The sequence below is a fragment of the uncultured Bradyrhizobium sp. genome (assembly GCF_936928535.1).
Taxonomy (GTDB): domain Bacteria; phylum Pseudomonadota; class Alphaproteobacteria; order Rhizobiales; family Xanthobacteraceae; genus Bradyrhizobium.
On the sequence record NZ_CAKZHY010000099.1, the window covers coordinates 56032 to 170016 of the forward strand.

Annotated in this window: 110 protein-coding genes, 1 other RNA gene and 1 pseudogene (2 of these 112 cut by a window edge); 50 read left to right on the forward strand and 62 right to left on the reverse strand. The window is 64.4% G+C overall.

Features of this window, described 5'->3' with window-relative positions; translation table 11 throughout:
- Positions 1-153 carry the 3' portion of a LysR substrate-binding domain-containing protein gene (locus tag Q0687_RS21340; RefSeq protein WP_298880869.1) on the forward strand. It extends 747 nt beyond the left edge of the window, so the window shows 153 of its 900 coding nt (coding positions 748-900); its start codon lies off the left edge, out of view; the stop codon is at positions 151-153.
- Here the strand turns inward: Q0687_RS21340 and Q0687_RS21345 are convergent.
- The 7 genes from Q0687_RS21345 to Q0687_RS21375 all read right to left on the reverse strand — a co-directional run bounded on the left by Q0687_RS21345 (position 150) and on the right by Q0687_RS21375 (position 6784).
- Positions 150-1523, reverse strand: a complete 1374-nt coding sequence (locus Q0687_RS21345; protein WP_298880872.1) for an amidohydrolase family protein — start codon at positions 1521-1523, stop codon at positions 150-152. The two genes, Q0687_RS21340 and Q0687_RS21345, sit on opposite strands and share 4 nt — an antisense overlap.
- Before the next feature lie 80 nt (positions 1524-1603).
- Positions 1604-2260, reverse strand: a complete 657-nt coding sequence (locus Q0687_RS21350) for an aspartate/glutamate racemase family protein (RefSeq protein ID WP_298880875.1) — start codon at positions 2258-2260, stop codon at positions 1604-1606.
- Between the two features lie 21 nt (positions 2261-2281).
- Positions 2282-3295 (reverse strand): transporter substrate-binding domain-containing protein, encoded by a 1014-nt coding sequence (locus Q0687_RS21355; RefSeq protein ID WP_298880878.1) that lies wholly within the window; start codon positions 3293-3295, stop codon positions 2282-2284.
- Between the two features lie 27 nt (positions 3296-3322).
- Positions 3323-4087, reverse strand: coding sequence for an amino acid ABC transporter ATP-binding protein (locus tag Q0687_RS21360; protein WP_298880881.1), 765 nt, complete (start codon positions 4085-4087; stop codon positions 3323-3325).
- Positions 4084-4941, reverse strand: a complete 858-nt coding sequence (locus Q0687_RS21365) for an amino acid ABC transporter permease (protein ID WP_298880882.1) — start codon at positions 4939-4941, stop codon at positions 4084-4086. Before Q0687_RS21365 ends, Q0687_RS21360 begins: the two co-directional genes overlap by 4 nt.
- Complete coding sequence (locus tag Q0687_RS21370) at positions 4938-5765, reverse strand: ABC transporter substrate-binding protein (protein ID WP_298880884.1); 828 nt, start codon at positions 5763-5765, stop codon at positions 4938-4940. Before Q0687_RS21370 ends, Q0687_RS21365 begins: the two co-directional genes overlap by 4 nt.
- A gap of 62 nt (positions 5766-5827) precedes the next feature.
- Positions 5828-6784, reverse strand: coding sequence for an N-carbamoyl-D-amino-acid hydrolase (locus Q0687_RS21375; RefSeq protein ID WP_298880887.1), 957 nt, complete (start codon positions 6782-6784; stop codon positions 5828-5830).
- Between the two features lie 150 nt (positions 6785-6934).
- Between Q0687_RS21375 and Q0687_RS21380 the strand changes: the two genes are divergently transcribed.
- Positions 6935-7882, forward strand: a complete 948-nt coding sequence (locus Q0687_RS21380) for a LysR family transcriptional regulator (RefSeq protein WP_298880888.1) — start codon at positions 6935-6937, stop codon at positions 7880-7882.
- A 7-nt stretch (positions 7883-7889) separates the two neighbouring features.
- On the forward strand, positions 7890-8597 hold the full coding sequence (locus tag Q0687_RS21385) for a type 1 glutamine amidotransferase (RefSeq protein ID WP_298880890.1): 708 nt from the start codon (positions 7890-7892) through the stop codon (positions 8595-8597).
- Positions 8598-8795: 198 nt separating this feature from the next.
- Here the strand turns inward: Q0687_RS21385 and Q0687_RS21390 are convergent, their stop codons facing one another.
- The 7 genes from Q0687_RS21390 to Q0687_RS21420 all read right to left on the reverse strand — a co-directional run bounded on the left by Q0687_RS21390 (position 8796) and on the right by Q0687_RS21420 (position 13947).
- Positions 8796-9263, reverse strand: coding sequence for a nuclear transport factor 2 family protein (locus Q0687_RS21390; protein WP_298880893.1), 468 nt, complete (start codon positions 9261-9263; stop codon positions 8796-8798).
- A 93-nt stretch (positions 9264-9356) separates the two neighbouring features.
- Positions 9357-9806, reverse strand: coding sequence for a tol-pal system-associated acyl-CoA thioesterase (gene ybgC / locus Q0687_RS21395; protein ID WP_298880895.1), 450 nt, complete (start codon positions 9804-9806; stop codon positions 9357-9359).
- Positions 9807-9874: 68 nt separating this feature from the next.
- The gene (locus Q0687_RS21400) at positions 9875-10798 is read right to left on the reverse strand and encodes a metallophosphoesterase (RefSeq protein ID WP_298880898.1); all 924 of its coding nucleotides are present in this window, start codon (positions 10796-10798) and stop codon (positions 9875-9877) included.
- 129 nt (positions 10799-10927) lie between these two features.
- The gene (gene ruvB, locus Q0687_RS21405; protein WP_298880900.1) at positions 10928-11986 is read right to left on the reverse strand and encodes a Holliday junction branch migration DNA helicase RuvB; all 1059 of its coding nucleotides are present in this window, start codon (positions 11984-11986) and stop codon (positions 10928-10930) included.
- On the reverse strand, positions 11983-12600 hold the full coding sequence (gene ruvA, locus Q0687_RS21410; protein ID WP_298880901.1) for a Holliday junction branch migration protein RuvA: 618 nt from the start codon (positions 12598-12600) through the stop codon (positions 11983-11985). Before ruvA ends, ruvB begins: the two co-directional genes overlap by 4 nt.
- Positions 12597-13124, reverse strand: coding sequence for a crossover junction endodeoxyribonuclease RuvC (ruvC, locus tag Q0687_RS21415; RefSeq protein ID WP_298880902.1), 528 nt, complete (start codon positions 13122-13124; stop codon positions 12597-12599). The genes ruvA and ruvC overlap by 4 nt, the downstream gene beginning before the upstream one ends.
- 76 nt (positions 13125-13200) lie before the next feature.
- Positions 13201-13947: a YebC/PmpR family DNA-binding transcriptional regulator gene (locus Q0687_RS21420; RefSeq protein ID WP_298880904.1), complete on the reverse strand. Its 747-nt coding sequence runs from the start codon at positions 13945-13947 to the stop codon at positions 13201-13203.
- 220 nt (positions 13948-14167) lie between these two features.
- Between Q0687_RS21420 and Q0687_RS21425 the strand changes: the two genes are divergently transcribed.
- The 5 genes from Q0687_RS21425 to Q0687_RS21445 all read left to right on the forward strand — a co-directional run bounded on the left by Q0687_RS21425 (position 14168) and on the right by Q0687_RS21445 (position 22056).
- Positions 14168-15871 carry a methyl-accepting chemotaxis protein gene (locus Q0687_RS21425; RefSeq protein WP_298881274.1) on the forward strand — a complete coding sequence of 568 codons (1704 nt, stop codon included), beginning with the start codon at positions 14168-14170 and terminating at the stop codon, positions 15869-15871.
- A 118-nt stretch (positions 15872-15989) separates the two neighbouring features.
- Positions 15990-17414, forward strand: coding sequence for a methyl-accepting chemotaxis protein (locus Q0687_RS21430; protein ID WP_298880906.1), 1425 nt, complete (start codon positions 15990-15992; stop codon positions 17412-17414).
- Positions 17415-18077: 663 nt separating this feature from the next.
- The gene (locus Q0687_RS21435) at positions 18078-18542 is read left to right on the forward strand and encodes a (2Fe-2S)-binding protein (RefSeq protein ID WP_298880909.1); all 465 of its coding nucleotides are present in this window, start codon (positions 18078-18080) and stop codon (positions 18540-18542) included.
- A gap of 8 nt (positions 18543-18550) precedes the next feature.
- Entirely contained in the window at positions 18551-20716 is a 2166-nt protein-coding gene (locus Q0687_RS21440; RefSeq protein ID WP_298880912.1) for a molybdopterin cofactor-binding domain-containing protein, read from the forward strand.
- Positions 20713-22056 (forward strand): cytochrome c, encoded by a 1344-nt coding sequence (locus Q0687_RS21445; protein ID WP_298880915.1) that lies wholly within the window; start codon positions 20713-20715, stop codon positions 22054-22056. Before Q0687_RS21440 ends, Q0687_RS21445 begins: the two co-directional genes overlap by 4 nt.
- 485 nt (positions 22057-22541) lie before the next feature.
- Here the strand turns inward: Q0687_RS21445 and Q0687_RS21450 are convergent, their stop codons facing one another.
- From Q0687_RS21450 to Q0687_RS21470, 5 genes are all read right to left on the reverse strand, one after another.
- Entirely contained in the window at positions 22542-23366 is an 825-nt protein-coding gene (locus Q0687_RS21450; RefSeq protein ID WP_298880918.1) for a TIGR00282 family metallophosphoesterase, read from the reverse strand.
- The gene (locus Q0687_RS21455; RefSeq protein ID WP_298880920.1) at positions 23344-23940 is read right to left on the reverse strand and encodes a 5-formyltetrahydrofolate cyclo-ligase; all 597 of its coding nucleotides are present in this window, start codon (positions 23938-23940) and stop codon (positions 23344-23346) included. The genes Q0687_RS21450 and Q0687_RS21455 overlap by 23 nt, the downstream gene beginning before the upstream one ends.
- Before the next feature lie 186 nt (positions 23941-24126).
- A non-coding RNA gene (ssrS, locus tag Q0687_RS21460) (6S RNA) lies at positions 24127-24287 on the reverse strand.
- Positions 24288-24502: 215 nt separating this feature from the next.
- On the reverse strand, positions 24503-24886 hold the full coding sequence (locus Q0687_RS21465) for a cell division protein ZapA (protein WP_128949809.1): 384 nt from the start codon (positions 24884-24886) through the stop codon (positions 24503-24505).
- Positions 24883-25173, reverse strand: coding sequence for a DUF4164 domain-containing protein (locus tag Q0687_RS21470; protein ID WP_298880927.1), 291 nt, complete (start codon positions 25171-25173; stop codon positions 24883-24885). The genes Q0687_RS21465 and Q0687_RS21470 overlap by 4 nt, the downstream gene beginning before the upstream one ends.
- Before the next feature lie 329 nt (positions 25174-25502).
- Here Q0687_RS21470 and tkt point away from each other — a divergent pair, with 329 nt between their 5' ends.
- The 8 genes from tkt to Q0687_RS21510 all read left to right on the forward strand — a co-directional run bounded on the left by tkt (position 25503) and on the right by Q0687_RS21510 (position 35140).
- Positions 25503-27488: a transketolase gene (tkt, locus tag Q0687_RS21475; protein WP_298880929.1), complete on the forward strand. Its 1986-nt coding sequence runs from the start codon at positions 25503-25505 to the stop codon at positions 27486-27488.
- Between the two features lie 170 nt (positions 27489-27658).
- The gene (gene gap, locus Q0687_RS21480) at positions 27659-28666 is read left to right on the forward strand and encodes a type I glyceraldehyde-3-phosphate dehydrogenase (RefSeq protein ID WP_298880931.1); all 1008 of its coding nucleotides are present in this window, start codon (positions 27659-27661) and stop codon (positions 28664-28666) included.
- A gap of 131 nt (positions 28667-28797) precedes the next feature.
- Positions 28798-29994 carry a phosphoglycerate kinase gene (locus Q0687_RS21485; protein WP_298880933.1) on the forward strand — a complete coding sequence of 399 codons (1197 nt, stop codon included), beginning with the start codon at positions 28798-28800 and terminating at the stop codon, positions 29992-29994.
- A gap of 53 nt (positions 29995-30047) precedes the next feature.
- On the forward strand, positions 30048-31115 hold the full coding sequence (gene fba / locus Q0687_RS21490; protein WP_298880936.1) for a class II fructose-bisphosphate aldolase: 1068 nt from the start codon (positions 30048-30050) through the stop codon (positions 31113-31115).
- Between the two features lie 310 nt (positions 31116-31425).
- Complete coding sequence (locus Q0687_RS21495) at positions 31426-32451, forward strand: class I fructose-bisphosphate aldolase (RefSeq protein ID WP_298880939.1); 1026 nt, start codon at positions 31426-31428, stop codon at positions 32449-32451.
- Between the two features lie 3 nt (positions 32452-32454).
- Complete coding sequence (locus Q0687_RS21500) at positions 32455-33123, forward strand: thiamine phosphate synthase (RefSeq protein WP_298880942.1); 669 nt, start codon at positions 32455-32457, stop codon at positions 33121-33123.
- An 8-nt stretch (positions 33124-33131) separates the two neighbouring features.
- Positions 33132-34226 carry an HcpA family protein gene (locus tag Q0687_RS21505; protein WP_298880945.1) on the forward strand — a complete coding sequence of 365 codons (1095 nt, stop codon included), beginning with the start codon at positions 33132-33134 and terminating at the stop codon, positions 34224-34226.
- Between the two features lie 128 nt (positions 34227-34354).
- Positions 34355-35140, forward strand: coding sequence for an inositol monophosphatase family protein (locus Q0687_RS21510; RefSeq protein WP_298880947.1), 786 nt, complete (start codon positions 34355-34357; stop codon positions 35138-35140).
- 398 nt (positions 35141-35538) lie between these two features.
- On the opposite strand, the gene Q0687_RS21515 is transcribed toward Q0687_RS21510, so the two are convergent.
- The 3 genes from Q0687_RS21515 to Q0687_RS21525 all read right to left on the reverse strand — a co-directional run bounded on the left by Q0687_RS21515 (position 35539) and on the right by Q0687_RS21525 (position 41147).
- A complete protein-coding gene (locus Q0687_RS21515; RefSeq protein WP_298880949.1) occupies positions 35539-36666 on the reverse strand; it encodes an AAA family ATPase in 1128 nt (375 codons plus the stop codon).
- 161 nt (positions 36667-36827) lie between these two features.
- A complete protein-coding gene (locus Q0687_RS21520; protein ID WP_298880950.1) occupies positions 36828-39983 on the reverse strand; it encodes a multidrug efflux RND transporter permease subunit in 3156 nt (1051 codons plus the stop codon).
- A gap of 6 nt (positions 39984-39989) precedes the next feature.
- Entirely contained in the window at positions 39990-41147 is a 1158-nt protein-coding gene (locus Q0687_RS21525) for an efflux RND transporter periplasmic adaptor subunit (RefSeq protein WP_298880952.1), read from the reverse strand.
- A 336-nt stretch (positions 41148-41483) separates the two neighbouring features.
- Here Q0687_RS21525 and Q0687_RS21530 point away from each other — a divergent pair, with 336 nt between their 5' ends.
- Entirely contained in the window at positions 41484-42452 is a 969-nt protein-coding gene (locus tag Q0687_RS21530) for a phosphate acetyltransferase (protein ID WP_298880955.1), read from the forward strand.
- A 4-nt stretch (positions 42453-42456) separates the two neighbouring features.
- Here Q0687_RS21530 and Q0687_RS21535 read toward each other — a convergent pair whose 3' ends face one another.
- Both Q0687_RS21535 and Q0687_RS21540 read right to left on the reverse strand, forming a co-directional pair.
- On the reverse strand, positions 42457-43497 hold the full coding sequence (locus Q0687_RS21535) for a cyclopropane-fatty-acyl-phospholipid synthase family protein (protein WP_298880958.1): 1041 nt from the start codon (positions 43495-43497) through the stop codon (positions 42457-42459).
- Positions 43494-44303 (reverse strand): DUF1295 domain-containing protein, encoded by an 810-nt coding sequence (locus Q0687_RS21540; protein ID WP_298880960.1) that lies wholly within the window; start codon positions 44301-44303, stop codon positions 43494-43496. The genes Q0687_RS21535 and Q0687_RS21540 overlap by 4 nt, the downstream gene beginning before the upstream one ends.
- Before the next feature lie 182 nt (positions 44304-44485).
- Between Q0687_RS21540 and Q0687_RS21545 the strand changes: the two genes are divergently transcribed.
- The 4 genes from Q0687_RS21545 (at position 44486) to Q0687_RS21560 (ending at position 47338) form a co-directional block, all read left to right on the forward strand.
- Positions 44486-45508 (forward strand): flagellar motor protein MotA, encoded by a 1023-nt coding sequence (locus Q0687_RS21545; protein ID WP_298880963.1) that lies wholly within the window; start codon positions 44486-44488, stop codon positions 45506-45508.
- Between the two features lie 24 nt (positions 45509-45532).
- Positions 45533-46561 (forward strand): peptidoglycan -binding protein, encoded by a 1029-nt coding sequence (locus tag Q0687_RS21550; RefSeq protein WP_298880966.1) that lies wholly within the window; start codon positions 45533-45535, stop codon positions 46559-46561.
- Positions 46561-47007: a GNAT family N-acetyltransferase gene (locus tag Q0687_RS21555; protein ID WP_298880969.1), complete on the forward strand. Its 447-nt coding sequence runs from the start codon at positions 46561-46563 to the stop codon at positions 47005-47007. The genes Q0687_RS21550 and Q0687_RS21555 overlap by 1 nt, the downstream gene beginning before the upstream one ends.
- 67 nt (positions 47008-47074) lie before the next feature.
- A complete protein-coding gene (locus Q0687_RS21560; protein ID WP_298880972.1) occupies positions 47075-47338 on the forward strand; it encodes a hypothetical protein in 264 nt (87 codons plus the stop codon).
- A 16-nt stretch (positions 47339-47354) separates the two neighbouring features.
- On the opposite strand, the gene Q0687_RS21565 is transcribed toward Q0687_RS21560, so the two are convergent.
- Positions 47355-49181, reverse strand: a complete 1827-nt coding sequence (locus Q0687_RS21565; RefSeq protein ID WP_298880975.1) for an ABC transporter ATP-binding protein/permease — start codon at positions 49179-49181, stop codon at positions 47355-47357.
- 201 nt (positions 49182-49382) lie between these two features.
- On the opposite strand from Q0687_RS21565, the gene rpmE reads away from it, so the two are divergent.
- A complete protein-coding gene (rpmE, locus tag Q0687_RS21570) occupies positions 49383-49610 on the forward strand; it encodes a 50S ribosomal protein L31 (RefSeq protein WP_298880978.1) in 228 nt (75 codons plus the stop codon).
- A 148-nt stretch (positions 49611-49758) separates the two neighbouring features.
- Here the strand turns inward: rpmE and Q0687_RS21575 are convergent, their stop codons facing one another.
- Both Q0687_RS21575 and Q0687_RS21580 read right to left on the reverse strand, forming a co-directional pair.
- Entirely contained in the window at positions 49759-50268 is a 510-nt protein-coding gene (locus tag Q0687_RS21575) for a DUF1465 family protein (RefSeq protein ID WP_298880979.1), read from the reverse strand.
- Between the two features lie 529 nt (positions 50269-50797).
- Complete coding sequence (locus Q0687_RS21580; protein ID WP_298880980.1) at positions 50798-50989, reverse strand: DUF1192 domain-containing protein; 192 nt, start codon at positions 50987-50989, stop codon at positions 50798-50800.
- Between the two features lie 122 nt (positions 50990-51111).
- On the opposite strand from Q0687_RS21580, the gene Q0687_RS21585 reads away from it, so the two are divergent.
- Both Q0687_RS21585 and Q0687_RS21590 read left to right on the forward strand, forming a co-directional pair.
- On the forward strand, positions 51112-52110 hold the full coding sequence (locus Q0687_RS21585) for an NAD(P)H-quinone oxidoreductase (protein WP_298880983.1): 999 nt from the start codon (positions 51112-51114) through the stop codon (positions 52108-52110).
- Positions 52111-52275: 165 nt separating this feature from the next.
- Complete coding sequence (locus tag Q0687_RS21590; RefSeq protein ID WP_298880986.1) at positions 52276-55152, forward strand: EAL domain-containing protein; 2877 nt, start codon at positions 52276-52278, stop codon at positions 55150-55152.
- Positions 55153-55326: 174 nt separating this feature from the next.
- Here Q0687_RS21590 and Q0687_RS21595 read toward each other — a convergent pair whose 3' ends face one another.
- On the reverse strand, positions 55327-55596 hold the full coding sequence (locus Q0687_RS21595; RefSeq protein ID WP_298880989.1) for a hypothetical protein: 270 nt from the start codon (positions 55594-55596) through the stop codon (positions 55327-55329).
- 144 nt (positions 55597-55740) lie between these two features.
- Between Q0687_RS21595 and Q0687_RS21600 the strand changes: the two genes are divergently transcribed.
- A complete protein-coding gene (locus Q0687_RS21600) occupies positions 55741-57237 on the forward strand; it encodes a sensor domain-containing diguanylate cyclase (protein ID WP_298880992.1) in 1497 nt (498 codons plus the stop codon).
- A 110-nt stretch (positions 57238-57347) separates the two neighbouring features.
- Here the strand turns inward: Q0687_RS21600 and galU are convergent, their stop codons facing one another.
- Complete coding sequence (galU, locus tag Q0687_RS21605) at positions 57348-58223, reverse strand: UTP--glucose-1-phosphate uridylyltransferase GalU (RefSeq protein WP_298880995.1); 876 nt, start codon at positions 58221-58223, stop codon at positions 57348-57350.
- A 206-nt stretch (positions 58224-58429) separates the two neighbouring features.
- On the opposite strand from galU, the gene Q0687_RS21610 reads away from it, so the two are divergent.
- Together Q0687_RS21610 and Q0687_RS21615 are read left to right on the forward strand one after the other, a co-directional pair.
- Entirely contained in the window at positions 58430-59827 is a 1398-nt protein-coding gene (locus Q0687_RS21610; protein ID WP_298880998.1) for a lytic murein transglycosylase, read from the forward strand.
- Positions 59828-59977: 150 nt separating this feature from the next.
- Positions 59978-61687 carry an SGNH family hydrolase gene (locus Q0687_RS21615; RefSeq protein ID WP_298881001.1) on the forward strand — a complete coding sequence of 570 codons (1710 nt, stop codon included), beginning with the start codon at positions 59978-59980 and terminating at the stop codon, positions 61685-61687.
- Between the two features lie 84 nt (positions 61688-61771).
- Here Q0687_RS21615 and Q0687_RS21620 read toward each other — a convergent pair whose 3' ends face one another.
- Both Q0687_RS21620 and Q0687_RS21625 read right to left on the reverse strand, forming a co-directional pair.
- On the reverse strand, positions 61772-62146 hold the full coding sequence (locus tag Q0687_RS21620; protein ID WP_298881003.1) for a CsbD family protein: 375 nt from the start codon (positions 62144-62146) through the stop codon (positions 61772-61774).
- 79 nt (positions 62147-62225) lie between these two features.
- Entirely contained in the window at positions 62226-62963 is a 738-nt protein-coding gene (locus tag Q0687_RS21625) for an SDR family oxidoreductase (RefSeq protein WP_298881005.1), read from the reverse strand.
- 98 nt (positions 62964-63061) lie between these two features.
- Between Q0687_RS21625 and Q0687_RS21630 the strand changes: the two genes are divergently transcribed.
- A complete protein-coding gene (locus Q0687_RS21630) occupies positions 63062-63841 on the forward strand; it encodes an SDR family NAD(P)-dependent oxidoreductase (protein ID WP_298881008.1) in 780 nt (259 codons plus the stop codon).
- A 105-nt stretch (positions 63842-63946) separates the two neighbouring features.
- The gene (locus Q0687_RS21635; protein WP_298881011.1) at positions 63947-64834 is read left to right on the forward strand and encodes a TauD/TfdA family dioxygenase; all 888 of its coding nucleotides are present in this window, start codon (positions 63947-63949) and stop codon (positions 64832-64834) included.
- A 157-nt stretch (positions 64835-64991) separates the two neighbouring features.
- On the opposite strand, the gene Q0687_RS21640 is transcribed toward Q0687_RS21635, so the two are convergent.
- Complete coding sequence (locus Q0687_RS21640; RefSeq protein WP_298881014.1) at positions 64992-65636, reverse strand: YqgE/AlgH family protein; 645 nt, start codon at positions 65634-65636, stop codon at positions 64992-64994.
- 142 nt (positions 65637-65778) lie between these two features.
- Here Q0687_RS21640 and Q0687_RS21645 point away from each other — a divergent pair, with 142 nt between their 5' ends.
- The 3 genes from Q0687_RS21645 to Q0687_RS21655 all read left to right on the forward strand — a co-directional run bounded on the left by Q0687_RS21645 (position 65779) and on the right by Q0687_RS21655 (position 69304).
- Entirely contained in the window at positions 65779-66618 is an 840-nt protein-coding gene (locus Q0687_RS21645) for a protein-disulfide reductase DsbD domain-containing protein (RefSeq protein WP_298881016.1), read from the forward strand.
- A gap of 298 nt (positions 66619-66916) precedes the next feature.
- Positions 66917-68284: a polysaccharide biosynthesis C-terminal domain-containing protein gene (locus Q0687_RS21650; RefSeq protein WP_298881019.1), complete on the forward strand. Its 1368-nt coding sequence runs from the start codon at positions 66917-66919 to the stop codon at positions 68282-68284.
- 195 nt (positions 68285-68479) lie between these two features.
- Entirely contained in the window at positions 68480-69304 is an 825-nt protein-coding gene (locus Q0687_RS21655; RefSeq protein ID WP_298881020.1) for a sulfite exporter TauE/SafE family protein, read from the forward strand.
- Between the two features lie 141 nt (positions 69305-69445).
- On the opposite strand, the gene Q0687_RS21660 is transcribed toward Q0687_RS21655, so the two are convergent.
- From Q0687_RS21660 to cysG, 8 genes are all read right to left on the reverse strand, one after another.
- Positions 69446-70234 carry a 3-hydroxybutyrate dehydrogenase gene (locus tag Q0687_RS21660; RefSeq protein WP_298881023.1) on the reverse strand — a complete coding sequence of 263 codons (789 nt, stop codon included), beginning with the start codon at positions 70232-70234 and terminating at the stop codon, positions 69446-69448.
- A gap of 1 nt (position 70235) precedes the next feature.
- Positions 70236-71411 carry a patatin-like phospholipase family protein gene (locus Q0687_RS21665; RefSeq protein ID WP_298881026.1) on the reverse strand — a complete coding sequence of 392 codons (1176 nt, stop codon included), beginning with the start codon at positions 71409-71411 and terminating at the stop codon, positions 70236-70238.
- A gap of 87 nt (positions 71412-71498) precedes the next feature.
- Positions 71499-72002, reverse strand: coding sequence for a CAP domain-containing protein (locus Q0687_RS21670; RefSeq protein WP_298881029.1), 504 nt, complete (start codon positions 72000-72002; stop codon positions 71499-71501).
- Positions 72003-72155: 153 nt separating this feature from the next.
- On the reverse strand, positions 72156-72887 hold the full coding sequence (locus Q0687_RS21675) for a phosphoadenylyl-sulfate reductase (protein ID WP_298881031.1): 732 nt from the start codon (positions 72885-72887) through the stop codon (positions 72156-72158).
- Entirely contained in the window at positions 72884-73399 is a 516-nt protein-coding gene (locus Q0687_RS21680) for a DUF934 domain-containing protein (RefSeq protein WP_298881033.1), read from the reverse strand. Before Q0687_RS21680 ends, Q0687_RS21675 begins: the two co-directional genes overlap by 4 nt.
- Positions 73386-75041, reverse strand: coding sequence for a nitrite/sulfite reductase (locus Q0687_RS21685; protein ID WP_298881036.1), 1656 nt, complete (start codon positions 75039-75041; stop codon positions 73386-73388). The genes Q0687_RS21680 and Q0687_RS21685 overlap by 14 nt, the downstream gene beginning before the upstream one ends.
- A gap of 11 nt (positions 75042-75052) precedes the next feature.
- Entirely contained in the window at positions 75053-75370 is a 318-nt protein-coding gene (locus Q0687_RS21690) for a DUF2849 domain-containing protein (RefSeq protein WP_220009091.1), read from the reverse strand.
- Positions 75367-76791, reverse strand: a complete 1425-nt coding sequence (cysG, locus tag Q0687_RS21695; protein ID WP_298881043.1) for a siroheme synthase CysG — start codon at positions 76789-76791, stop codon at positions 75367-75369. Before cysG ends, Q0687_RS21690 begins: the two co-directional genes overlap by 4 nt.
- A 235-nt stretch (positions 76792-77026) precedes the next feature.
- On the opposite strand from cysG, the gene cysD reads away from it, so the two are divergent.
- The 3 genes from cysD to Q0687_RS21710 all read left to right on the forward strand — a co-directional run bounded on the left by cysD (position 77027) and on the right by Q0687_RS21710 (position 82299).
- Complete coding sequence (gene cysD, locus Q0687_RS21700) at positions 77027-77821, forward strand: sulfate adenylyltransferase subunit CysD (protein WP_298881046.1); 795 nt, start codon at positions 77027-77029, stop codon at positions 77819-77821.
- A 20-nt stretch (positions 77822-77841) separates the two neighbouring features.
- Positions 77842-79758, forward strand: a complete 1917-nt coding sequence (gene cysC, locus Q0687_RS21705) for an adenylyl-sulfate kinase (protein ID WP_298881049.1) — start codon at positions 77842-77844, stop codon at positions 79756-79758.
- A gap of 375 nt (positions 79759-80133) precedes the next feature.
- Complete coding sequence (locus tag Q0687_RS21710) at positions 80134-82299, forward strand: malate synthase G (RefSeq protein ID WP_298881052.1); 2166 nt, start codon at positions 80134-80136, stop codon at positions 82297-82299.
- An 83-nt stretch (positions 82300-82382) separates the two neighbouring features.
- Here the strand turns inward: Q0687_RS21710 and Q0687_RS21715 are convergent, their stop codons facing one another.
- Complete coding sequence (locus tag Q0687_RS21715) at positions 82383-82538, reverse strand: Thivi_2564 family membrane protein (RefSeq protein WP_008546817.1); 156 nt, start codon at positions 82536-82538, stop codon at positions 82383-82385.
- Positions 82539-82810: 272 nt separating this feature from the next.
- Here Q0687_RS21715 and Q0687_RS21720 point away from each other — a divergent pair, with 272 nt between their 5' ends.
- Positions 82811-84904: a methyl-accepting chemotaxis protein gene (locus Q0687_RS21720; RefSeq protein ID WP_298881067.1), complete on the forward strand. Its 2094-nt coding sequence runs from the start codon at positions 82811-82813 to the stop codon at positions 84902-84904.
- Positions 84905-84910: 6 nt separating this feature from the next.
- On the opposite strand, the gene Q0687_RS21725 is transcribed toward Q0687_RS21720, so the two are convergent.
- Together Q0687_RS21725 and Q0687_RS21730 are read right to left on the reverse strand one after the other, a co-directional pair.
- The gene (locus tag Q0687_RS21725) at positions 84911-85564 is read right to left on the reverse strand and encodes a DUF2865 domain-containing protein (protein ID WP_298881070.1); all 654 of its coding nucleotides are present in this window, start codon (positions 85562-85564) and stop codon (positions 84911-84913) included.
- Between the two features lie 18 nt (positions 85565-85582).
- Positions 85583-86356, reverse strand: a complete 774-nt coding sequence (locus tag Q0687_RS21730; protein WP_298881073.1) for a L,D-transpeptidase — start codon at positions 86354-86356, stop codon at positions 85583-85585.
- Between the two features lie 207 nt (positions 86357-86563).
- Between Q0687_RS21730 and Q0687_RS21735 the strand changes: the two genes are divergently transcribed.
- The 6 genes from Q0687_RS21735 (at position 86564) to Q0687_RS21760 (ending at position 91149) form a co-directional block, all read left to right on the forward strand.
- A complete protein-coding gene (locus tag Q0687_RS21735; RefSeq protein ID WP_298881076.1) occupies positions 86564-87676 on the forward strand; it encodes an AI-2E family transporter in 1113 nt (370 codons plus the stop codon).
- A 76-nt stretch (positions 87677-87752) separates the two neighbouring features.
- Positions 87753-88124, forward strand: coding sequence for a DUF883 family protein (locus tag Q0687_RS21740; protein WP_298881078.1), 372 nt, complete (start codon positions 87753-87755; stop codon positions 88122-88124).
- Positions 88125-88216: 92 nt separating this feature from the next.
- Positions 88217-88669 (forward strand): hypothetical protein, encoded by a 453-nt coding sequence (locus Q0687_RS21745; RefSeq protein ID WP_298881081.1) that lies wholly within the window; start codon positions 88217-88219, stop codon positions 88667-88669.
- Between the two features lie 207 nt (positions 88670-88876).
- Positions 88877-90019, forward strand: coding sequence for an OpgC domain-containing protein (locus Q0687_RS21750; RefSeq protein ID WP_298881084.1), 1143 nt, complete (start codon positions 88877-88879; stop codon positions 90017-90019).
- 104 nt (positions 90020-90123) lie between these two features.
- Complete coding sequence (locus Q0687_RS21755; RefSeq protein WP_298881087.1) at positions 90124-90732, forward strand: TetR/AcrR family transcriptional regulator C-terminal ligand-binding domain-containing protein; 609 nt, start codon at positions 90124-90126, stop codon at positions 90730-90732.
- Between the two features lie 57 nt (positions 90733-90789).
- Positions 90790-91149, forward strand: a complete 360-nt coding sequence (locus Q0687_RS21760; RefSeq protein ID WP_298881090.1) for a RidA family protein — start codon at positions 90790-90792, stop codon at positions 91147-91149.
- Positions 91150-91176: 27 nt separating this feature from the next.
- Here the strand turns inward: Q0687_RS21760 and Q0687_RS21765 are convergent, their stop codons facing one another.
- From Q0687_RS21765 to urtA, 16 genes are all read right to left on the reverse strand, one after another.
- Positions 91177-92832: an HWE histidine kinase domain-containing protein gene (locus Q0687_RS21765; RefSeq protein WP_298881093.1), complete on the reverse strand. Its 1656-nt coding sequence runs from the start codon at positions 92830-92832 to the stop codon at positions 91177-91179.
- A 300-nt stretch (positions 92833-93132) separates the two neighbouring features.
- Positions 93133-93756 (reverse strand): urease accessory protein UreG, encoded by a 624-nt coding sequence (gene ureG, locus Q0687_RS21770; RefSeq protein WP_298881096.1) that lies wholly within the window; start codon positions 93754-93756, stop codon positions 93133-93135.
- Positions 93757-93911: 155 nt separating this feature from the next.
- Entirely contained in the window at positions 93912-94640 is a 729-nt protein-coding gene (locus Q0687_RS21775) for an urease accessory protein UreF (RefSeq protein WP_298881276.1), read from the reverse strand.
- Complete coding sequence (ureE, locus tag Q0687_RS21780; protein ID WP_298881099.1) at positions 94621-95229, reverse strand: urease accessory protein UreE; 609 nt, start codon at positions 95227-95229, stop codon at positions 94621-94623. Before ureE ends, Q0687_RS21775 begins: the two co-directional genes overlap by 20 nt.
- A 6-nt stretch (positions 95230-95235) precedes the next feature.
- Positions 95236-95535 (reverse strand): putative quinol monooxygenase, encoded by a 300-nt coding sequence (locus Q0687_RS21785; RefSeq protein WP_298881102.1) that lies wholly within the window; start codon positions 95533-95535, stop codon positions 95236-95238.
- Positions 95536-95649: 114 nt separating this feature from the next.
- The gene (ureC, locus tag Q0687_RS21790; RefSeq protein ID WP_298881105.1) at positions 95650-97365 is read right to left on the reverse strand and encodes an urease subunit alpha; all 1716 of its coding nucleotides are present in this window, start codon (positions 97363-97365) and stop codon (positions 95650-95652) included.
- Positions 97366-97402: 37 nt separating this feature from the next.
- On the reverse strand, positions 97403-97942 hold the full coding sequence (locus Q0687_RS21795) for an HD domain-containing protein (RefSeq protein ID WP_298881107.1): 540 nt from the start codon (positions 97940-97942) through the stop codon (positions 97403-97405).
- A gap of 14 nt (positions 97943-97956) precedes the next feature.
- Positions 97957-99084 carry a patatin-like phospholipase family protein gene (locus Q0687_RS21800; protein ID WP_298881110.1) on the reverse strand — a complete coding sequence of 376 codons (1128 nt, stop codon included), beginning with the start codon at positions 99082-99084 and terminating at the stop codon, positions 97957-97959.
- Between the two features lie 26 nt (positions 99085-99110).
- Positions 99111-99416: an urease subunit beta gene (locus Q0687_RS21805; protein ID WP_298881113.1), complete on the reverse strand. Its 306-nt coding sequence runs from the start codon at positions 99414-99416 to the stop codon at positions 99111-99113.
- A 112-nt stretch (positions 99417-99528) separates the two neighbouring features.
- The gene (locus Q0687_RS21810) at positions 99529-99831 is read right to left on the reverse strand and encodes an urease subunit gamma (RefSeq protein ID WP_007605424.1); all 303 of its coding nucleotides are present in this window, start codon (positions 99829-99831) and stop codon (positions 99529-99531) included.
- Between the two features lie 24 nt (positions 99832-99855).
- A complete protein-coding gene (locus Q0687_RS21815; RefSeq protein WP_298881172.1) occupies positions 99856-100698 on the reverse strand; it encodes an urease accessory protein UreD in 843 nt (280 codons plus the stop codon).
- A gap of 53 nt (positions 100699-100751) precedes the next feature.
- A complete protein-coding gene (gene urtE / locus Q0687_RS21820) occupies positions 100752-101447 on the reverse strand; it encodes an urea ABC transporter ATP-binding subunit UrtE (RefSeq protein ID WP_298881174.1) in 696 nt (231 codons plus the stop codon).
- Positions 101448-101450: 3 nt separating this feature from the next.
- On the reverse strand, positions 101451-102212 hold the full coding sequence (gene urtD, locus Q0687_RS21825; RefSeq protein ID WP_298881176.1) for an urea ABC transporter ATP-binding protein UrtD: 762 nt from the start codon (positions 102210-102212) through the stop codon (positions 101451-101453).
- A gap of 5 nt (positions 102213-102217) precedes the next feature.
- Entirely contained in the window at positions 102218-103387 is a 1170-nt protein-coding gene (urtC, locus tag Q0687_RS21830) for an urea ABC transporter permease subunit UrtC (protein ID WP_298881179.1), read from the reverse strand.
- Entirely contained in the window at positions 103384-104994 is a 1611-nt protein-coding gene (gene urtB / locus Q0687_RS21835; RefSeq protein WP_298881181.1) for an urea ABC transporter permease subunit UrtB, read from the reverse strand. Before urtB ends, urtC begins: the two co-directional genes overlap by 4 nt.
- Positions 104995-105076: 82 nt before the next feature.
- Positions 105077-106399 (reverse strand): urea ABC transporter substrate-binding protein, encoded by a 1323-nt coding sequence (gene urtA, locus Q0687_RS21840; protein ID WP_298881183.1) that lies wholly within the window; start codon positions 106397-106399, stop codon positions 105077-105079.
- Positions 106400-106898: 499 nt separating this feature from the next.
- Here urtA and Q0687_RS21845 point away from each other — a divergent pair, with 499 nt between their 5' ends.
- The 3 genes from Q0687_RS21845 (at position 106899) to Q0687_RS21855 (ending at position 109257) form a co-directional block, all read left to right on the forward strand.
- Entirely contained in the window at positions 106899-108464 is a 1566-nt protein-coding gene (locus tag Q0687_RS21845) for a DEAD/DEAH box helicase (RefSeq protein WP_298881184.1), read from the forward strand.
- A gap of 23 nt (positions 108465-108487) precedes the next feature.
- A complete protein-coding gene (gene infA, locus Q0687_RS21850; protein WP_008546913.1) occupies positions 108488-108778 on the forward strand; it encodes a translation initiation factor IF-1 in 291 nt (96 codons plus the stop codon).
- 266 nt (positions 108779-109044) lie between these two features.
- Positions 109045-109257, forward strand: coding sequence for a cold-shock protein (locus Q0687_RS21855; protein WP_057759442.1), 213 nt, complete (start codon positions 109045-109047; stop codon positions 109255-109257).
- 112 nt (positions 109258-109369) lie between these two features.
- Here Q0687_RS21855 and Q0687_RS21860 read toward each other — a convergent pair.
- The 3 genes and pseudogenes from Q0687_RS21860 to Q0687_RS21870 form a co-directional block, all read right to left on the reverse strand.
- Positions 109370-109501 (reverse strand): annotated as a pseudogene (locus Q0687_RS21860) (pilus assembly protein); the annotation flags it as partial.
- Positions 109502-109586: 85 nt separating this feature from the next.
- Complete coding sequence (locus Q0687_RS21865; protein ID WP_298881192.1) at positions 109587-110090, reverse strand: pilus assembly protein N-terminal domain-containing protein; 504 nt, start codon at positions 110088-110090, stop codon at positions 109587-109589.
- A 142-nt stretch (positions 110091-110232) separates the two neighbouring features.
- Positions 110233-111060, reverse strand: coding sequence for a sterol desaturase family protein (locus Q0687_RS21870; protein WP_298881277.1), 828 nt, complete (start codon positions 111058-111060; stop codon positions 110233-110235).
- 256 nt (positions 111061-111316) lie between these two features.
- Between Q0687_RS21870 and Q0687_RS21875 the strand changes: the two genes are divergently transcribed.
- From Q0687_RS21875 to Q0687_RS21895, 5 genes are all read left to right on the forward strand, one after another.
- Complete coding sequence (locus Q0687_RS21875; protein ID WP_018646598.1) at positions 111317-111481, forward strand: Flp family type IVb pilin; 165 nt, start codon at positions 111317-111319, stop codon at positions 111479-111481.
- A 78-nt stretch (positions 111482-111559) separates the two neighbouring features.
- Positions 111560-111700, forward strand: a complete 141-nt coding sequence (locus Q0687_RS21880; RefSeq protein WP_298881278.1) for a hypothetical protein — start codon at positions 111560-111562, stop codon at positions 111698-111700.
- 136 nt (positions 111701-111836) lie between these two features.
- Positions 111837-112361, forward strand: a complete 525-nt coding sequence (locus tag Q0687_RS21885) for a prepilin peptidase (RefSeq protein WP_298881203.1) — start codon at positions 111837-111839, stop codon at positions 112359-112361.
- A gap of 125 nt (positions 112362-112486) precedes the next feature.
- Positions 112487-113284, forward strand: a complete 798-nt coding sequence (gene cpaB / locus Q0687_RS21890) for a Flp pilus assembly protein CpaB (protein WP_298881205.1) — start codon at positions 112487-112489, stop codon at positions 113282-113284.
- An 11-nt stretch (positions 113285-113295) separates the two neighbouring features.
- Positions 113296-113985 carry the 5' end (the start) of a type II and III secretion system protein family protein gene (locus Q0687_RS21895; protein WP_298881208.1) on the forward strand. 786 nt of this gene lie beyond the right edge of the window, so the window shows 690 of its 1476 coding nt (coding positions 1-690); the start codon lies at positions 113296-113298; its stop codon lies off the right edge, out of view.

Consider the following 113985-nt stretch of genomic DNA (forward strand, 5'->3'; position numbering starts at 1 on the left):
GAGTTCTCCACCCGAGGCGTCGTCGTGCGCCGCTTTCTGCCGCGCATCGACTTCGAATTCTCCGCCGTGTTTCCGGCGCAGCGCAGCCCCTCGCCGGTGGCGCTCGATCTGGTCGAGACGATGCGCAAATCGCTCGCGGAGTTCGAGCGCTAGCCGTTGAACGCCGCCTGCGCCTCCGGCAAATCCCAGATCTTGCCGATCGCGGCGGTGCCTGCCGCGGTGATCGCGGCTTCATCGGCGCCGAGATAGCGCCCCTCGTCGACCAGCATGCGGCCGTCGACCATGACCTGATCGATATTGGCGCGGTTGGCGAGTGCGATCAGCGCGCGGCGCGGGTCGAACAGCGGCTGGAGGTGCGGATGCGTGAGATCGACCACAGTGAGGTCGGCGGTCGCGCCTGATACAATCCGGCCTAGATCCGGCCGCTTGATGACGTCGGCGGCGACAGCCGTGTTCGCCTCAATCAGTTCGGGCGAGTTGGCGACGTCGGCGCGCTGCGAGGTGATCTTGGAGATCAGCGAGGCCGCATTGAGCTCGCCGAGCAGATCCATATTGTAGCCGTCAGTGCCGACCACGGTGCGCACGCCGTGCTCGGCAAACCGGCTGAACGCCGCGGTGACGCCGGCGCGCGCGAACACGCGCGGACAATTCAGCACGGTCATGCCGCGCGTGGCCATCAGCTTGAGATCATCGTCGCTTGAGAACATGCAGTGCGCGGCCATGAGGTCGGGCGCGAGCAGGCCGAGCCAATCCAGATATTCCGCCGGCGTGCGACCGCCATAACGCTTGCCGATGGTCTCAACCTCGGCGCGGCTCTGCGCCATATGCGTCGTGATGGGTACGCCAAGCTCGCGCGCCCGCGTGGCGCAGGCCTTCAGCAGATCCGGGCCGCAGGTGTCGGTCGCGTGCGGGCTCATGGCGAGGCTGATGCGGCCATCGCCGCGATTGTTCCAGCGCTGGTAGAGCGCATCCCATGTCGTCATGTCAGCGGCGCCGTCATCGCCGGAATAGCTGACCACGCCGTCCGGACCCGCCTTGGCGTCTGACGTCGAGAACAGATAGGGCGCGCCGTAGAAACGGATGCCCATCTCCTCGGCCGCGTCGAACATTTCCGGGATCGAATTGCGGAACGGCTCCATCACCGTGGTGGCGCCGCCCTTGAGCAGTTGGAGAATGCCGAGCCGTGCCACCGCGAGCCGCTCCTCCGCCGACAATATCTCGGCACCGCGCTTGGTCAGCGGCAAGAGGACCGTGTAGACGATGCTCTGGTTGTTCTTGCGGCCATTGCCATCCTCGCTGTGGCTGCGCGCCACCGCCTCCGAGAAGCAGTGATTGTGCAGGTTGAGCAGACCCGGCAGCACGAAGCGGCCGGGGCGATCGTAGACCTGATCCGCGCTTGGCTTGTCGCGCGTGACGGCCGCGATCTTCTTGCCTTCGACCAGAACCCACCGGTCGCGCAGCACATCCTGCGCGCCGTCCTTGCGTGACAGCACATAGCTGCCGAAGATTGCTGTGGTGCTCATGCGGGACGTACGTTCCAGAAGACGACGGTGCCGTCGAGAATGATTACGAGGTGCTCCTAACAAACTGCATCGTTCGTGTATCAGCTATTCAACAAGACCGCGCCGATCGCGACCGCAACCGCCTGTTGCACCGGCTCGACCACGGGCACGCCGATGGCGTCCGCGATCGCCGCGCGGTGCGAGGCCATGCCCGCACAGCCCATCACCACGACATCGGCGCGATACTGCGTGACCAGCGCGCGGCCGGCCTCGATCAATCGCCCGCGGATATCAGCGCCTGCCGTCTCCGCCGCGCTGGCGCCGACCGACCAGCTCCCGGCATAACGGCCATCGACACCCATCACCCGCGCCATACGTTGCTGGCGGCGGATGCTCGACGGCGACAGCGCGATGATGCCAAAACGTTCGCCCAGCATCAGCGCTCGAAAGATGCCGCATTCGGCGATGCCCATCACGGGACGGCCGCCTGCCGCCTCACGCACCGCATGCAGGCCGGGATCGCTGAAGCAGGCGAGCACGAAAGCGTCGGCGTCGTCGCGCGAGACACGGTTCACCAGCGGCATCACGACGCCGTCGGAATCGCGCTGCGAGCTGATGCTTGGCGGTCCCTCGGCGAGACCGACCACCTCGATCTCGGGCCCGCCCGCGACGCGCAGTGGCGCCACCGCGTCGTCGATCGCCGCCGTCACCGACGCCGAGGAGTTGGGGTTGATAACGAGGATGCGGCGACGGGTCATGGCAAGGCTCAATGGCGTGACTCAACGGTTGGCGGCCTCGTGGCGCAGGAAATTTTCGGCGATCTTCTCGCCGGTCGTGATCCAGACGTCCGGGCATGATTTTGCGTAGGTGAGAAATTCGCGCAGCAGGCGCAGCCGCATGGGGCGGCCGCTGCATTGCGGATGCAGCACGGTCGTCACCATCGCGCCCCAATCGCGGACCTCGTCGAGCTCGTCCTTCCAGATCGACAGCACATGCTCCTTGGGGAAGATCGAGCGCGGGCTGAAGCGCGCGGAGAGGCCATGCATCCAGTCGTCATAGCTCGCCGTCACCGCATCGAGCGCCTCGGCGATTGCCTGCTGCAACGCCTTTTCCTTGACCGGCAGCGCGATGCCCGTGAACTGCGTCGCGAAGGGACCACCGACCGGCGCATAGGCGCCCGGCTCGAGATCCATAAGATAGGGCAGCGTCTCGTTGCCTTGCACGGCGGCGTCGATACGGCCCTGCTTGAGCTGGGTGCGTGCATCGGCCGAGCCGTCGGTACCGACGAACTGGATCTGATTGCCGGCGCAGTTCTTCTGGCTCCATTTGTCGATCTCGGCCGGAAACATGGTGCGGCGGCTGGCGCCGACCTTCCTGCCGCACAGCGCGGCCATGTCCTTGAACTCCGCCGCACGGGACTGCTGCACGAAGAACTTTGGACCGCTGCGCAGATAGTCGACGAAAGAGGCGATCTCGTGCCGGCTCGCATAGTCGGTGAAGCCGGACAGGATGGCATCCACCCGGCCCGTCGAGATCGACGGCATGAATTCGGCGAAGCTGGTCTCGGTCCATTCGATCTTGACGCCAAGCTTGCGCCCGAGCGCCTCGCCGAGATCGACGTCGAAGCCGGAGAGCGCGTTGGTGGCGGGATCGCGGAACTCCATCGGCGGATAGTTCGGAACCAGCGCCACCTTCAGGCTACCGCGCTTGCTGATGTCAGGCGGCAGCTCCACCGCCAAGGCCGATACGCTCATGGCGCCCAACAGCGCCGCCGCAACCAAAACTCTCTTCATCACCACGCCCCCAGTTTGCATGAATGCTCAGATCACAGCCGAAAGAAATGCCTTGGTGCGCTCTTCGCGCGGCGCGCCCAACACGTCCGTGGCGCGGCCCTGCTCGACGATCGCGCCCTGGTCCATGTAGACGACGCGGTCGGCGACCTCGCGGGCGAAGCCGAGCTCGTGCGTCACCACCATCATGGTCATGCCGCTCTTCGCCAGCTCCTTCATGACGGCGAGCACCTCGCCGACCAGCTCAGGATCGAGCGCGCTGGTCGGTTCGTCGAACAGCATCAGCATCGGCTTCATGGCGAGCGCACGGGCAATCGCCACCCGCTGCTGCTGGCCGCCGGAGAGCTGCGCAGGGTACGAATTGGCCTTGGCTGCAAGCCCGACACGCCGAAGCAACTCGAGCGCCTCGGCGCGCACCTCGTCGGGCTTGCGCCGCTGCACCTGCAGCGGCCCTTCGGTGATGTTTTCCAGAGCGGTCTTGTGCGGAAACAGGTTGAAACGCTGGAACACCATGCCGGTCTTCAGCCGCTGCCGCCCGATCTCGCGCTCGCTGAGGCGATGCAGTCGCCCGCCCTGCTCCCGCACGCCCAGAAGCTCGCCGTCGAGCCAGATACCGCCGCTATCGATGACGGCGAGCTGGTTGATGCAGCGGAGCAGCGTGGTCTTGCCGGAGCCGGAGGCGCCGATCAGGCACATCACCTCGCCGGGCCGGACGTCGAGCGAAACGCTTTTGAGAGCCTGGAACTCTCCAAAGCTTTTGCTGACGGAGCGGATCGCGACGAGGGGCTTTGTCATCGCGCAACCCGCAATGTTCCGCGTGCAAAGCGACGTTCGAGCAGCATCTGGAGGGGCGTCAGGATCGAGACGACGAGCAGATACCAGAGCCCGGCGACGATCAGGAGCTCGATCACGCGGGAGTTGGCGTAATAGATGTTCTCGGCGTTGTGCAGCACTTCCGGATACTGGATGACGCTTGCAAGCGAGGTCGCCTTCACCATGCCGATGAACTCGTTGCCCAGCGGCGGGATCACCACGCGCATCGCCTGCGGCAGGATGATCCGGCGCAGCGCGCGCAACCGCCCCATGCCGATCGCCTGCGCCGCTTCGTATTGGCCGATATCGACCGACAGCATGCCGGCACGCATCACCTCGGAGGTGTAGGCGCCCTGGTTGATGCCGAGCCCGAGCAGCGCCGCGAGGAACGGCGTCATGACATCGACGGCGCGCGCGCTCCACAGGCCGGGAATGCCGATCGTGGGAAACACCAGCGCGAGATTGAACCACAGCAGCAATTGCAGGATCAGCGGCGTGCCGCGGAACAACCAGGTGTAGCCGGCCGCAACCGTCTTCAACACGGGATTGGGCGAAAGCCGCATGATCGCGACGACGATTCCAAGGACAATCCCCAGCGCCATCGCCAGCACCGCCATCACCATGGTGTTGACGATGCCTTCGAGGATGACCTTTGCCGTGATGAAGCGGCTGACATAGGACCATTCGATCTGGCCGTTCGCGAAGGCACGCGCGATCACAGCCAGCACCAGGACGATCAGCGCCGCGCTGAACCAGCGAAACCAGTGCGGCTCGCGGGCGATCCGCATCCCCGACAAGTCAGGAAAACCCTCCGCGAGCGCCGGGGCTGGCTTCATTGTGGTGCCGCGTTCAGCATGGGCTGGGTCACAGCGTTGGCGCCGAGGCCCCATTTGTCGAGAATGGCCCTGTAGGAGCCGTCACCGATCATCGCCGTGAGCTTCTCCGTCACCACCTCCCGCAAGGCCGCATCGTCCTTGCGGAACATGATGCCCTGATAGCCTTTGGCAAAAGCCTCGCCGACGATGCGGTATTTGCCGGGCTCCTGCGTCTGCGCATAAGGCAGCGTCTCGCTGCCCTGCACGGCGGCGTCGATGCGGCCCTGTTTGAGCTGGTTGCGGACGTCGATCGAGTTTTCGCCCGGCACATACTGGATCGCCGGCTTGCCGGCCGCCTCGCAATTCTGCTTGCTCCACTTCTCGATCTCGACCGGGAAGCTGGTGCTGCGGGTGGTGCCGACCTTCTTGCCGCAGAGGTCGGTCGCAGCCTTCGCTTCGCTCTCCGCCATCACGAAGAACTGTGGCCCGGTCGTGAGGTAATCGACGAAATCGGCGGTCTCCCGCCGCGAGGCGCGGTCTGAAATACCGGAGATGATGAAATCGGCGCGCTTGGTCTGGAGCGAGGGGATCAGTTCGGCGAACGGCGTCTCGCTCCAGACGATCTTGAGGCCGCCGAGCCGCTTGGCAAGTTCGTTCGCCAGGTCGATGTCGAGCCCGACCAGCTCGTTGCTGGCGGGATCGCGATATTCCATCGGGGCGTAGGTCGAGTTGACCGTGAGCTTGAGCGTGCCCGCCTGTTTGATCTCCGTCGGAAGCTCGACCGCTTGCGCGGATGTCACGGCAGCCAGCGCTGCGAAACCGAGGGAAAGCGAGAGGCGTGTCATGTCAGCTCCTTCAACCCTTCGTTAGTCCTTTGCCGATCTCTTGCCAGCGCTGTGCCATTTGCTCAGTCCGCGTCGAGGACGGCCGGCTCGATCACGCCGGCGCGCTCGGTAATCACCCTGTATTGCTCGGGCCGCCGGTGGGCGGCGAAATTGAACATCTTGTCCTTGCCCTGGCGGCAGAGGTCGAGATCGAGATCGGCGACGATCACCTCGTCGGTGAGCGTCGTGGCCTGCGCAACGATGCGACCATTGGGATCGACGATGCAGGAGCCGCCGATCAGCCCGGAGCCATCCTCCTCGCCGGCTTTCGCCACCGAGATCGCCCAGGTCGCGTTCATGTAGGCGTTGGCCTGCGTCACCAGCGTCGAATGGAAGGTGCGCAACGAGGCGTCCTCCGTGGTGCCGCCATTGGGATCATAGGCCGCCGAGTTGTAGCCAATGCAGACCAGCTCGACGCCTTGCAGGCCCAGCACGCGCCAGGATTCCGGCCAGCGGCGATCGTTGCAGATCATCATGCCCATGATGGCATGCGCCCAGGCAGAGCCGGCGCGGAAGGCGGGGAAGCCGAGATCGCCATATTCGAAATAGCGCTTCTCGAGCTGCTGGTAGCGCGCGCCCTCGCGCGGCTCGACCGATCCAGGCAGATGCACCTTGCGATAACGGCCAAGAATCTCGCCGTCGCGATCGACCAGGATGGCGCAATTATAGCGGCGGCCTTCCGGGGTCAGTTCGGCATAGCCGACATAGAAGCCGACGCGCAGGGCCCGTGCACGATCAAACAGCCCGGCCACGGCCGGGTTCGGCATGCCGTGCTCAAAGTACTGGTCGAGCGCTTCGCCCTCGAGCAGCCAGCGCGGAAAGAACGTGGTGAAGGCAAGCTCCGGAAACACGACGAGGCTGGCGCCGCGGCTCGCGGCCTCCTCGAGCATGTCGAGCATCCTTTTCAGCGTATGCTCGCGCCGATCGGCTTTTTGCGTCGGCCCCATCTGGGCGGCGGCCGCGCGAAGGACACGAACCAAGATTGCCTCCAATCTGTGCGCGTGCTGCCTCAATGGGCGAATGAACCCATTGATCCGACGCGCAAATCCGAAGGCATTAGGCGCAAGCGGGGCTGCAAAAGCAATTCATCGTGCTATGATCTTTTGGCCCTAAGTATAAATGGCAGTGATATGAACCTGCGCCAGCTCGAGATCCTGCGTGCCGTCATCCGCCACCGCACCACGGTGGCGGCGGCCGACGAACTGGCATTGTCGCAGCCGGCGGTCAGCAACGCGCTGAAGACGATGGAAGCGCAGGCCGGCTTTGCCTTGTTCGAGCGCGTCAACAACCGGCTGTTTCCGACCGCGGAGGCGATGGCGCTCTACAAGGAGAGCGAGGCGATCTTCGCGCTGCATGCCAAGCTCGAGAACCGCGTGCGCGATCTGCGCGAGAACCGCTCCGGTCACCTCGCCATCGTGGCGACGCCGCCGCTCGCCTACAGCATCATCCCGACTGCACTGTCCGGCTTCCTGCGCCGCCGTCCGGAGACGCACGTGTTCTTCGACGTACGTCGCTATGAGGGCATCATCGAAGGCGTGCTCAGCCATGTCGCCGAGCTCGGCTTCGCGCTCGGGCTCACGCATCACCCCGGCATCGCGCATGAGGTGGTGCACACCGGCGAGATGGTCTGCGTGCTGCCGCCGCGGCATCCGCTTGCAGGCAAGTCCGTGATCTCGGCCTCGGACCTGTCCGGCATGCCCTTCATCGGGCTCGAACGCGGCACACGGCTCGGCGAAGCCGTGCGCGACAGCTTTGCGCGCGCCGGCGCGCCGTTCCAGCCGAGCGTCGAGGTACGCTATTGCAATACGGCCTGCGTCCTCGCGGCAGCCGGCGTCGGCGCCGCCGTGGTCGATCCCTTCTCGCCGCGGCAGAACGGCGGCCACGGCCTCGTGGTCCGGCCGTTCACACCGACGACGCGCGCGGTCGCGTATATGCTATGGTCGGAAGCCGAACCGCTGTCGCGCCTGGCAAAGGCCTTTCTCGGCGAGATCCGTAAGGAGAGCGCGCTGCTGGAGCGCACAGCGCCACACCAGCAAGATGGGCCAAGAAGCAACCAGGCTTCGCAACGGCTGACCTGAGGGGCATATGGCACGTATCACGATCATCGAGACCGGGCAGGTCCCGCCAAAATATCGCGGGCAGCATGGCTCCTTTCCGGACATGTTCGAGCGCATGGTCCGCGCCGAGGATCCGACCGCCGAAGTCGACGTGGTCAGCATCCCGAATGGCGATGCGCTGCCGGATCCGGGCAAGCTCGAGGCCGTGCTGATCACCGGCGCTGCGGCCGGCGTCTATGACGGGCTCGACTGGATCGCGCCGCTGGAAGATTTCGTGCGCAAAGCCTACGTCAACAAGACGCCGATGGTCGGCGTGTGCTTCGGCCATCAGCTGATCGCGCAGGCGCTTGGCGGCACCGTGCGCAAGTCGGACAAGGGGTGGGGCATCGGCCGGCATGTCTATCAGGTGCTGCCGGAGAACGGCGTCATCGACGGCAGCGAAGTCGCGATCGCCTGCTCGCATCAGGACCAGGTGATCGAAGCGCCAAATGATGCAATGACCATCCTCTCGTCGGAATTCACCCCACATGCCGGCCTGCTCTACGCCAACGGCGCGACGCTGACGGTGCAGCCGCATCCGGAGTTCGACATCGAATTCGCCCAGATCTGCTGCGAGCTGCGCGACGGCAAGGCGCCTGAAGATGTCGTGGCGACGGCAATGGACTCGCTGGCGCAGCCGCTGGATAGCGCGAAGCTGGGTGGTGCGATTACGAGATTTCTGGCAAGGCGCACCTAGCGACCGAAATCAGAACGCGCCGCTCTTCCCTTCTCCCCTTGTGGGAGAAGGTGGCGCGAAGCGCCGGATGAGGGGTTGTCTCCTCGAATACTAATGAGAGTCGGACTCGCGGAGAGAACCCCTCACCCGGCTTCGCTTTCGCGAAGCCACCCTCTCCCACAAGGGGAGAGGGTGAAGCAGCGCCGCTCGTGAGAAATTTCAGAACGGATCCGTCCCCAACCCCGGCACATCCGCCGGCCGCGGGCCCGGCGCGGCCCAGTGAAACCGGCGGTCCTTCTCCGCAATCATGATGTCGTTGATCGAGGCCTCGCGCCGCCGCATCAGGCCGTGCTCGTCGAACTCCCACTGCTCGTTGCCGTAGGAGCGATACCACTGACCTTTTCCATCGTGCCATTCGTACTGGAAGCGCACCGCGATGCGGTTCTCGTCGAAGGCCCAGAGGTCCTTGATCAGGCGGTAGTCCTGCTCCTTCTCCCATTTGCGGGTGAGGAATGCGACAATCGCCTCGCGGCCCTGGAAAACCTCGGATCGATTGCGCCAGCGGCTGTCCTCGGTATAGGCGAGCGAGACCCGCACCGGATCGCGCGAATTCCAGGCGTCCTCGGCCATGCGCGCCTTCTGCGCGGCGGTCTCTCGGGTGAAGGGCGGAAGCGGCGGGCGCGACATGGGAGCCTCATCTGTTGGTCGAGGCCGCAATCTATCGCCGCGATTGGTGGAGTCGATAGGCCGCGACCGATCGGCCGATCACTTATCGGGCGATCAGGAAATCAAATCGGCCTTCATCAGCTTGCGGATCGATTTGGGGATCGGTTGTGCGCGACCACCGCTGATGAAGGCGACGCGCACCTCCGCCTTGACCAGCACGTCCTCGCCGCGCCGCACCTCTTGCGCGAGCATGATGGAGGCGCCCTTCACCGCGACCGGCCAGGTCACGACGTCGAGCACGTCGTCCATCCGCGCAGGTTTCAGGAAATCCAGGTGCATCGAGCGCACCACGAAGGCGAAGCCGGCACCTTCCGTCTCGACCTGATCGAACAGCGCCTGCTGCTCCGCGCCCATCAATCGCAGATGGTTGGTCCGCCCCCGTTCCATGTAGCGCAGATAATTGGCGTGATAGACGATGCCCGAAAAGTCCGTGTCCTCGTAGTAGACGCGGACCTGCATGTGATGGCGGCCGTCGCGGATCTCGCCGTCGAGATGAGCTGTCACGTCGCGAGCCTCTTCACTTGTCGCTGCAGCTCCGTTTTGCGCAAAAACGGCCGCCGGCGCAAGCTTGGCTAGGACAGGATTGGCATTGGCGCCCGTCCCAGCGTCACCTCGACGATCTCCGGCGGTACGCCGACACGAACAGGCACGATGCTGCAACCGAGGCCGCCGGAGATGACGACGTCGCACTTCAATCGCATATGGCCATAGATGAGCGGAACGCCATGCTGCCGCGGAAGCGCCGGCGACCAGCCCAACAGGCGGATCTGGCCGCCATGGGTGTGACCGGACAGTTGCAGCGCGACACGCGCGGGAACACGCGTCGCGATATAAGGCTCATGCGCGAGAAGAATGACCGGCGCATCGTCGGTGATTTTTGCGAGCGTCGCGTTGAGATCGTCGGCACCGAAACTCCTCGTGTGGCCATAGCGCGGCCCCGGAGCATAAGCGAGCTGATCACCGAGGCCGGCGAGCCAGAACGAGCGGCCGTCTTTCGTGAGACGCGCAACATCGTTCTCGTAAACGGGAATGCCGGTCGCCTCCAGCGCGCGATGGGCGACCGTCGGCCCGTGCCCGGCCCGCTGCACGACCTTGTCGTCCCAATAGTCATGATTGCCCATGACGGCATGAACGCCGAACGGCGCCTTCAGGCCAGCCAGCACCCTCGCCCACTCTCCGGCCGGAATGATGCGCGTGACGTGGTGGTGGCCGGCAACATAGTCGCCGAGCAGGACGATGAGGTCGGGCTTGAGCGCGTTGGTCTGGTCGACGATCGCCTCGATGCGCTCCAGCGACATCCAGGGGTCGCAAGCGTGGATATCGGCGATCACGGCGATCTTCAGCCGCAAGTCTGCAGGCCATTGCCGCGGCGTTGGATGATAGCGGGTGATGCGCGGCCGCAGTTCCGGCTCGACGCCGACACCATAGGCGGCCGTTGAGATGCCGAGCGCGGAAAGGCCGCCAACTGAACGAATGAGATGACGCCGGGAGATCATGCAAGCCTGCTTGTGATGCGCTTCCGTGATGCGGCTTGAATGGAGCGAAATTGGGGTGCGCTCGTGCAGATCATTTGCACAGAGATTACCGAAAGTTCATGACATCAGGAGCAAGGCGCGTGACCGCAATTACTCGTCGCTCTCGTCCGTGCCGAACAGGCCGAACTGGGCCGCGGCATCGCGCGACGGCTCGGCGATGCCGAGATGGCGGAAGGCGTGCGATGTGAGCAGCCGGCCGCGCGGGGTGCGCTGCAGATAGCCGCACTGGATCAGATAGGGCTCGATGATGTCCTCGATCGCATCGCGCGGCTCGGACAGCGCCGCTGCCATCGTCTCCACGCCGACCGGACCGCCACCGTAGTTCGTAGCGATGGTCGTGAGGTAGCGGCGGTCCATGGCATCGAGGCCGGCAGCGTCGACCTCGAGCGCGCTGAGCGCATGATCGGCGATCTTGCGGTCGATCTTGTCGGCGTTGGCGGCTGAGGCGAAATCGCGCACGCGCCGTAGCAGGCGGCCGGCGATGCGCGGCGTGCCGCGGGCGCGGCGCGCGATCTCGTTGGCGCCGTCAGCGCTCATGCCGACATTGAGCACGCGCGCACCGCGGCTGACGATGCTCTCGAGTTCCTCGATCGTATAGAAGTTGAGCCGGATCGGAATGCCGAAGCGATCGCGCAGGGGATTGGTGAGCAGGCCTGCGCGCGTGGTGGCGCCGACGAGGGTGAATTTCGACAGCTCGATCTTGACCGAGCGCGCCGCCGGCCCCTCGCCGATGATGAGGTCGAGCTGAAAGTCCTCCATCGCGGGATAGAGCACCTCTTCCACCGCGGGGCTGAGCCGATGGATCTCGTCGATGAAGAGCACGTCGCGCTCTTCGAGATTGGTCAGCAGCGCGGCGAGATCGCCAGCCTTGGCGATGACAGGCCCTGACGTAGCGCGAAAGCCGACGCCGAGTTCCTTGGCCACGATCTGCGCCAGCGTGGTCTTGCCGAGGCCGGGTGGGCCGACGAACAGCACGTGATCCAGTGCCTCGCCGCGCTTCCGCGCCGCTTCGATGAAGATCGAGAGATTCTTGCGCGCCTGCTGCTGGCCGACGAAATCGGACAGCGATTGCGGACGCAGCGCAGTGTCGCCGACATCGTCACTGCGGCGCTCGGGCGAGACCATGCGGTCGGCCTTGGGATCGCTCACTTCGAGAGCTCCTTCAAGCCGAGACGAATGAGCTGCGCCGTTTCAGCTCCCTCACCTGCGCTGCGCGAAGCCGATGCGATCGCCGCGGCCGCTTGCGGCTGGCCGTAACCGAGATTGACCAGCGCGGAGATCGCGTCCGCAACGGGACGCGGCGCGCGCTGATCGTCGACGGCGCCGGCCAGATGCACGACGGCCGGATCGACATTGGCGAAAGCCGGCGCCTTGTCCTTCAGCTCGGTGACGATGCGCTCGGCGACCTTGGGGCCAACACCGGGCGTGCGCGCCACCGCCGCCTTGTCGCGCAGAGCAATCGCATTGGCGAGATCGGCCGGCGCCAGCGTGCCGAGCACGGCGAGTGCGACCTTGGCGCCGACGCCCTGCACGGTCTGGAGCAGGCGAAACCATTCGCGCTCCTGATCGGTGCGGAAGCCGAACAGCTTGATTTGGTCCTCCCGGACGTAGGTCTCGATCGACAAAACGGCCGCTTCACCTGGCGACGGCAAATGCTGCAGGGTGCGAGACGAGCAATGCACCTGATAGCCGACGCCGCCGACGTCGAGGATGACAAAATCCTCGCCGTAGGAATCGATCAGGCCCTTGAGCTTGCCGATCATAGTCCCGCCACCTTCAGCCGCAGCGCCGTGCTCTGGCGGTGGTGGGCGTGGGTGATGGCGATGGCGAGCGCATCGGCGGCGTCCGCCGACGGCGGCTCGGCCTTGGGCAACAGGATCTTCAGCATCATCGCGATTTGCTGCTTGTCGGCATGGCCGGCGCCGACCACCGTCTTCTTCACCTGGTTCGGCGCGTACTCGGCGACGGAGATGCCGAACATTGCGGGCGCCAGCATGGCGACGCCGCGGGCCTGGCCTAGTTTCAGCGTCGCGACGCCATCCTTGTTCACGAAGGTCTGCTCGACCGCCGCTTCCATGGGCTGGTGGCTGGAGAGAATGGCCGCGAGGCCCTCGTGGATCGCGAGCAGCCGGCTCGACAATGGCAAATCGTCCGGCGGTTCCACCGAACCGCAGGCGACGTAGATCAGGCGGTTGCCCTCAGCCTCGATCACGCCCCAACCGGTGCGGCGCAGGCCGGGGTCGATGCCGATGATGCGAACGGGTTGGCGAATCGGGAGTGCGGTCATGGGCCAGTGATAGCGGTTGGCCCATGATAGCGAAACAGAAACAGAACAGAAGTCCCCTGGGGAAAGGCGGCCAGGCCTAGCCGCCCATCTTCGCCATCAGCGCGTCCGACACCTCGAAATTGGCGTAGACGTGCTGGACGTCGTCGTGCTCGTTGAGCAGGTCCATCAGCTTGATCAGCTTCTCGCCGGTCTCGTCATCCACGGCGACCGTGTTCTGCGGCTTCCAGATCAGCGCGGCCTTGCGCGGCTCGCCGAACTTGGCTTCCAGCGCTTTGGCGACGTCGCGATAGCCTTCGGTCGAGGCGTAGATTTCGTGGCCGCCCTCCCCCGAGACGACGTCGTCGGCGCCGGCCTCGATCGCGGCATCCAGCACCGCGTCGTCATCGGCGACGCTGCGGTCATATTCGATGATCCCGGTGCGGTCGAACATGAACGAGACCGAGCCGGTTTCGCCGAGATTGCCGCCTGACTTGGTGAAGAAGGAGCGGATGTCGGAGGCCGCGCGGTTGCGGTTGTCGGTCAGGGCTTCGACGATGACGGCGACGCCGCCGGGGCCGTAGCCCTCGTAGCGGATCTCGTCATAGTTCTCGCCCTCGTTACCGAGCGCCTTCTTGACCGCGCGCTCGATATTGTCCTTCGGCATGTTCTCCTGGCGAGCCGCGATGATCGCCGCGCGCAGGCGGGGATTCATGTTGGGATCGGGCGTGCCGAGCTTGGCGGCGACGGTGATTTCCCGCGCCAGCTTGCCGAACAGCTTCGACTTCTGGGCATCCTGCCGCCCCTTGCGGTGCATGATGTTCTTGAATTGGGAATGTCCGGCCATGCGTGATCTTCTTCTGGGGAATCGTGCGTCAAAGGTGAGCGTGGGGAAGCGCGGCCTTATAGGCCGCCAACCCACCGGAATGAAAGAGCCTCTCATACTTTAAGGTAATAACGTAGTGGCTCACGCCCAGAAGTCAGGCACCGTTAACCCTGATTTCATTCCGACTTGCGAAAATAGCGTCCGCCCATCGCCCGACAAGAGTAGACCCAATGGCGTTCGCATTTTTCCGGAAGCGCGTACGGCGGCGCCGGCGGCCCATTCGGCGCCCGCTCCGGCCGCTGATGCCGATTCGGCCCGGGAGATCCTGGAACTGCTGGAACTCGAGCTCGGCGCCATGATCCGCCAGCTCGAGCGTGCCGCCAATTCGGTGGCCGGCGGCGCCGAGGCGACGGCGGCGACGCTTGCCGATATCCGCGAGCGGACCGACGCGCTGACCGGACGGACCAATGCGGCGCAGTCCAACGCCTCGAGCTTTGCCCATGCCGCCGACAAATTCACCCAATCCGCGCAAGGGATCGGCGCACAGGTCCGCGAGGCCGGCAAGCTCGCCGATCAGGCCAGCGCAGCGGCGCAGGAGGCGCGCGCCAATGTCGACCGCCTGCGCGAATCCTCCGCCGCCATCGGCAACGTCGTCAACCTGATCGCCCAGATCGCGCGGCAGACCACGCTGCTCGCGCTCAACTCCACCATCGAGGCTGCGCGCGCCGGCGCGGCGGGCAAAGGTTTTGCGGTCGTCGCCACCGAGGTGAAGGCGCTGGCGGTGCAGACCCAGAGCGCGACGGAGGAGATCTCCAAGAAGATCGACGCGCTCCAGCGCGACGCCGCTGGCTCCGCCGACGCGGTGCATCGGATCTCGCAGGCGATCGAGGCGATCCGCCCGGTGTTCGACACCGTCAACGGCGCGGTGGCCGAGCAGAACGCCACCACCAGCGAGGTCTCCGGCAACGCGTCGAGCGCCTCGCAATTCATCATCGCGGTCGGCGAGAGCGCGGCCGAGATCGACGCCGCGACCAAGGCCGCCGAGACCCACGGCGAGAATGTCGCCAGCGCCGGCAAGGCCGTCACCACCTTCGCCCAGAAGCTGAAATCGCGTTGCGCGGTGCTGCTCAAGCAGAGCGAGCACGACGACCGCCGCAAGACCGAGCGGCTGCCCTGCCATCTCAAATTCGAGACCGCGCGCGGCGTGTTGCCGGTCTACGAGATCGCGATGGACGGCGCCTTGCTCGGCGGCGCGGAAGCAGGCCGGCTCGCGCCGCAGGCCATAGTCGATGGCACGCTCGAAGATATCGGCGCCTGCCGTCTGCGCGTGATCGAGCAATCCAAGGCCGGCGCCCGTACACAATTCGTCAGCCCCAATGCGGAGCTGCGCGAAAAGATCGAAGACAAGCTCTGGTCGATCCACGAGGAGAACACCGAGTTCGTCACCCGCGCGATGGAGGCCGGCGGCGCGCTGACAAAGATCTTCGAGCAGGCCGTCGCGCGCGGCGAGGTCAAGATGGATGACCTCTTCGATACGGATTACGCCGAGATATCAGGCACCAATCCGCAGCAATATCGCACAAGATATCTCGACTGGGCCGACCGCGCGCTGCCGCCGTTCCAGGAAGCCTTTCTCGCCAAGGAACCGCGCATGGCGTTCTGCGCCATGGTCGACCGCAACGGCTTCCTGCCGGTTCACAACAAGATTTATTCGCATCCGCAACGGCCGGGCGATGCCGCCTGGAACACGGCCAATTGCCGCAACCGCCGCATCTTCAACGATCCGGCGGGGCTCGCCGCCGCGCACAACCAGCGCTCGTACCTGATCCAGAGCTATGCGCGCGACATGGGGAACGGCAACACGGTGATGATGCGCGAGATCGACGTTCCGATCCGCGTGCAGGGCCGGCACTGGGGCGGATTTCGCACCGCATACAAGCTCTAGGGCGCCTCTCGTGCGCTCTCGGGCAAGACGGGGCGTACGAATCATCCTCTAAGCTTTAAGCTGGAATGGGAATGCCGCGGAGGGCCGGCGAACGGCTCCGATTGGAGAAAGCCCGTAAATGTCCCTTGCACAAGTTGCAGTGCTCGACACCGGATCGAACCGGACGCTCGCCGAACGGCTGATCGACCAGCTCGCCGACCGCATCGGCGGCCTCGGCGTCGAGCTTGCCGACATCGCCGGCAACGTCCAGGAGGTCGCCAACCGCGTCGCCAACCAGTCGGAGCGGTTCCACCATTTGCAGAAGACGGCCGAGACCATGGTCTCGGCAAACCACGACATCGCCAACGCCTCACAGGCGGTGCAATCGACCACATCGGCCGCGGTCGGCGAGATCGCGCAGTCGCGCAGCGCAGTCGATACCGCGGTCAGCCACATCTCCGAGCTCGTCGCGGCGGTGGAGCGGATCGAGGCGCGCCTCGCCGCCGTCGGATCCGCGCTGGCGCAGGTGGCAAAAGTCTCGGGCTCGATCGAGGCGATCGCCAAGCAAACCAACCTGCTCGCGCTCAACGCCACCATCGAAGCCGCGCGGGCCGGGAGTGCCGGACGCGGATTCGCCGTGGTCGCAAGCGAGGTCAAGAACCTCGCGGAGGCGACCCGCCAGGCGACGCACCAGATCTCCGACACCGTGCGCGATCTCGACGGCCAGATCGAAGGCCTGATCGGCGAGAGCAGTGACGCCTCCCTGCGCGCCAAGACCGCGGGCGAAGGCGCGCAAGCGATCTCCGGCATCATCTCGCGCGTCCAGCAGGGCTTTGCCTCAGTGGAAGCCGAGATCGGCAGCGTCACGCGCGCGGCGACCTCCAACCTCGGCCATTGCGATACCGTGATCGCCGAGCTCAACGAACTCGCCAGAGGCGTCGACCTGTCCTCACGCGATCTGAAGAGCGCCGACCAGCGGGTGACAAAGCTGCTCGACACCTCCGAGGGCCTGATCGCGCTGATCGCCGACAGCGGCGTCGAGACGTCGGATGCACCGCTGATCCGGGTCGTGGTCGAGACCGCCACGCGGATCTCGGCCGAGTTCGAGGCCGCGATCGGCCGCGGCGAGATCACGCTCGACCAGCTCATGGACGAGAACTACCGGGAAATATCGGGCACCGATCCCAAGCAGTACACCACCGCCTATGTCGACTTCACCGATCGGCTGCTGCCCGCGATCCAGGACCCGATCCAGAAGTCGGATCCGCGCATCGTGTTCTGCGTCGCCTGGGCCAAGGGCGGGTACCTGCCGACGCACAATCCGAACTACCGCCTGCCGCAGGGCAAGGACCCGGTCTGGAACAACGCCAATTGCCGCAACCGCCGCCTGTTCTCCGATCGCGCAGTGAAGAAGGTCGCGGCCAACACAAAGCCGTTCCTGCTGCAGACCTATCGCCGCGACATGGGCGGCGGACAGTTCGTGCTGATGAAGGACCTGTCTTCGCCGATTGTCGTCCGCGGCAAGCACTGGGGCGCCTTCCGGATGGGATTCCGGCAGAGCTGACGACCGCTTCGGATCAAAACTCGAAAACAACCCCATGCACAGTAGCCGGGACGTGGGGAAGCAACGGCGTGCGTCGGCAGGCCGCAATGCCGCTTGATGCGTCGGGCAAAACAGGGGTATATTGCTAATATTCCGAAATTTTCATCGCTGCCCAGTGCTTGTTGCAAGCCGACGTCCTGGCAGTGGCCTGAGCAAGCGCCTCGTCCTTCGAGATGACAGCTTCGCAGTCTCCTCAGGATGAGGCTGAGCAGCGGCGGCGCCCTCTAAGATTGTGGCCTCGCACTCCGCCCTCATCCTGAGGGCCCGCCGCAGGCGGGCGTCTCGAAGGATGGCTGCAGGCGAGCTACCCACCGCCACCCATTTCCCAATCGCACGAATTTCGTCATCGCACGATTTTGCGCGTTCGCACGATCATCTGCGTCGCTCGACGATGCGGATGACGAAAATGCGTCAAAACATGACGCTTATCATATCAATTAGCCTAAAACCGCAGCAACAATCGCCGCACAAATTCGTGAACGTCATGGCCTGACGCGTCGCTCGTGCAGATATGCATTGCTGCGAATTTGGAAGCTTCATCGTGTCGTATCGTTATGATTATGGTCGCGCGCAAATTTCGCCGACCCGATCGCCGCACGCGATCCGGCGAGCAAGGGGATCCATATGGCAACAACTCTCACCATCAACGGCGAAACCAAATCGTTCGACGCGCCGGCTGACATGCCGCTGCTGTGCGTGCTGCGCGACATCCTCGGAATGACCGGCACCAAGTTCGGCTGCGGCATCGCGCAATGCGGCGCCTGCACGGTGCATGTCGACGGCAAGGCAGTGCGCTCCTGCGTGCTGCCGATCAGCACCGTCGCGAACCGCGCCATCACCACCATCGAGCATGTCGGCAGCACGCCTGCAGGCGCGAAGGTGCAGAAGGCGTGGCTGGATGCCGAAGTGATCCAGTGCGGTTATTGCCAGTCCGGCCAGATCATGTCGGCCGCGGCGCTGCTGGCGGCAACGCCGAACCCTGACGATGCCGACATCGATGCGGCGATGGCCGGCAACATCTGCCGCTGCGGCACCTATGTGCGCATCCGCGAGGCCATCAAGCTCGCCGCCTCCGGCCGTCAGTCGTGAGATCAGCCATGAATGCACACAACAACGTTTCCCGCCGTAGGCTTCTGACCGGGAGCCTCGCCGCCGGCTTCCTGCTCGCCTTCCATCTGCCGCTGCGCGCCGCGCCGAACGAACCGGTGCAGAGGGATGTGACCGACGGCAAGTTCGCGCCCAACGCCTTCATCCGCATCGACGAGACCGGCCGCACCGTGCTGATGATGCCCCAGGTCGAGATGGGCCAGGGCACTTACACCTCGATCTCGGCCGTGATCGCCGAAGAGCTCGACGCCGACTGGAGCAAGGTCGAGGTGCAGCACGCGCCGCCCAACGACAAGCTCTACGCCAACCCGACCTTCGGCCTGCAGGTCACAGGCAATTCCAACTCGATCCGCGCCTGGTGGACGCCGCTGCGCAAGGCCGGCGCCACGGCGCGCGCGATGCTGGTGCAGGCCGCCGCCAGCCAATGGGGCGTCGAGCCTGCAAGCTGCACGGCCTCGAAGGGCGAAGTCACCCATCCCGCAAGCGGCCGCAAGCTCGGCTATGGCGAATTGGCGATGGCCGCGCAAGGCCAGACGCCGCCCAAGGACGTCGCGATCAAGGACCCCAAGGATTTTGTCCTGATCGGCCAGCCGCTAAAGCGGCTCGATACACCTGATAAGGTCAACGGCAAGGCGCTCTACGGCATCGACGCGATCTTGCCCGATATGAAGATTGCAGTGATTGCCAATTGCCCAGTGTTCGGCGGCAAGGTCGGCAAGGTCGACGACAGCGCGGCGATGAAAATCGCCGGCGTGCGCAAGGTCGTCGTGCTCGATGACGCCGTCGCTGTGATCGGCGATCACATGTGGGCGGCGAAGAAAGGTCTCGAAGCGCTCGAGATCGAATGGAACGAAGGCCCGAACGCTAGGATCAGCAGCAAGGACGTCTGGGACGATTTGCGCAAGGCCAGCGAGAAGGACGGTGCAGTCGCGAAATCCACCGGCGACATCGCCAAGGCGCTCGCGTCCGGTGACAAGTTCGAGGCGGCTTACGAGCTGCCGTTCCTGGCGCATGCCTCGATGGAGCCTGTTAACGCCACCGTGCGGATCACGAAGGACTCCTGCGAGATCTGGACCGGCACGCAGATCATGACGCGCGTGCAGTCGGAGGCGGCAAAGGCTGCCGGCGTTTCCGTCGACAAGGTGATCGTCAACCAGCATCTGCTCGGCGGCGGCTTTGGCCGCAAGCTCGAGCCTGACATGGTGGTCGCCGCGGTCAGAATCGCAAAGCAGGTCGACTATCCCGTCAAGGTGATCTGGACCCGCGAGGAAGACATCCAGCACGACGTCTACCGCCCTGTCTATCGCGACCAGATCACGGCCTCGCTGGTCGACGGCAAGGTCGCCGCCTGGAAGTACAAGGTCGCGGGTTCTGCGATCCTGGCGCGCTGGCTGCCGCCGGCGTTCCAGAAGGGCATCGACATCGACGCGATCGATGCGGCCGTGGACGCGCCCTACGACTTCGCCAATTTCCACGTCGAATATGTCCGCGCCGAACCGCTGTCGATACCGACCGGCTTCTGGCGCGGCGTCGGCCCGAACAACAACGTGTTCGCGGTCGAATGCGCCATGGACGAGCTCGCGCGCAAGGCCGGCAAGGATCCGATCGAATTCCGCCGGTCCATGCTGACCAAGAACCCGCGCATGCTCGCGGTGCTCAACCAGGTCGCGGAGAAATCCGGCTGGGGCCAGCCATTGCCGCCGCGCGTCGGTCGCGGCGTCTGCGTGCAGCCGTCATTCGCGAGCTTCATCGCAACCGTGGTGGAAGCGGAGATCGACGATTTCGGCGAGATCGCGCTTCGCCGCGTCACCTCGGTGGTCGACACCGGCATCGCGGTGAACCCCGACACGGTGAAGGCGCAGATCGAGGGCGGATTGATCTTCGGTCTCACTGCCGCGCTCTATGGCGAGATCACCATCGACAAGGGCCGCGTTCAGCAATCGAACTTTCACGACTACCGCATGATGCGCATCAACGAGACCCCGAAGATCGAGGTCACCGTCGTCAAGAGCGGCGAAGCGCCCGGCGGCATCGGCGAGGCCGGCGTCAATGCCGGACCGCCGGCGTTGCGCAACGCAATCTACGCAGCATCTGGCGTGGCACTGCGGCGTCTACCGATCGATCGGAAACTGCTGGCTGCGGGGAAGAAAGCATGAGCAGGACAATGCGTATCCTTGCTGGCATCGTCGTGATCGCCATCGTCGCGGTGGTTGCAGGCGTCTTCATCATCCGCGGCCCCGGTCCGCTGGATTTCGCCGGCGGCACCAAGGTGGCGCTCGCGGATTACCGCGCCGGCAAGCCCACCGGCGTGCCGGCCAAGCTCGAGAAGGCCAGCCTTGTCGAGCGCGGCGAATATCTCGCCAAGGCCGCCGACTGCATGGTCTGCCACACCAAGCCCGGAGAGACGGAGTATTCCGGCGGGCTCGCTTTCAAGCTGCCGTTCGGCACGCTGTATTCCACCAACATCACGCCGGACAAGGACACCGGCATCGGCAATTACAGCGACCAGGATTTTCTCAACGCGGTCCAGCGCGGCAAGCGGCATGACGGCGCCCGGCTCTATCCGGCGATGCCCTACACGTCCTACACCTATATGAGCGACGAGGACGTGCTGGCAGTGAAAGCCTATCTGTTCAGCCTGCCGGCGGTGCGCGCCACCGCGCCCGACAACACGCTGTCGTTCCCGTTCAACCAGCGCTGGGCCATGATCTTCTGGTCGGCGGTGTTCAATCCCGACACGCGCTTTGCGCCTGATACGTCGAAGAGCCCGGAATGGAATCGCGGCGCGTATCTAGCCGAAGCGCTAGCGCATTGCGGCGAGTGCCACACGCCGCGCAATCTCGGCTTCGCGCTGGACAACCGCAAGAAGTTCGCCGGTGCCATCACCGCGGGCTGGCACGCCTTCAATATCTCTTCGGACAAGGCCACCGGCCTCGGCAATTGGAGCGATGCCGATCTGATCTCGTATCTCTCGCTCGGTCACGCGCCGGGTCACGGCTCGGCCTCGGGCCCGATGGGTGAAGCGGTCGACCACAGCTTCAGCCAGTTCGCGCCTGAAGACATCAAGAGCATCGTTGCTTATTTGCGCAGCGTGCCGCCGGTGTCCTCGCCTGACCTCCTCGCCACCACGGCGCCGGTCGCGCCCGCCTCGCACAAGGACGGCGTGACGGCAGACGCGCGCGGCAAGAAAGTGTTCGCCAGCGCCTGCGCCAGCTGTCATGGCTGGAGCGGCGAGAGCCCGGTGTCGCCGATGGCGACGCTCACCGGCACCTGGGCCGTCAACGACCCCGCCGCCACCAACGTCGCGCAGATCGTGATCTCAGGCACCAAACGCCACACGCCCGACGGTGCGCTGTCGATGCCCTCGTTCGGCAATGCGTATACGGACGACGAGATCGCGGCGGTGGCGAATTACGTCACGGCAAGGTTCGGTGCGAAGGGCTCGAAGCTGACGGCGAAGGATGTGGCGCAGCTACGGGAGCAGACGGCGGAGTAGCTATCGCGGCGACGAACGCTGCACCCTCTCCCCTTGTGGGAGAGGGTGGCTTCGCGGAACGCGAAGCCGGGTGAGGGGTTCTCTCCACGAGTCCCATTCTCGATTGAGTGCGCGGAGAGAACCCCTCATCCGGCGCTTCGCGCCACCTTCTCCCACAAGGGGAGAAGGGGCAGCGGCGATTGCCGCGCCGCTCAATCAGCCGGAGATTGATGCACGATCGCCGTCAATCTCCGCTGTCGTCCCGGACGAGCGCGCCCAAAGCGCGCGTTGATCCGGGACCCATACGCCGCAGCAACAACTGCTGCTGCGGCGTATGGGTCCCGGCCTTCGCCGGGACGACACTTAGTGTGTGGCGCCGCTGCTCAGTCTCGTAGGGTGGGCAAAGCGAAGCGTGCCCACCACCTCTAACGATCCAGAAAGATCGTGGGCACGGCGCAAGTGCGCCTTTGCCCACCCTACGACACCGAGGGTGACGCCAAGAGCTACTAACTCAACCAGAACTTCGGCGTCGCCGGCTCCAGCCTACCCCCCACACGCACTGGCGCAATCTTCAGCGCGAGCCCTGTAGCATCATCCGTCTCGACCGCAACACCGCTGAGCGTCGCCGCCCCCGCGGCCGGCTCGAACCGGCCCGACGGAATCCCCGACGTGAAACGCCGCAGCGGCTCTTCCTTCTGCATGCCGATGATGGAGTCGTAGTCGCCGGTCATGCCGGCGTCGGTCATGTAGGCGGTGCCGCCTGAGAGGATCTGGTGATCGGCGGTCGGCACATGGGTGTGCGTGCCGACGACGAGGCTGGCGCGGCCGTCGCAGAAGAAGCCGACGCCCTGCTTCTCGCTTGAAGCCTCGCAATGGAAGTCGACGACGATGGCATCGGCGGCAACGCCGAGCGGACAGGCCCCGAGCTCGCGCTCGAGCGCGGCAAAGGGATCGTCGAACGGGGTCATGAAGACGCGCCCGAGCGCATTGACCACGAGCGCGTGCTTGCCGTTCTTGGTCTCGACCAGGGCGGCGCCGCGGCCGGGCGTGCCGCGCGGATAGTTCGCAGGCCGCACCAGGCGGTCGGCGCGCTCGATGAACACGAGGGCTTCGCGCTGGTCCCAGGAGTGATTGCCTAATGTCACCGCATCGGCGCCGGCCTCGAGAAACTCCTGATAGATCGTTTCGGTGATGCCGAAGCCGCCGGCCGAGTTCTCGCCGTTGACGACGACGAAATCGAGCGACCAGTCCTTGACCATGCCGGGCAGATATTCGGCGACGGCATCGCGCCCGCTGCGGCCGACGACATCACCCACGAAGAGAATGCGCAACTTCAGAACTCCGGAAATCGAAAACGTCCGATTCCGTTAGCACATAATCCAGCGCCACGTCGTGGGCCAATGCGGGAACCGCCTTGATCTCCTGCGCTGCGAAAGCGAGCCCAATGCCGACGATGTTCTTGGCCTTTCGCAAGTGAGCGAAGGTGAAATCGTAATGCCCCGCACCATAGCCGATGCGATGGCCGAGACGGTCGAAGGCCGCGAGCGGCGTCAGCATGACATCGGGGATGACCTCGGCGGCCGCGGGCGAGGGCTCGGGAATGCCGAGCGGGCCGAGCATCAGGCGGTCGTTCGGATGGAAGATGCGGAAGATCAGCGACTGGCCGCGTGCGGTGACGCAGGGCAGCGCCAGCCTAGCGCCCTCTTCGGCGAGCTTTTTCATGAGCGGCATCGGATCGATCTCGCTGCGGATCGGCGAATAGCCGGAGACGATGCTGCCCGGGAGCAGGTTGAACGGCAGCCCCCGCTTGGCAAGTTTTGCGGCGGCGGCGGCGCGCTTCTTCTCGCTCAACGCGTCGCGCGCCGCGAGAGCCTTGGCGCGGAGTTCAGATTTTGTGTTGGTCATGCGCTTGGGTCCCCACGTCATCACCCGCGGATGCGGGTGATCCAGTATTCCAGAGGCGGTGGTGATTCACACAAGGGCCGCGGCGTACTGGATTCCCCGCTCCAGTGCGCAATTGCGCACAAGGCGGGGAATGACACCTGTTGAACTGGCCGCAGTTTCGACAAGCACAAACCAAGCAAACAAAAGTGCGAAGCCGCGGACGCCGTTGAAGCACTCGATCCCGGAGTTCCCTACGAAAGTAGGTGGGCACCATATGTCCGGGCCCACGGGCCCGGCCAGGGACAGTTCCCTAAAGGATCGATAAGGCCCCGGGGATATATGGCTCCTGACGCGCGTCGCAGCTTCGCCCGGGCAATGTAACAACGATGCTGACGAATCGCCAGTGGCGCGAAGCCCGCGCTTTGCGACGCGGATGCTGCCACCCTCCCCTGGAGGGGGAGGGTCGATCGCGCGTAGCGCGAGCGGGGGGGGGTGATCTTTCCACACGGGCACTGTTGGAGGTGGAGAGACCGTCGCTCCGCTGCATGCGTAGCGACCCTCCCCCTCCAGGGGAGGGTGGGCGCTACCCGATCGCAATCCCATTCCCGACGGTCCGGTTCAGGACCTGGGTCGACTTCTCGATGCGCTCGGCGGCGGAGTTCAGGGCGTTGACCACGGCGGTCTGGGTCAGCCGGGCGCGCTCGACGGCGGCGTTGCGGAAATCCCGGAGTTCGACCAGCTCCTGCTCCATGGTGCGGATGCGGTTGCCGGCGTCGACCAGCTCGTCGCAGACGGTCAGCGCCGCCATCACGGTGAGGCGCGCATCGCCGATCTCGCCGAACTTTCCGCGCAGCGACTGAATCCGCGTCTCCAGGCTTTCGGCAAGCTTGAGCAGCCGTACCTCCTGGCCCTCCTCGCAGGCCATGCGGTATTGCCTTGCGTTGATGGTGACGTTGATGTGGCTCATCCGTCCTCTCCGGTATCGAGCACCGAGCGTATCGTGACGATCGCGGAATCCAGCCGATCGGAGATATCGCGGTTGACGCGTTCGAGCTTGCGCGCCTTCACCAGCGCGCCGTCGAGCTCGTCGGCGAGCCGCGAGCGGTCTGCACCGAGCGCCTGGATTCGCGTCGCCAGCTCGTTCTCGTCACGATCGGCATCGCGCCGCCGCTCCACCGCGCTTTCAAGCGCGTCGAGCGCCGCCGTGAGTCTGCGGGTCGCGATCTCGATCTCGACGGCGGAGGACTCCGTCATGGCAGAGCTTTTGGATACGCGATCGTTCATGCAGTCAGCGGCGGAACCTGTGGGCCTTGCCCGTGGCCTTTACCTCAGGGGCTCGCCGTCCGGCAAAAGACTCGGTTCGGCAAGCGGTTAGAAGCAGAAATTTACGTGGCAAGCTAGCCGAGCGCAACGCCGCCGCGAAACTATGCACCGATAAGCAGCTTTTCGCGCCGTCGCGCGTTTGATGACCTTGGACTCCCGGAACCGAGGTGCTATCCCAGCCCCGACCTTCAGCGGCCGAAAGGCTCCTTCCCGCGCGGGCGAACTGCCGCCAAGCGCCTCATTTCAGACGGATTTCAGACATGACGCAGGTCGACCACAACCGCATGGCCAACGCGATCCGCGGCCTCTCGATGGACGCCGTCGAGAAGGCGAAGTCGGGCCATCCCGGCCTGCCGATGGGCGCTGCCGACATGGCCACGGTGCTGTTCACACAATTCCTGAAATTCGACATCGCCGCCACCGACTGGCCCGACCGCGACCGCTTCGTGCTGTCGGCCGGCCACGGCTCGATGCTGCTCTATTCGCTGCTGTATCTCACCGGCAGCTCCGAGATGACGATCGACCAGCTCAAGAATTTCCGACAGCTCGGATCCCTGACGCCCGGACATCCTGAACACGGCCACACCAAGGGCATCGAGACCACCACCGGCCCGCTCGGCCAGGGCATCTCGACCGCGGTCGGCATGGCGCTCGCCGAGAAGATGCTCGCCGCCGAGTTCGGCAAGAAGATCGTCGACCACCACACCTATGTGCTCGCCTCCGACGGCGACCTGATGGAAGGCGTGTCGCAGGAAGCGATCGCGATGGCCGGCCACTGGAAGCTCAACAAGCTGATCGTGCTCTATGACGACAACGGCATCTCGATCGACGGCCCGACCTCGATCTCCGACTCGGTCGACCAGGTGAAGCGCTTCAAGTCGGCAGGCTGGGCCGCCGAGAAGATCGACGGCCACGACCAGGCTGCGATCGCAGCGGCAATCACTCGCGCGCAGAAATCCAACAAGCCGACGCTGATCGCTTGCCGCACCACCATCGGCTTCGGCGCGCCACACAAGGCCGGCACCAACAAGGTCCATGGCGAGGCGCTCGGCGCCGACGAGCTCAAGGCCGCCAAGGAAAATCTCGGCATCTCGCTCGAGCCGTTCTCGGTGCCCGATGACGTACTGAAGGCCTGGCGCGCCGCTGGTTCGCGCGGCGCTGCGGCCCGGCAGGAATGGGAAGCGCGCCTCGGCGAGCTCGGCAGCCGCAAACGCGCCGAGTTCGAGCGCCGGCTCCGTCACGAGCGGCCGCCTGCGCTTGCAAAGGCGTTCAAAGCCTACAAGAAGGAGCTGCTGGAAAAGCCAATGAATGCGGCGACCCGCAAGTCGTCGGAAGCGGTGATCGAGGTGATCGCCGGCGCGATGCCGATGGAATTCCTCGCAGGCTCGGCCGACCTCACCGGCTCCAACAACAACAAGGCGAAGTCGGCGACGGCGTTCTCCGCCAAGACGCCGAAGGGCCGCTTCATCCATTACGGCATCCGTGAGCACGGCATGGCGGCTGCGATGAACGGCATCTTCCTGCACGGCGGCTTCGCGCCGAACGGCGCGACCTTCCTGGTGTTCACCGACTACGCGCGGCCGGCGATGCGCCTCGCCGCGCTGATGGGCACCGGCGTCGTCTACGTGATGACGCATGATTCCATCGGCCTTGGCGAAGACGGCCCGACCCATCAGCCGGTCGAGCATCTCTCGGCGCTCAGAGCCATTCCGAACATGCGCGTGTTCCGTCCCTGCGACGCGATGGAAGTTGCCGAGTGCTGGGAGCTTGCGCTGAACCGCATCGATGGTCCGACCGTTCTGGCACTGACGCGCCAGAACTTGCCGCAGCTCCGCACCACTGCGCGGAACGACAACCCGTGCGAGCACGGCGCCTACGAGCTGGTCCCGGCGCAAGGGGAAGCCAAGGCGACGCTGTTCGCCTCCGGTTCCGAAGTCGAGATGGCCGTGGCTGCCCAGAAGCAGCTCGCCGAACGTGGCATTCCGACGCGGGTGGTGTCGGTGCCCTCGCTCGAGCTCTTGCTAGCGCAACCAAAGGAACGCCGCGATGCGATCATCGGTAACGCACCGGTGAAGGTCGCGATCGAGGCTGCGGTGCGCTGGGGCTGGGACGCCGTGATCGGCCAGGATGGCGAATTCGTGGGCATGCATTCCTTCGGCGCCAGCGCGCCTCTGAACAAGATCTTTCAGCACTTCGGTATTACCGCCGAGGCCGCGGTTAACGCCGTTCTGAAGCGCGTTTCCTGAGAGTTGAGCTTGCCAAAAAAAAGGACTACGTAAGGTCTCATATGATCAAGCACCGCCCGGCTGAACCGGGCGTCCGCCTCTAAAAAACCCTCGCAGGCGCGCCAAGCGCGTTGTGCGGGATGATGGGGTCATTGAACAGCCGTCACTGAACGGTCATAAGGAGACGAAACATGGCAGTCCGCGTTGGAATTAACGGTTTTGGTCGCATCGGCCGCAACGTCCTGCGGGCTATCGCCGAGTCCGGTCGCAAGGACATCGAGGTCGTCGGCATCAACGATCTCGGCCCGGTCGAAACCAATGCCCATCTCCTCCGTTACGACAGCGTCCATGGCCGCTTCCCCGGCACCGTGACCGTCGATGGCGACTCGATCAACCTCGGCGGCGGCAAGATCAAGGTGACCGCCGAGCGCGATCCCTCGAAGCTGCCCTGGAAGGATCTCGGCGTCGACATCGCGCTGGAATGCACCGGCATCTTCACCGCGAAGGACAAGGCCAGCGCGCATCTGACCGCCGGCGCCAAGCGCGTGCTGGTCTCCGCGCCCGCCGACGGTGCCGACGCCACCATCGTCTTCGGCGTCAACCATGAGACGCTGACCAGGGATCACCTGGTCGTCTCCAACGGTTCCTGCACCACCAACTGCCTCGCGCCCGTCGCCAAGGTGCTGAACGATCTCGTCGGCATCGAGACCGGATTCATGACCACGATCCACGCCTATACCGGCGACCAGCCGACGCTGGACACGCTGCACAAGGATCTCTATCGCGGCCGCGCGGCTGCGATGTCGATGATCCCGACCTCGACCGGCGCGGCCAAGGCGATCGGCCTCGTGCTGCCCGAGCTGAAGGGCAAGCTCGACGGCGTCGCGATCCGCGTGCCGACCCCGAACGTCTCGGTCGTCGACCTCAAGATCGTCGCCAAGCGCGCTACCGACGTCAAGGAAATCAACGCGGCGATGAAGCGCGCGAGCGAGCAGCAGCTCAAGGGCGTGCTCGGCTACACCAGCGCGCCGAACGTCTCGATCGACTTCAACCACGACCCGCACTCCTCGACCTTCCACGAGGACCAGACCAAGGTGCAGAACGGCACGCTGGTGCGCGTGATGTCCTGGTACGACAACGAGTGGGGTTTCTCGAACCGCATGGCCGACACGGCCGTGGCGATGAGCAAGGTGATCTAAGAATCGGGTGCATTCCAGTTGCACCGTCATTCCGGGATGGTCCGAAGGACCATACCCGGAATCTCGAGATTCCGGGTTCGCTGCGCGCCCCGGAATGACCTCCTAGAGGCCCGGGACAAGAGAACGAAGAGATGACCAACAAATTCCGCACTCTCGACGACGTCGACGTGAAGGGCAAGCGCGTGCTGCTGCGCGTCGATCTCAACGTTCCCATGGACAATGGCCGCGTCACCGACGCGACCCGGCTCGAGCGCGTCGCGCCGACCATCAATGAAATCGCGGACAAGGGTGGCAAGGTCATCCTGCTCGCGCATTTCGGCCGGCCGAAGGGCCGCGACCCCAAGGAGTCGCTCAAGCCCGTCGCCGAAGCGCTGTCGAAGGTCGTGAACAGGCCAGTCGCTTTCGCCGACGATTGCATCGGCGAGCCCGCGGCGAAAGCTGTTGCGGCGTTGAAGGATGGCGACATCCTGTGTCTGGAGAACACCCGCTTCCACAAAGAGGAAGAGAAGAACGATCCGGCCTTCGTCGCGGAGCTGGCAAAGCTCGGCGACATCTGGGTCAGCGACGCCTTCTCGGCGGCGCACCGCGCCCACGCCTCGACCGAAGGCCTCGGCCACAAGCTGCCGGCCTATGCCGGCCGCACCATGCAGGCCGAGCTCGTTGCGCTGGAGAAGGCGCTGGGCTCGCCGACCAAGCCCGTCATCGCCATCATCGGCGGCGCAAAGGTCTCGACCAAGATCGACCTGTTGGAGAACCTCGTCACCAAGGTCGACGCGCTGGTGATCGGCGGCGGCATGGCCAACACCTTCCTGCATGCCCAGGGCGTCGGCGTCGGCAAGTCGCTGGCCGAGAAGGATCTCGCAGCCACCGCGCTGCGCATCATGGAAAAGGCGGAAGCCGCCAACTGCGCGATCATCCTCCCCGTGGACGCCACAGTCGCCTATCATTTCGCGGCCAATGCGCCGTCGCACGCCTACGGCCTCGATGCGATCCCGGCCGACGGCATGATCCTGGACGTCGGTCCGCAGTCGATCGCGCGCGTCCACGCCGCGATCGACGACGCGGCGACGCTGGTCTGGAACGGACCGCTCGGCGCCTTCGAGATGCAGCCGTTCGACCGCGGCACCGTCGCCGCCGCCAAGCACGCGGCCGAGCGCACCAAGGCCAAGAAGCTGGTCTCGATCGCGGGCGGCGGCGATACCGTCGCGGCCCTCAACCAGGCCCATGTGGCCGATCAGTTCACCTATGTCTCGACCGCCGGCGGCGCGTTTCTTGAATGGATGGAGGGCAAGCCGCTGCCCGGCGTCGAAGTGCTGCGCACCAAGTAATTCAAACAGCAGGAAACAAGCGGCCTTCAAGGCCCAAACGGAGAGAGAAACAGATGGCTCGGATCACGTTGCGTCAATTGCTCGACCATGCGGCTGAGAACGATTACGGCGTACCGGCCTTCAACATCAACAACATGGAACAGGCACTGGCGATCATGGACGCGGCCAACCAGGTCGACGCGCCCGTCATCATCCAGGCTTCGCGCGGCGCGCGCTCCTACGCCAACGACGTCATGCTCAAGCACATGATGGACGCGGTGACCGAGATCTACCCGCACATTCCGGTCTGCGTGCATCTCGACCACGGCAACGAGGCCGCGACCTGCATGACCGCGATCCAGGCCGGCTTCACCTCGGTCATGATGGACGGCTCGCTCAAGGCCGACGGCAAGACCCCCGGCGACTGGACCTACAATGTCGGCGTCACCAAGACCGTGACCGACATGGCCCATCTCGGCGGCATCTCGGTCGAGGGCGAGCTCGGCGTGCTCGGCTCGCTCGAGACAGGCATGGGCGACAAGGAAGACGGCCACGGCGCCGAAGGCAAACTGAGCCATGACCAGCTGCTGACCAATCCGGACGAGGCCGTGAAATTCGTGCAGGAGACCAAGGTCGACGCGCTCGCGATCGCGATGGGCACCTCGCATGGCGCCTACAAATTCACCCGCAAGCCGGACGGCGACATCCTCGCCATGAACGTGATCGAGGAGATCCACCGCAAGCTGCCGAACACGCATCTGGTGATGCACGGCTCCTCCTCGGTGCCGCAGGACCTGCAGGACATCATCAACGCCTATGGCGGCAAGATGAAGCCGACCTGGGGCGTGCCTGTTAGCGAGATCCAGCGCGGCATCAAGCACGGCGTGCGCAAGATCAACATCGACACCGACAACCGCATGGCCATGACCGGCCAGATCCGGAAAGTGCTCAAGGACAATCCGGAAGAGTTCGATCCGCGCAAGTACCTGAAGCCGGCCATGGAAGCCATGACCAAGCTGTGCAAGCAGCGGCTCCAGGAGTTCAACACCGCCGGCCAGGCGTCGAAGTTCAAGAAGATCCTGACCCCCGCCGACATGGCCAAGCGCTACGCCAAGGGCGAGCTGGACCCCCGCGTCGCGTGAGCGATCGCCGCGTCGCGTGAGCGAACGCGCAGGTGGCGTGATGTATCCCTCCCTCTCCCCGTTCTTACGGGGAGAGGGTCGGGGTGAGGGGCCCTCTCCGCGAGTTGCGCCCTATCGATAGACCTGTCCCCCCTCACCCGGATCGCGCCGGACGATGCTTCGCATCGCCGGGGGCGATCCGACCTCTCCCCGCAGGCGGGAGAGGTGAACATGACCTCCCCCTCCCCTGCGACCAACGTTAACTCGGCAATTGCCCGAGAACGGTCTATTTTCACAGGCAAGGGCAGAATCGTTTTGGGAGGACCTCTCGATGAATCTGACTGAGCTCAACAGGATCGCGACCGCCATGGTCGCCTCGGGCAAGGGCATCCTTGCCGCCGACGAATCCTCCGGCACCATCAAGAAGCGGTTTGACGCGATTGGCGTGGAATCCACCGAAACCAACCGCCGCGACTATCGCGAGATGCTTTTCCGGTCGAAGGAGGCGATGAGCCAGTACATCTCCGGCGTGATCCTCTATGACGAGACGATCTGGCAGGATGCCAAGGACGGCACGCCGCTGGTGAAGCTGATCGAGCAGAGCGGCGCCATTCCGGGCATCAAGGTCGACGAGGGCACGCAGGCCCTGCCGATGTGCCCGGGTGAAACCGTCACGGTCGGGCTGGACAAGCTCGCCGAGCGCCTGAAGAAATATTACGAGCGCGGCGCGCGCTTCGCCAAATGGCGTGCGGTGATCGATATCGCCGGCGGTATCCCCTCGATGACCGCGATCAGCGTCAACGCGCACGCGCTTGCCCGCTACGCCGCACTGTGCCAGGCCGCGCAGATCGTGCCGATCGTCGAGCCTGAGGTGCTGATGGACGGCGATCACGACATCGACCGCTGCTATGAGGTGACGAGCCGCGTGCTCAACAAGACGTTCCAGGAATTGAACGTGCAGCGCGTCGCGCTCGAGGGCATGGTGCTGAAGCCGAACATGGCGATCTCAGGCAAGAAATGCGCAAAGCAGGCCTCCGTCGAGGAGGTCGCGGAGAAGACGATCCGTCTCTTGAAGGCTTGCGTGCCCGCGGCGGTCCCCGGCATCGCCTTCCTCTCCGGCGGCCAGTCGGATGAGGAGGCAACCGCGCATCTCAATGCCATGCACAAGCACGGGTCCCTGCCCTGGGGCCTGACCTTCTCCTACGGCCGCGCGCTGCAGGCCGCGCCGCAGAAAGCCTGGTCGGGCAAGGCAGAGAATGTTACGGCCGGGCAGAATGCATTCAGTCATCGCGCCCGCATGAACGGCCTCGCCTCCAAGGGCGAATGGCAAAGCAGCCTGGAAAAGAAGGCAGCCTAGATCTTGTCGAACAAATCGCCTCCGCCCCGCCCGGCGCCGCGCCTTTATCTCGCGACGCTAGAGGTCGATGATCCCGCCGCGCTCCTTGGCGAGTTGCCTGATCTGCTCGCAACCGTCGATGTCGCAGCGGTGCTGGTGCGGCTGAAGGAGACCGACCAGCGCACCATGATCTCGCGGATCAAGGCGCTGGCGCCGGTCGTGCAGAAGGCCGGCGCGGCCCTGCTCGTCGACGGCCATGCCGAGTTGGTTGCGCGCGGCGGCGCCGATGGGGCCCACCTCCCCGGCATCGCCGCGTTGAAAGAAGCGCTGCCATCGCTCAAGCCCGATCGCATCGCCGGTGTTGCCGGGCTGACGACGCGGCACCATTCCATGGAAGCTGGCGAGATGGGCGCGGATTACGTGCTGTTCGGCGAGCCCGATGCGAAAGGCCAGCGGCCCTCGGCCGAGGCAATCGCCGAGCGGCTGGACTGGTGGGCCGAGCTGTTCGAGCCGCCCTGTGTCGGCTTCGCCACCTCGATCGAGGAGGCCTATGATTTCGCCGCTAGCGGCGCCGATTTCGTGCTGGTCGGCGATTTCATCTGGGCCGACCCGCGCGGACCCAAGGCCGCGCTTGTTGAGGCCGACGCCGCGATCAAGAAGGCCTTCACTGCGGCTACCGTGGGCCAGGGCTAGCAGGCGACATGACGCTTTCGCGCATCCCCCTTCTGGCCACGCTGCTGCTGGCGGCGTCACTTCCTGCAACGCCTGCGGCCGCGCAGCTCCAGATCACGCCGCCGGCGACGATCCCGAGCCCTGACAGGCAGAAGGCCAAGGAGCCGCCCAAGGAAAAACCAAAGGTCGCTCCGCACACGATCACCAAGAAGGAGACGGCGCCGAAGCCGTCGGCCTCGCCGAGCCCGACGCTGCCGGCAACCGTGATACCGGCGCCGGCTCCCGACAATCCGAACGTCGATTTGGTGTTCGGCGCCTATCAGCGCGGCCAGTACAAGACCGCCTTCGACCTCGCCACCGCGCGCGCCCAAAACGGCGACGCCAAGGCCATGACCATGCTGGGCGAGCTCTATTCCAACGCCATGGGCATCAGGCGCGACTACGCCAAGGCGGTTGAATGGTACAAGCGCGCCTCCGATGCCGGCGACCGCGAGGCGATGTTCGCGCTCGCCATGCTGCGCATCGCCGGGCGTGGTGGCCCGGTCGACAAGGGCGAGGCGGTCAAGCTGATGGCCTCCGCCGCCAAGCTCGGCGAGCCCAAGGCGGCCTATAACCTTGCTTTGCTTTATCTGGACGGACAGACCCTGCCGCAGGACGTCAAGCGTTCCGCCGAGTTGTTGCGTCAGGCGGCCGATGCCGGCCTGCCCGAGGCGCAATACGCGCTTGCGACCTTCTACAAGGAAGGCACCGGCGTGCCGAAGGACCTCGAACGGTCGGTGCGGCTGCTCCAGGCGGCTTCGCTCGCCGACAATGTCGATGCCGAGGTCGAATATGCCATTGCCCTGTTCAACGGCACCGGCACGCCCCAGAACCAGCCCGCAGCCGTCGCGTTGCTGCGCAAGGCCGCCCGCCAGGGCAGCGCGATCGCGCAGAACCGCCTCGCCTGGGTCCTGATCAACGGCATGGGCACATCCGTGGACAAGATCGAGGGGTTCAAATGGCATCTGGTGGCCAAAACATCGGGCAAGGGCGATCCGGAGCTCGATAAGCAGCTCTCCGACCTGCCCGCCGACGACCGCGCCAAGGCGGAGGCCGCCGCCAAGAAATGGCTCGGGCAGAAATGACCTGGCGCCAAATGACCCGCAAGCGACCTGCAAATGACTTGAATCACTTGACCTTTGGCCCCTCGCGGGGCACCCAATCCCCTCAAATGGCGCCCTTCGCGCCCCTCCCCCGATCAAGACCAGAGCTCATGCTGTATTCCGCCACTATCAACGTCATGGTCAAAGCCGCGCGCCGCGCCGGCCGCAGCCTCAAGCGCGATCTCGGCGAGATCGAGCATCTCCAGGTCTCGCTGAAGGGGCCGGCCAATTTCGTCTCGCTCGCCGACAAGCGCGCGGAAGAGATCCTCTATCAGGACCTCGCCAAGGCCCGCCCCGGCTACGGCTTCATCGGCGAGGAAGGCGGCATGCGCGAAGGCTCCGACAAGAGCCACACCTGGATCGTCGATCCGCTCGACGGCACCACCAACTTCCTGCACGGCATCCCGCAATTCGCGATCTCGATCGGGCTTGCCCGCGAAGGCACCGTGATCGCCGGCGTGATCTACAACCCCGCCAATGACGAGCTCTACATCGCCGAGCGCGGCAAGGGCGCCTTCCTCAACGACCAGCGCCTGCGCGTCGCCGGCCGCCGCCAGCTCAACGAATGCGTGGTGGCCTGCGGCCTGCCCCATATCGGCCGCGGCGACCACGAGGAATTCCGCCGCGAGATGACCGCGATCCAGGACCGCGTCGCAGGCCTCCGCCGCTTCGGCGCCGCCTCCCTCGACCTCGCCTTCGTTGCCGCCGGCCGCCTCGACGGCTATTGGGAGCGCAATCTGCAATCCTGGGACATCGCCGCCGGCATGCTGATGGTGCGCGAAGCCGGCGGCACGGTGAGCGACATCAACACCCCGGGCGATGCGCTGGTCACGGGCGACGTCGTGTGCGGCAATGAGTACGTGCACGGGGAGCTGGTGAGGATCTTGCGGAAGTAGGCTTAACCTCTCCCCGCCCTTATGCGGTAGGGCCATCGCATATGGGAACGGTTTTCCTGCGGCGCATCCTTCGAGACGCCCGCCGTTGGCGGGCCCTCAGGATGAGGGCTGAGTGTGCGGTAGCTGTTTTAGCGGGCGCCGATGCCGTTTAGCCTCATCCTGAGGAGACCGCGGAGCGGTCGTCTCGAAGGACGAGGCGTGCGCGCAGGTCGCTCAATAAGCTCATATGCGATAGCCCCGCATGCCGATCGCGCGGGCCGAGCCTTCTAGTCACATCGAACCGAGGCCGTGGAGACAGCCCCTCACCCCACCCTCTCCCCGTAAGAACGGGGCGAGGGAGTGAGACGTCGTGCGCCCCTTACCGAAACCGATCTTCGCTGCGGCTCGACGCAAAGCGGTTACGAGTCGTCATCGTCCAACTCCTCCTCGCGATATTCGCCGCCGAGGGTCAGGCCCTCGATCGACGTGGCGCCTTTCGCCTTCACGACGCGGCGAAGCGGGACCGAGCTCTCGCTTCGCAATGCCTCCATCAGCTGCTCCGAATGGGTGACGATCCAGATGTCGGCGCGCTGCGACGCCTTGGCGATCAGCCGGGCCAATGGTGCCAGCAACGATGGATGCAGGCTGGCCTCGGGTTCGTTCAACGCGATGAACGGCGGCAGTCGATAGCCCATGAACACCGCGAGCAGGCAAATGTATTTCAGCGTCCCGTCGGACAGTTCGTGCGCCCTAAACGGCCGCGGCATGTCCTCGAGCTGCAGATCGAATTCGCACAATCCGCCAGCTTCCCATGCGCGGAGCTCGGCGCCCGGGAATGCGTCCTGGATTGCGTCCTGCAGGTCGGTGGCGTCTTGCCTGATCGTATAGAGTGTCGCCAGGGCCGCGGCCAGATCGCTTCCGTCGGCACTGAGCGAGGGCGTCGTGATCGCGAGGCAAGGCTTTCGTATCGGTGACGCCGGATCGGTGCGAAAATCGTGATAGAAGCGCCAGCCCAGCATCGCGTTTCTGATCAGATCGATCTCGGGGCATTGCTTGCCGTCGTAAAATCCCGCAAGCGCCGTCTCGGACGGCAGCACCGCATCCTTGTGGCTGCTCCATGTGCCTCCGTCGTCACGGACGCTGACGAGCGAATTTTTCCGCTCCATGAGGCGAACCGTTCGCTTGCCCTGCGTCGCCTCGATGCTTTCTTCCTTGATCATCGGCTCGCCCGCAAACGCAGCCGCAAGCGGGCTGGGAAATCCGATCTCGATGGAATATCTCAGGCGATCGAATGTGGCCGACAACCGCAGTCGTCCATCTTCGCCGCGTTTGCGAATGCCGGACCAGCAGACCGAATTCAATCCGCCTTCGTCGGCGATCCCGCGCGTGATCCGCCCCGTTGCGGCGTCGCGCAACAGTGACAATGACTTGTAGAGATTGGATTTGCCGACCCCGTTCTCGCCGATGAATACCGACAAGGGGTGAATTGGGATCGAGAGCCGCCGGATGGAGCGATAGTTCGAGATCGCAATGTCGGTCAGACGCATCACATGCTCACAATCGGCAGGCTGTGCGTCCTCGCGCCGGGAAGCGAATGCACGCCATTCAATCCAGAGATGTAGTCTGGATTGACCGACCCGGGAAGGCAAGCACTCCGCTCGTCATTCCCGGGCGCGCCTGTTGGCGCGAGCCCGGAATACAGTGTGCGTTACGGCCTCACCGGCGCAGGCGGGCCATACGCCTCGCCTTGCTTCGCGGCCTTCGGCTCCCTGTCCCCGGCCAGCACGCGCTGCACCGAGACGAAGAACACCGGCACCATCAACAGCGCCAGGATCACCACCGCGATCATGCCGCCCATCACGACGCTGCCGAGCGCCTGCTGGCTGGCGCCGCCGGCACCGTGGGCGATGGCCATCGGCAGCACGCCGCAGATGAAGGCGAGACCGGTCATCAAGATCGGGCGGAAGCGCAGGCGGCAGGCCTCGATGGTCGCTTCGACCAGCGGCCTGCCTTCCTTTCGCAGATCCTTGGCGAACTCGATGATCAGGATCGCGTCCTTGGCGGCAAGGCCGATGATGGTGATCAGGCCGACGGTGAAATAGACGTCGTTGGGCAGGCCGCGCAACATCGCCGCGACCACGGCGCCGACGATGCCGAGCGGCACGGTGAGCAGCACCGCGAGCGGAATGGTCCAGCTTTCGTAGAGCGCGGCCAGACACAGGAACACCACGAACACCGAGAGCGCCAGCAGGAACGGCGCCTGCGAGCCCGACAGCTTTTCCTGGAGCGACTGACCGGTCCATTCATAGCCAAAGCCGCGCGGCAGTTTTCCGGCGAGCTTCTCCATCTCGGCGATGGCATCGCCCGAGGTAAAGCCGGGTTTTGCCTCACCCGAGATGCGCACCGCCGGATAATAGTTGAAGCCGGCGATCTGGGTCGGGCCGCGCGACCATTCGACCGTCGCGAAGGACGAGAACGGCACCAGCTGGCCGCGGCTGTTCTTGACGTTGTAGTTGAGGATGTCTTCGGCCTTCATGCGATCGCGGCTGTCGGCCTGAACCACGACGCGCTGCATGCGGCCGCGGTTCGGGAAGTCGTTGATGTAGTTCGAGCCGAGATTGGTCGAGATGGTGTTGTTGATGTCCTCGAAGGTGACGCCGAAGGCGCCGGCCTTCTCGCGGTCGATCACGAGATTGACGACGCCCGCCTCGGGCAGACCCTCGACATAGACCTTCTGCAGCACGGGGCTGGCATTAGCCTCGGCGATCAGCTGGTCCGCGGCGCGCATCAGGGCCGGATAGCCCTTCTGGCCACGGTCCTGCAGGCGGAACGAGAAGCCCGAGGAATTGCCGAGATTGTCGATCGGCGGCGGCTGCAACGCCGAGATCTTGGCGTCGCGGATCGATGCCCCGAGATCGCGGTTGATGTCATTGACAACAGCCGCAGCCGATTCCTTCGGTCTACGCTCCGACCAGTCCTTCAGGGTGATGAAGGCCTGTGCGGTGTTCATGCCCTGGCCGGAGAAGCTGAAGCCGGTCAGGAACGTGACGTTGTCGACACCCGGCCGCTGCGCCAGATATTTTTCCACCTTCTCGATCACGGCCTCGGTGCGGCCGTAGGAGGAGTCGGACGGCGTCTGCACGTCGGTCGTGACAAAGCCCTGGTCGTCGACGGGCAGGAAGCCGCCGGGCAGGTTGACGAAGGCCCAGGACAGGCCTGCCAGCAACGTGACATAGATCAGCATCAGGCGGCCGGTGCGCTTGAGCGAGAAGCCGACGGTACGCGAATAGCCCTGCTTGCCGCCTTCGAGCATGCGGTTGAACCAGCCGAACACACCCCTCTTGGCATGACCGTGGCCGGCTGCGACGGGCTTGAGCAGGGTCGCGCACAGCGCCGGCGTCAGCGACAGCGCGAGGAAGGCGGAGAAGCCGATCGCCGCAACCATCGTCACCGAGAACTGGCGATAGATGATGCCGACCGAACCCGGGAAGAACGCCATCGGCACGAACACAGCCATCAGCACCAGCGTGATGCCGATGATGGCGCCTGATATCTGCGACATCGCCTTCCGCGTCGCTTCCTTCGGCGGCAGGCCCTCCTCGGTCATGATGCGCTCGACATTCTCGACCACGACGATGGCGTCGTCGACCAGGATGCCGACCGCCAGCACCATGCCGAACATGCTGAGCATGTTGATGGAGTAGCCGGCGAGCAGCAGCGTGGTGCAGGCGCCCAGGAGCGCCACCGGCACGACGATGGTCGGGATGATGGTGTAGCGGATGTTCTGGAGAAACAGGAACATCACCACGAACACCAGCACTACGGCCTCGACCAGGGTCGACAGCACCTTCTTGATCGAGGCCTCGACCACGGGCGTGATGTTGTAGGGGATCTCATAGCTGATGTTGGCCGGGAAGAAGCGCGAAAGCTCCTTCATCTTTTCCTCGACCGCGCCCGCGGTCGCCAGCGCATTGCCGGTCGGCGACATCAGCACCGACAGACCGGCGGTCGGCTTGCCGTTGAGGCGCGTGTTGAACTGATAGCTGAGGCCGCCGACCTCGATGCGCGCGACGTCGCGCAGCCGCACGGTCGAGCCGTCGGCATTGGCGCGCAGGATGATGGCGCCGAATTCGTCCGGCGAGGAGAGCTGGCCCTTGACCAGCACCAGCGCGGAGGTGCGCTGGCTATCGGTCGACGGCTCGGCGCCGATGCTGCCCGAGGCGACCTGGGCATTTTGAGCCGCGATCGCCTTGTTGACGTCGTCGGCGGTCAGTCCATAGCCGACCAGCTTTGCGGGATCGACCCAGACGCGAAGGCTGCGCTCGGTCGAATAGAGCGTGGCGCGGCCGACGCCGGGAATGCGCCTGATCTCGCCGAGCACGTTGCGGATCATGAAGTCGCCAAGGCCGACCTCATCCAGGCTGCCGTCGGTCGAGCTCAGCGTGATGATCTGCAGCACCGCGCTGGAGGCCTCCTCGACCAGAATGCCCTGCTGCATCACCGCGCGCGGCAGCCGCGCCTCGACGCGCTTGATGCGGTTCTGCACCTCGACCGAGGCGTCGTTGGTGTCGGTGCCCGGCTGGAAATTGGCTGTAATCTCGACTTGGCCGAGCGAGTCGCTGGTCGATTCGAAATTGAGGATGCCGGAGGCGCCGTTGAGCTCCTCCTCGATCAGCCGCGTGACGCTGTTGTAGAGGTTTTCCGGCGACGCGCCCGGATAGCTCGTCGAGATCGAGATCGAGGGCGGCGCGATGATCGGATATTGCGCGATAGGCAGCAGCGGGATCGAGATCGCGCCGATCAGACAGATGAACAGCGCGACGACCCAGGCGAAGATCGGCCTGTCGATGAAGAAGCTCGGCATGATCAGTTACTGCGTGACCTTGAGGGCGTGCCTGTTATCCGCGCTCGCCTCGGCTTCGGCCCAGGCTTGCGGCTTGACCTTGTCGCCGGCTGCAAATTTCTGGAAGCCTTCGACCACGACCTTGTCGCCGGCCTTCAGGCCCTCGGTGACGAACCAGACGCCGTCCTGCACCGAACCGGTACGAACAGGCTGCACCACGATGCGATTGTCGTCCTTGACGACGAACACCTCGCTGCCACCACCGCCATTGCGCTGGACCGCCTGCTGCGGCACCGCGATGGCGTCGGAGTCCAAACCCTGGTCGAGGCGGACGCGGACATACATGCCCGGCAGCAGCTCGCGCTTGGGATTGCGGAACTCGCCGCGCAAGGTCACCTGACCGGTATGGGCGTCGACCTTGGCGTCGGAGAACAGCAGCTTGCCGTCGAGCCCATAGATGGTGTTGTCGTCGAGCACGAGGCGCACCTTGACGGCATCGGACTCGATGCGATCGAGATCGCCGCTCTCGAAGGCGCGACGGAGCTGGTTGAGCTCGGTCACCGACTGGGTGAAGTCGGCATAAACAGGATCGAGCTGCTGGACGGTTGCAAGATTGGTCTCGTTCTGCACGGCCAGCGCGCCCTCGCTGACCAGGGCCGCACCGACCACGCCGTCGATCGGCGCGCGCACGGTCGCATAGTCCAGATTGAGCTTGGCGCGCGCGAGCTCGGCCTTGCGGCCCTCGACCTCGGCCTTGGCTTGTAGCTCCGCAGCGATGGTCTTTTCGTTCTCGGCTTCAGGCGCGGCACGCTGGCTGGTCAGCGTCGCGATACGGCGCGCCTGCTGCTGCGCCTGCATCAACGCAGCTTCAGCCTTGGCAAGCCCGGCCTCGTTGGCCATGACCTCGACCTCGAACGGACGCGGATCGATCCGATAGAGCGGATCGCCCGCCTTCACCTCGCTGCCCTGGCGGAACAGCCGCTCGACCACGATGCCCGACACGCGCGGGCGCACCTCGGCAACGCGCGTCGGCGAGATGCGGCCCGGCAGCTCGCGCACCACGGCGCGCGGCTGTGGCTTGACGGTGACGATGCTGACATCGGGTTCGATGGATTGGGCAACTGAGACGGCAGATGAAGATTCGTCGCAAGCAGCAAGCAGCGGCGCAAAGGCCGCGAGCATCATTGCAACGCATGCCGATCGCGCTGGAAGTCCTGACATGAAGTTAAGTGCCCCAAAAATGTTGAAACTGATCAAGCCTCGCGCAACGCCCGTGTTGGGTCGTCACCGCGACTGCTCCGACCAAAATAGAATGGACGTGCTGCAACGCAACGCATCGCGCGGGCGGCTCAATGTCACACGCGCTATCGCGCTGAGTTCAGGCCGATTTTTTGGACTCACCGGATTGTGAGTCCGGTTCCACCCCAACCTGCTGTGACAGAACATCGCAGCGGGTTGGCGCCCCTCACTCTTGCGCGAGATCAAGGCGACTACCTTGCGGGACTGATAAGCGGTGAATCGATGAGCACAGCCCTTGTTGAACCCGGATATGCGCCTCACGCCAGATACGAGCGCCTGATCGTTGCGGCCAAACATGTTCCGTCCGCCGCGACCATTGTCGTCCATCCTTGCGACGAGACATCACTGGCTGGCGTCTGCGAAGCTGCGGAGATCGGGATCATCAAGCCGATTCTCGTCGGCCCGCGCGACAGGATTAGGTCCACGGCGGCCAGCCACGGCTTGGACATCGCGAGGTTCGAGATCGTGGATGCGCCGCACAGCGATGCAGCCGCTGCCAAAGGCGTCGAACTCGTGCACGAAGGCCGCGGCGAGCTCCTGATGAAAGGGAGCCTGCATACCGACGAATTGATGCGAAGCGTGACGGCAGTCGCCGGGGGGCTGCGCACCAACCGGCGGATCAGCCACGTCTACGTGATGGACGTCCCCGGTTACGCCGAAACGCTCTTCATCACGGATGCGGCAATCAACATCTTCCCGGATCTCGACGCCAAGCGCGACATCGTGCAAAACGCGATTGATCTGTTCATCCAGATCGGGCTGGGATCGCACCCGCGCGTCGCGCTGCTATCGGCCGTGGAGACCGTGACGACCAAGATTCCCTCGACGATCGATGCCGCTGCGCTGTGCAAGATGGCGGACCGCGGCCAGATCACCGGCGGCATCCTGGATGGTCCGCTTGCCTTCGACAACGCGGTCGATCTGAAAGCGGCTGAGATCAAGGGCATCAAATCGCCCGTTGCAGGCAGGGCACAGATCCTCGTCGTGCCCGATCTTGAGGCCGGCAACATGCTGGCGAAGAATCTCACCTTCCTTGCCAAAGCCGATGCCGCGGGCATCGTACTCGGCGCTCGCGTGCCGATCGTACTGACCTCGCGCGCTGACAGCGTGCGGGCGCGCCTGGCCTCCTGTGCGATGGCCGTGCTCGCTGCCGACGCACGTCGACGCCTCCATCCCGTTCCCCCGGTCTGAGGGGCTAACAGGCCTCCCGGCCGGCCGCCTTCATCCGGTAGTGGCTGACGCCCCATTCCGTGCCGTCAGCGTAGCCGAACAGGCCTGCGGTGGCGAGGAAGAACCAGCGCCAGCGCCGCATCCACAACGCGGTGTCCTCGCCATAGACGTTGCGCAAGCAGGCTTCGATCGCGTCGCGATGCGCGTCGAAATTGGCGAGCCAGTCCATGGCCGTGCGCTGATAATGCGTGCCGCTCCAGCGCCATTCCTTCTCGACCTCGAAGATATCGGCATATTGCCTGACGAGCTGATGGCTCGGCATCACCCCGCCGGTGAAGAAATGCTGCGCGATCCAGTCCTCGCGATTGGCGCGATCGAACACGTAAGAGCCGGCGCGATGGGTGAAGATGTGCATGAAGAAGCGCCCGTCCGGCGCGAGCCATGAGCGCACGCGCGTCATCAGCTTGCGCCAGTTCATCATGTGCTCGAACATCTCGATCGAGACGATGCGGTCGAACCGGCCTTCCGGCGCGAACACGTTCATGTCCGACGTGACGACGCGCAAGTTCAGCAGGCCGCGCTGCTGCGCGATGTCCTCGATATAGGCGCGCTGCGATTGCGAGTTCGAGACCGCGGTCACCCGGGCATGCGGAAACTGCCGCGCGATCCACAGCGACAGCGAGCCCCAGCCGCAGCCGAGCTCGAGGATGGTCTGGCCGTCGACAAGACCGGCATGCTCGACGGTCTGGCGCAGCGATTCCTCCTCGGCTTCCTGCAGCGTCGTCGCATCCGTCTTGTAGAAGCAGGAGGAATATTTCCGGTTCGGGCCCAGCACCTGCGCGAAGAAGCTTTGCGGCACTTCGTAATGCTGGCTGTTGGCGGCGTCCGTGTGCTCGGCGATCGGCCGCAGCATCATCTTTCCTGCGAAGGCGGCATCGTCGGCTGCGCCGTGCGCGGCGAGGCGCGTTGCGGTGCGTGAGCACAGGCGCTGGATGGCGGCGCGAACCACCAGATCCGGCAACGGCACGCGTTCGGCAGTCCCGATGATCGTGGACACGACGCTCATGCGGCCATTCCCTCTCGCGGTGGCAACGGAAAGAACATGCTGGTTCGGGATTGGTAGGCGCGGTAGCGCTCGCCGCGCGATCGCAGCATCTGCGCTTCCAGCGGCGGGATGCCGGTGACGTGGACCAGGATCCAGTACATGAAGATGGGTGCGAGCAGGCTGGCCCAGCCCCAGGGATAGCCGGCTGCGAGACCAATCACGGGATAAGCGAGCCAGCCGAACCATTCGAAGAAATAATTGGGATGGCGCGACCAGCGCCACAGGCCGGCATCGCAGACCTTGCCATGGTTGGCGGGGTCATGCCGGAAGCGGCGCAGCTGCGCATCCGCCAACGCCTCGCCGGCGATTCCGATCAGCAGGATGACGGCTCCAAGGACGTCCTGAATCCGCAAGGCCGGTTCAGGCACATGCGCGGCGACGAAGATCGAAAACACCAGCGGCACCGAGCCCAGCGCCTGGTTTTGCAGGAAGATGAACATCCGCCTGGGAGCATTGAGGCCCCACTCGGCGGCAAAGGCGGCATAGCGGGGGTCGTCGGTGATCCCCCTGGTGCGGATCGCGATATGGGTGCCGAGCCGGAGCGACCAGACCGCGACCAGGCCGGCCACCAGCCACTGCCTGACATTGGACCCCTCGCCTCCGAGCGGCCACAGCGCGCTGCCGGCGCCGACCAGCCCGACCGAGAAGGTCCAGATCGTATCGACCCAGCCGGAATTGCCGCTGCGCTGCTGCACAACCCAGGCGAATGCCATCAGGACCGCGAGCGAGAGCGCGATGGAAGCCAATCCCCCAAGAAACATCGCCATGCAAAAAATCCGACCTAAGCCTGTGGAATGCCGAAGTTTTGCAAAATACGTCTGTATCAAAGCGCGGTTTCAGCTTTGGGTTCCCCACCCCTTCCCGAAATCCGCACATCCGGCGCTTTTTTTGCACCCGGCCTGTGCCATAGTGCGGAGGCAAGCAAGCTTCGTAATGGATGATCCCGGCCATGCCGTCAGGCGCCTCGCCCCGTTCCGCCATCGACATCGAGTACACAAAACTGTCCTCCCCCAGCGTCTTCCTGGTGCGGATGCTGGTTTTCCTGGTGCTGTGCGCGCTGGTGGGCGTGGTGCTCTACAAACAGATCATCCAGGCCTTCTTCGCCAATCCCGGGCTGAACGCCCTGATCGGGGCCGTGCTGTTCATCGGCATCGTGCTGGCCTTCCGCCAGGTCATCCGGCTCTATCCTGAAGTCTCCTGGGTCAACAATTTCCGCATCGCCGATCCCGGCCTCGCGCCGGCCCGGCACCCCAAACTCTTGGCGCCGATGGCGATGATCCTGGGCGGCGAGCGCACCGGGCGGATGTCGATCACCCAGACCACGATGCGGCATCTGCTCGATTCCATCGCGACGCGCCTGGATGAGGCCCGCGACATCTCCCGCTACATGACCGGCCTGCTCGTGTTCCTCGGCCTGCTCGGCACCTTCTGGGGCCTGATCGAGACGGTCGGCTCGGTCGGCAAGGTCATCGACGGGCTCAAGGTCGGGGGCGATGCCGGCGCGCTGTTCGACACGCTGAAGGAAGGCCTCGCCGCCCCGCTCGGCGGCATGGGCATCTCGTTTTCCTCATCACTGTTCGGCCTTGCCGGCTCGCTGATCCTCGGCTTTCTCGATTTGCAATCGAGCCAGGCGCAGAACCGCTTCTACACCGACCTCGAGGACTGGCTCGCCACCACCGTGCGCGAATACGGCAGCGGCGAAGTCACCGTCGCCGCTGCCGCCGGCGGCGGGGTTGCCAGCGGCGAGCTGCAGGCCGCCGTCGAGCGGCTGCGTGGCGTGCTTGAGGAAGGCAGCGCCAGCCGCGGCACCACGGCGGCGATGGCGAGCCTTGCCGAAGCCATCCAGGCGCTGGTGTCGCACATGCGGACCGAGCAGCAGATGATCCGCGAATGGGCTGACGGCCAGGGCGAGCAGAACCGCGAGATCCGTCGCCTCCTGGAGCGCATCGCGCGCCAGCCCGAGAAGAGTTAAGCAATCAACGTTTGAGAGGCGAGCATGGCTCTAGCCCGCGGCCGCCGCAGCGAAGGCGCCTTCAACTACTGGCCCGGATTCGTCGACGCGCTGTCGACGCTGGTGCTGTCGATCGTGTTCCTGTTGTCGGTGTTCCTGGTCGTGCAGTTCTTCCTGTCGCAGGAGGTGACTGGCAAGGACAAGGCGCTGGAGCAACTCAACGCCAAGATTGCCCAGCTCACCGAGCTGTTGTCGCTGGAGAAGCTCGGCAAGCTCTCGCTCGACGATCAGGTCTCGCAACTGAAGGCGGGCCTCGCCTCGGCCGAGACCGAGCGCGACCGCATGAAGGGCCTCTATGAGGGCCTCGCCAATGCCGGCAACGACGCGCAAGGCAAGACCGCCGAACTCGGCAAGGCGCTCGACTCCGAGAAGGCGGTGTCGGCGCGGGCGCTGGCACAGATCGAGGTGCTGAACCAGCAGATCAGCGCGCTGCGCCGGCAATTGGCGGCACTCGAGGAAGCGCTCGATGCGTCGGAAAAGAAAGACAAGGAATCGCAGAACCGCATCGCCGATCTCGGCTCGCGCCTGAACGTTGCGCTGGCGCAGCGCGTGCAGGAATTGTCGCGCTACCGCTCGGAGTTCTTCGGGCGCCTGCGCGCCATTCTCGGCAACCGCCCCGACATCCGCGTGGTCGGCGACCGCTTCGTGTTCCAGTCCGAAGTGTTCTTCGACACCGGACAGGCGACGCTCCTGCCCGAGGGCCGTGCCGAGCTCGACACGGTGGCCGCCGCGCTGATCGAGCTCGACAAGAAGATTCCGGCCGAGATCGCCTGGGTGCTGCGCGTCGACGGCCACACCGACGTGCGGCCGGTCAACGGCCCGAACTTCAAGTCGAACTGGGACCTGTCGTCAGCGCGCGCGATCTCGGTGGTGCAATATCTGATCTCACTCGGCGTGCCCGCCCAGCGCCTCGTCGCCGCGGGCTTTGCCGAATTCCAGCCGCTCGATCCCGGCAACACCGAAGACGCCTACAAGCGCAACCGCCGCATCGAGCTGAAGCTGACGGAGCGGTAGTGAGCGCGCTCCGCCTCCGTCCCTACGCAGACGCCGACGAAGCGGCGGCGATCGAGCTCTGGCATCGGACCTGGCAGCAGGCCTATCCGCAGATCGATTTCGCTGCGCGGCTGGACTGGTGGCGCGAACGCTGGCGCAAGGATCTGGTGCCGAAGGCCCAGATCGTCGTCTCGGAACAAGACGGCGCGCTGACGGGTTTTGTGACCATCGACGGCGACGGTTATCTCGACCAGCTGGTGGTTGACCCCAACCACTGGGGCTCGGATGCGGCACGTCTGCTGGTGGACGAAGCCAAGCGCCTGTCGCCATCGGGCGTGACGCTGCTGGTCAACAAGGACAACGCCCGCGCCATCCGCTTTTACGAGCGCAACGGCTTTGCCGATGCCGGCGAGGATTTGAACCCGACCTCGGGGCGGCCCGTGCTGAAGATGGCGTGGCGGCCGTGATTTCTGTCACGCAATTGCGTGGCGCGGTTTGCGAGTGTGGCATCAAGCAGGCAGATGGAGAGGATCAATGCGGCTGAGCAACCTGGCCAAGGGGTCTTCGGTGTTCCTCGGCGTCATCGTTGCCGGCTATGTGTCGAGCGTTTATGTCGACCAGCGCCTGGCGCCGCCAGCAAAGACAGCGAGTGAGACGACAGCGTCGCCAGCTCCGACGAGCACCCCTGCTCCGACGGAAATCCCCGCCAACGGAGGCTCGCCCTGTATCGGCGAGGGCGGAAGCTGGAAGAACTGGCCCTGGCCGAACGTGCCGATGGGCTCGCCGAAGTGCAAGTGAGGCGTGACGCTACGCCTCACGCCCCCTCGAACTGCAACCTCGCCAGCCTCGCATAGAGCCCGTTCGCGGCAACCAGTTCGGCATGCGTGCCCTGCTCGACGATCCTGCCCTGGTCCATCACCAGGATGCGGTCGCAGGAGAGCACGGTGGCGAGGCGGTGCGCGATCACCAGCGTGGTGCGGTGGCTCATCAGCTCTTCGAGCGCGGTCTGCACCAGCGTCTCGCTTTCGGCGTCGAGCGCGGAGGTCGCTTCATCGAGCAGCAGCAGCGGCGCATCGCGCAGGATGGCGCGGGCGATCGCGATGCGCTGGCGTTGGCCGCCTGACAGCGTCACGCCGCGCTCGCCGAGCGGGGTGTCAAAGCCTTCGGGCAGGCGGCGGATGAACTCGCTGGCGTGCGCGAGATCAGCGGCACGCTCGACCTCGGCATCACTGGCATCGGGCCGGCCGAAACGGATGTTCTCGCGGGCGCTGGCCGCGAACACGTTGGATTCCTGCGGCACCAGCGCGATGCGCGAACGGAAATCGCGCGGATCGGCGGATTTCACCGGCACGCCGTCAAGCGAGATCGCGCCGCTGCGCGGATCATAGAAGCGCAGCAAGAGATGGAAGATGGTGCTCTTGCCGGCGCCAGACGGGCCGACGATCGCGACCTTCTCGCCCGGACGCACGGTGAACGAGACGGCATCGAGCACGCTGACGTCGGGACGCGCGGGATAGGCGAAGCTGACGTGATCGAACCCGATCTCACCGCGGCCCGGCACCGGCAGCGCGCGCGGCGATGCGGGCGCCTTGATGTCGGGCTGTACGTGCAGAATCTCGAACAGACGTTCGGCGGCGCCTGACGCGGCCGACACCTCGCCCCAGACCTCGCTGAGCTGGCCGAGGCCCCCGGCGGCGAAGGCCGCATAGAGCACGAACTGGCCGAGGCGGCCCGGCGTGATCGCGCCTGTCAGCACGTCATGCGAGCCGATCCAGAGGATGCCGACCACGCTTGTGAACACGATGAAGATGACGATGGCGGTGAGAACCGCGCGCGCTTGCGTCGAGGTGCGCGCGGCATCATAGGCCTGCTCGACCTCGCCGCCAAAACGCTTCGCCGCCAGCCCTTCGCTGGTATAGGCCTGCACGGTGCGGATCGCGCCGACCAGCTCGCCGGCATAGGCGGAGGCATCGGCCAGCGTGTCCTGCGCATTGCGCGACAAGCGCCGCACCCAGCGTCCGAACGCGACCAGCGGCAGCACGATCAGCGGGATTGCCAACAGCACGAAGCCCGAGAGACGCGGGCTGGTAATGACCATCATGGCTGCCGCGCCAAAAAACATCATCAGATTGCGCAGCGCGATCGACACGGAGGCGCCGACCGCGGATTTGATCTGTGTCGTGTCAGCGGTAAGCCGCGACACCAGTTCGCCGCTGCGCGCGGAATCGAAGAAAGACGGCGACAGCGAGAGCAGATGTGCAAACACGTCGCGCCGGAGGTCGGCGACGATGCGCTCGCCGATCGTCATCACGAGGTAGTAGCGCGATGCGCTCGCGAGCGCGAGCACGGCGACGACGGCGATCATCACCGAGAAGTAGTTGTTGATCATCGCGATGCCTTCGGGCGTCAGCCCGAAATCGATCATCCGGCGCACTGCGACCGGCACCAGCAGCGTCGTCAGTGCCGCAACCGTCAGCGCGACGAAGGCGAGCGCCGCCCGGCCCCGATAGCGGGCGACATAAGGCGCGAGCGCCATCAGCGGCCGCAGCTTGGCCCGGTTCTTGGCGGGCTGCTCGATCAGCTCGGCTTCGATCGACGGGGCTTGTGCGGGCAGGGTTTCAAGCCGTTCAACAGCGCTCATTGGAATCCGACCAAAAGAGAGACGTTCGCTCCACATAGGCCGCGGCACGGGGCGAGGCAAATCCGGGATGTACCGTAAGGAGCAGCCCGGTTCTCAAGCCCCCACAATGGCTTGTTTTGAAGGCCCCCGTGCGGTATAGACCCCTCCAAATCCGTCATTCGATAGTCACTCAAGCCGGGCGCGGGCGCCCTAGGAATTGTCATGAAAGCCGAAATTCATCCGAATTATCATACGATTAAAGTCGTCATGACCGACGGAACCGAGTACCTGACCCGCTCCACCTGGGGCAAGGAAGGCGATACGCTGAACCTCGACATCGACCCGAAGTCGCATCCGGCCTGGACCGGCGGCAACGCCCAGCTGATGGATCGCGGCGGCCGCGTCTCGCGCTTCCCGAAGAAGTTTTCGGGCTTCCTCAAAAAGGATTGATCCGGCCAAAATGGCTGGAGACGAAAAACGCCCCCGGAGAGCCGGGGGCGTTTTTGTTTGAGCCCGTCATTCCGGGGCGGCTCGCAGAGCCGAACCGGAATCTCGAGATTCCGGGTTCGCGCTTCGCGCGCCCCGGAATGACGACGCCTTACCGCTCGAACGCAGCCTTGAGCGCGTTGAGATGCGGCACCAGCGGGTTGCCGATTGCGATGTGGTCGGCCGGCGGGGTGTGGATCGAGGTGTCGAGGCGGCGGACGCGGGTCTGCAGGCTCATCGAGCGCTCGATCAGATCCTGAAGCTGCGCCGGCAGCTTCTCGATGGTGTCGACGGGGCCGGGATCGGCGGCGGTGAGCTTGACCTTGGTCTTCTCGCGGTTGGCCTGGACCAGCGTCATCTCGCCTTCCTTGACGGCGCGGTGCAGCAGCAGCCACGAGGCGAGCTGCATCAGGCGCGTGGTGAGGCGCATGCTCTCGGTCGCGTAGGTGAGGCTGACGGCGCGGTCGAGCGCCTTGGCCTCGTTGCGGCCAGCGCCGTCCAGATAGGCGGCGGTCTCTTCGACGAGATCCATGCCCTCGCGGAACAGGACGCCGAACGCCGCAGAATTGGTGAACCGCTCGCTGAGTTGAACGAGAGCGCCGTCGGCTTGCAAACGTTCCATGGTTAACGCCCCTTACGCAACTGTTTACCTGTCCGGCTTTGGCGCCGGCTTATGATGAACAAATCATTGCGCGGGGGGCTGGCGGAGTCCAGCGACAAGCGCGGATATGGTTTCCGCGGGTCATTCCCGGGAATTCAACCGCCGCTAGAGACGAAACCACAAAAAAAGAGCCGCCGGAGACCGGCGGCTTTGAAAGTTGATAACAGGGAGGCGTCAAACAGAGTGGACAGGAGCCACTCGGTGTCCAAACGAGGACAGTTCCAGTCATAAACTCGAAAGCTTAATGGTGCGTAAACGAACGATTTTTTTGAAGGTTCGTTAGCCATGTCGGCCAGAGGCCGAGCCGCCCCTCTCTTCGCCGTCATTCCGGGGCGCGACGAAGTCGCGAGCTACGATGCGCAATTGCGCATCTGAGAATCCATAACCACAGGGAGACGGAGTGGCCCGCCTGCCCGTTTCAACATCCTGTGGTTATGGATTCCGGGTTCGGCGCTGCGCGCCGCCCCGGAATGACGGCGGAGAGAGAACCCTACGACTTGAAAAAACTGTCCGCCGCATCGCGCGAGGCTCGCTTTTTGGTGGCGGCTTCTTCCAGTCTTGCGATCTCGGTCTTGAGCAGGGCGACGCGCTCGGTCAGTTCCTCGACCGACAACAGTGAGAGATCCTGTCCGATCTCATGGGTGACCTTCTTGCGCGGACGGTCGTCGTCTTCCATCGGCATCGTCGTTCCTCCTGCGTGCGCGCCCGGTACACGGCTTGTACACGGCTGAGGCGGTTGCCAGCTTGAACCGCGCTGGCTAATCAAAGGCCTCGCTCCCTCGCACCTTTGCTCAAGGACACATCATGGACAAGCTGCCCGCGCAAATGACCGTGGTCGCCATCTCCAAGCCCGGCGGACCGGAGGTGCTGCTGCCGGAACAACGCCCTGTGCCGCAGCCCGGTCCTGACGAGATCCTGGTCAAAGTGCAGGCTGCCGGCGTCAACCGGCCCGACGTGGCGCAACGCTCCGGCGCCTATCCGCCGCCGCCCGGCGCCAGCGACCTGCCGGGCCTCGAGATCGCAGGTGAAGTGGTCGCGGTCGGCAGCAACGCCAAGCGGCACAAGATTGGCGACAAGGTGATGTCGCTGGTCGCCGGCGGCGGCTATGCGCAGTACTGCATCGCGCAGGACGCCCAGGCCATGAGCGTGCCCCCCGCCCTGTCGATGCAGGAAGCCGGCGCGCTGCCGGAAACCCTGATGACGGTCTGGCACAATGTGTTCGAGCGTGGCGGCCTGAAGGCCGGCGAGACGCTGCTGATCCATGGCGGCTCCTCCGGCATCGGCACCATGGCGATCCAGCTTGCCAAGGCATTCGGCGCAAAGGTGTTCGTCACCGTCGGTTCTCAGGACAAGGCCGACGCCTGCCTCAAGCTCGGGGCGGACCGCGCGATCAACTACAAGACCGAAGACTTCGTCGAAGTGATCAAGGCGGAGACGAACAAAGCGGGCGTCAACCTGATCCTCGACATGGTCGCCGGCGACTATGTCGACCGCAACTATGACGCCGCTGCCGTCGACGGCCGCATCGTGCAGATCGCGACCCTCAACGGCCCCAAGGTCAGCGTCAACATCGCCAAGGTGATGGTCAAGCGGTTGACCCATACCGGCTCGACCTTGCGTCCCCGTAGTAATGCGGACAAGGCGGCGATGGTGGCCGCGATTGAGGCGAAAGTGATGCCGCTGCTGCGCGACGGCCGGGTCAAACCATTGATGGACAGCGCTTTCCCGCTGGAAAAGGCCGCCGACGCACACCGGCGCATGGAAACCTCAGCACATATTGGCAAAATTGTGTTGGAGGTCTAGGCCGCTGGCCGATCAAACCGGGCGGAAACCCTTTGATTTTCTTGGCTTTCGTGCCATCTATCGCGAAATGCCGACCACTTCCGTCCGGTCTGAAATCGTCCTTACGTGCCAGCCTTGCGTGCCGTTCTTGCACGCAGAGTTTGCGTCGAACGCGGAGAACTGACCTTGCGTCTGATCAGGTGCCTCGCGCCCATCGCGCTGGGCCTCATGATTCTTGTCGCCGCGCATCCCGCGCGCGCGCTCGACGCCGTCAGCGTCCGCAGTGACGCGCCCGCGATCGACCTCACCGGCGTGCTCGAGCATCAGCGCAGCGACGCTGATCGCATCCAGGTCTCCACCGCGCCCGGCACCGACGGCATCGTCCGCCGCATCGAGGTGCGCGCCCGCGAAGGCGGCCAGAACTGGGTGGTGTTCGCGCTCGCCAACAACACCGACGACCAGCTCGACCGCCTGATCGTCGCCCCGCATTACCGCATCGTCTCGTCGGGGCTGCTTTGGCCCGACCTCGGCCTGTCGCGCATCGCAACCATCACGCCCTCGATCGGCGACCGGCCGGAACGGCAGGAAAGCGCGACCGCCGACGTGTTCCGCATCACGCTCGATCCCGGTGCCGTCGTCACCTTCGTCGCGGAACTGCGCACCGACAAGCTGCCGCAGCTCTATCTGTGGGAGCCGGAAGCCTACAAGGACAAGGTCAACTCGTTCACGCTCTACCAGGGCATCGTGATCGGCATCTCCGGTCTGTTGGCCCTCGTGCTCACGATTCTGTTCGTGGTGAAGGGCAGCATCATGTTCCCGGCCGCCGCGGCGTTGGCTTGGGCGGTGCTGGTCTATATCGGCGTCGATTTCGGCTTCTGGGGCAAGGTGCTCGACATGTCGAACAACGCCGAGCGCATCTGGCGCGCGGCGGGTGAAGCGATATTGGCGGCGACGCTGCTGGTGTTCCTGTTCGCCTATCTCAACCTCAGTCGATGGCATGTGCGCTACTCGCACATCACGGTGGGCTGGCTCGCCTTCCTGGGTTCGCTGGTCGCGCTCGCACTGTTCGACCCGGCCGTCGCCTCCGGCATTGCGCGCATCTCGCTGGTGCTGATCGCCTTCGCCGGCTTCGCGCTGATCGTCTATCTCTCCACCCACGGTTTTGATCGCGCGGTGCTGCTGATCCCGACCTGGTTCCTGCTGGTGGTCTGGGTGGTCGCAGCCGGCATGACGGTGGCCGGCTCCGTTACCAACGACATCGTCGGACCTGCTTTGCTCGGCGGCCTCGTGCTGATCGTGATGCTGATCGGCTTCACCGTGATGCAGCACGCCTTTGCGGGCGGCGGCGCCACCACAGGCGTCGTGTCCGACATCGAACGCCGCGCGCTGGCGCTGGCCGGTTCCGGCGATCTGATCTGGGACTGGGACGTCTCCGCCGACAAGGTCTTTACAAGCCCCGAGACGGAAGCCCTGCTTGGGCTGAAGCGTGGCACGCTCGAAGGGCCCGCGGCCTCGTGGCTCGAGGTGCTGCATCCGCTCGACCAGGACCGCTTCCGCGCCGCGCTCGACAGCGTGCTCGACCAGCGCCGCGGCCGCCTGGTGCAGGACTTCCGCCTGCGCACCCCCGACGGTCACTTCATGTGGTTCGCGCTGAAGGCGCGCCCGGTGGTCGGCTCCGACGGCGAGGTCTCGCGCGTGGTGGGCACGCTCACCGACGTCACCGAGCTGCGCAACGCGGAGGAGCGCCTGCTGCACGATTCCGTGCATGACAATCTCACCGGCCTGCCCAACCGCAAGCTGTTCATGGATCGCCTGGGTGCCGTCGCACATTTCGCCAAGACGATGCCGACGCTGCGGCCGACGCTGATGGTGATCGACCTCGACCGTTTCAAGCAGGTCAATGATTCCGTCGGCATCGCGGTCGGCGATTCCATCCTGCTCACCCTCGCCCGCCGCCTCACCCGCATCCTGAAGCCGCAGGACACCCTGGCGCGGCTCGCCGGCGACCAATTCGGCCTGATCCTGTTGTCGGAGCAGGACCCGGCGCGGATCACCAACTTCGCCGAGACCATCCGCAAGACCATCCGCGCGCCGATCGCGTTCAACGACCGCGAGATCTTCCTGACCGCGTCGATCGGCATGGCCCTGTCCGATCCGCAAACCCAGCTCACGGACGAGATCATCAAGGACGCCGAGCTTGCGATGTATCATTCCAAGCGCATCGGCGGCGACCGCATCGACGTCTACAAGCCCGCGATGCGCGCGCGGAAGACCGACCGCCTGACGCTGGAGAGCGAGCTGCGCCGCGCCATCGAGCGGCAGGAGCTCACCATCCTGTACCAGCCGATCGTGCGGCTGGAGGATCGCTCGGTCGCCGGCTTCGAGGCGCTGGCGCGCTGGGACCATCCCAAGCTCGGCCGCATGGCGCCGTCGGAATTCATCACCATCGCGGAAGAGACCGGCCTGATCGTCGACCTCGGCATGTTCGTGCTCGACCAGACCGCCAAGCAGCTCTCGATCTGGCAGCGCGCGATGCGCTCGCGCGAGCCGATTTTCGCCTCCGTCAACGTCTCCTCGCGGCAATTGCTGCGCCACGATTTGATCCACGATATCCGCACCGTGCTGTCGCGCTCCTCGGTGGCGCGCGGCACGCTGAAGCTGGAGCTGACGGAATCGCTGGTGATGGAGAATCCGGAGCACGCCGCGCAAATGCTGACGCGGATCCGCGAGCTCGGCACTGGATTATCGCTCGACGATTTCGGCACCGGCCATTCCTCGCTGGCCTATCTGCAGCGCTTCCCGTTCGACACCATCAAGATCGACCAGTCCTTCGTCCGCACCACCAACCGCGGCACGCGGCCGGTGATCCTGAAGTCGATCATCGCGCTCGCGCACGATCTCGGCATGGACGTGGTGGCGGAAGGCGCCGAGACCGATTCCGACGCGGTCGAGCTCTACCAACTGGGCTGCGAATACGCGCAGGGCTTTGCCTTCGGCGAGCCGATGGACGCGGATGCCGCGATGCGCCTCCTGACGGAAGTGCGGCTGGAAGCGGCGAGCTGAGCTCTTCTTCCCTTCTCCCCTTGTGGGAGAAGGTGGCGCGAAGCGCCGGATGTGGGGTTGTCTCTCCGAATTCCACCGCGAGAGATTCGCGCGCGGAAAGAGACCCCTCACCCGTCTCGCCGCTCCGCGGCGAGCCCTCTCCCACAAGGGGAGGGAAAATAACGCAAACCCGCGCTAGCCGGGCCGCCGCCCATCCTTCTTCCGCTTCGTGAAGCGCACGCTGGCACCATCCGGCATCCGTGTGGCGACGAACCCCGCGGCCAAACAGGCTTCGCGCTGCGGCATCTGGATGTCGGGGCTGCGCAGGCTGTCCCACCATGACGCACGATTGGCCGCGCGCGGCAGGGCGGCGCCGATGATCTCCTCGATCTGCTCGAAGCTCAGCACGAATTCCATCTGCTTCTGTCGCAGCAGGTAATCACGTAGCGCGTCGTAGTCGTTCACCGCCGTCCCCATCCATTGTCCGCGACCCGATCTGCGCAAAAGCGATGCCCGCGGAAACCAATCCTTAACTCATTGCTTCAGTGCCGTCGCGGCTTAAACACTACGCAAGCTTTCAGGCGCATCCACTAATATCGGGAGCAAACGATGCTGTCTGGATGGCGCGAAGCCAAGGCCCGCCGGCCCTGGCGCATGTCGGCAAAGCTGTTGATCATCACGTCGGTCGTGACGGTGATCGGCTTTTCCGCCATTTGCGTCAACGTCCTGCTCGACATGCGCCGCGGCGAGGAGGCGCTGGCGCGCCAGACGCTGGAGAACCTCGCCACCTCGATCGACGCCGACATCAGCCGCAACTTCGATATCTACGACCTGTCCCTGAAGGCGGTCGTCAACAACATGCTGCTGCCCGAGCTCGCCACGGTCTCGAGGCCGGTCCGTCAACTCATCCTGTTCGATCATGCGACCACGGCACGGCATTTCGGCGCCGTCCAGGTGTTCGATGCCGACGGCAGGCTGACCATCGATGCCTCGACACTCGATCCGGAGCCGCAGAACCGCGCCGACGAAGAGTATTTCAGGGTTCATCGCGACAATCCGAACGTCGGGCTGTTCATCAGCCATCCGATGTTGTTCCGCGGCGCGTTTTCGATCGTGCTGAGCCGGCGCATCAGCGATAGCGATGGCGGCTTCATGGGGGTCGTCGCCGGCTCCATCCGCTACACCTACTTCCACGAACTGTTCGAGCGGCTGAGCCTCGACCCCGACGATACCATCACCGTGCTCAAGCGCGACCGCACCATCATGATGCGACGGCCTTTCGATCTCGACATCATCGGCAAAAATCTGGGAACGCAACAGAAGTGGAAACCTGACAATCTCAAGGCCGGCGGATCCTATGCCGGAAAAGGACCGGTGGACGTGACGCCGCGCCTCTACGTGCGCAGCAGCGGCTCCGGACCGTTGTTCGTCGTGGCAGGCAAGCCGCTGAGCGCGGTGTTCTCGCTGTGGCAGAGGGAAGCGCTGCGCATCGGCGCCGTGGTGCTGATGCTTTCCCTGTTCGTGCTGGGCTCGGCGATCGTGCTCGCCCGCGAGATCGGCCGCCGTGCAGATGCCGAAAGCAAGCTCGAGGAGATGGCGACGACCGACGCGCTGACGGGCCTGCGCAACCGCCGCAAGTTCGACCAGGTCATCGACATGGAATGGCGGCGCGCCATGCGCCAGAAGTCGCAGGTCGCGCTGCTGATGATCGATGCCGATCACTTCAAGGCCTATAACGACACGTTCGGTCACCAGGCCGGCGACCAGGTGCTGGTCGGCATCGCCATCTGCATCTCGGACTCGGTACGCCGCGCCGGCGACTGCGCCGCGCGTTATGGCGGCGAGGAGTTCGCCGTGCTGCTGCCGAACACGTCGGCCACCGACGCGTTCAAGATCGCCGAGACCATTCGCGCCAAGGTGCTCGGCTGGTCCGACGGTGGCGCGGGATCGACCGTCTCCTGCGGCGTCGCCAGCCTCGCGCCCATGGCCGGCATGGACTGGACCGTGCTGGTCGCAGCCGCCGACAAGGCGCTCTATGCCGCAAAAGCCGGCGGGCGGAATCAATCGGTGGTGGCGAGCTTGCCGGCGCTGTCGCTGGTGGCGTGAGGCGCGCTTTTCGCAGCCGTCATTGCGAGGAGCGAAGCGACGAAGCAATCCAGAGTGTTTCCGCGGAGGGATTCTGGATTGCTTCGCTTCGCTCGCAATGACGAGAGGCCCTACTGCCCCAGATACTTCTTCATCTCCGCGATCAGCCCTTCACGCAGCTCCGGCCGCTTCAGCGCGTAGGCGATGTTGGCGCGGAGGAAGCCGGGCTTGGAGCCGCAGTCGTGGCGCTCGCCCTCGAACTCGACGCCGTAGAACTTCTGCGATTTGGCGAGACCGATCATCGCGTCGGTGAGCTGGATCTCGCCGCCGGCGCCGCGCTCCTGCGTCTCCAGGATCTTGAAGATCTCGGGCTGGAGGATGTAGCGGCCGGTGATCGAGAGGTTTGAGGGCGCCGTGCCCTTGGCCGGCTTCTCGACCATGCCGTCGACCTCGAACATCTTGCCGGTGCGTTTTCCCACGCCGCAGATGCCATATTGATGGGTGAGATGGTCGGGCACCGCCTCGACCGCGATCAGGTTCGACTTCTCACCGAGCTGAGCTGCCGTGTCGATCATCTGCTTGAGGCAGCCGGGCGAATTGAGCACGAGCTCGTCGGGCAGCACCACCGCGAACGGCTCGTTGCCGACGATGTCGCGCGCGCACCAGACCGCGTGGCCGAGACCGAGCGGCGCCTGCTGGCGGGTGAAGCTGACGGCGCCGGCTTCCGGCTGGTTCTCCGCCAGGATCTCCTGCTCGGCCTTCTTGCCGCGCTGGCTCAGCGTCGTGTCGAGCTCGAACATCCTGTCGAAATGATCTTCGATGACGTTCTTGTTGCGGCCGGTGACGAAGATGAAGTGCTCGATGCCGGCTTCCCGCGCCTCGTCATAGACGTACTGGATCAGGGGCTTGTCGACGATGGTGAGCATTTCTTTCGGCATCGCCTTGGTGGCGGGCAGGACGCGGGTGCCGAGGCCGGCGACGGGAAATACGGCTTTGCGGATTTTCATGTGATTGATCGAATACCTTGGAGCGCGCGTGAAAGAAGCAATGGGATCTTGCTAGCCGTTTTGCAGCCGGTAACAAAGGCGGATGTTGGGCTCCGTCTTCGAGAATTTGCGAAAAAGGTGACCAGCAAAAATTCACCTTTGTTAAGATATTGGCAACCGTAACGAGGCCTCCTGATGGCGGATTTTTGGCCGGACGGATGGGGCATATGAGGCAATCGGTGGCAGGCTTGGCAAAACGCGGCGGATCTCTGGCAGGCACAACGATGATTGCGGCCGCGCTGCTGTTCCCTGCGTCTGCGCAGGCCCAGGGATCTCAGGGGCAAAACGGCCTGTCCAACCTGTTCGGCGGTATTTTCTCTGGCTCGAACCCGGCGCCGTCGCAAGCCCCCGGCGGCGCCCCGACGGGCGCTCAGCCCTGGAGCGGCGAGGACGGCGCCTCCGGCCATCCCTTGATGACGGCGGCTGCGATCCGCGAGGCGGCCGGCAATTTCGACAATTGCGTTGCGGGGATGTGGCCGGATGCCGCGCGGCGCGGCATCAAGCAGGAGAATTTTCAGCGCTTCACCGCAGGGCTTTCGCCCGATCTGCGCATCATGGACCTGATGGACTCGCAGCCGGAGTTCTCGAAGTCGATCTGGGACTATCTCGACATCCTCGTGAACGACAATCGCCTCGCCAAGGGCAAGGAGATCCTCGCCAAATACAAGGCGCAGTTCGACGCGACCGAAAAGGCCTACGGCGTCGACCGCTACATCATTGCCGCGATCTGGGGCATCGAATCCAACTATTCGACGCAGATGGGCGACCGCAGCGTGCTGCAATCGACCGCGACGCTCGCCTGCGTCGGCCGCCGCCAGGCCTATTTCAAGGACGAATTCCTCTCGGCACTGGAGATCCTCAACCGCGGCGACCTCAGGCCTGAGCAGATGCGCGGGTCATGGGCCGGCGCGTTCGGCCCGACCCAGTTCATGCCGACTGCGTTCAAGCGCTTCGCCGTCGACGGTGACGGCGACGGACGGCGCGACGTCGTCGACAACCCGACGGACCTGATCGCCTCGACCGCCAACAATCTCAAGAAAGACGGCTGGCAGAGCGGCCAGAGCTGGGGCTTCGAGGTCGTGGTACCCGAGGGCTTCAACTACATGCTCGCCGACCGCGCCAAGATGATGACGATCGCGCAGTGGGAAAAGCTCGGGCTCAAGCGGGCCACCGGCCAGCCCTTCCCGCACCCGGCGGAGAAGGCCTATCTGCTGGCACCCGCGGGCGCGCAGGGACCGGGCTTCCTGATGCTGCAGAATTTCCGGGTCATCATGAAATACAACCCGGCCGAGGCCTATGCGATGGCGATCGGCCATTTCGCCGACCGCCTGCGCGGCGGCCAGCCCTTCGTGCAGCCCTGGCCGCGGCAGGAGCGGGAATTGTCCAAGAGCGAGCGGCTGGAACTGCAGCAACTGCTGGCCCAGCGCGGCTTCTACAAGGGCACCCCGGACGGCCAATTCGGCGGCCAGACCCGGGATGCGCTGCGCAACTTCCAGGTCTCGGTCGGGCTCCCCGCCGACGGGTTTGCCACCTCCGACGTGCTGGACCGGCTGCGCGGGCGGTAAAATCGCGCCGAAAGTAACCGTGATCAGGGTTTTTGGCCCGATCGGGCCCGTTTGGCCCCAGGAATCTGCAAGAGAATTTGCCCGTTTGGCGCCCGATTCCGTTAGTATAAGGACCACCTTCCAGACCCCGTTGCGCGGCCCCGAGATCGCATGTCGAAGCCCAAATCCTTTTTCAAGGCGCTGACCGAGACCGGCCCGCTGATCGCGCTGGGGACGGCGCTCGCGATCCTGGTCTCTGTCGCGGGACCGGCCTCGGCGCAATTCTTCAATTTCCCAGGCTTTGGCGGACCGCCGCAGCGGCAGGCGCCACCGCCGCGCCAAGGCGGCGGTGGATGGTTCGGCGGCGATTTCTTCGCGCCATTCCAGCAACAGCAGCAGCAGGCTCCGCGCCAGGACTTTTCGCGCGCGCCGGCGCCCGCCAAGCGCGAGACCATTCCGGACAAGAACGTGCTGGTGATCGGCGATGCCATGGCCGACTGGCTCGCCTATGGCCTGGAGGACGCCTACACCGAGCAGCCCGACATGGGCGTGATCCGCAAGCACAGGACGACGTCGGGCCTGATCAAATATCAGCCGAAGGGCGAGCCCTCCGATTGGGCCGCCGCGGCGAAGGGCATTCTGGAAACCGAGAAGCCTGACGTCATCGTCGTCATGCTCGGCCTCAACGACCGCATCTCGATCCGCGAACCTGTCACCGACAAGCCGGCGGACAAGGACAAAGACAAGAAGAACGACAAGGGCGCGCGCGCCAAGCCGCAAGGCAAGGGTGACGCCAAGACAAGTGATGCCAAGCCCGGCGATGCCAAGCCGGATGCCGCAGCCAAGCCGGACGACAAGCCTGTCGACACCGACCTGCCGCAGGACGACGCCGATAACGCCGACACACCCGCAGCCGCGCCCGAAAAAGCCGCGCGTAATCCAAATGGCATCTACGAATTCCGCGACGACCGCTGGGTCGAGCTCTACGGCAAGAAGATCGAGGAACTCGCGAACGTCCTGAAGGCCAAGGGCGTGCCGGTGCTCTGGGTCGGCCTGCCCGCGATCCGCGGACCGAAGGGCACTGCGGACATGCTGTTCCTGGATTCGCTCTATCGCGAAGGCGCAGCCAAGGCCGGCATCACCTATGTCGACGTTTGGGACGGCTTTGTCGACGAGGCCGGCCGCTTCCTGCAGAAGGGCCCTGACTTCGAAGGCCAGATCCGTCAGCTGCGTAGCGGCGACGGCGTCTATTTCACCAAGCCCGGCGCGCGCAAACTCGCACACTATGTCGAACGCGAGATCACGCGTCTGCTTGCCGGCCGCTCGGGCCCGATCGCCCTGCCGAGCGAACCGGCGACGCCCGACACCAATGCCGAGCCCGGCAAGCCGCCGCCGCGGCCGCTCGCCGGCCCGATCGTCCCGCTGGTTGCGGCCTCGATCTCGACCGATCAATTGCTGGGTGGACCCGGCACGCGTCCCGCCTCCGTCGATGCGCTCGCAGCGCGGACGCTGGTGAAGGGCGAGCCGCTAGCCGCGCCCGCGGGTCGTGCGGATGACTATTCCTGGCCGCGCCGCGAGGTCGGCCGCGAGCAGGCCAAGGGCGATACGCCTGTTGCGGCGACGACGCCCGACGGTGCTGCCCCCGGAGCGTCCGGCATGCCCGGTGCCGCCGCTGCGATCGCACCTCCCAAGCCGCTCGCACCGAAGAGGCCGCCGCCGCAGCCGGCACAGGCAACCCCGTCCTTACGCGATTTCTTCGGCTTCGGCTCGCCGCAACCCGCGCCGCGTCAACTTGCGCCGGCGCCGCGCAACCCGAATCCGGGCCCCGCGATCCCGCGTCCGCCCGGCAATGTCGGGCGTTCGGCTGAAGTGGTTCGGTAATTCATCTCGAGTCCCGGACGCGGCGCATCACCTCTTGGTGATGCGGCGCAGAGCCGGGGCACGAGTGACATGACGGCGCGGCTATTAGCCGTAGTACCGCCAGCGCGGCGGCGGACGACGTGCGGGGCGCGACATCAGAAGCGCGAGCGCGAAGCCGATGCCGCCGGCAACCAGCAGCGCGCCGAGCGGATTGTCCTGCACCTTTTGCGAGATCGCCTGCGAGCCGCCGCGGATTGTGTCGCCGCTGTTCTCGTAGGCATCCTTGGCGTAGCTCGTGGCGGTGTCCGCGGCGTCTCGCACGGCATCCTTGGCCTGGCCGTAGAGATTCTGCACGGTGCCGGCGGCTTCACGTGCCTTGCCCGACGCCTGTGTCTGCGCATCGCCTGCGAGATCGCCGACGGCGCCTTCTGCGCGCCCAGCGAATTCCTTGGCTGATCCGACGATCCTGTCCTTGTCCATGATGCTCCTCCTCGGGGGTCTGCCCCAAGTAACCGATCAGGAGGAGCGCAGTTCCACGCCTTTGCGAAAGTGTAGATCGCTACAGGATCAACCCGCCATCGACGACCAGCGTCTGTCCAATAATGTACGCAGACAACGGCGAGGCCAGGAACAGGGCTGCGCCCGCCATATCGGCCGGCGTGCCCAATCGCCGCAGCGGAATGCGTGACAATGCGCCTTCGAGCCGCTTGGGATTGTCGGTCGTCACCTTCGTCATCTTGGTATCGACGAGGCCGGGCGCGATGCCGTTGACGCGGATGCCGTCCTCCGCCCAGGCCTCGCCCAAAGTCCGCGTCAAGCCGACCGCGCCGGTCTTCGAGGCGTTATAGGCCGGATTGCCCATGGTGGAATGATAGGCCGCGGTGGAGGATACCATGATCAGCGCGCCCTTCGAATCCCGCAACATGGAATGAAACCGCGTCGCGCACGCCATCAAGCTCATCAGATTGACCTCAACGACCTTGCGGAAGCCCGCCATCTCGAACTCGCCGCGGCGATAGATCACCGCGCCCTGCGCGAGCACGAGGATGTCAAGCTTGTCGAACGACGGCTTGAACGCTTCGATCGCACCCGCATTGCTGACGTCGAGCTGCGCATAAGCAAGACCGGTGAGATCGGAGCCTTCCTCCGCGCGATATTCCGTCGCGCGAGCGCGCGTGCCGCACACGGCAACAGCAGCCCCCCTCGCGCGAAAAGCTTGCGCGATGCCGTTGCCGATCCCGCTGGAACCACCGACGACCAGCGCCTGCTTGCCGGAGAAATCGAGCTCGTTCGCCATCGCGGCCTCCCGTTTTATCTTGCTTGTTTGACCTGCCCTCGGATCGATGCCAGCCTTGTCCATCTCATAACAAGAAACAAGAGACACGAGGAAACAGCATGCCCGAGTTCAAAGAGCTCAGCCGCTCCGTGAAAGGCCTGACCGTTCTCGTCACCGGCGCCGCCAGCGGCATGGGGCGCGCCACTGCGCGGCTGTTCGCAGCCGAAGGTGCCAACGTCGCAGCCACCGATTACGACGAGCAAGGCGCACATGCGGTCGCTAAGGAGATCGCAGCGAGCGGTGGAACGGCCAAGGCATGGAAGCTCGACGTCGCCGACGGCGCCGAGATCAAGGGCGTGGTCGGCGATGTCGCCGCGCATTTCGGTGGCCTCGACGTGATCGTCAACAACGCCGGCATTTCGGTCCGCGTCGCGATCGACGACGAGGGTTATGAAGATGCCTGGGCCAAGGGCATCGCCGTGATGCTGACGGCGCATCCACGCATCATCCGCGCCGCGCTGCCTCACTTGCGCAAATCGAAGTGCCCGCGCATCGTCAACATCGCCTCCACCGAGGCGCTGGGCGCTACCGCATTGCACAGCCCCTATTCGGCCGCGAAGGGCGGCGTCGCGAGCCTGACGCGCTCGCTCGCGGTCGAGCTCGGCCGCGAGGGCATCACCGTCAACTGCATCTGCCCGGGTCCGATCCGGACCGCCATCACCGACCGCATCTCGGAAGAGCACAAGACCATCTATGCCAAGCGCCGCACCGCCCTCGGCCGCTACGGCGACCCCGAAGAAGTCGCGCACATGACGCTGAGCCTGTGCCTGCCAGCGGCGTCCTTCCTCACCGGCGCGGTGATCCCGGTCGACGGCGGGTTGATGGCGCGGAATGCGTAAGAGCCATGCGCGCCGGCCGTTGACATCATCAGATGCGGGAGTAGCTTTTTTGGTCATTGGTCAGCAGAGCGGGACCAACCGCTCGCGGTCCGCGGGAGAGACGCCATGACGATCGCCATCCGGCAGCTTCAGACGCATTTTGTCGGCGAGGTTTCCGGCCTCGACCTGCGAAAGCCGCTCACGCCGGATGAGGCCCGCGAGATCGAGTCGGCGATGGATCGATATGCGGTGCTCGTCTTCCACGACCAGGACATCACCGACGAGCAGCAGATGGCCTTTGCGCTGAATTTCGGTCAGCGCGAGGATGCACGCGGCGGCAACATTACCAAGGCGAGCGAATACCGCCTCAGCTCCGGCTTGAACGATGTTTCGAACCTCGACAAGGATGGCAAGCCGCTCGCCAGGGACAGCCGCGCCAATCTGTTCAATCTCGGCAACTGCCTGTGGCACTCCGACAGTTCGTTCCGCCCGATCCCGGCAAAGTTCTCGCTGCTGTCGGCGCGCGTGGTGAACCCGAAGGGCGGCAACACCGAGTTCGCCGACATGCGCGCGGCCTATGACGCGCTGGATGACGAGACCAAGGCCGAGATCGAGGATCTCATCTGCGAGCACTCGCTGATGTATTCGCGGGGATCGCTCGGCTTCACCGAATATACCGACGAGGAAAAGGCGATGTTCAAGCCGGTGCTGCAGCGGCTGGTGCGGACCCATCCCGTACATCGCCGCAAATCGCTCTATCTCTCGTCGCATGCCGGCAAGATCGTCGGTATGAGCATGCCGGAAGGACGGCTGCTGCTGCGCGATCTCAACGAGCACGCGACGCAGGGCGAATTCGTCTACGTCCACAAATGGAAGCTGCATGACCTCGTGATGTGGGACAACCGCCAGACCATGCACCGCGTCCGCCGCTACGACCAGTCGCAGCCCCGCGACATGCGAAGAGCGACGGTGGCGGGGACCGAGCCGACGGTGCAGCAGCAGGCGGCGGAGTAGGTTGTTGTCGTCCCGGCGAAGGCCGGGACCCATAGCCACATGATAGGGTTTTGCGAAGACGGGTCATTGCCAGCCCGCTTCAACAAATTCTGTCTCGGAGTATGGGTCCCGGCCTTCGCCGGGACGACAGTGGAGAGTGTGGCGACAGCAGATAACGCTACGCGTGCCCGGCCTCATTCGACAGCATGCCGGGATCGATGCCGATCTTGCGCAGGGCGCGGCCGTATTTCTCGTCGACGTCGTCGCCGAAGATCAGGTCCGCATCGGCGTCGCAATGCAGCCAGCCGTTGCTCTGGATCTCGGTCTCGAGCTGGCCAGGCCCCCAGCCGGCATAGCCCAGCGCAAGGATGGCGTGCTTGGGGCCGGAGCCATTGGCGATGGCGCGGAGGATATCGACGGTTGCGGTGAGGCAGACGCCGTCGTCGATCCGCAAGGTCGCGTTCTCGATATAGAAATCGCTGGAATGCAGCACGAAGCCGCGGCCGGTGTCGACAGGGCCGCCACGCAGCACCTTCATGCTTTCGGCATTTTCGGGCAGCTTGATGTGCTCGCCCTTCTTGACGATGCCGAGTTGCTCCAAGAGCTCCGGAAAGTCGATGCTGCCCGCGGGATGATTGACGATGATGCCCATCGCGCCCTCGGCGGAATGGGCGCAGAGATAGATCACCGAGCGCTCGAAGCGGGAGTCACCCATCACTGGCATCGCGATCAGGAGCTGGCCGTCGAGGTACACGGCGGAATTGGGAAGCCTGGGGCCTGCGCTGCGGGTGCTTTCGCCCGTCCTCTTGCCTGTGGGAGCCATCGGTAAAGCACTCCGGTTTGAATTCCTATCCTGATGTCGGGCCGCCCTGCTGTCAAATCAAGGCTTGCAGAGATATGATTCGAGTGCATCCATCACAAGCAATTCAATGGTTTGGCCAGGGGCGACCCTGTAAAGACGTGCCATGCTGACAAGAGTTCCCCTGCATGCGGCGATTGGCGTCGCGACAACCTTGCTTGCGTCGTTGCTGGCGATAACTGCCCATGCCGACGATTCGTCGCCGTGGCAGCGCGACGGACATTCCGCGGTACGGTTGCTCGCGGGATCGCGCACGGGCAACGTCCTGCTCGGCGGTATCGCGTTCCAGATCCAGCCCGGCTGGAAGACCTACTGGCGCATGCCGGGCGACTCAGGCGTTCCGCCGCGGTTCGATTTCTCCAAATCGGACAATGTCGACGCGGTGACCGTGATGTGGCCGGCGCCGCAGAAATTCGACGACGGTGCGGGCGGCCATTCGATCGGCTATCACGACCAGATCGTGCTGCCCTTGCGCATCGTCGCCAAGGCGGCCGACAAGCCGGTGACCCTGCGCGCCGAGATCAATTACGCGGTTTGCGAAAAGCTCTGCATTCCCGTCGAGGCCAATGTCGAGCTCGGCTTCAACAACGTCGCATCGACCGAAGACGCCAATTTGCGCGCAGCGCTCGACACGGTGCCGAAGCCCGCCAATGTCGGCGACCCCAATCCGCTGACCATCCGCGACGTCAAGCGCGACGGGCCCAAGAACGTTGTGGTCGATGTCGTTGCGCCCGAGAACAGCAAGGTCAATCTGTTCGTGGAAGGGCCGACGCCGGAGTGGTCGCTGCCCATTCCTGATCCGGTCGAGCACAGTCCGCCCGGCGTGAAGCGATTTTCCTTCGAGCTCGACGGATTGCCGCCGGGCGTCAAGCCCGATGCCGCCGCGCTGAAATTCACGCTGGTGGGGCCGGACAAGTCGTACGAGTTCAATACGAATTTGGAGTGAGTTGCGGACGACGCGAGTGAGTTGCTCCGCCGGCGCTCCACATACAGCCGTCGTCCCGGACAAGCGCGCCTCAAGCGCGCGCCGATCCGGGACCCATACGCCGCAGCGATCGTCTTGCGAAGATTCGGAGTTGCCAGCCGGCGCAGCAACTTCTCCCTGGTGTTATGGGTCCCGGATCTGCGCTTACGCTTGTCCGGGACGGTGGGTGGCGCCACGGCGCGCCCCACCCAACCGAATCTTAACGAATGGTTGCTAATCCCTCGCCTGCCGCAGCATGCGGACGACTGGGGATCTCGACTTGGCCGTGATGGATGCAGAACCCGCAACGACCGGACAGGCCGGGCTGATCGCGCGGCTGCGCGGAAAACTGACGGGGGGCTCGCGCGAAGCATCGCTGACGCGTCGGCTCGCCGGCACCATCTTCATCATCCGTGTCATCAGCGCGGGACTCGCCTATTTCTCGCAGGTGCTGCTCGCCCGCTGGATGGGCACGTCCGACTACGGCATCTACGTCTATGTCTGGACCTGGGTGCTGCTGCTCGGCAGCATGATGGATTTCGGCATCTCCGCGTCCGCTCAAAAGATCATTCCGGAATATCGTGCCAGCGGCGATCTTACCTTGCTGCGCGGCTTTCTCTCCGGCAGCCGCTGGCTGACCTTCGCCGTCTCGGCGCTGGTGTCGCTTGCGCTTGCGGGCATCGTCAGGCTTCTCTCGCCATGGATCGATCCGGCCGAGCAGCTGCCGCTCTATATCGGCTGCATGACGCTGCCCGCCTTCGTCGTCGCCAACACCCAGGACGGCATCGCGCGCTCGCATGACTGGATGCAGCTCGGCCTGATGCCGCAATTCATCATCCGCCAGGGACTGATCATCGGCATCACCGCCGGTGCCTTTCTGCTCGGCTATCATCTCGGCGCCGTCGCGGCGATGGTGGCGAGCGCAGGCGCGGTGTGGATCGCGATGACCGGACAGATGGTCGTGCTGAACCGCCGGCTCGCCAATCACATCGCCCCGGGTCCCAAGGCCTACGACATCGGCGGCTGGCTCGCGATCTCGCTGCCGATTCTCCTGGTCGAGAGTTTTTACCTGCTGCTCTCCTACACCGACGTGCTGGTGCTGCAGCAATTCCGTCCTTCCGACGAGGTCGGCGTCTATTTCGCTGTCGTGAAGACGCTGGCGCTGGTGTCGTTCATTCACTACGCGATGTCGGCAACGACGGCGCATCGCTTCGCCGAATACAACGCCAGCGGCGACAAGGCGCGCCTGTCGGCCTATGTCGCGCATGCCATCGTCTGGACGTTCTGGCCGTCGCTGGCGGCAACCATCGTGCTGCTTGCCCTCGGCAAGCCGCTGCTCTGGCTGTTCGGGCCGCAATTCGTTGTCGGCTACGACATCATGTTCGTCGCCGCTGTCGGCCTCGTGGTGCGCGCCGCGATCGGCCCCGTGGAGCGTCTGCTCAACATGCTGGGTGAGCAGAAGATTTGCGCGCTCGCCTACGCGCTGGCGTTCGTGATGAACGTCGTGCTCTGCATCGCGCTGGTGCCGCGCTTCGGCGGCCACGGCGCCGCGGCCGCGACCTCGATCTCGCTGACCTTCGAGACCGTTCTGCTGTTCTGGATCGTGCGCCAGCGGCTGGGGCTGCACGTGCTGGCGTTTGGTAAATAGGTACGATGCACGCCGGCCTATGCATTGTTCCGGGGACGACTGTTTCCAGATGAGCACGCGAAACAGGTAAAACGTCTCCCCACCGTGGCCCCGCAGCATAATTTTTCTTATTCTGCCCAACAGGTTGCATCACGGGGAAAGTTTATCCTACGTCATATTGCTCAACTGACGAGATGAACCTAGATTCTGCCGACCATGATTGATCCGCTTTACGTCGCTTCGGGTTTCGGCGTCGGCCTGCTTGTCGGGCTGACCGGCGTGGGAGGCGGCTCATTGATGACGCCGCTGCTGATCCTGCTGTTCGGCATCCATCCGACCACGGCCGTCGGCACCGATCTGCTGTATGCCGCCGCCACCAAGACCGGCGGCAGCGTCGTGCATGGCTTCTCGCGTAGCGTGCACTGGCCGGCAGTGCTGCGGCTGGCCTGCGGCAGCATTCCAGCGAGCGCGCTGACGCTGCTGGTGCTGTGGAAGCTCGATCTCAGAAGCGATGCCGAGCGCGACCTGGTCAATCTGGTGCTGTGCTTCGCGCTGGTCCTCACCGCAACATCGCTGATCTTCCGCAAGTCGATCATGGAACGCTATCGCCGCCGCATGGAACAGCTCGACGAGCGCACCACGGTGATTGCGACCGTCGTCACCGGGATCGTGCTCGGCGTGCTGGTCTCGATCTCGTCGGTCGGCGCCGGCGCTGTCGGCGTGACCGTGCTGCTGTTGCTCTACCCGCGCCTGCCGATGGCGACCATCGTCGGCTCCGACATCGCGCATGCGGTGCCGCTGACGCTTGTGGCGGGCATCGGACATTGGGCGCTCGGCGACGTCGACTGGGGCCTGATGGGCGTGCTGCTGCTCGGCTCGCTGCCGGGGATCATCATCGGCAGCTACAGCGCGACGCGCGTGCCCGAGACGGTGCTGCGCGTGGCGCTCGCCAGCGTCCTCGTCGTGGTGGCCGGCAAGATCATGTTTGCGGAGCTCAACCTGCAATCCGCAATCGTGACGGCGCTGGCCTGGAGCCATTGAGCGGAAGCTGTGCGACGGTCTGGTAGGGTGGGCAAAGCGAAGCGTGCCCACCACCTTCTACGATCGGAGAGAGATGGTGGGCACGGCGCAAATGCGCCTTTGCCCACCCTACGGCTGCGTCGCCTGGAGCGACAGTCGCCGTTACTCCGCGGTCCAGCCGCCGTCGATCGACAGGTTGGTACCCGTGATCTGCGCGGCATCGTCGCTGCACAGGAACAACGCGAGCGCTGCAACCTGCTCGGACGTCACGAACTCCTTGGTCGGCTGCGCGTCGAGCAGCACATCGTTGATGACCTGCTCGCGGGTGAGGTTGCGGGCCTTCATCGTATCCGGGATCTGCTTCTCCACCAGCGGGGTCCAGACATAGCCGGGGCTGATGCAGTTGCAGGTGATCTTGCTGGTTGCGACCTCAAGCGCCACGGTCTTGGTCAGGCCGGCGATGCCGTGCTTGGCCGAGACGTAAGCCGACTTGAAGGGCGAAGCGACCAGCGAGTGCGCCGAGGCCGTGTTGATGATGCGGCCCCAGCCCTTCTTCTTCATGCCGGGCACCGCGGCGCGGATGGCGTGGAAGGCCGAGGACAGGTTGATCGCGATGATCTGGTCCCACTTCTCCGGCGGGAATTCCTCGATCGGCGAGACGAACTGGATGCCTGCATTGTTGACGAGGATGTCGACCGAGCCGAACGACTTTTCGCCAAGTGCGATCATGCCGGCGATCTCGGCCGGCTTGGTCATGTCGGCGGGCGAGTAGACGGACTTCACGCCGAAATCAGATTCGATCTTGGCGCGCTCCTTCTCGATGTCCTCGGGCGAGCCGAAGCCGTTGATGACGACATTGGCGCCGGCAGCGGCAAAGGCGCGCGCGTAAGCAAGGCCGATGCCGCTGGTCGAGCCGGTTACGACGGCGTTCTTGCCTGACAGAGTACCCATGTTATTCGCTCCTTTTTGGCGGGGGCGCGGTGACGTCCCCCGTGAGATCGTAGGTCACCATGGTCTCGCCGGACTGCGGCCGCTCGAGCCATTCCTTGTGGCGCATCGACAGATGCACGTCCCGCACGCCGCTTTCCCAGTGCTCGACCATGGCGACATGGGAGAAGTCGTAGTCCTTGGACGAGGATTCGTAGTTCTTGCTGCGATAGATCAGATGCACCACCGTGACAGTGCTCTCACGGGAGACCTTCGCGAGGAATTCGACGGACGGGTCGTTCTTGAGATAATCGGGCAATTTGGCAATGAGGTCGCGCGCCGCCCTGCGGGCGTTGTGCAACTGCTTGTTCTTGTCGGTGTTCATCCGCGTGCGGCTGGAGAAGCGGATGTCCTTCTCGCGTTCGGTGGCTTCGAGCAGCGAGTTCGGCAGATCGCCGCGGGCGCTGAACAAATCGACCTGGAAGATCAGCATGTCGCGATCGATTTCGGCATCGAGCACGAAGTCGAGCGGTGTGTTGGAGGCGATGCCGCCATCCCAATAATGCTCGCCGTCGATCACGACCGACGGAAACCCCGGCGGCAGCGCGCCCGAGGCCATGATGTGCTCGGGACCGATCAGCTTGCCGAACTTCTTGAACTCGTAATTGTCGAAATATTTGAAATTGCCGGAGGTGACGCTGACGGCGCCGACCGAAAGCCGCGTCTTCAGATCGTTGATGCGATCGAAGTCGACGAGACGCTCCAGCGTCTTCTTCAGCGGCGCGGTGTCGTAATAGCTCTCGGCCTGCGGACTGCCCGGCGGCCATAGCGGCGCGGGCGGCACACGCGGCGTGAAGAAGCCGGGCACGCCGAAGGTCGCGATCAGGGCCGCGCTGGTGGAATTGAACAGCTCGCGGCTGTGATCGCTCTTGCCGATCGGCTTCCAAGGCACCGGCGCGGACACCATCTCCCAGAATTCCTTGAGCCGCTTGACCCTGATGGGGCCCTCATTGCCGGCGATGATGGCGGCGTTGACCGCGCCAATCGAGATGCCGGCAACCCATTCGGGCTCGAAGTCGAAATGGCACAGCGCCTGATAGGCGCCCGCCTGATAAGAGCCGAGCGCGCCACCGCCCTGGAGAACCAGGACGCGTTGCGCGTTCGCGGGGACTGTTGCGACTTCGGGGCTATGATCGGTCATAAGGGGACATTAGCAAATAATCGCAAAACGCGAGCCACCGTGGCGACAGTCTGTCGCGACGTCAATGCACCCTGGATCAAGTCTGGCTTATCGGGGATCGGTCGACGCCAGGATCATGGTCCAGAACACCTTGTATTTGGTGCCCGGAGCATAGCTCGCCGCGATGCCCAATTTTGTGACACCGCTCTTGAGCATGTTGGCGCGGTGCGGAGGCGAGTCGCGCCAGCCGGAAAATGCTTCCGCCAGCGTATGATAGCCGGCCGAGATGTTCTCGACCGCAACGGTTGCCGGATAGCCGCCGGCATTAAGCCGCTTGCCGAGGGGGGCGCGGACGTCATGGTCCATCTTGTTGGCGGCGGCCATGGCGCCCGATTGGGACTCGGCGAGCCGCATCAATTCGGGGTCGACCTCGACGGCGCCGAGCCCGTTGTTCTGGCGATATTGCGAGATCATGATCGCGGCGGCCGGCGCATCGAGCTTGGCGCCCGGGACCGCCATATCCGCATACATCGACGGCTGCTGGACCGGCGCTTCATTGCCGGCGCAGCCGGCGAGAAGCAAAGTGAGAAGGATCGCGGCCGCAGCGCGCATGTTCAGGGGCCCCCAATGAGGGGCCGTTGTTGCATACCAACCGTGGCTGAAAGGTGAATTTTGAGGAAAAATCGATCCAGCGGCGGCACGGTCCCGGCGGGACTAACCGGGAACCATGGCGCGTCAGTCCGCAAAACTACTGCCGCGGTGCCGCTACGAAGTCTTCATCGTGTGGATGCCGCATTCCGTCTTGGCGCGGCCGCGCCAGCGTCCGGCGCGTTCGTCCTCGCCTTCGGCCGTTCTGCTGGTGCAAGGCATACACCCGACCGAGCGAAAACCCGATGCCGCAAGCGGGTGACGCGGCAATTTGGCGCCGACGAAGATCGCCTCGAGTTCCTCGCGGGAGACGTTGGCGAACGGGTTGAACTTCAACCGCGCGCCATCGTCCTCGACGACGGGAATATCGGCGCGCGTATTGCCCTGGAATCGCTTGCGACCATTGAGCCAGGCCGAGAACGGCGCGAGTGCACGCGCGAGCGGCTCGACCTTGCGGATACGGCAGCAAGCATCGGGATCGGAGAACCAGAGGTCGCGGTCCGGATCTTCGCGCGTCAGCGTCTCCTCGGCAGGCTTGATCGAGCGAACGTCCTTCAAGCCAAGCGTTTCGACCAGCGTATCGCGATAGGCCAGCGTCTCCTCAAACAGCCAGCCGGTGTCGAGAAAGATCACCGGAATTGCGGGATCAACGTCCGAGGCGACCTTCAGCAGCGTCGCGGATTCCGTGCCGAAGGACGACACCAGCGCGAGCTTTTCACGGCCGACAGTCTTGAGCGCCGCGGCGATGATCTCCGCGGGCGCAGCATCGCGTAACGCGCGATCCAGCTCCTCCGCCGAAGGCAGCGCGGAGACGGACGTCGACGATATCTGGGGCGCAACCGCGTTCACGTACCGACACCCTCGGAGTGACGCAGTTGCATGCGCCGGTGCAAGGCCGTGATGCGGCCATCGCCGGTCGGCTGGTAGAACACCGAATAGCGCTTCGCGGTCTGCATGAAGGCTTCCGCGTCGGCCTGCTTCTTGACCTCGAAGGAATCGAAGCCGGCGCGCAGCATGAACACGAACTGGTCGCGCAAGATCTGGCCCGTGGCGCGCAGATCGCCGCGGTAATTGTAACGCTCACGCAGCAAGCGCGCCTGGCTGTAGGCGCGCCCGTCGCGGAAGGTCGGGAACACCAGCGCGACAGTGGCGACCTTGCCGAGATACGGCACGAGCTCGTCGATATCGCGGTTGTTCGGCCAGATCACGCCGACCTTGCCGGCGCGCTTGAGCAGCGCATCCGCCTCGGCGATGAAACGCTCGGCCGGCACCAGCACGTCGCCGCTCTCGGGCAGCGGCGTGTCGACGGCCAGCTTGACGAAACTATCGTCGGCGATTTTTCCGCCGTTAACGAGTGGCATAGACGCGCTCCTTGAAGGGTTCGACACCGAGCCGCTTCACCGTGTCGATGAACAGCTCGTCGGGCCGCTCGCGCAGCGCAAGATAGGCTTCCACGACGTCTTCGATGACGTCGGCGACCTCGTCGAACTTGACGCCGGGGCCGATCAGATTGCCGAGCGCGGCGCCCTCGTCGGCACGGCCGCCGATGGTGATCTGGTAGACCTCCTCGCCGTTCTTCTCGACGCCGAGAATGCCGATATGGCCGACATGGTGGTGGCCGCAGGCATTGATGCAGCCGGAGATGTTGATGTGCAGCCGGCCGATCAGGTTGGCGAGTTCGTGATTGGCGAAGCGCCGTGTCAGCTCCTGCGCGATCGGGATCGAGCGCGCATTGGCCAGCGAGCAATAGTCGAGACCCGGGCAGGCGATGATGTCGGTGATCAGGTTGACGTTCGGCGTCGCGAGCCCGAGCTTGTCGAGCGCCTTCCACAGCGCCGGCAAATCGCGCTTTGCGACATGCGGTAGCGCCAGGTTCTGCTCGTGGCCAACGCGGATCTCACCGAAGGAATATTTGTCGGCGAGATCGGCCAGCGCATCCATCTGATCGGCCGTGGCGTCGCCCGGAGGCGCGCCGATCGGCTTCAGCGAGATCGTGACGATGGAGTAGCCCTGCACCTTGTGCGGGGCGACCGAGTTCTTGCGCCACGCCTCGAAGTCCGCGTCCGCAGCCGCCTGACGCAGCTCATCCGGCATGTGCGGCAGCTTCTCGTAGGCAGGATAGCTGAAGCGCGAGCGGATATCCTCGATCACCTCGTCGTCGATCTGGAGCGAGGAATTGCGAATATGCTGCCACTCCTCCTCGACCTCGCGCGAGAATTTCTCGATGCCGAGCTCGTGCACCAGAATCTTGATGCGCGCCTTGTAGATGTTGTCGCGGCGGCCATACTGATTGTAGACGCGCAGGATCGCCTCGATATAGCTGAGGATGTCGCGACCATGCACGAAGTGCTTGATGGTCTTGCCGATGAACGGCGTGCGGCCGAGACCGCCGCCGACCAGAACCTCGAAACCGGTCTCGCCCTTCTCGTTCTTGATCAGCTTGAGCCCGATGTCGTGGATCTTGATCGCGGCGCGGTCGTGGTCCGATGCGGTGATCGCGATCTTGAACTTGCGCGGCAGGAAGGAGAATTCCGGATGCAGCGTGGTGTGCTGGCGGATCAGTTCCGACCAGATGCGCGGATCCTCGATCTCGCCCGGCGCGACGCCGGCCCACTGGTCCGAGGTGACGTTGCGCATGTTGTTGCCGGACGTCTGCATCGCGTGGATGCCGACCTTGGCGAGATCTTCCAGCGCGTCCGGCAGCTCGGCGAGCTTGATCCAGTTGAACTGGATGTTCTGCCGCGTGGTGAAATGGCCATAGCCGCGGTCATATTTGCGCGCGACATGGGCGAGCGCCCGCAACTGGTTCGACGCCAGCGTCCCGTAGGGGATCGCGACGCGGAACATGTAGGCGTGCAGTTGCAGATAGACGCCGTTCTGCAGGCGCAGGATCTTGAACTCATCCTCGGTGAGTTCGCCCGAGAGGCGGCGCTTCACCTGGTCGCGGAACTCCGAGACGCGCTCGTTGACGAGCGTGCGGTCGATTTCGTCGTAAGCGTACATCAGCGAATGCCTTAAACCTGGGCCGACTGACCAATGGTCACACCGGTGCGGCGGATCTGTTCGCGCAGATTGCCGGGTTCGATCTTGCCGTCGGCGCCGACCTGCACCGGAGCGATATAGGGACCGATCGCGCCGACGTCATCGGCAACCGACTCCGCAAGCAACGCCTTGGCCTCGTCCGAATTGCGCACGATCGCGGCTTCCGAGAGGTCCGCGGACCAGCTCTTGGCCGCGGTTCGGTACACCACGATGCCGTCCCAAGTCCGGTTGGCGGTCACGACCGAAGGGCCGGCGATTTTGATCTTCTTCTGTTCAAGCGGGGAGGTCATTCGGCTGCATCCAATAGGTCAGAGATGATTTGGGTTGGTGTTTGACGGTGAAGCGACCCGGCATGCCGGACCACGTCGCCGATGATGAGGATCGCGGGACCGCCATCGGTCTGCCGCACGAGCTCTGGCAGGTCGCGCAGCAAGCCGATCGCGCCTTGCGCGTCCGGCCGCGTGACGCGGGCGAACACACCGACCGGCGTTTCCGGCGAGCGGCCGGCGGCGAACAAGCCCGCGCGCACGGCAGCTGCCGCGGTCATGCCCATGTAAACAACGACGGTCATCCTGGTGTCGGTCAGCGTCGACCAGTCGACGGTCTCGGCATCGCGCGCCTTGTGCGCGGTGAGGAAGGTGATGCGGGTGGCTTCATGACGGTATGTGAGCGGCACCTCGAAATCGGCAGCGCCGCCGAGCCCCGCCGTAATGCCGGGAATGATCGAATAGGCAACACCCGCTGCGCGCAGCGCTTCCACCTCTTCGCCGCCGCGGCCGAACACGAAGGGATCACCACCCTTCAACCGCACGACGCGCCGTCCTGATAGCGCGGCCTCGATCATGCGCTTGTTGATGGCGTCTTGGCCGATGCCGGGCTTGCCGACGCGGCGGCCGACCGGGACGCGCGTCGTATCGCGCCGGATGCGATCGAGAATTTCGCTCGAGACCAGCTCGTCATGGAAGACGATGTCGGCATCCTGCAACGCGCGCAGCGCCTTGATGGTGAGCAAGTCGGGGTCGCCGGGACCGGCGCCGACCAGTGCGACCGAGCCTTGCGGCTTGTCGGCACGCGCGAAATCGGACGGATCGGAAATTGCGCCCAGCGCCGCGCTCGCGTCGGCTTTGCGGCCGGCCAGCACGGCAGCGCCGATCGGGCCGTCGACGACGCGCTCCCAGAAACGTCGGCGCAGCGGAAACTCGGCGATGCGCTCGTTGATGGACTTGCGGAAGCCGCCGATGAACTCGGCGAGCTCACCGATGCGGGCCGGCAGCAGCGCCTCGATCTTCTCGCGCACGCGCCGCGCCACCACCGGCGAAGTGCCGCCGGTGCCGACCGCGACCACGACATCGCCGCGATCGACGATCGCCGGGAAGATGAAACTGGAATGCTCGAGATCGTCCATGACGTTGACGGGCAGACCAAGCGATTTTGCACGCGCCGACATCGCCACGCCGATATCGCCCGCACCCGCGCAGACGATCGCGATCACGTTGGCAAGATCCGATGTGAGCGGATCGTCCGGCGCGATCTCGATCCGCGCCGCGGCCTCCGTGCTCAGGCCCAGCTCATGATTGCCATCGATCGCATGCAGGCGGATCCGCGCACCGGCAGCGGCGAGCACGCGCAATTTTGCGCGCAAAAGCTCGCCCGCGCCGATGAGGACCACCGGACCGGCCTTGAGATCGAGAAACACCGGCAAGAACCGCATGCGATACTCGCTTCCCCCAATTCGGGGTTGACTGGAATTATTTTCTATATATGTGTCGTTTCTAGCGCGCAAAGAGAAAATTTTTTCTTCTCTTCTGCACTGCAACTATAGAAAATTCGCCTCCAAACGCAAAGTGGCAGAGATGCATCTTCTCAAGGATAATTCTGGTGCAGACGGGCGGGATCCACGCGCCCTCGTTTCCGAGCAAATTCCCGTCGAGCTGACGGCGCCCAGCATGGACCATCTCGACCAGCTCGAGGCCCAGAGCATCTACATTTTCCGCGAGGCCTTTGCCCGTCTGAAGAAGATCGCCCTGCTGTGGTCGCTCGGCAAGGATTCCAACGTGATGATCTGGCTGGCGCGCAAGGCCTTCTTGGGCCGCGTGCCGTTCCCGGCGCTCCATGTCGACACCGGCAAGAAGTTTCCGGAGATGTATCGTTTCCGCGATCATTACGGGAAAGAGTGGGAGCTCGATCTACGCGTCGAGCCCTGCCCGCCCATCGATGCCGTCGACCCGACGCTGCCGCCGGCCGCCCGTTCCGCCGCGCGCAAGACCGAAGGTCTCAAGATGGCGCTGGCCAAATACGGCTTTGACGGACTGATCGCCGGCATCCGCCGCGACGAGGAAGCCACCCGCGCCAAGGAGCGCGTGTTCTCGCCGCGCGGTCTCGAAGGCAATTGGGACGTCCGCGACCAGCCGCCGGAATTCTGGGATCATTTCAACGCTTCGCCGCCGCAAGGCGCGCATCTGCGCATCCATCCGATCCTGCATTGGACCGAGGCCGACATCTGGGCCTACACCAAGCGCGAGAACATCCCGATCATCCCGCTCTACCTCGCCAAGGACGGCAAGCGCTATCGCTCGCTGGGCGATCAGGACATCACCAATCCGGTCGCTTCAAACGCGTCGAACATCGACGAGATTTTGATCGAGCTCGAACAGACCAAGGTGCCGGAGCGTGCCGGCCGCGCGCTCGACCACGAGACCGAAGACGCTTTCGAGCGCCTGCGCGTCGCCGGCTATCTCTGATTCAAGGACGCATCGCGGTCATGAACATGCTCGTCACCCCCACCTCGCCCGCTACGCCGAACGGCACCACACGTCCGCAGGTCCGCATCGTCATCGTCGGCCATGTCGACCACGGCAAGTCGACATTGGTCGGCCGCCTCTTGCATGAGACCGGCAGCCTGCCCGACGGCAAGCTCGAAATGCTGAAGGCCGTCAGCGCGCGGCGCGGCATGCCGTTCGAATGGTCGTTCCTGCTCGACGCACTCCAGACCGAGCGCGACCAGGGCATCACCATCGACACCACGCAGATCCGTTTCCGCACCAATTCGCGCGACATCGTGCTGATCGATGCGCCCGGCCATGCCGAATTCCTGCGCAACATGATCACCGGCGCCTCGCAGGCCGATGGCGCGGTGCTGATCATCGACGCGCTGGAAGGCGTTCGCGACCAGACCCGCCGTCACGGCTATCTGCTGCATCTGCTCGGCGTGAAGCAGGTCGCGGTGGTCGTCAACAAGATGGATCGCGTGGATTTCAGCGCCGATCGCTTCAAGGACATCAGCGACGAGATCTCGGCGCATCTGAACGGCCTCGGCGTCAAGCCCACGGCGGTGATCCCGATTTCCGCACGCGACGGCGACGGCGTTGCCGAGCACACCGACCGCATCGGCTGGTACAAGGGACCGACCGTGGTCGAGGCACTCGATCGGCTCGAGCCGGCGCGGCCGCTGGAAGCGCTGGCGCTGCGCCTGCCGGTGCAGGCGATCTACAAGTTCGACGACCGCCGCATCGTGGCGGGGCGTATCGAATCCGGCAGCCTGATTGCCGGCGACGAGATCGTGATCATGCCCGCCGGCAAGATCGCCAAGATCAAGAGTGTCGAGAGCTGGCCGGTGACGCCGGCGCTGCTACGTCAGGGCGCCGGCCGCTCGGTCGGCATTACGCTCGACCGCGAATTGTTCATCGAGCGCGGCGATATCATCGCGCACGCGAACACTGCCCCGCGCGAAACGCGTCGGCTGCGCGCGCGCATCTTCTGGCTGCACGACAAGCCGCTCGCCAAGGGCGACCAGCTGCTGGTGCGCTGCGGGCCGAAGGAAAGCCGCGCCACCGTGGTTGCGATCGAGAAGGCAGTCGATCCCGGTGAGCTCTCCAGCAGCGAAAACACGGCGATCGGCCGCAACCATGTCGGCGAGATCGACATCTCACTGTCGAGCTCGATCGCGACCGATCCCTACACGGAGAATCCGCGCACCGGCCGTCTCGTGATCGAGGTCTCCGGGCGCATCGCCGGCGGCGGCCTCGTGCTGTCGGTCAATGCCGGCCAGCGCGCCGTGCCCGTCGATATCGTGCCGGTGGAATCGGCGCTGCGCCCCGATGAGCGTTCCGCGCGCTATCGCCACAACGGCGCCGTGGTCTGGCTCACCGGCCTGCCCGCCTCCGGCAAGTCGACGCTGGCGAAGGCGCTGGAGCGGCGCCTGTTCACCAATGGCGGCTCGCCGATCCTGCTCGACGGCGACACGCTGCGGGCCGGGCTCAACAGCGATCTCGGCTTCTCAGCACCTGATCGCAGCGAGAACATCCGCCGCCTCGCCGAGGTCGCGACGCATCTTGCCCGCAATGGCCATATTGCGATCGTCGCCGCCGTCTCCCCGGCGCGCGACGACCGCGCCATCGCGCGCCGCATCGCCGACACCGCGTTCCGCGAGATCCATGTCGCAACGCCGGCTGAGGTCTGCGAGGAGCGCGATCCCAAGGGCCACTACAAGAAGGCCCGCGCCGGTGCACTCGCATCATTCACGGGCATTGGCAAAGACTATGAGGCGCCTCAGGCCGCCGAGCTCGTGATCGATACGTCGACGCGGACGGTCGCCGATGCGGCGGATGAGATCGAGCAGATGTTGAAGGCATCAGGTGTGCTGTTCGACGAAGTCGTGGACCTCGCCGCGAATATATGAGGCGCGTGCTCCTTCGAGGGCACACTCCGCAGCTCACGAACGGTGTCGTCCTGGCGAACGCCAGGACCCGTACCGCGTGATCTCTCGACAACGGTCGGCCGAACTACCGGACATCGATCCTCCGCCAAACTCCTCCCTGGGGTAATGGGTCTTGGCGTTCGCCAGGACGACGAGAGAGATTGCCCCTTAGCTTCTGTGGGACCGGGCTCGACTGGCCGCCCACCTTTTCTTGACATTTTGACAAGCCTCTGGGGGTCTTCTCACCGCCCCGATTTTGAGGCTAATAGGTCCCGAAAGCCGCCCCAAGCGGGCGCATTTTGCTGCTGTCGGGTCAAAAGCAGCCAAAAACAGCCATTTCCAACAAGAAAGCCCATCATGAAACGCGTCGACGCCCACGGATTGCAGATCGCCCCCGTCCTTTTCGATTTCATCGCCAAGGAAGCCGCCCCGAAAACCGGGATCGCGCCGGATGCGTTCTGGGCCGGGGTTGCAGGGATCATCAAGGACCTCGGGCCGAAGAACCGCGCGCTGCTGGCGGTCCGCGACGCGCTCCAGGCCAAGATCGACGACTGGCACCGCGCCCACAAGGGCAAGGCGTTCGACCTCGACGCCTATACCGCTTTCCTGAAGGAAATCGGCTATCTCGTCCCGGAGCCGGCGACGCAGAAGGTCGAGACCGCCAATGTCGACGAGGAAATCGGCAAGATCTGCGGCCCGCAGCTGGTCGTGCCGCTCACCAATGCGCGCTACGCGCTGAACGCGGCGAATGCGCGCTGGGGCTCGCTCTATGACGCCTTCTACGGCACCGACGCGATCCCGCACGATCCGTCCGAGAGCGGCAAGGGCTACAACAAGGCGCGCGGCGACAAAGTGATCGCCAAGGCCAAGGCGTTCCTCGACGCGGCCGTGCCGCTCGCGACCGGCAGCCACACCGACGTCACCGCCTATAGCGTCGTCGCGGGCCAACTCGCGGTGAAGCTGAAGAGCGGCAATGCCACCGCGCTGAAGAACGCCGCGCAGTTCGCCGGCTTCCAGGGCGACGCGGGGGCACCTTCCGCCGTGCTGCTCGTGAACAACGGCCTGCACGTCGAGGTGACGATCAACCGTGGCAGCGCGATCGGCAAAGACGATCCGGCTGGCGTCGCCGATATGGTGATGGAGGCCGCGGTCTCCACGATTCTCGACATGGAAGACTCGGTTGCGGCGGTCGACGCCGAAGACAAGGTGCTGGTCTACCGCAACACGCTCGGCCTGATGAACGGCACCTTGTCGGCAGATTTCGAGAAGGGCGGTAAGACGCTGACGCGCTCGCTCAACGCCGACCGCTCCTACAAGACGCCTGACGGCAAGGGCGAGGTCAAGCTGCACGGCCGCAGCCTGCTCCTGATGCGCAATTGCGGTCACCACATGTTCACCGACGCGGTGCTGGACGAAGCCGGCGAGGAAGTCCCCGAGGGCCTGCTCGATGCTGCCGTCTCCGGGCTTCTTGCCATTCACGACCTCAAGGGCAACTCCAAGGTCAAGAATAGCCGCACCGGCTCGGCCTATATCGTCAAGCCGAAGATGCACGGCCCGGACGAAGTCTCGTTCACCTGCGAGATTTTCGACCGCGTCGAGAAGATGTTGTCGCTGCCGGAGAACACGCTCAAGGTCGGCATCATGGACGAGGAGCGGCGCACCACCGTCAACCTCAAGGCCTGTATCCAGCGCGCCTCCAAGCGCATCATGTTCATCAACACCGGCTTCCTCGACCGCACCGGCGACGAGATCCACACCTCGATGGAAGCGGGCCCGATGATCCGCAAGAACGAGATGAAGGCGCAGGCCTGGATCAAGGCCTATGAGGACTGGAACGTCGACATGGGCCTGATCCACGGCTTGCCCGGCCATGCCCAGATCGGCAAAGGCATGTGGGCTGCCCCCGACAAGATGGCGGACATGCTGGCGCAGAAGATCGCGCATCCCCAGGCCGGCGCCACCACGGCGTGGGTGCCCTCGCCGACCGCGGCGACCCTGCACGCGCTGCATTATCACCAGGTCAACGTCATCGCGCGCCAGCAGGAGCTGACCAAGGGCGGGCCACGCGCCAAGCTCTCGGACATCCTCACCATTCCGGTGTCGAAGTCGAACTGGGCGCCCGATGACGTCAAGCAGGAGATCGACAACAACTGCCAGGGCATTTTGGGCTACGTCGTGCGCTGGATCGACCAGGGCGTTGGCTGCTCCAAGGTGCCCGACATCCATGATGTCGGCCTGATGGAAGACCGCGCGACACTGCGCATCTCCAGCCAGCATCTCGCCAACTGGCTGCACCAGGGCGTCATCACCGAAGCGCAGGTGATGGAATCCTTGAAGCGCATGGCCGTCGTCGTCGACAAGCAGAACGCGGGCGATGCGATCTACAAGCCGATGGCGCCCGCCTTCGACGGCGTCGCCTTCAAGGCCGCCTGCGACTTGATCTTCAAAGGCCGCGAGCAGCCGAACGGCTACACCGAGTACATCCTCACCGCCCGCCGCCGCGAAGCGAAGGCGCTGGGCTGATAGATCAGCTTACGCGACATCAAAGCCCCGGTGTGAACCGGGGCTTTTTTGCTGGGCATCCGGCCTGCGGCCACTTGGTCCCGCTAGAACACCGCGAGATATTTCAGCAGCGAGACGATGCCGATGATGATGACGATGACGCGCGCGATCTGCTTGGCGCGGCCGTCCATCGGCAGCATGTTGATCAGATACAGCACGAGAATGACGACGAGAAAGGTGACGAGTACGCCGACCAGCATCGCGAGGCCCCCTTCAGGCAAATTGCTAACGAGACCCTAACGCCTGTCTCGCGTCCAAGTTCCATCGACGCAACCTATTGCAACTTCTGGTAAATGCGTAATTCTACCGGCACACGGCCTGCCTAAAATTTTACCCTTTTCATTTCAGATGTCGAAACCGTGCGCTCCGCGCTGCGAACGGTATGTGATTGCCGATCCGCTCACACCCCATTGCTCTCGATTTTGCCCGGGCGTCGCGGCCGAACCTTGAAATGGGAATTGGGGAGACTTCGATGCTCAATCGCCTGACCGTGTCCGCGCTTCTGAAGGCCGTGATCGCGATCACGTCGATCTGCGTGGTGATCGCGCTGTCGCTCACCGCCTGGGACTCATGGAATCGTCTCAAGACCACGAACCGCATTTCGCAGATCGCCGATGCCTCCGCCGATCTGTTCAAGGCGATGCACAATCTACGCACCGACCGCTCGACCACCAACCGGCTGCTCAATTCGACCGAGCCGATGGATTCCGAGATCGAGAAATATCTGCGCGGGATCCGGGATGCCGAGATGCCTGCCATGGCGCACGCACTCGAGCTGCTCCCGACGATGGACTTCCCGCAATCCGGGACGATGGTGCCCGAGCTCGCGCGTCTCCACAAGTTGCTGACCGATGAGCAGAAGCAGTTCTGGGAGGACGTCGCCAAGCCGAAAGCGCAGCGCCGCGCCGGCCTGCCGAAGGAATACATGGAGACGACGCAGGGGCTGCTCGACACGCTCGACAAGCTCTCGAACGTGCTGGCCGCTGCCGTCAATCACCAGGATGCTGCGATCGATCAGTTGCTCGCGATCAAGCAGAACGCCTGGCTGCTCCGCAACACCGGCGGCGAAGCTTCGCTGATCATCTCGACCGGGCTCAGCGCCGGCCGTATCGCACCGGAAGCCCGCCTCGCCTACACCCAGTTCGTCGGCGGAACGGCCGCAGCGTGGAAGGCGGTGGAATTGTCGGCCTCGGGGATGCAGCTTCCGCCGGCGCTGTCATCCGCTCTGACCGCGGTCCAGAGCGCCTATTTCGATCCGCAATATCTGGCCCTTCGCGATCGCCTGGCGAATGCACTCACCGCGGGTGAAAAGGCCGAGATGACCGCCAATCAGTGGACGCCCGTCACGGTGGGCCGCCTGTCCGCCGCGGTGGCCGTGGCCGAGACCGCGCTCGACGCCGCCAGGAGCTACACGCAGGAACAGCGCTCCGCGGCGCAGCGTGCGCTGACCGTGCAGCTGGTGCTGCTGGCGCTCGCTATCGGCCTCGCCGTCGGCGCGAACGTGCTGATCAGCCGCCGCGTGATCATTCCGCTCAACATGATCCGCGACGCCATGCTCAAGGTCGCCGGCGGCGATCTCGCCGTCGACAGCGGCTATCTCGATCGCAACGACGAAATCGGTGCGCTCGCCGGCGCGCTGGAGACCTTCAAGCAGCAGGCCGCCGACAAGCTCAGGATCGAGGAGCATGAGCGCGAACGCAATGCAGGCGCTGCCGCCCGCCAGCGTGCCGTGGAAGCCTATGTCGGGGAGTTCGAAGGTGCGGTGCGCAAGACGCTGGGCGAGCTGAACGATGCGTCGGGGCGGATGCGCAAGACGTCGGGTGACCTGTCCGCCGTGTCGCGCCAGACCAACGACCGCGTGCAGATTGCCGGCAAGGCCTCCAGCGACGCCTCGATGAGCGTCGATAGCGTTGCGGCCGCTGCAGAAGAGCTCTCGGCCTCGATCAACGATATCAGCCAGCAGGCCGCGCATGCTGCCGGCATCGCCGGCCGCGCCGTCACGCAGGCACGCGAGACTGACGGCACGGTGCAGGGCCTGCAGAAGTCGGCCGGGCGCATCGGCGAGGTCGTCGGCCTGATCAACACCATCGCGGCGCAGACCAATCTGCTCGCGCTCAACGCCACCATCGAGGCCGCCCGCGCCGGCGAAGCTGGCCGCGGCTTTGCCGTGGTCGCCTCGGAGGTGAAGTCGCTGGCGAGCCAGACTGCGAAGGCGACGGAAGAGATCTCCGAACAGATCGCCGACATCCAGAAGGTCGCAGGCGATGCCATCCACGCGATCCAGACCATCGGCGGCATCATCGGCGAGGTCAACGAGGTCGCGACCGCGATCGCCGCGGCCGTGCAGGAGCAGGGTGCGGCCACGCAAGAAATCACCCGCAGCACGCAATTCGCGGCGCAGGGCACCCGCAATGTCTCCGACAACATCACCGGCGTGAAGGCCGATGCGGATGCCGCAGCCGCGGCGGCCGACAATGTGAAAAGCGCCTCCGAGATGCTGGAATCCCAGAGCAACCAGCTCGGCCACGAGGTCTCCGACTTCCTCGGCAGGATCCGCGCAGCGTAAGCCGCGCTACTCCTTCGCGACCACCGGCACCTGGCGGAACTTGGCGCGCATCTTCTCCGGGAGCGGCGAGAAGTTCATCGCGACGCCGCGGCGGTCGTTGGCGTTGCGGTTGGCGACGACCAGGCCGTCGCTACCCGCAACGATGTCGCCCTTGCGCAGGGTCGGGTCGTCCTCGATCTTGACCTGCGCAAGCCCGACGGGATCCTTGCCATTGCAAGTGCAGCCCGCGACAATCTCATTGCGATAGCGGAAGGCATTGGGCAGGTCGGAATAGGACTTGCCCTTGTCCGTGGTGGCATCGTCGATATCGTTGCCATAGACCAGGGACGTCTCTGAAGCCGGGCAGAAGCTCTTGCAGGATTGTGCCTTGCTTTCGGCATCCGCACCTTGCGCCGGGAAATAGCGGCCATCGCAGCCGCGCACGCAATAGGCCGTGCCGCCGCCGTAGGAGGCGCGCTGGCGCGGCGCATCATAACGCGGCATGTCGTCGCTCGGGGAGGGTACGCGAATCTCCGGCGGCGGCCGCATGCGGAAGCCGCCGAACAGCGCCGAGAAGAAATCTTCCGCATGCGCTGCAGGCGTCAGCGTCAGGCCGAGGGAAGCGATCGTGACGAACGCGGCCGTCCCCCCAGCCAGCTTGCTGATCGAACGTCTCATCATGTGACCTCGCTTCAACTCTTAGTCCACTGTCGACGACGGGATGTTCAGCGCCTGGCGTCCCGAGGGCGACGTCGTCACCGCCGGTCGCTTGCGCACCGGATCACCGCCGCGCGCCATCAGCGGCGCGTTCTTCGGCAGCACCACGACCTTGGCGCCGACGCTGACGCGGCTGAACAGGTCAGTGACATCCTCATTGGTGAGGCGGATGCAGCCGGACGAAACGAACTTGCCGATCGTGGTAGGATCGTTGGTGCCGTGGATGCGGTATTCGCTGGAGCCGAGATACATCGCGCGCGCACCAAGCGGATTGCCCGGGCCGCCTGCGACAAAGCGCGGCAGATAAGGCTGGCGCGCGATCATCTCTGCCGGGGGATGCCAATCCGGCCATTCGGCCTTGCGGCTGATGCTCTGCACGCCCGACCAGGTGAATCCCTCGCGGCCGACGCCGACGCCGTAGCGCATCGCGCGCCCGTTACCGAGCACGTAATAGAGATAGGTGTTGGCGGTATCGATGACGATGGTGCCGGCGGGCTCATTGCGGTCGAAGCTCACGACCTGCCGGCGCAGCCGATCGGGCAGCACGGCATCTTCGTCGGTGGCCTCGGGCGCCTCACTGGCATAGCCCTGCGAAATAATGGTCTGGTCCTGAGGATAGGTCTGCGGCTGTAGCGGCGCATAGCCAAATGTCTGCGCGTGAGCCGCGAATGGCACGGTCAGCAAAGCTGTCGCGAAGGCACAAGCGGTGACGACGCGCGGCGAGAAGCTGCGACGGACGACGGAGAACTTTGTCATGTGCTGCCCCGTTGGATGTGTGCATCTGGGTGATGCTGCTGGCCGGTAAACGCTGGAGCGCCGACTCAAGTTCCGCCGCCATCTGCGGCGGACGTGTCACAGTCAAGCGAGCGCAACTTCACGAAGCCGCGATGGAACCCCGGCACCCCACGCGCGTTCTCCTGTGAGCAATGGGCGCGCGGAGGCTTCCGTGCGGGGAGAGATATTGTGCGCGTCCTTCCCAGTGAACGTCTGGTTTCCGGCAACGACGAGAGTTCTCCGCTTCCCGACAGCCGCGCCGAGCTGCCGCCGGTGATCCGCCGCACCGAATTTGTCGCCTTTGCGCTGGCCGGCTTGCTTTTGATCGCAATCGTCGCCGTGCTCTATGTCGCCAAGGCGTTTTTCCTGCCTGTCGTGATGGCCATGGTCGCCGGCACCATGCTGTCGCCGGCCGCCACCTTCCTGGAAAAGCGGCGCGTGCCGCGCGCGATCGGCGCCGTCCTCATCGTCATTTCGGTCACCGCGTTGGTTACCTTCGTGGTCGCACTGATCGCCGCACCCGCCATGGAATGGAGCTCACGCTTGCCGGAGCTTGGGGCGCAGCTGAAAGACAAGCTTCACGTCTTCGACCGGCCGCTTGCGCTGTGGCGCGAGCTGCAGACCATGATCGGCGGCTCCGAGGGACTGCCAGGCTTCCAGCTTCCCAAATTCGATTGGGTGCAGCCGACGCTGGAATTCCTGTCGCCGACTTTCGCCGAATTCCTGCTGTTCTTCGCCACCCTGATCCTGTTCATCGCAAGCTGGCGGGATTTGCGACGCGCCTTGATCATGACGTTCGGTGAGCGCGACGCGCGGCTGCGCACCTTGCGAATCCTGAACGAGATCGAGGTCCATCTCGGCAACTATCTGCTGACCGTGACCGTGATCAATATCGGCGTCGGGATCGCGACAGGCATCGTGTGCGCCGTCACCAGGATGCCAAATCCGGCCGGGCTCGGCGCGCTTGCGGCTGCGCTCAACTTCATTCCCATCATCGGTCCGGTTGCGATGTTCGTCATCCTGGCCATCGTCGGTGTCGTGGCCTTCCCGACCCTCGGCAGCGGCCTGGTTGCCGCAATCGCCTTCGGCGGTATCACCTTCCTGGAGGGACATTTCGTCACGCCGACCATCATAGGTCGCAGGCTGGCGCTGAATGCGCTGGCGGTCTTCATCGCCCTGGCCTTCTGGACATGGCTGTGGGGGCCGATGGGCGCGTTTCTGTCCTCACCGTTGCTGATCGTCGGGCTGATCCTGAAGGAGCATCTGCTGCCGGAGAACTCGCCGCAGCTTCCGCAGTCGTGAGGCCGCCGCGAACGGAACTTCCCCGAAGACGAAGCGTTTTCCGGCTATCTCCGCCGACAGTTTTTGGAGCCCCTTGATGTCAATGACCAATGGCGAAGCTGGGTCGAGAGACTGGATCGACAAAGCCACCGCAGAACGCCTCGAGAAGGATGTAGCAGCCGTGAAAAGCGATATCGCCGCCCTCACCGATCAGATCACCGACGCCCTCAACACCTTCGCCAACGCCACGGGCAAGCAGGCCCGTCGCGGCTACAAGCAAGCGCGCGACAACATGGATTCAACGCTCGACGATTTCTCGGAGCGCGGCAGCGCGATGATGGACGCGGCGCAGGATGCCTATGGCTCGATCGAAGAGACGCTGGAAGACGCGATCACGCAGCGGCCGCTCGCGACCGTCGGTGTCGCGCTCGGCATCGGCTTCCTGATCGGCTTCGCCTGGCGTCGGTGAGAAGGCACTGTTCTTGGGAGTACGGCAGCGCTTCGGCGCTGCCAACGTCGGCTTGTGATGATGCGGCTTGCGGGAATTTGAGGAGCTAGGCCATGTTTCAGCGTATTCTCGACGGCATCAGTGCCTCCACCGGCACGACTGTCCGTCTGACTTCGCTGGCAGCGGGCGCGGCCTTCGCCCTGTTCATCGCCACTTGCTTCCTGTGCGCGGCGGCCTTCATCTCGGTGCTGCAGAAATATGGCCCAGTGCAGGCCTGCCTCGCAGGTGCCGGCGTGTTCTTTCTGCTGACCCTGACCGCTGCCGTGAGCTATTGGGCCTACAAGCGGGAATTGCGTCGCGAGGCGCGTATTGCGGCCGAGCGCGCCGCGAAGGCTGCCCCGAGCATGCTCGCCGATCCCATGCTGATCGCCACCGGGCTGCAGATCGTCCGCGCCATCGGAGTCAAACGGCTCCTGCCGATCCTGGCGATCGGAGGCGTTGCGCTTGGAATCATGGCAAGCCGCGTCGGTGTCCCCGACGAGGCGCCGCCAGAACCTGCCGAATAGGACCGCAGTGCGCGAAGATAGGTCGGCAACGCGTTAAGAAAGTTGCGCCGATGACCGGGCAGGCACGCTCACGCCAGCTCGACGGCCCACGTCTGCGCAATATTTCATCATAGGCAGATAATCCGAGTGCCTTCACGGAATCGCTACTCGGACAGGCAGGCGGTTGCCGTTAAAAGCATCGCCCTGATTCCACATGAAATATTAGCAATGAAGCCGTCCGTCAAGGCGAACCTCGCCGCATATCATCACGACGCCAGGCTCTATTTGACGCTCGGCATTGCCAACTGGTCGGTGTTCGTCGACCACATCCCGAATAATGTCGTCAACCTGCTGACGCTGCGCAATTTCGGCTTCAGCGGCGCCGCTGATTTGTTCGTGTTCGTGGTGGGCTATGGCGTTGCCATCATCCACGGCAGGATGGCGTTGGAGCGCGGCTATGTCGTCGCGGCAACCCGCATCTTCCGCCGCGTCTGGCGGCTCTATGCCGCCTATGTCGTGCTGTTCGTGATCTACATCGACACCATCGCTTACGTCGCCTCGCAATCGATGGCGCCGGAGATCATCAGCGAGTACAACATCTCGGGAATTCTCGAGCATCCGCTGCGCATCCTGGTCCAAGGATTGGTGCTCCAGGAAGAGCCACTCAACCTCGACCTTCTGCAGCTGATGATTCCGCTGATGGCGTTCTTCCCCCTGGCCTTGTGGGGGCTGCTGCGACGTCCGAACCTGACTCTGGCGGCGTCAGTCGCGTTGTATCTCGCCGCGCGCTGGTTCGGCTGGACCTTTCACGCCTATCCCGACCTGGAATGGACATTCAATCCGTTGTGCTGGCAGATGCTAATGGTGCTGGGCGGCTGGTTCGCCGTTACCGGTGCGTCGGGTCATACGCTTCACAGGATCGCCTGGCTTCGCATCCTCGCCGGCACCTACCTCGTGCTCGCGATGGCCATCACCTTGATGCGCCATTCGCCTGCGCTGTCCACCTATTTGCCTGACATCGTGCTCAACGGCATCTGGCCGACCGACAAGGAAAATCTCGCGCCCTATCGCGTGATCCATTTCCTCGCGCTCGCCTTCCTTGCGACCCATCTGATTCCGTCTGACCATCCCGGGCTGCAATGGAGGTCGCTCAAGATGGTGATCAAATGCGGCGAGGAATGGCTTGCCGTGTTCTGCATCGGCGTATTCCTGTCGTTCGCCGGCCATCTCATCCTGATCACCGGCGCCAATCTGGTCGCGATGCAGATCGGAGTGAGCCTGGCCGGCTTCGCCGTGATGACGGTAGTGGCCTATTATATCTCCTGGTCGAAGCGCCAGGACGAGCCGGCTGCCTTGCGGCAACGGGCCTGATCATCGATCGATTTTGCTAGGCCAGAGACCTCCGCTGCGCTATGCGGGATGAGGTGGCGGCTTGCGGGAATGGCGGCCTCTGCGCAAGGAGAGACCGGCTGGTCATGGCAAAAGACGCGAGCGATGCGACCGAGGGTGCGCCCCGGCGCGGCCGGCCCCGCTCGATCGAAACCACCAACGCCATCCTCGAAAGCGCCTATGCGCTGATGGCCACGACCGGCCTTGCCACGACCACGATCGATGCCGTGGCGCGCCACTCCAATGTCTCCAAGATGACCATCTACAAATGGTGGCCGTCGCGGGAGGCGCTGCTGATCGACGCCTTCCTGCATCACGCCGCCCAGATGCTGCCGCTGCCGCCGGCGAGCGCCGGCACGGCCGCCATGCGCGCGCGCCGCCATGCCGTGGCCTATGCCGAGGCCCTGCAGGGCGAGTTCGGCAAGGTGCAGCTCGCCGTGATCTCCGAATGCATCTCCAAGACCGGCTCGGCGGAGCTGTTCTATGCTCGCTACCTGCAATTCCGCCGCGACGCGTTGGTGGAGATGATCGCGACCGGTCAGCGCGACGGCAGCATTCTCGCCGAAGCGCCGGCGGAAGACCTCTACGACGCCATCTATGGCAGCCTGTTCTACCGCTACGTCTTCGGCATCGCGCCGATCACGCCTGGATATGCGCGGTCCCTGGTCGACCTGGTCTTGCGGCCGAAAGGCTGAAGCCGGCGCAGGATACGGCACGTCTCACGCCACTTTCGACAGGAGCATCGTCTCATCATGATCAAGCGCATCTTGCCCTACGAAGGGTTGCTCCACGAGGTGGTCGAGCACGGCGGCGTTCTCTACATCGGCGGAATCGTCCCCGAGGACGCCAGCCTCGACATGTTGGGTCAGGCAAACGATGTGCTTGGGCAGCTGTCGCGTCTGCTCGAAACGCTCGGATCCGACATGGCCAACGTCCTGCAGGTGACCATCTTCATGACCGATCTCGGCGAGAAGGCTGCGTTCAACGCGGCCTGGAAGGCGCACTTTGCGGGAGCTCATTTGCCGGCGCGTGCCGCCGTCGGCGTCGCCGATCTCGGCCCAAGCGTCAAGCTCGAGATGACCGCCATCGCGGCTCGCGCGAGCGCCGCCTGACGCGCGGGCGACAAGCCTGCTTCCAGCCTACTTCGGCGGCCGCACCGGTGCGGATATCTTGTCCGTGCGATCGCGCTCGGTCATGTCGACGACCGTCTCCATCGGCGCAGTCAGCTCGTAGACATAGGAGACGTCGGTAAAGTAGCGCTTGGCGTTACCGCCGAGCGCTTCGGGAGCGACGCGGTCGAGCAGGATCAGGCCGAAATCCGAATCCGGGCGACGCGTCGCCTCGCTGGTGTTGAACTCCTCCCAGCGGAAATGAAACACGGTCTCGGGCTCCTCGCCCGTCACCGTCCAGTTCGCGGTGATGTGCGGATGCTTGCCGACCAGCGACAGGCCTTCGTCCGAGTGCGAGGCGAGCTCGAAGAACAGCAGTGACAGGCTTTGCGCGGCGCGAGCGCTGACGGCGATGTCAGGTCCGCTGACGGCGATGCGGTCGGCGTGCGGAATCGCGCGCGCCTCGAACAAGCCCTTCAGCTTGACGCCCTGCCACTGGCTCTCGCTGAGCAGCGAGACCACGTTGGACATGGCGTGGATGCGGCCGATCAACAGCTCGCGGGCGACGTCGATGTCGGAGCCATGGCGCAGCGTGCGCGTCACGATCGACTGGATCACCGCCAGGATGTTCTTCACGCGGTGATTCAGCTCGTCGATGACAGCCGTCAGCCGCCGCTCGAAGCCGATCCGTACCTGGATTTCGCGGCTGAGCCTCAAGTTGTTGTAGGCGACGTAGCCGAACAGGCCGCACACCATCGCGGTGATGGCGAAGCCGATCGCCGCCACGATGATCGCGGTCTGCTCGGCGCGCCGCGCCGAATTGGTCTTGGCGTAATAGCCGAGCTGCCAGTCGCGGCCGCCGAAGGAGACGGTGCGTGTTGCCGATGGCGCCGGCCCGTCCGACGCCATGCGCGTGGAGACGACGCCCTGATCGTTGGCAACGAGCTCACTACCTTCCTTGCGCGGATCCTTCAATGCGACCGAGAACAACGATAAATCGTCATTGGTCAGCATCAGCGAGGCCAGCTCGTACGAAAACGTGATGAAGCCGACCGGCTCGGTCGCCCCCTCGGGAATGACGGGCGCGGCCACGATGATGCCGATCGGCCCTTTGCCGCTCAACAGCGGGATCGGGTCTGAGGCCACCGACCGCTTCTCGATCCTGGCCCGGGTCAGCATCGCGTTGCGAACAGGATCCTGGTCGTAGCTGCGGCCCGGCAGCGTTTTGGTCTCGTCGCTGCGCGGCTCGAGGTCCATGAGCACGTCGATCGGCTGGGTCAGGCTTGCCGGGTCGATCGGCTGGTCGTTGTAGTCACGGATCTGCGGCTTCGGGAAGCCGGCGGCTGCAATCGCGTTCTGCGCCGCGGCGAGCTCGCTTGGCCGAAGCCGCGCAACCCAGCCGGCCACCACGAAGTCGGTTTTGAAAGCGTAGATCGCGGAGCGCAGCGGCTCCAGCATGTTGGGCTTCAGCACCGATGGCGCGCGGAACAGACCTGAGGCGACACGCGCCAGCAGCTCACGCTCGGTTGAACGTTCCTGGACGAGGCTCGCATGAACGTCGATCGCGCGCGCCAGCGCGATCCGGTCCAGCGCCAGTTCCTGATCGTGGACACGATAGGCCGCCAGCCCTGAGAGCAAGGCTCCGAGCAGAGCAATGAAGCCGATGATGAAACCCAGCCGGACCACGCGGACTACTCAGGCGAAGGCAGGAGGTCGGCAATAAACACGGAGCATATGAACGCCGCTCGAACGGCCATGTGCCGAAACAGGGTGGACCCCAGTGGCGGGGATAATGACGGAGGAGACATCTGTACGCAACTTGGGTCCCCCAAAAAGCTTAATCCGCCCGGCCGATCGTCTGGCCAATAGCGGCTTTGCCCGGGCACCGGAGGTAGATAATCGCCGTGTCCGAAATTTGTTCCGCAAACGCGGATTTGCCTCAGGCGTTAACGGCGGAAAATGCCTGCGCCATGTCGCCGCGGCCCATCAGCCCGTCCGCTTCAATCCACCCTTGGTCTCGATGAAGCCGACGATGCGGTCGAGCCCCTCGCTCTTCTTCAGATTGGTCATGACAAAGGGGCGCTCGCCGCGCATCCGCCTGGCGTCCGTGTCCATCTTCTCAAGCGACGCACCGACGTGGGGCGCGAGGTCGATCTTGTTGATGACCAGGAGGTCTGAACGGGTAATGCCTGGGCCGCCCTTGGACGGGATCTTGTCGCCGGCGGCAACGTCGATCACGTAGATGGTGAGGTCGGCAAGCTCCGGGGAAAAAGTCGCAGCGAGATTGTCGCCGCCGGATTCGATCAGCACGAGATCGAGGCCGGGGAATTTGGCGCGCATGTCCGCGACCGCCGCGAGGTTCATCGAGGCGTCCTCGCGGATCGCGGTATGCGGGCAGCCACCGGTCTCGACGCCGGCGATGCGATCCGGCGTCAGCGAACCCGAGCGAACAAGGAATTCCGCATCCCATTTGGTGTAAATGTCGTTCGTGATCGCTGCGATGTCGTATCGCTCGCGCATGGTCTTGCAGAGCAGATCCATCAGCGCGGTCTTGCCCGATCCGACGGGACCGCCGACGCCGACACGCAAGGGGCCGTGAGAAGTTGCCATGGATTTTTCCTATCGTCGTCCTGGCGAAAGCCAGGACCCGTTACCACCGAATTCCGTTGTTGCGGCAAGTTGGAGCCACATCCTTACATAACCAAAAGCATTTGTGGTTATGGGTCCCGGCCTTCGCCGGGACGACGATGGGGTGGCATCGTGCCTCACGAGCGAAACAGCCGCGTATACTGCGTCTCGTGCCGCAGGCTGGCGAGATCGGCGCGGAAGGTGGCGCTGCCGAGATCGTCCAGTGTCGCATTCAGCGCTCGATTGGCCGTTACAGCGACCGCGGCTTCCAATTTCACCAGCACGCGCTGGCTGTCGGTCTGGCCGAGCGGAATCAGCCGGCTCGCCGCGGAAATCCAGTTCGAGACCAGCGCATGCAGGAAAGCGTGCAGCGTCGGCGCAAGTGGCACGCCGTGCGCCGCAGCGACCACGCCGACCGCGACGGGATAGACCAGTGGCGTGCGGCATGCCGTGACGATGGCATCCAGGCCATCCGTATCCCAGGCGGCGCGGGAAATATCGATGAAGGCGCGGCCCTGCGATGTCGTCTCGAGCTGCCGCTCGCGCGACGGCACGAAGGCGGCGGCAAGCTCGGCGATGTCGCTCAAGGAAGCGTCTTCGCCAGCCTCGGCGGCACGATAGGCCTGGACCAGAAAGGTCGCATCGCAAAAGCCCGAACCATCGCTGAGCATCGCATCGAGCCAGTCGGCAAGCGTCGCGATATCGGTGATATCTCCCGCTTCGACCGCCCATTCGATGCCGCTGGAATAGGAGAAGCCGCCGACGGGAAACGCCGGCGAAAGCCAGGTCATCAGCCGGTAGAGCGCCGCGGCCTCGCGTTCGGCGAGGTCGCCCGCGCCGACAGGCTCATTTGTGGTCATGAGCATGCTTGTGGCCGTGACGATGGTCGGGGTGGTCGCAATGCTCGTCGTGGTGATGGTGATGATCGTGCCCATGGTCATGCGCGGAATGATCATGATCGTGGCCGTGATGATCATGGCCATGATCGTGATGAGCGTGTTCATCATGGCCGTGCGCATGACCGGCATCTGCGTAAGCGCCGCCTTCGGGATCGAACGGCGCCTCGATCTCGACCACCTTAGCGCCCAGCCCTTTCACCATCGCCTCGATGACGTGATCACGGCGAATGCGCAAGGCTTTGGTCATGAGCTGCGTCGGCAGATGGCGATTTCCGAGATGCCAGGCGACGCGGATGAGATGTTGCGGATCGCGGCCGCGGATCTCGAGCAGCGGCTCGGGCGCCGCTACCACTTCGACGAGCCTTCCGTCCTCCAGCACCAGCGCATCGCCGCCGCGCAGCGCAACCGCATTCTCCAGGTCGAGCAGGAATTCGAGGCCCCGCGTCCCCGTCATCGCCATGCGGCGGCGATGCCGATCGTCGAAATCGAGCACGACCGTATCCGCCGGCGTTTCCGTGAAGCGGTGCTGTCCCTTAATCTGCGTCGCCCGGATCATGCGGTGTTACCTCGTCTCGACCTTCTCGGGCGTGATGTATTCGATCTTCGGCGGCGCCGTGAAGCATTTCACCGCGACCCGTCCGAACGTCTTCATGTGCTCCTGCGTCCGATGCGGCCCCAGCGCCTCCATGTTCTCCCATTGCTCGACGAATACCATCTTGGTGGGATCGGTGACGCTCTCATGCAGATCGTAGGCGATATTGCCGGGCTCCTTCCGCGTCTCCTTGATGCAGGCAATGGCGGCTGCGATGAATTCGGCGCGGGTTTCGGGCTTGATGGTCAAGGTGGCAACGACGTAGATCACGAGAAATCCTCCCGGCTTTTCTTCTATGGGTTCAATACCGGGCGGGACATTAGACCAGCCCGGATCGAACGCAAAACCGGAAAAGGCGCCCCGGACATGCGTTGAGGCGCTATTTCAGTACATGAAATATCGCTGTGCCATCGGCAGCACCTCGGCGGGCGGACAGGTCAGCAGCTCGCCATCGGCGCGCACCTCATAGGTCTCCGGATCGACCTCGATGTTTGGCGTGGCGTCGTTGTGGATCATGCTCTTCTTCGAGATCTTGCTGCGGGTGTTCTGGACCGCATAGAGCTTCTTCTCGATGCCGAGCTTTCGCGCGAGACCGCCCGTGATGGCCGCCTTTGAAGTAAACACCACCGAGGAAGCCGTCCGCGCCCGGCCGAAGGCACCGAACATCGGCTGGTAATGCACCGGCTGCGGCGTCGGAATTGAAGCATTGGGATCGCCCATGGGCGCGGCGACGATGGTACCGCCCTTGACGATGCAATCGGGCTTGACACCGAAGAAGGCCGGCGACCACAGCACGAGATCGGCAAGCTTGCCCTTCTCCACCGAGCCGATCAGCTTCGACACGCCATGCGCGATCGCGGGGTTGATCGTGTACTTGGCGATGTAGCGCTTGACGCGGAAATTGTCGCTGTCCTTGCCCTTGTCCTGCGGTAGCGATCCGCGCTGCTTCTTCATCTTGTCGGCAGTCTGCCAGGTCCGGATGATGACCTCGCCGAGACGGCCCATCGCCTGCGAGTCCGAGGACATCATCGAGAGCGCGCCGAGATCGTGCAGGATGTCCTCGGCCGCGATGGTCTCCTTGCGGATGCGGCTTTCCGCGAACGCCAGATCTTCCGCGATCGAGGGATCGAGGTGGTGGCACACCATCAGCATGTCCAGATGCTCGTCGATGGTGTTGCGGGTGAAAGGCCGCGTCGGATTGGTCGAGGACGGCAGCACGTTCTTCAGGCCCGCGACCTTAATGATATCAGGCGCGTGACCGCCGCCGGCACCTTCGGTGTGGAAGGCGTGGATGGTGCGGCCCTTGAAGGCCTTGATGGTGTCCTCGACGAATCCCGACTCGTTCAGCGTGTCGGAGTGCAGCATGACCTGAATGTCGTGGTCATCGGCCACCGACAGGCAATTGTCGATCGCCGCCGGTGTCGTGCCCCAATCTTCATGCAGCTTCAGCGCACAGGCGCCGGCCTTGATCATCTCGACGAGCGCCGCAGGCCGCGAGGCATTGCCCTTACCGGAAATGCCGAGGTTGACGGGGAAAGCATCGAACGACTGGATCATCCGGCCCATATGCCAAGGGCCGGGCGTGCAGGTGGTGGCGAAGGTGCCATGCGAGGGACCGGTGCCGCCACCGAGCATCGAGGTGACGCCTGACATCAGCGCGTGCTCGATCTGCTGCGGGCAGATGAAATGGATGTGGCTGTCGAAACCGCCCGCGGTGAGGATCTTGCCCTCACCCGCGATCACGTCGGTGCCGGGGCCGATGATGATGGTGACGCCCGGCTGAATGTCGGGATTGCCGGCCTTGCCGATGCCTGCAATCATGCCGTCCTTGATGGCGACGTCGGCCTTCACGATGCCCCAGTGATCGACGATCAGCGCGTTGGTGATGACAGTGTCGGCTGCGCCCTGCTTGTTGGTGACCTGCGACTGGCCCATGCCGTCGCGGATCACCTTGCCGCCGCCGAACTTCACCTCTTCGCCGTAAATGGTGAAATCCTTCTCGACCTCGATGATGAGATCGGTGTCGGCCAGCCGCACCTTGTCGCCGGTGGTCGGACCGAACATGTCGGCATAGACGGAACGCTTTATTTTGACGGACATCACAAGCCCCGTTTGCGATTGAATTCCAGTTCAGTGCTCACAGCGAAGACCTCGCCTTTTGCACCATGTCGTCGAATGTCGTGTCGAGCCATGGGTTGCCGCCGCGGCAGCCGGCGACGACCTGCTCGGCCCAGCCGGTGTAGTCGGCGAGGTCGTCGCGTTCTTCCGCGGTCGGATTGGAATGAATGCGTGCGCCGATATTGCTGACCTTGTCGGCAATCTTGATCAGCTTTGCGCCTGCCGATTTCTTCGGCCCGTGGACCACCTGCAGGCGCCGCCGCTCGGCCTTCGACAGGCTCATGTCGTCGGTACACTCGACAACGAGCGAGGCAACACGCTGGGAGAATCTTTCCGCGAGCTCTTCTCGGGTGGTCTCGGTGTCTTCGATCGTGTCGTGCAGCCAGCCAGCCGCGACGAGTTCGGCATCGGCGCCATCCGTCGCGACTGCAAGCAGGTGCGCGACCTCTGCAAGATGGTTGATGTAGGGCTCATTCCCCCGCCCCTTGCGCGCCATGCCGTTGTGCCGGCGCGCGGCCAGCTCAGCAGCTTCGGAAACGAGGCGGACCGGGGCAATCACGACAACACTCCTTGTCAGTGCAGCGCCGGCAGCAAGCCGCGGGTCTTGAACATTTCGTCGAGCTTCACCTGTGCAAGCCGGTACCCTGCCTTGCGGCGCCGCTCGATGCCCGCGGCGGAAAAATCGCGAAAGGCTCCAGAATCCTCGGCCTCCTCCGACACGCCGGCCGCCCTGACGAGGTCGGAATCGGCAAGATCGATGTTGGTGATCGCACCCAGCGTCTTGAAACGCTGCGCCTGCGTCACCCGCCTGTCGAGGTCCGGCGTCCGCGCCGCTTCGGGAACGGCTGCGGACAACGCCTCGATGGTCTGAAGCAGCTCGTTGATGACAGCGGCATTGGCGCCATCCTGGCGAAGCCGATTGCCATAGCGCAGCTCGCTGAGGCGGTCATTCACCTCGATCATGTTCTTGGGCGCAGCCCGCTTGTTGCGAAAGAGGTTCATCACCACGAGAATGCGATCGACATCCGTCGCCCCCGAAAACGCCTCGATGGCATCGCCGAGCGGCGTATTGTCGACGATACCGCCGTCCCAGAACTTCCTGTCACCAATCGGCGTCGCCGGAAATCCAGGGGGAAGGCTGCCACTGGCGAGGACGTGTTGCGGCTTGATCTCGCCCTGCTGCTCGCCCTCACGCGGATGGTTGCGGAAGCGCGTCAATTCGCCGGAGGACAAATCGACCGCAGTCACGACGAAGACCGTTGGGCTGGCATTCAGCGCGGCGAAATCCACGTGGTTCTTCAGCGTCTCGAGCATGGGCGAGGTATCGTAGAAATTCCTCCAGCTGAGGACGTCCCAGTAGTCGTAACGCGGCTTGTAGAAGCCGTGGACGCCGAACAGGGCGAAATCCTGCTCCGGGATGCCCCACCAATAGTTGCACGGCTCCAGCGCAAGCTCGGACCAAAGCTCCTTCAAACGCCGTCTGGCGTCAGCCCGGTCAGCGGCACCAACGACACAGGCGGCGTTGATCGCGCCGATGGACACACCGGTGACCGCGACCAGCCTGACAGCCCGACCCGCTCGATCGATGTCGTCCATCAATTCCAGCAGCGCCTCGATCGCACCGAACTCATAGGCGCCGAGCGCGCCGCCGCCCTGGAGCACGAGTCCGATCTCGACCTTGTCCTTGGCGAGCGTATCCATGGCGGATCTTTCTATGGATTCCCTGCCTACAGCTTCCCCATCACGTCGCCACGAAAACCGTAGATCGTCTTCTTGCCCGCGAGCGCAACGAGCTGAATGTCGCGGGTCTGGCCGGGCTCGAAGCGGACGGCGGTGCCGGCGGCGATGTCGAGGCGCATGCCGCGGGACTTCTTGCGGTCGAATTTCAGCGCCGGGTTGGTTTCGAAGAAATGATAGTGCGAGCCGACCTGGATCGGGCGGTCGCCGGTGTTGGCCACCGTCAGCGTCACCGTCTTGCGGCCGGCATTAAGCTCGATCTCGCCGTCCTGGATGAAGAGTTCGCCGGGAATCATGTCTGTCCTCTCCTCGTCATTCCGGGGCTCGCGCAGCGAGAACCCGGAATCTCAATCAACTGTCTCTGGATTCCGGGGTCGCCCTTCGGGCGCCCCGGAATGACGAATTAGATTACCTGATCGGTTCGTGCACCGTGACGAGCTTGGTGCCATCGGGGAACGTCGCCTCGACCTGGATGTCGTGGATCATCTCGGGGATGCCGGGCATGACCTGGTCGCGCGTCAGCACCTGCGCGCCCGATTGCATCAACTCGGCGACAGTGCGGCCGTCGCGCGCACCTTCGAGGATGAAATCGGAGATGATCGCAATCGCCTCGGGGTGGTTGAGCTTGACGCCGCGGTCCAGCCTGCGGCGCGCCACAATGGCGGCCATCGAGATCAGAAGCTTGTCCTTTTCGCGGGGAGACAGGTTCATGAAGAATCTCTTCCGTTCAACTCGTCAATTCAGCCAGAGCCGCGGCAAGACCGCACCGGTGCGCGCCAGCACGGCCATCATGTCGGCACGCAAACGCGCCGCATCTTGGGCACAGAACCGCGCCATTGCAAAGCCATTCCACGCGGATATCCCGACCTCGCCGGCGAAAGAGTCCGACGCCTCACGGAGGCGTTCGACCAGTGCCTCGTCGCCGGGCACGATCAAGGCCGTGCCGATCGCAGCAGCGCCCTTCGCGACCGCCAGTCGCGCCAGTTTCGCACCGATATCACCGTCGAGCCTGACGGTCTCGGCAAAGACCAGCTTGCCGCCGCGGCGAAGCCGCCAGCGATCGACGAATTCGCCCTGCTCCATGCGCTCGCCCATGGCGGTCCGACCGAAGACGACAATCTCACACAGCAGCAGCGAGGCGGCCTCAGCGAGCTCGATGTCGAAGCGGCGATGGACCCGCGCGCGGTCGAACAAGATCGTCTCCTGGGGCAGCCAGGACAGATGCGCACCGGCGCCAACCTTCAAGGAAATGTTGAGCTGCGCCGCCGCGCCCGGCGCGCGATAGACTTTCTCGGCGGCGGCGGTGGTCAGTGTCAGGCGCGAGTTATCTGCGGCCGATATCTCGATATCGAACCGATCACCGCCGGCAACGCCGCCGGCCGTGTTGACGAACACTCCGGACAGGCCGTCATCCTCCGGCGAGGGAAAACGCACGCGGAGCGAGCCGGATTCATACAAAGCGCCGCGGCGCGTCACGCCATCGCGGGCGTGCACATCGAAGCTGACGGCGCCACGGGCGCGATTGGCTTCGAACACCGAAGATGTCGCCAAAGATGTGACCAAGGCGTCGCTCCACATCCGTCTCCCCCAGCCGGCCGCGGCAGGCATTCCTGAGCCTACAATGTCCCGGCTTACAGCGCCATCTGGCGGCTGATCTCGCTTGGGTCGAGATTGGAGCGATCGCAGGTGAACTTCACGGCACCGCGATCCATCACCGCAAAGCTGTCGCCGAGTTCGCAGGCAAAATCGAGATATTGTTCGACCAGCACGATGGCGATGTTGCCGAGGTTGCGCAAGTACGAGATCGCCCTGCCGATGTCCTTGATGATCGAGGGCTGGATGCCCTCGGTCGGCTCGTCGAGCAGCAGCAGCTTTGGCCGCATCACCAGCGCGCGCCCGATCGCGAGCTGCTGCTGCTGGCCGCCCGAGAGATCGCCGCCGCGCCGGCCGAGCATGGACTGCAGCACCGGAAACAGCGAGAACACGTCATCAGGAATGTTCTTGTCCTGGCGTTTGAGCGGGCCGAAGCCGGTCTTGAGGTTCTCCTCGACCGTCAGCAGCGGAAAGATTTCACGGCCCTGCGGCACGAAGCCGATGCCTTTGCGCGCCCGCTCATATGGCTTCAAGCCGGTAATGTCGCTGCCGTCGAACAGGATCGCGCCCGAGGAGATGGGATACTGCCCGACCATGGCGCGGAGCAGCGAGGTTTTGCCGACGCCGTTGCGTCCGAGCACGCAGGTCACCTTGCCCGGCTCGGCCGCGATCGAGACGCCGCGCAAGGCCTGCGCCGCGCCGTAGAACAGGTTGATGTTCTTGACCTCAAGCATGGCTCAGCGTCCCAGATAGACTTCGATGACCCGCTCGTTGGACGAGACTTGGTCGATGGTTCCTTCGGCAAGCACGGTGCCCTCATGCAGACAGGTGACCTTGACCCCGAGTTCGCGCACGAACGTCATGTCGTGCTCGACCACCATGACGGTGTGGGTCTTGTTGATCTCCTTGAGCAGCTCGGCGGTGAGATGGGTCTCGACGTCGGTCATGCCGGCGACGGGCTCATCGACGAGCAGCAGTTTTGGATCCTGCGCGAGCAGCATGCCGATCTCGAGCCACTGCTTCTGGCCGTGGCTGAGGCTGCCGGCCAGCCGGTTGCGGGCGTCGGTGAGGCGGATGGTCTCCAGCACCTTGTCGATCCGCTCTGACTCGGCCCTGCTGCCGCGCCAGAACAGCGTGCCCTTGACGCTGTGATCGACATTGAGCGCCAGCAGCAGGTTGTCCTGCACGGTCTGGCTGTCGAACACCGTCGGCTTCTGGAATTTGCGGCCGATGCCGAGCTCGGCGATGCGGGTCTCGTCGAGACGCGTCAGGTCGGTGACACCGTCGAACAGCACCGTACCCTCGTCGGGCTTGGTCTTGCCGGTGATGATGTCCATCATCGTGGTCTTGCCGGCACCGTTGGGGCCGATGATGGCGCGCATCTCGCCCGGCGCGAGCGTCAGCGACAGATTGTTGATGGCGTGGAAGCCGTCGAACGAGACGTGCACGCCGTCGAGATAGAGCATCGCGGAGGTCGCGCGGGTATCCATGACATTCATGACCGCTACTCCGCCATCTTCGGTTCGGTGATGCCGTCTTCGGCCGCCGCGCTCGCGGTCGTCGCGGCCGGACGCCTCTCCCTGGCCTGCTCGCGCCAGGCATTGAAGGTGCCGACGATGCCCCTGGGCAGCAGCAGCGTCACCAGGATGAACATAGCACCCAGCATGAACAGCCAGTACGGCGCCAGCACGCCCGACGTGAAGAAGGTCTTGGCGTAGTTGACGACGATGGCGCCGAGCGCCGCACCGACCAGCGTGCCGCGGCCGCCGACCGCGACCCAGATCACCGCCTCGATCGAATTGCCCGGGGCGAATTCACTGGGGTTGATGATGCCGACCTGCGGCACATAGAGCGCGCCGGCGACGCCGGCCATGCAGGCCGACAGCGTGAATACGAACAGCTTGTAGGATTCGACCCGGTAGCCGAGGAAGCGGCTGCGCGATTCGGCATCGCGGATCGCGATCAGCACCTTGCCGAGCTTGGAGGACACGACCGCGCGGCAGATCAGGAAGCTGACGATCAGCGCTAAACAACTTAGCGCGAACAGCGCGGCGCGCGTGCCCTCGGCCTGGACGTTGAAGCCCAGGATGTCCTTGAAGTCGGTGAGGCCATTGTTGCCGCCAAATCCGAAGTCATTGCGGAAGAAGGCGAGCAGCAGCGCATAGGTCATGGCCTGGGTGATGATCGACAGGTACACGCCGGTGACACGGGAGCGGAAGGCGAGCCAGCCGAAGCAGAAGGCGAGCAGGCCGGGCACGACCAGCACCATCAACGCCGCGAACCAGAACATGTCGAAGCCGTACCAGGTCCAGGGCAGCTTCGAGTAGTTCAGGAACACCATGAAGTCCGGCAGGATGGGATTGCCGTAGACGCCGCGGGTGCCGATCTGCCGCATCAGATACATGCCCATGGCATAGCCGCCGAGCGCGAAGAAGGCGCCGTGGCCAAGCGAGAGAATGCCGCAATAGCCCCAGATCAGGTCGATCGAAAGCGCCAGGATCGCGTAGCAGACATATTTGCCCCAGAGCGCGACCAGATAGGTCGGCACCTGCAGGGCCGAGCCCGCCGGCAGCAGCAGGTTGGAGAGCGGGATGAGGATGCCGCAGGCGGCGACGATCATCAGGAAGATCGCCGCGCCGCGGTCCAGCGATCGCGTCAGCATGTGAGGGGTCATGCTTCCACCGCACGGCCCTTGAGCGCGAACAGGCCGCGCGGCCGCTTTTGAATGAACAGGATGATCAGGACCAGGATCGCGATCTTGCCGAGCACGGCGCCGGCGACCGGCTCCAGGAACTTGTTGGCGATGCCAAGCGTGAAGGCGCCGACCAGCGTCCCCCAGAGATTGCCGACGCCGCCGAACACCACGACCATGAAGCTGTCGATGATGTAGCTCTGGCCGAGATTGGGGCTGACATTGTCGATCTGCGACAGCGCCACGCCGGCGATGCCGGCAATGCCCGAACCAAGCCCGAAGGTGAGCGCATCGACGCGCGAGGTGGCAATGCCCATCGAGGCCGCCATGCGGCGGTTCTGCGTCACGGCCCGCATCTCGAGACCGAGCGCCGTGTAACGCAGCATGGCGAGCAGGATCACGAACACGGCAAGCGTGAAGCAGAGGATCCAGAGCCGATTATAGGTGATGGTGATCTGGCCGAGTTCGAACGCACCGCTCATCCAGGACGGGTTGCCGACCTCGCGGTTGGTCGGGCCGAACATGGTGCGCACCGCCTGCTGCAGCACCAGCGACAGGCCCCAGGTCGCGAGCAGCGTCTCCAGCGGCCGGCCATAGAGGAAGCGGATGATGCTGCGCTCGATCAGCACGCCGATGGCGCCGGCGACGAGGAAGGCGAGCGGCACGGCGATCAGCAGCGAATAGTCGAACAAGGCGGGATAACGGGTGCGGATCACCTCCTGCACCACGAAGGTGGTGTAGGCCCCGATCATCACCATCTCGCCATGGGCCATGTTGATGACGCCCATCACGCCGAAGGTGATGGCGAGCCCAATCGCCGCGAGCAGCAGCACTGAGCCGAGCGACAGGCCATACCAGGCATTCTGCACCGTGGACCAGACCGCAAGCGAGTTCTGGATCGAGCCGATCGCGCTCGTGGCTGCCTTCGCCACGGACGCCGGCTGGTCGGTGCCGATGTCGGACAGCAGCGCCAGCGCCTCCTGATCGCCGCGCGCCTTGATGGTGGCGACGGCCTCGAGCTTCTGCACTTCGGTGGCGTCTGACTTGAACAGCAGGATCGCCGCACGCGCATCACCGAGCGCGGCCTTGACCGATTTATTGGTCTCCTTGGCGAGCGCGCTTTCAACCGGCTCGAGCGCAGTCTCCTCATGCGACTTGAACACGGACTGCGCGGCCTGGAGGCGGGCGCCGAGATCGGGCGACTGGAGCGTCAGGCTGCCGATCGCAGCATCGACGCTGCGGCGCAGGCGGTTGTTGAGGCGGACGGCGCTGGCGCTGTCGGGCACGCTGGCGACGGGCTCACCGGTCGCGGCATCGATCGACTTGCCGTCGGTACCGGTGACGTAGACCTTCTTGGTGTCAGGATCGGCCATGAGGCGGTCGTCCTGGAGCGCGCTGATGATCGGAAAGGCGAGCTTGTTGCCGCTGCTTGCGATCGCCCCGATTGCTTCATCCGTGTCGGAAAAATCGTCGTTGGCGAATTTGGCGACCGCATCCTCGAACGGACCGGCAAAGGCCGGCAGTGCGAACGCGATCAGGAACAGCGAAAGGACGAGGCTCGCAAGACGAGCGGTTAATTTTGATGGCACTGTGGATCACCCCGGCAGAAGTGGGGAGAAGACGGCGGAATAACCGTCTTCTCCCGTCGTGCAGTCGAATGTCAGATCCGGATCAGGAGCCGGAGCCGAGGCACTTGTTGGTCTTGGTGTTGAAGTTGCCGCACTTCTTGCCGACCCAGTCGCCGATCAGGTCCTTGGAGCCGTCGAGCTCCTTCGACCAGGCGTCGCCCGCCACGAGACCCGGGGTCTTCCAGACCACGTCGAACTGGCCGTTGCCCTTGATCTCGCCGATGAACACCGGCTTGGTGATGTGGTGGTTCGGCAGCATCTTCGACACGCCACCGGTCAGGTTCGGCGCCTCGATGCCGGGAAGCGCGTCGATCACCTTGTCCGGATCGGTCGACTTCACCTTCTCGACGGCCTTCACCCACATGTTGAAGCCGATCACGTGGGCTTCCATGGGGTCGTTGGTCGTGCGCTTCGGGTTCTTGGTGTAGGCCTGCCAGTCCTTGATGAACTTCTCGTTCGCCGGGGTCTTGATCGACTCGAAGTAGTTCCAGGCGGCGAGATGGCCGACCAGCGGCTTGGTGTCGATGCCGGCCAGCTCTTCTTCACCCACCGAGAACGCGACCACCGGGATGTCCTTCGCCTTGATGCCCTGATTGCCGAGCTCCTTGTAGAAGGGAACGTTGGCGTCGCCGTTGATGGTCGAGACCACCGCGGTCTTCTTGCCGGCCGAGCCGAACTTCTTGATGTCGGCCACGATCGTCTGCCAGTCGGAGTGACCGAACGGCGTGTAGTTGATCATGATGTCTTCCTGGGCGACACCCTTCGACTTCAGATAGGCTTCCAGGATCTTGTTGGTGGTGCGCGGATAGACGTAGTCGGTGCCCGCGAGCACCCAGCGCTTCACCTTCTCTTCCTTCATCAAATAGTCGACGGCGGGGATCGCCTGCTGGTTCGGCGCAGCACCGGTGTAGAACACGTTGCGCTCGGATTCCTCACCCTCGTACTGGACGGGGTAGAATAGGATGTTGTTGAGCTCCTTGAACACCGGGAGCACCGACTTGCGCGACACCGAGGTCCAGCAGCCGAACACGACCGAGACCTTGTCCTTGGTGATCAGCTCGCGGGCCTTTTCGGCGAACAGCGGCCAGTTCGACGCGGGATCGACGACCACGGCCTCGAGCTTCTTGCCGAGCAGACCGCCCTTCTTGTTCTGCTCGTCGATCAGGAAGAGGATGGTGTCCTTCAGCGTGGTTTCGCTGATGGCCATGGTGCCGGAGAGGGAGTGCAGGACGCCGACCTTGATGGTGTCGTCCGCGGCCTTCGCACCGGAAATGGACGCCAGACCGAGCAACAGTCCGGTGGTCGCGGCGAGCACGCCGCGGCGGCTAAATGACGCCGCTATATCGTGAATGGATTTGGTAGGCATGGATGTATCATCTCCCTGACGCAGACGTGAAAAACGCTGCGAAACGGCCCACGGCCGCCTGCGATTAACGGAATCGCAAGAACCATGCCATGGGCTGAGCACCTGCCAAGTGATTGGTCAGTCTAGACAATTTCTTCGCAATCAAACTTTAGCCGTGATCTGACTGCTCAAAACTTGGGCGAACAAAATGTATGCTTATGCGGCAGTCAGTTTATTTTTTGAGCAAATCAGTGCTGCTGGCTAAAAATCCAGCATAACTATTTTTGCACCGCAATCGATGTCCGGTGACGCCCTGCCTTGAAAGCGCCCCCTCAATGTTCCATATGGTGGTGGAGATCGCGAATCGAGCGATCGTTGCGAGCCGCGTGTTCTTAAGCCCCTACGGGCCTCTGGCTTGCCCCATATCTCCCAAGCCATCCGACACCCCAAACACGCAGGTGTCTTCTCGACACCCCTATGCGCGCGCCCCGCTGAATGCGTCGGGCCGACCGCATTTGACATGGAAAGAACCCATCTTTTGACTTCGTTTCAGGACTTCGGCCTCGCCGAACCGATCGCACGTGCTCTCGCCGAAGAGAATTACGTCACCCCCACCCCCATCCAAGCCCAGACCATTCCCACGGCGCTGACCGGGCGCGACGTCGTCGGCATCGCCCAGACCGGCACCGGCAAGACCGCATCCTTCGCGCTGCCGATCCTGCATCGCCTGCTCGAGAACCGCATCAAGCCGCAGCCCAAGACCTGCCGCGTGCTGGTGCTGTCGCCGACCCGCGAACTTTCGGGGCAGATCCTCGACAGCTTCAATGCCTATGGACGCCACATCCGCCTGTCCTCGACGCTCGCCATCGGCGGCGTGCCGATGGGACGACAGGTTCGCGCGCTGATGCAGGGCGTCGACGTGCTGGTCGCTACCCCCGGCCGCCTGCTCGACCTCGTGCAGAGCAACGGGCTGAAGCTTGGCAGCGTCGAGTTCCTTGTGCTCGACGAAGCTGATCGCATGCTCGACATGGGCTTCATCAACGACATCCGCAAAATCGTCGCGAAACTCCCGATCAAGCGGCAGACGCTGTTCTTCTCCGCCACCATGCCGAAGGACATCGCCGAGCTCGCCGATTCCATGCTGCGCGATCCCGCCCGCGTCGCGGTGACCCCGGTCTCCTCGACCGTGGAGCGCATCCAGCAGCGCATTATCCAGGTCGACTTCTCGGCCAAGCCGACGTTCCTTGCCAAGCTGTTGAAGCAAGAGCCCGTCAACCGCGCCCTGGTTTTCACCCGCACCAAGCACGGCGCCGACAAGGTGGTGAAGACGCTTGAGAAGGCCGGGATTCCCGCCAGCGCCATCCACGGCAACAAGTCGCAGAACCATCGCGAGCGCACGCTGGCGCAGTTCCGCTCCGGCGAAATCCGCACGCTGGTCGCCACCGACATCGCCGCCCGTGGCATCGACGTCGACGGCATCAGCCACGTCATCAACTACGACCTGCCCAACGTGCCCGAGACCTACGTGCACCGCATCGGCCGCACTGCGCGCGCCGGCGCCGACGGCACCGCGATTTCGCTGGTCGCAGGCGGCGAGGAACTCAGCTATCTCCGCGACATCGAACGGCTGATCAAGGTGGCGCTGCCGCGCGAGGACCTCCGCACCGATGCCGGCCGCCGCGACGCTGGCGCTCCCCCGCCGCAGCAACAACGGCAGGGCCGGCCGGGCGGCCGCCCGGGCCAGCGTCCGCAAGGCGCACGGAATGGCACACGGAATGGCGACGGACGTCGTAATGACGACAGGCATGCCGACGGACGACATCACAGCTCCGGCAAGCCCAGCGACGGGCGGCCCGGCGAGGGCCGTCACGGCGAGTCGCGGCATGCGGACGGAAGGCCCGGAAACGGCTCGAAGGGATCTCGCCGCCGCCGTTCCGGTGCCAAGGTGCATTCTTCGCCAAACGAACGCCCGGAACAGCGTTCCGCACATAGCGCGGGAGCGCCTGATGGGATACAAGGCGTGGCCTTTTTGCGCCGTGAGAGTCGGCCGAACGGCCACCCGAACCGCAAACCCCATTCGCACTAGCCGTCCACGACCTGGAGAAATTCATGGCTAAGGAAGAGCTGATCCAGTTCGAAGGACTGGTCACCGAAATCCTCCCCGACGCGCGCTACCGCGTGCAGCTCGACGCCGGGCACGAGATCGTCGCCTACACCGCCGGCAAGATGAAGAAGAATCGCATCAAGACGCTGGCGGGAGACCGCGTGACGGTGGAGATGTCGCCCTATGACCTCGAAAAGGGCCGGCTGATTTTCCGTCACAAGGACGAACGGCCGGCGACCGCCGGTGGACCGCCGCGCGGCGGCCCCCAGCGCGGCGGCCAGTTCCGGCGCCGCTGATCGGGCTCCCCGGCCTGGGCGGACTAAAATTGCTGATCTGTATGCTGATCCGCCGTGCACATCACGGCGGATCAAAAAATCGTGCACGTCAGGATTGTTTTGAGGCCTTAATTCCAATAAAATGAATTAATCGATTTTCGGCCGGACGACATTAGCATCCACCGGTACAGCCGGTTCAGACACGCTGACGACCCTTCCAAAAATTCGATCTAACCTGCCCGCGCGAGCGGGCTCTACCATTGTGTATCTGAGAAGGGACTACCCCCGTGAGCATGGGAACCGTGAAGTGGTTTAACGCGACCAAGGGCTATGGCTTCATCCAGCCCGACGACGGCGGCAAGGACGTGTTCGTTCACATCAGCGCCGTCGAGCGTGCCGGCCTCGGCTCGCTGCGCGAAGGCCAGAAGGTCTCCTACGAGATCGTCGCCGATCGCCGGTCCGGCAAGTCGGCTGCCGACAATCTCCGCGATGCAGGCTGACATCCAACGCGCGCCTTGAGGGGCGCGCAATCGGATCGGCTTGAACGCAGCAAATAACGGAAAAGGCCGTGCGGAATGCACGGCCTTTTTTCATGTCCCGGGAGCAGATGGCTCAATAGGGCGCGCAGGTCGTGTCCGGGCTGTAACAGACACAGGTCGATTGGCGCGGACGGGTGTAGGCGACGTCGCTTAGCGTGATCAGGTTCTTGAGCACGTAGCCGACCGACGGCGTGTAGCTGTACGACGAGACCAGATCGTCCATCGCAAACGACTGCGGGCGGAACCGGATGGTGCCGCCCGCAGCCTTCAGATCTTGCCGATTTGTCGTGTCAGTTGGTCTTGGCAGCCGCGGCCGCGGTGGCGTTGCCGCTGGCATTGTTGCTCAGCGTGCCGGCCTGGCTCATCGTGGTGTTGAAGTATTGTTCGCTGTCGCCGAGGGTGACGCGACGCTGGCAGAGCGGCATGCAGCTATAGGACTCCCGCTCGATCCCGCGATAGACGGTGACGAGCCGGTCGCTCGGGCCTTCGACCTGGATCTGCCGGTCGACCAGGATCTCGCCACCGCGATCGAGCGCAATGAAGTTGGTGGCGCCGTAACCCTTGCCGGTCACGACGATCATGCCGCCGGCCTGGAGCGTCACGTCGGCGATCAGGGGATTGCCGACCACGATCGTGGCGACCTTGCCGGGCAAGCGCACCAACTTGGCCTGGTCGACATTGACGGCGATGGTATCGACGGTGGGCTCGGCAAGGCCGATCGCCGGCGAAGCCAGCGTCGCAGCCGCAACCAGGAGACAGACGCGCGCATGGCGGCGCAGAAACTCTTTACGCATACTCTTACCCCGGGACGTCACAAACCGGCAGAATCGATCAGGAGCGGAGCCGGCGCCCGACCCGGTTAACCTGCCTGTAATTCGTGAACGTTCCGCAAATTCGCCGACTATTGTTCTAACGGACTTGCGTTTTATCGCCTGCCTATTGGCGGAACGGATAGGCGAGCTGGCCGGCAATCTCCTTCGGCATGGTCGCTTCGTCCTTGCCGTAATCCTGCGGTAGTTCGTCCTTCGGCATGCGGAAGGTGCCAAACAGCATATCCCAGACCGGGAAGGTGCCGGCAAAATTGGTGTCACCGCCCTCTTCCAGCGCCGTATGGTGCCAGCGGTGGAATACCGGCGTCGCCAGCACATATCGGAACGGCCCGAAGGTCCAGTTCAAATTGGCGTGCACGAAGGCCGAATGGAAAGTCGTGAACGGGCCGACCCAGATCATCACGTTCGGCGATATGCCGGCCATCAGCAGAACGACGTCGACGCCGATCGTTCCGAGCATCAAATTCACCGGATGAAAGCGCGCCGCCGAAATCCAGCTAATCTCCTCCGAGGAGTGGTGGATCGCATGGTATTTCCAGAACCCGCCGTCATGAAACAACCGGTGCAGCCAGTACAGCATGAAGTCGGCCGCGACCAGGAACAGCACGCCCTGCACCCAGAGCGGCAGTTGTGCCAGCGGGCCGTGGCCATTGTCGTAGAAGGCGATCAGCTCGTCCGCGTCGTGGATGTTGAAGACGAAGCCGGCGGTGACGATCAGAAGTCCGATCCGCATGGTGCGGGCGAACACCGGAACGAAGAACCAGTAGCAGATATCGGTCACGATCTCGCGTTTGCGCCACCACGCCGGACCGGGATTGCAGGCCCAGAAATGCTCAAGGACGGTGAAGACCACGGCGAGCATGAAGGTGACGGGGATCACCTTCTCGATGGTCTCGCCGAGCATCAGGGCGACTTGCATGGGCAGGCTCGACATCATCGCGTCTCTTCCAGGCTGCTGATCCACTTAGGCCTACTCCCCGAAATTTAAAGGAGGGTGAAGTTGATGCAGAGTTCGCAACCGGAACGAATTGGAGCCGTCGCCTTAAGGTGAAATTCACTCTGGCCGAAAGCATCACGCACCCGGCGGGTTTGAGCGACCGAATTAACCCCGCCGAAAGAGCTCGGCTCACATGGTCGGTGCGTCAAGACAGCGCCGAACGAGGCGACCTCACCCAGATGGAGTTTAGTTCATGAAGAACCTGATTGCGCGTTTCGCGAAGGATGAATCCGGCGCCACCGCCATCGAATACGGTCTGATCGCCGCCGGCATCGCGCTGGCCATCATCACCGTCGTCAACAACCTCGGCAGCACGCTGAACACCAAGTTCGGCTCGATCAGCTCCTCGCTGAAGTAAGCCGACCGACGAACGACGGCAAAAGCCCCGGACCTCCGGGGCCTTTGTTTTTTCAGGATATGGCGAGTTCCAGTGGCGTTGCGTAGGCACAGAACCGATGCCGCAATTGCGGCGACCGAGGCGGATAGGGGCAGCGGCGATGCCTCGGCCTATTGGGTCTGCCTTGCGCTGCTGCTTGCCATGGTCACGCTGGCGATGCGCATCGCCAGCATATGGTGAGAGCCCCGGCCCCCGGTTGTCGTTCCGAGGTTGCTTGCGGCCGTTGTCGGTTTGTTTAGCACTGCCTTCTAGCATCGACGGCGACCCGATCCGCCGACAGATCCAGGCCCCCAAAGACGCAGCCCAAACGCAACCCATGACCCTCGACCTCGCGCGCCTCCTGCTGTTCCCGGCCCTGATGGCGTTCGCGGCCGCCAGCGATCTTTTCACGATGACGATCTCGAACCGCGTCTCGCTGGCGCTGGTTGCGGGTTTCTTCCTGCTCGCCTTCGCCGGTGGCATGGCACCTTACGAGATGCTGGGCCATGTCGGCGCCGGCGCGCTGATCCTCGTCGTGGCCTTCACCTGCTTCGCGATGGGCTGGATGGGCGGCGGCGACGCCAAGGTCGCGGCGTCCGTGGGGCTCTGGTTCGGCTTCGCCCAGTTGATGGACTTCCTGCTCTACGCCTCGCTGTTCGGCGGAGCGCTGACGCTGCTCCTGCTGCAGTTCCGGCAATGGCCGCTACCTTACGGACTTGCGGGCCAGGCCTGGCTCGCACGGCTCCACGACAAGCAGACCGGTATTCCCTATGGCATCGCGCTCGCGCTTGGTGCGCTGCTGGTCTACCCTGAGACCGAATGGGTGAAAGCGATCGACCTCGCTCACCTCGCACTGCGCTGAACGCCGCGATAACCCGGCGTTAAGGCGATTTAGATACGCCTCATTAACCATGCTTTGACGAATAGCTGGTCAACTGCCGATTACGGCGGCGGCAGCGTCGCAGCGTTTTGTGGAAAGTGAAGCGTATGAATAGGGCACGCATAGTCGTCCTGACGGTCGCCATCTGCGCCGGCGGCATCGCTGCGTACCTGGCGAGCGGCTCGGACTCTGCGCCGCCTCCAGCAGCTCCGGTCGCGCAGCTTCCCACCACCGACGTACTGGTCGCCAAGAACGACATCGGCCTCGGACAGACTCTGAAGCCGGAGGACGTGCAGTGGCAGACCTGGCCGACTGCGACCGCCAGCCCCACTTTCATTCGCCGCAACGAGCGCCCCGACGGCGCGACCCAGGTCACGGGTTCGATTGCGCGTGCCCCCTTCATCCAGGGTGAACCGATCCGCGACCAGAAGCTGGTCAAGGCCGATGGCTCCGGCTTCATGGCCGCGATCCTGCCGAGCGGCAAGCGCGCCATCTCGACCGAAATCTCGCCGGAGACCGGCGCCGGCGGCTTCATCCTGCCCAACGATCGCGTTGACGTGCTGCTCACGCGCCGCCTCAAGAACCCGGACCAAAACGCCGGCGCCCCGGATATCATCACATCCGAGATCCTCCTGACCAATGTCCGCGTGCTGGCCATCGACCAGGCGCCGAAGGAGAAAGACGGCCAGAACGCGGTGGTCGGCAAGACCGTGACCCTGGAGCTCGATTCCGCGCAGACCAAGGTGCTGTCCTCCGGACGCCAGGCCGGAACGCTGTCGCTGGCGCTGCGCAGCATTGCCGACGTCAAGACCACCGAGATCACGCTCGATGAATCCACGCAGCAACGCGACGGCGTGTCGATCATTCGATACGGCATCCAAAGTCAGGCTGCGAAGGCACGATGAGGACAGTCGATATGAAATGCAGGGCAAATCTGGCGACGATGCGGACCTCCCTGGTCCGCGCCCTGTCGTTCTCGGCCGCTCTCGCGCTGACGCTTAACCCCGTGCTGACGCCCGTGATTGCGGCAGATTACCGTCCCGCGGCACCGGTTGCGGCCGACGGCCAGATGAACGCGCGCTTCCTTTCGCTCGGCGTCGGCAAGTCTCTCGTCATCGACCTGCCACGCGACATCAAGGACGTGCTCGTCGCCGATCCCAAGATTGCCAACGCTGTGGTCCGCTCCTCCCAGCGCGCCTACATCATCGGCGCCTCGGTCGGCCAGACCAACATCGTGTTCTTCGATTCCGCCGGCCAGCAGATCGCCGCCTATGACATCGCGGTCAAGCGCGACCTCAATGGCGTGCGCGCCGCGCTGAAGCAGATCCTGCCCAATTCCGACATCCAGATCGACGGCCTCGGCGACGGCGTCGTGCTGAGCGGCAGCGCCGCCAACCCGGTCGAAGCGCAGCAGGCCAACGATCTCGCCGCACGCCTCGCCGGCGGCGCCGACAAGGTGGTGAACTCGATCGTGGTCCGCGGGCGCGACCAGGTCATGCTGAAGGTGACGGTCGCGGAGGTCGCGCGCAACATCGTCAAGCAGCTCGGCATCGATCTCACCGCGAACCTCAACTACGGCACCTCGGTGGTGAGCTTCACCAACTCG

What these genes read in the sequence shown, in the direction of transcription:
- Q0687_RS21345 (WP_298880872.1), bottom strand. Translation starts at nt 1,523, where the DNA reads ATGAGCACCACAGCAATCTTCGGCAGCTATGTGCTGTCACGCAAGGAC.
- Q0687_RS21350 (WP_298880875.1), bottom strand. Translation starts at nt 2,260, where the DNA reads ATGACCCGTCGCCGCATCCTCGTTATCAACCCCAACTCCTCGGCGTCG.
- Q0687_RS21355 (WP_298880878.1), bottom strand. Translation starts at nt 3,295, where the DNA reads ATGAAGAGAGTTTTGGTTGCGGCGGCGCTGTTGGGCGCCATGAGCGTA.
- Q0687_RS21360 (WP_298880881.1), bottom strand. Translation starts at nt 4,087, where the DNA reads ATGACAAAGCCCCTCGTCGCGATCCGCTCCGTCAGCAAAAGCTTTGGA.
- Q0687_RS21365 (WP_298880882.1), bottom strand. Translation starts at nt 4,941, where the DNA reads ATGAAGCCAGCCCCGGCGCTCGCGGAGGGTTTTCCTGACTTGTCGGGG.
- Q0687_RS21370 (WP_298880884.1), bottom strand. Translation starts at nt 5,765, where the DNA reads ATGACACGCCTCTCGCTTTCCCTCGGTTTCGCAGCGCTGGCTGCCGTG.
- Q0687_RS21380 (WP_298880888.1), top strand. Translation starts at nt 6,935, where the DNA reads ATGAACCTGCGCCAGCTCGAGATCCTGCGTGCCGTCATCCGCCACCGC.
- Q0687_RS21385 (WP_298880890.1), top strand. Translation starts at nt 7,890, where the DNA reads ATGGCACGTATCACGATCATCGAGACCGGGCAGGTCCCGCCAAAATAT.
- Q0687_RS21390 (WP_298880893.1), bottom strand. Translation starts at nt 9,263, where the DNA reads ATGTCGCGCCCGCCGCTTCCGCCCTTCACCCGAGAGACCGCCGCGCAG.
- Q0687_RS21400 (WP_298880898.1), bottom strand. Translation starts at nt 10,798, where the DNA reads ATGATCTCCCGGCGTCATCTCATTCGTTCAGTTGGCGGCCTTTCCGCG.
- ruvA (WP_298880901.1), bottom strand. Translation starts at nt 12,600, where the DNA reads ATGATCGGCAAGCTCAAGGGCCTGATCGATTCCTACGGCGAGGATTTT.
- ruvC (WP_298880902.1), bottom strand. Translation starts at nt 13,124, where the DNA reads ATGACCGCACTCCCGATTCGCCAACCCGTTCGCATCATCGGCATCGAC.
- Q0687_RS21420 (WP_298880904.1), bottom strand. Translation starts at nt 13,947, where the DNA reads ATGGCCGGACATTCCCAATTCAAGAACATCATGCACCGCAAGGGGCGG.
- Q0687_RS21430 (WP_298880906.1), top strand. Translation starts at nt 15,990, where the DNA reads ATGTCCCTTGCACAAGTTGCAGTGCTCGACACCGGATCGAACCGGACG.
- Q0687_RS21435 (WP_298880909.1), top strand. Translation starts at nt 18,078, where the DNA reads ATGGCAACAACTCTCACCATCAACGGCGAAACCAAATCGTTCGACGCG.
- Q0687_RS21440 (WP_298880912.1), top strand. Translation starts at nt 18,551, where the DNA reads ATGAATGCACACAACAACGTTTCCCGCCGTAGGCTTCTGACCGGGAGC.
- Q0687_RS21445 (WP_298880915.1), top strand. Translation starts at nt 20,713, where the DNA reads ATGAGCAGGACAATGCGTATCCTTGCTGGCATCGTCGTGATCGCCATC.
- Q0687_RS21455 (WP_298880920.1), bottom strand. Translation starts at nt 23,940, where the DNA reads ATGACCAACACAAAATCTGAACTCCGCGCCAAGGCTCTCGCGGCGCGC.
- Q0687_RS21465 (WP_128949809.1), bottom strand. Translation starts at nt 24,886, where the DNA reads ATGAGCCACATCAACGTCACCATCAACGCAAGGCAATACCGCATGGCC.
- Q0687_RS21470 (WP_298880927.1), bottom strand. Translation starts at nt 25,173, where the DNA reads ATGACGGAGTCCTCCGCCGTCGAGATCGAGATCGCGACCCGCAGACTC.
- tkt (WP_298880929.1), top strand. Translation starts at nt 25,503, where the DNA reads ATGACGCAGGTCGACCACAACCGCATGGCCAACGCGATCCGCGGCCTC.
- gap (WP_298880931.1), top strand. Translation starts at nt 27,659, where the DNA reads ATGGCAGTCCGCGTTGGAATTAACGGTTTTGGTCGCATCGGCCGCAAC.
- Q0687_RS21485 (WP_298880933.1), top strand. Translation starts at nt 28,798, where the DNA reads ATGACCAACAAATTCCGCACTCTCGACGACGTCGACGTGAAGGGCAAG.
- fba (WP_298880936.1), top strand. Translation starts at nt 30,048, where the DNA reads ATGGCTCGGATCACGTTGCGTCAATTGCTCGACCATGCGGCTGAGAAC.
- Q0687_RS21495 (WP_298880939.1), top strand. Translation starts at nt 31,426, where the DNA reads ATGAATCTGACTGAGCTCAACAGGATCGCGACCGCCATGGTCGCCTCG.
- Q0687_RS21505 (WP_298880945.1), top strand. Translation starts at nt 33,132, where the DNA reads ATGACGCTTTCGCGCATCCCCCTTCTGGCCACGCTGCTGCTGGCGGCG.
- Q0687_RS21510 (WP_298880947.1), top strand. Translation starts at nt 34,355, where the DNA reads ATGCTGTATTCCGCCACTATCAACGTCATGGTCAAAGCCGCGCGCCGC.
- Q0687_RS21515 (WP_298880949.1), bottom strand. Translation starts at nt 36,666, where the DNA reads ATGCGTCTGACCGACATTGCGATCTCGAACTATCGCTCCATCCGGCGG.
- Q0687_RS21520 (WP_298880950.1), bottom strand. Translation starts at nt 39,983, where the DNA reads ATGCCGAGCTTCTTCATCGACAGGCCGATCTTCGCCTGGGTCGTCGCG.
- Q0687_RS21525 (WP_298880952.1), bottom strand. Translation starts at nt 41,147, where the DNA reads ATGATGCTCGCGGCCTTTGCGCCGCTGCTTGCTGCTTGCGACGAATCT.
- Q0687_RS21530 (WP_298880955.1), top strand. Translation starts at nt 41,484, where the DNA reads ATGAGCACAGCCCTTGTTGAACCCGGATATGCGCCTCACGCCAGATAC.
- Q0687_RS21535 (WP_298880958.1), bottom strand. Translation starts at nt 43,497, where the DNA reads ATGAGCGTCGTGTCCACGATCATCGGGACTGCCGAACGCGTGCCGTTG.
- Q0687_RS21540 (WP_298880960.1), bottom strand. Translation starts at nt 44,303, where the DNA reads ATGGCGATGTTTCTTGGGGGATTGGCTTCCATCGCGCTCTCGCTCGCG.
- Q0687_RS21545 (WP_298880963.1), top strand. Translation starts at nt 44,486, where the DNA reads ATGCCGTCAGGCGCCTCGCCCCGTTCCGCCATCGACATCGAGTACACA.
- Q0687_RS21550 (WP_298880966.1), top strand. Translation starts at nt 45,533, where the DNA reads ATGGCTCTAGCCCGCGGCCGCCGCAGCGAAGGCGCCTTCAACTACTGG.
- Q0687_RS21560 (WP_298880972.1), top strand. Translation starts at nt 47,075, where the DNA reads ATGCGGCTGAGCAACCTGGCCAAGGGGTCTTCGGTGTTCCTCGGCGTC.
- Q0687_RS21565 (WP_298880975.1), bottom strand. Translation starts at nt 49,181, where the DNA reads ATGAGCGCTGTTGAACGGCTTGAAACCCTGCCCGCACAAGCCCCGTCG.
- rpmE (WP_298880978.1), top strand. Translation starts at nt 49,383, where the DNA reads ATGAAAGCCGAAATTCATCCGAATTATCATACGATTAAAGTCGTCATG.
- Q0687_RS21575 (WP_298880979.1), bottom strand. Translation starts at nt 50,268, where the DNA reads ATGGAACGTTTGCAAGCCGACGGCGCTCTCGTTCAACTCAGCGAGCGG.
- Q0687_RS21580 (WP_298880980.1), bottom strand. Translation starts at nt 50,989, where the DNA reads ATGCCGATGGAAGACGACGACCGTCCGCGCAAGAAGGTCACCCATGAG.
- Q0687_RS21585 (WP_298880983.1), top strand. Translation starts at nt 51,112, where the DNA reads ATGGACAAGCTGCCCGCGCAAATGACCGTGGTCGCCATCTCCAAGCCC.
- Q0687_RS21600 (WP_298880992.1), top strand. Translation starts at nt 55,741, where the DNA reads ATGCTGTCTGGATGGCGCGAAGCCAAGGCCCGCCGGCCCTGGCGCATG.
- galU (WP_298880995.1), bottom strand. Translation starts at nt 58,223, where the DNA reads ATGAAAATCCGCAAAGCCGTATTTCCCGTCGCCGGCCTCGGCACCCGC.
- Q0687_RS21610 (WP_298880998.1), top strand. Translation starts at nt 58,430, where the DNA reads ATGAGGCAATCGGTGGCAGGCTTGGCAAAACGCGGCGGATCTCTGGCA.
- Q0687_RS21615 (WP_298881001.1), top strand. Translation starts at nt 59,978, where the DNA reads ATGTCGAAGCCCAAATCCTTTTTCAAGGCGCTGACCGAGACCGGCCCG.
- Q0687_RS21620 (WP_298881003.1), bottom strand. Translation starts at nt 62,146, where the DNA reads ATGGACAAGGACAGGATCGTCGGATCAGCCAAGGAATTCGCTGGGCGC.
- Q0687_RS21625 (WP_298881005.1), bottom strand. Translation starts at nt 62,963, where the DNA reads ATGGCGAACGAGCTCGATTTCTCCGGCAAGCAGGCGCTGGTCGTCGGT.
- Q0687_RS21630 (WP_298881008.1), top strand. Translation starts at nt 63,062, where the DNA reads ATGCCCGAGTTCAAAGAGCTCAGCCGCTCCGTGAAAGGCCTGACCGTT.
- Q0687_RS21635 (WP_298881011.1), top strand. Translation starts at nt 63,947, where the DNA reads ATGACGATCGCCATCCGGCAGCTTCAGACGCATTTTGTCGGCGAGGTT.
- Q0687_RS21640 (WP_298881014.1), bottom strand. Translation starts at nt 65,636, where the DNA reads ATGGCTCCCACAGGCAAGAGGACGGGCGAAAGCACCCGCAGCGCAGGC.
- Q0687_RS21645 (WP_298881016.1), top strand. Translation starts at nt 65,779, where the DNA reads ATGCTGACAAGAGTTCCCCTGCATGCGGCGATTGGCGTCGCGACAACC.
- Q0687_RS21655 (WP_298881020.1), top strand. Translation starts at nt 68,480, where the DNA reads ATGATTGATCCGCTTTACGTCGCTTCGGGTTTCGGCGTCGGCCTGCTT.
- Q0687_RS21660 (WP_298881023.1), bottom strand. Translation starts at nt 70,234, where the DNA reads ATGGGTACTCTGTCAGGCAAGAACGCCGTCGTAACCGGCTCGACCAGC.
- Q0687_RS21665 (WP_298881026.1), bottom strand. Translation starts at nt 71,411, where the DNA reads ATGACCGATCATAGCCCCGAAGTCGCAACAGTCCCCGCGAACGCGCAA.
- Q0687_RS21670 (WP_298881029.1), bottom strand. Translation starts at nt 72,002, where the DNA reads ATGCGCGCTGCGGCCGCGATCCTTCTCACTTTGCTTCTCGCCGGCTGC.
- Q0687_RS21680 (WP_298881033.1), bottom strand. Translation starts at nt 73,399, where the DNA reads ATGCCACTCGTTAACGGCGGAAAAATCGCCGACGATAGTTTCGTCAAG.
- Q0687_RS21685 (WP_298881036.1), bottom strand. Translation starts at nt 75,041, where the DNA reads ATGTACGCTTACGACGAAATCGACCGCACGCTCGTCAACGAGCGCGTC.
- Q0687_RS21690 (WP_220009091.1), bottom strand. Translation starts at nt 75,370, where the DNA reads ATGACCTCCCCGCTTGAACAGAAGAAGATCAAAATCGCCGGCCCTTCG.
- cysG (WP_298881043.1), bottom strand. Translation starts at nt 76,791, where the DNA reads ATGCGGTTCTTGCCGGTGTTTCTCGATCTCAAGGCCGGTCCGGTGGTC.
- cysD (WP_298881046.1), top strand. Translation starts at nt 77,027, where the DNA reads ATGGACCATCTCGACCAGCTCGAGGCCCAGAGCATCTACATTTTCCGC.
- cysC (WP_298881049.1), top strand. Translation starts at nt 77,842, where the DNA reads ATGAACATGCTCGTCACCCCCACCTCGCCCGCTACGCCGAACGGCACC.
- Q0687_RS21710 (WP_298881052.1), top strand. Translation starts at nt 80,134, where the DNA reads ATGAAACGCGTCGACGCCCACGGATTGCAGATCGCCCCCGTCCTTTTC.
- Q0687_RS21715 (WP_008546817.1), bottom strand. Translation starts at nt 82,538, where the DNA reads ATGCTGGTCGGCGTACTCGTCACCTTTCTCGTCGTCATTCTCGTGCTG.
- Q0687_RS21720 (WP_298881067.1), top strand. Translation starts at nt 82,811, where the DNA reads ATGCTCAATCGCCTGACCGTGTCCGCGCTTCTGAAGGCCGTGATCGCG.
- Q0687_RS21725 (WP_298881070.1), bottom strand. Translation starts at nt 85,564, where the DNA reads ATGATGAGACGTTCGATCAGCAAGCTGGCTGGGGGGACGGCCGCGTTC.
- Q0687_RS21730 (WP_298881073.1), bottom strand. Translation starts at nt 86,356, where the DNA reads ATGACAAAGTTCTCCGTCGTCCGTCGCAGCTTCTCGCCGCGCGTCGTC.
- Q0687_RS21740 (WP_298881078.1), top strand. Translation starts at nt 87,753, where the DNA reads ATGTCAATGACCAATGGCGAAGCTGGGTCGAGAGACTGGATCGACAAA.
- Q0687_RS21745 (WP_298881081.1), top strand. Translation starts at nt 88,217, where the DNA reads ATGTTTCAGCGTATTCTCGACGGCATCAGTGCCTCCACCGGCACGACT.
- Q0687_RS21750 (WP_298881084.1), top strand. Translation starts at nt 88,877, where the DNA reads ATGAAGCCGTCCGTCAAGGCGAACCTCGCCGCATATCATCACGACGCC.
- Q0687_RS21755 (WP_298881087.1), top strand. Translation starts at nt 90,124, where the DNA reads ATGGCAAAAGACGCGAGCGATGCGACCGAGGGTGCGCCCCGGCGCGGC.
- Q0687_RS21760 (WP_298881090.1), top strand. Translation starts at nt 90,790, where the DNA reads ATGATCAAGCGCATCTTGCCCTACGAAGGGTTGCTCCACGAGGTGGTC.
- ureG (WP_298881096.1), bottom strand. Translation starts at nt 93,756, where the DNA reads ATGGCAACTTCTCACGGCCCCTTGCGTGTCGGCGTCGGCGGTCCCGTC.
- Q0687_RS21775 (WP_298881276.1), bottom strand. Translation starts at nt 94,640, where the DNA reads ATGCTCATGACCACAAATGAGCCTGTCGGCGCGGGCGACCTCGCCGAA.
- ureE (WP_298881099.1), bottom strand. Translation starts at nt 95,229, where the DNA reads ATGATCCGGGCGACGCAGATTAAGGGACAGCACCGCTTCACGGAAACG.
- ureC (WP_298881105.1), bottom strand. Translation starts at nt 97,365, where the DNA reads ATGTCCGTCAAAATAAAGCGTTCCGTCTATGCCGACATGTTCGGTCCG.
- Q0687_RS21800 (WP_298881110.1), bottom strand. Translation starts at nt 99,084, where the DNA reads ATGGATACGCTCGCCAAGGACAAGGTCGAGATCGGACTCGTGCTCCAG.
- Q0687_RS21805 (WP_298881113.1), bottom strand. Translation starts at nt 99,416, where the DNA reads ATGATTCCCGGCGAACTCTTCATCCAGGACGGCGAGATCGAGCTTAAT.
- Q0687_RS21810 (WP_007605424.1), bottom strand. Translation starts at nt 99,831, where the DNA reads ATGAACCTGTCTCCCCGCGAAAAGGACAAGCTTCTGATCTCGATGGCC.
- Q0687_RS21815 (WP_298881172.1), bottom strand. Translation starts at nt 100,698, where the DNA reads ATGTGGAGCGACGCCTTGGTCACATCTTTGGCGACATCTTCGGTGTTC.
- urtE (WP_298881174.1), bottom strand. Translation starts at nt 101,447, where the DNA reads ATGCTTGAGGTCAAGAACATCAACCTGTTCTACGGCGCGGCGCAGGCC.
- urtD (WP_298881176.1), bottom strand. Translation starts at nt 102,212, where the DNA reads ATGAATGTCATGGATACCCGCGCGACCTCCGCGATGCTCTATCTCGAC.
- urtC (WP_298881179.1), bottom strand. Translation starts at nt 103,387, where the DNA reads ATGACCCCTCACATGCTGACGCGATCGCTGGACCGCGGCGCGGCGATC.
- urtA (WP_298881183.1), bottom strand. Translation starts at nt 106,399, where the DNA reads ATGCCTACCAAATCCATTCACGATATAGCGGCGTCATTTAGCCGCCGC.
- Q0687_RS21845 (WP_298881184.1), top strand. Translation starts at nt 106,899, where the DNA reads ATGGAAAGAACCCATCTTTTGACTTCGTTTCAGGACTTCGGCCTCGCC.
- infA (WP_008546913.1), top strand. Translation starts at nt 108,488, where the DNA reads ATGGCTAAGGAAGAGCTGATCCAGTTCGAAGGACTGGTCACCGAAATC.
- Q0687_RS21865 (WP_298881192.1), bottom strand. Translation starts at nt 110,090, where the DNA reads ATGCGTAAAGAGTTTCTGCGCCGCCATGCGCGCGTCTGTCTCCTGGTT.
- Q0687_RS21870 (WP_298881277.1), bottom strand. Translation starts at nt 111,060, where the DNA reads ATGTCGAGCCTGCCCATGCAAGTCGCCCTGATGCTCGGCGAGACCATC.
- Q0687_RS21875 (WP_018646598.1), top strand. Translation starts at nt 111,317, where the DNA reads ATGAAGAACCTGATTGCGCGTTTCGCGAAGGATGAATCCGGCGCCACC.
- Q0687_RS21885 (WP_298881203.1), top strand. Translation starts at nt 111,837, where the DNA reads ATGACCCTCGACCTCGCGCGCCTCCTGCTGTTCCCGGCCCTGATGGCG.
- cpaB (WP_298881205.1), top strand. Translation starts at nt 112,487, where the DNA reads ATGAATAGGGCACGCATAGTCGTCCTGACGGTCGCCATCTGCGCCGGC.